The organism is Micropepsis pineolensis (genome assembly GCF_055392125.1).
Window position 1 is genome coordinate 2935088 of sequence record NZ_AP042408.1, and the last position, 115343, is coordinate 3050430.

Below are 115343 nucleotides of genomic sequence, written 5' to 3' on the forward strand. Positions count from 1 at the left end.
CATATCAGGCCCGCTCGAAATGATGAGGATCTCCGCGATGCGGGTTTCGCCACCGGCGACCATGGCCGAAACGGCACCGGCCTCGGCGCAGGCCCCAACCGGATAGGCGGCATTCTCGACATTACAGCCGCCAAACACCGCGCCCTTAACCCCGCGGATTGCCGCGCCAACGTGGAATTTTGAATAGGGCGCGTAAGCGAGTTCCCGCATATTGCGCGCCACATCCAGCAGATCTTTGGGCATTGCCGTCATATCAGGCATCCTTCTCATAGGGCACGCCATCGGCCTTGGGTGCCACGGCCTTGCCGATGAAGCCTGCCAGCAGCAACACGGTCAGAATATAGGGCATCGCCTGCACCAACTGAATTGGCACCGAAAAGCCAAGCAACGCCGCGCCCTGCAGGCGTACCGCCGCGGTGTCGAGAAACCCAAACAGCAGACAGGCCCAGAACGCCCCCCAGGCCCGCCACTTGCCGAAAATCAGCGCGGCCAGTGCGATATAGCCCTGCCCCGCGCTCATTTCCCGACTGAACCCGGCATTCTGCGCCAGCGACAGATAGGAACCGGCGATACCGGTAAACACACCGCAGATCAGCACTGCACGATAGCGCAGCCACGCCACCGAAATACCGGCCGCATCCACAGCCTTGGGTTCCTCGCCGACGGCGCGCAGCCGCAAACCAAACCGCGTGCGCTTGATCGCCCAGTGGGTGACGAACACCAGTGCCAGCGTCAGGTAAACCAGAATGCTCTGCCCGCCGATGATATCGCGATAAAACGGCCCGATCACCGGCACATTGGCGAGCAATTCGGTCCCCGGCAAAGTCACCGGTAAGAACCGCGCGTCTGGTCCCAGCCCCGGGGTCTGACCGCCCATATGGAACCAGGCGGTGGCAAACACCATGGTCAGGCCCGACGCCAGCGTGTTGATCGCCACGCCGCTGACCACCTGATCGCCGCGATAGGTGATCGCCGCCAGCCCGTGCACCAGGCTGAACAGACAGGCGATAACAATACCGGCGGCGAGCCCGGCCAGCGGGGATCCGGTCAGCGCCGCAACCGTGGCGGCGGCAAAGGCCGCGCCCAGCATCTTGCCTTCGAGCCCGATATCGACCACGCCGGCGGTTTCCGAAAATACCCCGCCCATGGCGCACAGCACCAACGGGGTGGCAACACGGATGGTTCCAGCCAGCGTCGGGATCAGGAGCGTGAGAATGTCGTCCATCACTTACCCTCCACCTTGGCCGGTTTTTCACGCGCCAGTTTCAGCGGACCTTTGAGCGACCAGGAAATCCATGGCCGCGTCATCGCCGCCAGTGCGCCCGAGAACAGAATGACCAGCCCCTGAATGGCGATGACCATCTCGCGGGTGATCTGAGGCATGGCAAAGGACAGCTCGGTGCCGCCCTGCTGCAATGCACCGAACAACAGACTGGCAAGCAGAATACCGACCGGATGGTTGCGCCCCATCAGCGCCACGGCAATGCCGCCGAAGCCATAGCCCAGCGCAAAGTCCAGCAGCAAACGATGATGCACGCCCAGAATTTCGTTGACGCCGACCAACCCGGCCAGCGCACCGGACAGGCACATTGCCATAACCACCATGCGTTTGGATTTAATGCCAGCATACCCCGCCGCATCGGCGTTATAGCCCATCAGGCGCAGCTCATAGCCCCAGGGCGTACGCCACACCAAGAGCCAGACGCCAAACGCCGCGATCAGCGCCAGAAACAGCGCGATATTGAGCGGCGACGGATGCACCGCAATACCGATCCCGGCCAGCATGTTGGAAATAAGCGGCAGCATCGCCGACGGCAGGAAATCCCGGCTTTCCGGCGACATGTTATCGGGCGCGATCAGCACATTGACCATCAGATACACCATCAGCGCCGAAGCGAGGAAGTTGAACATGATGGTGGTGATCACGATGTGGCTGCCACGATAGGCCTGCAAATAGGCCGGCACCGCCGCCCATATTGCGCCGAACAACGCCGCACCGGCCACCGCCAGCGGCAGGACGATCAGCGCATTGCCGCTATGGTCCAGTGCCATTGCCACCAGTCCGGCCCCCAGTCCGCCGAGATAGGCCTGCCCCTCGCCGCCGATATTGAACAGACCGGCGTGGAACGCCACCGCCACCGCCAGACCGGCAAAGGCATAATCGGTGGCATAGAACAGGGTATAGCCGATCATCTCGGAATCGCCGAAGGCGCCGAGCAGCATGACCTTGACCGCTTCAAACGGATTTTCGCCGATGGCCAGCACCACCAGCCCTGCGGCCACAAAGGCGAGCAGCACGTTGGCCGCCGGAACCAGCGCCAGATCAACCCAGCGGGGCAGTTTTTCGCGATGCGCGCTCATGCTTCTTTCCACACATTACCCATCATCAGACCCAGCGTGCGTTCGTCAGCATCGCTGCCCGCCACCTCGCCGGTAATGCGACCACCGCACATCACCAGAATACGGTCAGACAGCGCCATGATTTCATCCAGCTCGCACGAGACCAGCAAAATGGCACAGCCCGCATCGCGTAAGGCCACCAGCTGGCTATGAATAAACGCAATCGCCCCGATATCGACACCGCGTGTCGGCTGCCCGGCCAGAAAGACCTTGGGGGCGACGGCGGTTTCGCGGGCGATCACCAGTTTCTGCTGATTGCCGCCCGAGAAATTCCCGGCGGTCAGTTCGGGCCGTGGCGGGCGCACATCATAGCGCGCCATCAGTTCGGCGCAGTGCACCGCCATCGCCTGTGGGGCGAGCAGACCATTTTTATCTGTAAACGGATCATGGCGCTGATAGCCCATCACCGACGTTTCGGCGGCGCTGAAGCGCCCGCTCATGGCGAAGCGCAAGCGATCTTCCGGCACATAGGACAGCCCGGCGGCGCGCATCTGGCCCGGTTCGACCGGATGGGTGGCATCGATCACCCGACCATCGAGACGAACCAGCCCGGCACTGGGGCTGCGCATTCCGGCCAGCACCTCGAGCAATTCGGTCTGCCCGTTACCGGCCACCCCGGCGATGCCGACGATTTCGCCCGCCTGCAAGGTGAAATCAATATCCGACAACAGCGGCACATCACCGGCACCGTGCAGCGACAAATGCTCGACCGCCAGCGCCGCACCAATCGGCCGGGCCGGACCACGCTCGACCTTCAGTCGCAGTTTGCGCCCCACCATCAGCTCGGCCAGTTCTTCGCGGGTTGTTTCACGCGTAGCCCGCTCGGCCACCACTTCACCGGCGCGCATGACATAGATCAGATCAGTAACGGCGAGAATTTCGCGCAGCTTATGCGAAATCAGGATTACCGTCGCGCCCTTGGCTTTCAACGCATTCAGAATGCGGAACAGCTGATCGGCTTCCTGCGGGGTAAGCACCGCCGTCGGCTCGTCCAAAATCAGGATGCGGGCACCGCGATAGAGCGCTTTGAGAATTTCCACCCGCTGCTGTTCGCCGACCGGCAGATCGGTGATGCGGGCATCAACATCGACCTTCAGGTCATATTCATCCGACAGCCGCATCAGCTCGGCCCGGGCGCGCTTTAAGGAGCCGGACAGCTTCCAGCCGTCTTCGGCACCCAGAATAATGTTTTCCAGTACGGTAAATTTCTCCACCAGCATAAAATGCTGATGCACCATGCCAATGTGATGGGCGATGGCATCGGCAGGCGAGCCGTGGCGCACCACTTCCCCACCCACCAGGATTTCGCCATCGTCGGGGCGGTACAGGCCATAGACCTGATTCATCGCCGTGGTTTTGCCTGCACCATTCTCGCCGATAATACCGACAATGGAGGCAGCCGGAATGCACATATTAACGCCGCGGTTGGCCCGAATAGCCCCGAAGCTTTTGGTCAGCCCCTTCAGTTCAAGGGCAGGTACACCACCAGACACGCTCATCGCACACCCCGCACCCGGCACGTATTCATCAGTATACGCATTTTCCGTCACTTTCGTAATCGTGCACCTTGATGCGCCCGGCGATAATGTCGGCCTTGACCTGTTCGACTCTGGTTTTCATCGCGGGGGTAATCAGCGCCTTGTTATACTGATCATAGGCCCAGTCCACCCCGCCCTCTTTGAGGCCGAGGACGAAATGGCCCGACTGCCAGTGCCCGGCCTTAAGGTCCATCACCGCTTCATAGGCGGCATTATCGACCTTCTTAACCATCGAGGTCAGCATGGTGCCGGGATGCATGTAGTTCTGATTGGAATCCACACCGATGGCGAGCTTCTTGCGGTCTGCTGCGGCCTGCAGCACACCAATGCCGGTGGTGCCCGCCGCCGCATAAACCACATCCACGCCACGATCGAACTGGCCGCGCGCCACTTCCGAACCACGGGCCGGATCGGTCCAGGCTTCCGGCGTGGTGCCGACCATATTGACCAGCACGGTGGCCTTGGGGTTGGCGTATTTGATGCCCTGACCATACCCGCAGGCAAAGCGACGGATCAGCGGAATATCCATGCCACCGACAAAACCGATTTTACCCGACTTTGAGGCCATCGCCGCCAGTACGCCGACCAGAAACGAGCCTTCTTCTTCGCGGAATTCGACCGCGCGGACATTGGGCAAATTGATATTGCCGTCGATCAGCATGAAATGGGTATGCGGATATTGCTTGGCCACACGCTTGACCGCATCGGTCTGCGAGAAACCGACCCCGATCACCGGATCATGGCCCCGGCTGGCAAAGTGGCGATAGGCCTGCTCGAACTGGGTTTCGTGACTGACCTCGAAATCGGCGTACGGCGTCCCCGTGGCAGCCTTGACGCGTTCCGCCCCGCGATAGAGCGCTTCGCTGAACGAACGGTCGAACTTGCCACCCATAGAATAGACATAGGCCGGGTTCACGCCCACGGGGCGGCTCTGGCTGACGACCGGAGCAACCGGCGCATGAGAACCAAACAAGGCTGCCGCCGCGGCCAACACCACCACGGCAGCACCGGCAAGAAGTAGGTTACGCCGCATCATCCCCCTCAAACTTTACTGGCAATCGCCAGAGGCCGGACGTGCACGCCACCACGCCACGCCCCATCGGCGCTGAAACCATCCGTAATCACAGCCTTCAAATCTTCGGCTGCTGCGGCAAACACCGCAGCATCCGCCCCGTCATACCACAGGGCGTCAACACCACGATGGCGGGCGAGATGTAACGCCCCCCCGGCATCCGCCACCGCAACCGCGGCCGTGGGGCACACCGCTTTGACGGCCGTCGCCAGTGCCGCCGTCGGCAACACCAGCACCGCGCGCCCACCGGCACCAAGCACCGCCGCCAGCGCCGTCACAGCGCCCTGCAGCGGCCCGGACATGGGGGCAACGATCCCGACCAGACCGGGGCTGACATACGATACAAGCGCATCGGTGACGGCAAAGCGATCCGCCAACACCTGCACCGCCGCAACGGTTTGAGCGATATCTTTCTTTGCGGCAGCTTTGGCCACACCGCTGGCAATCAGGGCATCGGTCAGTGTATCCGCCCTGGCCGCCACGGCAGTGGCCAACGCCGTCACACTGCCACAGCCCTTGACGGCACCCACCGCCGCCACCACATCGGCCGTAGCCGCATCTGTGGCAACCCGCGTCCCCGTAGCCGCCGCACCGCGCACATAGGCGGCGGATTCATCGGTCAGCCACAGATCGGTTCCCGGCGCATTGACAGAAACACCGATACCATCGACCGTGCGGGCCAAAGCCAGTGCCGGATCAATCGCCGTGCTGTACACCGTGACAGGGGCAAAGCCCGCCTGCTTCTGCGCCAGCTCGGCAGCTTCCTTTAAGGTGCGGAATGTCGTGGCAAGCAGCACCGGCCCGAACAGATCATTCGCCACCGCGGCCATTGCCGGTTCAGCATTGCTAACCAGCGTCGGGGCGTAAACCGCCCCCGCCGCCGCACCGCCACCGATCATCAGCTGTGCCCCTTCGGCCACCGCATCTTTAAGCCAGACTTCCAGTCGGCTGGCGCTGTGGCTTAAGCCGACATCCGTAGTGCGGTCGAGCGGATCGCCACCACGCAGCCGCGCGATACGGGCGGTCAGCCGGGTGTAAAAATCCGCAGCGACGCTTTCCTGCACGAACAGGCGTGCCCCAACCATCCGCCCGCAGGTGAGCGCGACCGCCCCTTCGGCAGCGGCATCCAGATCGGCTTCCTCGCACACGAAGAACGGCGCACGGCGCATGCGCCACAGCGACAGCGGCGTTGTCCCCGCCGCCGCCTGCAACGCTGCCGCACCTTTGCGGCAGAGGGCCGCCACCACCTTATCGACATTGGCCGCAAGGGCCCCGAAAATATCGCGATCCGCCACCACGGTCTGAAACACCCCGACGGGCAGCACTTCGCGGGCAATATCGGCAAAGGCCAGCGCGGTGAGCGCGGTGTCTTTTTCCGGCTTGAACAGCACCACATTGCCCTGCGCCAGCGCCGGGGCGACCAGACGGGCCAGCCCTGCCAGCGGCGCGCTCCAATGCGCAATCGCTGCCACCACACCATAGGGCGCGCCAGCAGCTTTTACCGCCGCGGCAAAGCGCAGTGCCTTAACCAGAAAGGCAACATCATTTTCCGCCTGACGGATGGTGCGCCCGCTTTCCAGCACCGCCAGCCCGGCCAGCAGAGCGGCTTTTTGCGCCACCGCATCAGCCAGCGCCCGTAAAGCCGCGCCGCGATCCGCCGCCAGCCAGCCCGGGGCCGCCCGGCGGGCGTCAGCCGCCGCCGCCGCAATCGCCGCCGGATCGGCCAGTGCCACCACCGCAATTTGTTCGCCGCTGACCGGGTGCAGAATTTGCGCGCCATCCGTCACCGAATGACTTTTCAGCCACGCCAATGCCGCCACCGGATCAACCGGCACCGGGCCATACGTCATTTCGCTCATCAGTTCGCCGACCGTCATGATTACCCCATCGCCTGCAAATGCGCCGCCGACGGGCGGCCATAGGCGAATTCATCCAGTGCGAGTTCGATTTTTCCCAACAGACTGGACGCACCCAACCGGAACAGCTGCGGCTCAAGCCAGTCACGGCCCAGTTCTTCGGCCATGATACGCTGATAGGTCAAGGCATCGGCCGGGGTCGAAATACCACCCGCCGGTTTGAAGCCGACAATCGCTCCGGTCCGGCGACGCCAGTCAGCAATCGCCCGGGCCATCACCAGCGCATAGAGCGGCGTGGCATTGACCGGTTCTTTGCCGGTAGAGGTTTTGATGAAATCCGCCCCCGCCATCATGGCGGCATAGGACGCCTTGGCAAGCTGATCGAGGCTGGCCAGATTGCCCGCGCCTAAAATGGCCTTGAGATGGGCCTCCCCACAGGCTTCGCGGAATGCCCTCACCTCGTCATACACCGCCTTGTAATTGCCGGTCAGCACCAGCCCGCGGGTAATGACGATGTCAATTTCCTGCGCGCCAGCCGCAACCGAGGCCTCAACCTCGGCAATACGGGTGGCCAACGGCGACAGCCCTTCGGGAAAGCCGGTGGAAACCGCCGCCACAGGAATCCCGGTTCCGTCCAGCGCGGCAACCGCGGTTTCGATCATGGCGTGATAGACGCAGACCGCCCCGGTGGTGACCGGCGGGACGCCCAGCTTTTCCAGAATATCGGCCCGCACAGGCTGACGTGCTTTGGCGCACAGACGGCGCACCCGGCCCGGCGTATCGTCACCGGCCAGCGTGGTCAGATCAATGCAGGTCAGGGCCTTGATGAGCCACGCCGCACGCCATGGTCCGGCCAACGGGCGACGGGCGGCCAGCGTGGCCACAGAATGCTCCAGCGCGGCACGGCTGATCCGGACGCCAGCAATCAGCTCGGCATCATAATCAACAATGGCATTGCGCACTATGTTTCCGCCGCCAACCCGGCCCGGAAACGAAGAAACAATAGGAATCTCGGACATTTGGGGACGGTTCCACGAGGGGCCGGTTTCTGTCAAGGCGGCAAGCCCGCTTAAAGCCGTGGGTAGTCTGCCATACGCCCAAGCTCGGGGCAAAGTGCCGCGTTGATGAGCGACGCTCTTTTTTGCATCTTGCACAATCTATAAGCAAGACAATCAAATACTGTGCGTATTAAGGGGGGATGATGATAAACGGTGCAGATACCGCCTGGATTTTAACATCCAGCGCGTTGGTATTGATGATGACCCTGCCAGCGCTTGGCTTTTTCTACGCTGGGTTGGTGCAGTCCAAGAACGTGCTGTCGATCCTGTTCCAGTGTGTGGCGATTGCCGCGCTGGGCTCGCTTTTATGGTTTGCCTTTGTCTACAGCGAGGCCTTCTCGGGCAGCGGGGCCTATATCGGCGATCTGTCCGACCTGTTTCTGGCCGGGATGGCACGCGGGGCGGTGCATCCGGGCACCCACATCCCGGAAAGCGTGTTTGTCATGTTCCAGATGACCTTTGCGGTCATCACCCCGGCGCTGATCGTCGGGGCCTATGCTGAACGCATCCGCTTTTCCGCCGTGCTGCTGTTTTCCGGTCTGTGGCTGGTGGCGGTCTATGCCCCGGTCACCCACTGGATCTGGGGCGGCGGCTTTCTGGCGCAGGCCGGGGTGCTCGATTTCGCCGGCGGTATTGTCGTGCATCTGACCGCCGGGATCTCGGCCCTGGTCGCCGCCTGGGTTCTGGGACCGCGGCGCGATTTTCCCACCGGCATCAATCCGCCCCACGCCCCCTGGATGGTGATGGTCGGGGCGTCGTTCCTGTGGGTGGGCTGGTTCGGCTTTAACGCCGGCAGCGCGCTGGCCGCAGGGACCGATGCCGGAATGACCATGCTGGCCACCCATCTGGCCGCCGCATCCGCCACCGCGGTGTGGGTGGCAATCGAATGGATCAAATACGGCAAGCCGAGCCTGGTGGGCGCGGTCACCGGCACGGTGGCCGGTCTGGCCACCATCACCCCGGCATCGGGCTATGTCGGCCCTTTGGGCGCTGTGGCGCTGGGCGTGGTCGGCTGCCTGATCTGTTTTGTCGCCGTACAGATCGTCAAACGTGGCTTTCAGGTTGATGACGCCCTCGACGTGCTGGGCGTGCATGGCGTCGGCGGCACACTGGGCAGCCTGCTACTGCCCTTTGCCGCCCTGATCGGCAGCGGCCACGCCGTGATGGCCCGCCCGGCCCTCAGCCAGTTCTGGCTCCAGACCGAGGCCGTCGTGATTGTCGGGCTGTGGTCGGCCGTTGTGACCTTCGCCATCGTCAAGCTGGCGGGGGTATTTGGCCTGCGCGCCGACGAAGATGCCGAAATTCACGGGCTGGACTTTTCGTATCATGGTGAAAGCGGCTATCATGCCGAGCATTAAGCAACAAAACCACCCCATTAAGAGGAAACCGTCATGAAACTCGTCATTGCGATCATTCAGCCCCACAAGCTCGATTCCGTACGCAATGCCCTGACCGACCTCGGCGTCAGCGGCATGACGGTGACTGAGGTCCGCGGCTATGGCCGCCAGAAGGGCCAGAAGGAAATCTATCGCGGCGCCGAATACACCATCGCCTTCATACCGAAGCTGCGGCTGGAAATCGCCGTGCCCGACGACCGGCTCGACGATACCATCACTGCCATCCGTCAGGGGGCGCTGACCGGCAAGATCGGTGATGGCAAGATCTTCGTTGTCGAACTGAACGATGCCATGCGCGTGCGCACCGGCGAAACCGGCAACGACGCGCTGTAAAAGCTTAACCCAAACCTCAACCTCACGGCGGGCCGCTTAAAACGGGCGGTTCGCCGTTTTTTGTTGGGTCATACCTTTGGCCAATAACAGATGATAGCCACACACGGCTTTATGGTGTAGGCTGACAAAACACAGATAAGATGTAAGGAGTGCGATGCCGCCCATCTCCCCATCCACCGTCCCGCCCAAGCCCCCCACCAAAGCTTCGGAAACCCCACACGGGCAACTGACCGTTCGTGTTATGGCCATGCCGGCTGACACCAACGCCAATGGTGATATTTTCGGCGGCTGGGTGTTAAGCCAGATGGACATTGCGGGTGGCATCGCCTCGTCGGATCGGGCACGGGGCCGCACAACGACAGTGCGGCTGGAGGGGATGACCTTTCTGCGCCCGGTCAAGGTGGGCGACACCCTGTGCGTCTATACCGAAATTGAACATATCGGCACCACCTCGATGCGGATTCACATCGAAGCCTGGGCCAACCGCTTTCTGACCCATCACCGTGAAAAGGTTACCGATGCGACGTTTATCTATGTCGCCATCAACGAAAGTGGCAGGCCGAGACCTGTGCCCAAAGAAGAGAATTAATTTACGCAGGCGATGCTGTCTGTAAATGATACCATTTTCCGGCACAGCATATAAGCGGACCGCTAACGCTTACCGCATATGTAACAACCGTGCCGGCAAGGATCTTTTCACCACAGGGCCGGGCCTATCACAAACGTGTGCGGCAAGAGGTTGACGGAATGTCGCATCTATGAATACTCTTTTGCATGGCCTTGGCGAACATTGTGCAGACCGAGCTCACGCCGCCACAACCCCAATCCCATTGGGCGCTGTTTCTCGATATTGACGGTACACTGATCGATCTGGCGGCCACCCCGGCCGACGTGGTAATACCGCCGGAACTCGCCATGCTGCTGCGTAACGCTCAAAATGCGCTGGACGGGGCACTGGCATTGGTCAGTGGGCGGACGATTGCGATGATCGACGCAGTGCTGGCCCCGATGGCGTTGCAACTTCCCTGCGCTGGTGAGCATGGTGCGATCCTGCGCCTTAGCGACGGCGGCCTGCGCATCCCGCCCGACAGCTATAAAATTCCGCAAGAATTATATAATACTGCCTGTGCCGCCGCACAGAGCTGGACCGGGGTTATTGTTGAACAAAAAAACTTTGGCCTGACGCTGCATTACCGCCAGGCGCCGGAGCATGCCCGTAACGTTCACACGCTGGCTGAGCGCTTGTTACAAGAAGCGCCACCGGGGTTTGAAGTATTGCCCGCCAGCATGGCACTGGAGCTGCGCCACTGCGCCCTTAACAAGGGCTATGCTGTAGACAGCTTCATGACACACACCCCCTTTGCAGGCCGGATGCCGGTCTTTGTTGGCGATGATCTGACCGATGAAGATGGCATGCGCGCCGCCAGCCGTCTGGGCGGTTTTGGATTGCAGGTCGGGCGGGATTTCGGTGGGCGCACCGAACATGTCCGCCGCTGGCTCGGCACGGTTGGATCAATACAGAAAGGCTAGGCATGACGCAGCTTGATCTTGCCCCCATCGGTAATTGTGCGGTGGCCAGCCTGATTGACCGGCAAGCCCGCCATGTCTGGTTTTGCTTTCCCCGACTGGATGGCGACCCGATCTTCAACGCCCTGGTTGGCGGCGCAGAACCAGACAGCGGGTTCATGGATGTCGTGGCCGAAAAGATGCGCTTTTGTCGCCAATCATATTTGCGTAACACAGCAATACTGGAAACGACGTTTGAAACTGGCACGGATGAAGAATTCCGCGTCATCGATTTTGCACCACGCTTTCGCCAGTTTGGCCGCAGCTTCCGCCCACCGATGATTGTTCGGCGGATTGAGCCGGTACGCGGCCAACCACGCATTACACTTAAGGTTCGCCCCACGTTTGGATATGGCAGCGTCAAACCGCAGATCAGTATTGGCAGTAATCATATCCGCTACTATGCAGACCCCGATGTGGTGCGGCTGACATCCAATGTCGGGCCGTCCTATATTCTCAATGAAACGCCATTTCTGCTGACCCGGCCAATCTCGCTGTTCCTCAGCACCGATGAAAGTATTCCGGAATCCCCCAACACGCTTTCGGCGCGGTTTTTACAGGAAACCAAATCATTCTGGGAAGACTGGGTACGCAAACTGGCCATCCCGTTTGATTGGCAGGATGCGGTGATCCGGGCAGCCATAGCGCTGAAACTATGCAGCTACGAAGAAACCGGTGCCATTGTTGCCGCGCTGACCACATCAATCCCCGAAGCGCCCGACACACCACGCAACTGGGACTATCGCTATTGCTGGCTGCGCGATGCCTATTTCACGGTATCAGCGCTCAACAAACTCAACGCCACACGAACGATGGAGAATTATGTCCGTTTTCTGCTCGACAGTGTGGTGCGCGAGGAAGCCGGTGATTTACCCCCGCTATATCCGATCACCACGGGCCAGTCGCTAGAGGAGGTTGAAGCACCCGCATTGAAAGGCTATCGCGGCATGGGGCCGGTGCGGGTTGGCAATGCCGCGGCGCTGCAACGACAAAATGATGCCTATGGCTCGGTCATCTTATCATCAGCGCAACTATTCTGGGATACGCGTATTCCGGCCATTGGCGGACAGGATCTCTACCGGCGACTACGCCCGATGGGGATCGCAGCGCATAACAGCGCGCTAAAACCCGACGCAGGCTTATGGGAATTTCGCGGCCGCAGCAGTGTTTTCACGCATTCTGCCGTAATGTGCTGGGCCGCGCTGCACCGTCTGGAAATGATTGCGCGTAAAGTAGGCGCCAGTCAGGACGCCGCGCGCTGGGGGCAAAATGAACAGGCATTACGTCAGGAAATCTTAAACCGCACCGTCACATCAGAGGGGTGGATTTCCGGCGCACTGGATGAAAAGCTGGTCGATGCATCAGTGCTGCTGCTGCCGCAACTGGGATTTCTGCCTGCGACCGACGAGCGATTTATCCGTACACTGGATATTGTTTCCAAGCGACTGGTGCGGGATGGTTTTCTGCTGCGCTATGATGAAGCTGACGATTTCGGCCTGCCGCAAACCGCGTTCCTGGTTTGCACCTTCTGGTACATCAACGCGCTGGCGGCGGCAGAGCGTAAAGACGAAGCCCACGAGCTTTTTGTCAATCTTCTATCACGGCGCAATCCCGCCGGACTGTTATCCGAAGATATTGATCCGCATACCGGTGAATTATGGGGGAACTTTCCGCAGACCTATTCCTTGGTGGGTTTGACACTTTCGGCGCACCAGCTCAGTCGACCTTGGGAGTAAAATCATGGCACGTACCGTTATTGTTTCGAACCGGATTCCTGTTCCCAATGCCCGTGGCCCACAGGCTGGCGGTCTGGCCGTGGTACTGAAAGATGCCATTAAAGCAGATGATTTATGGTTTGGCTGGAGTGGCAAAACCGCCCCGGAAAGCAGCACGGAGCCAGAGATAACGTTGCGCGATGGCGTGCATTATGCCACGCTGGATTTGTCGGAAAGCGATTATCAGAAATTCTACATCGGCTTTGCCAACGGCACATTATGGCCGCTGCTGCATTTTCGTTTAGGCCTGATGGAGTTTCGGCGTGAACATCTGGAAGGCTATCGCGCGGTAAATCAGTATTTCGCCCTGGCGTTGGTCAAGCTGCTTAAACCCGGCGATCAGATCTGGGTACATGATTATCATCTGATGCCGCTGGCCGCCATGTTGCGTGACTTAGGTGTCACTGAACGGATGGGGTTTTATCTGCACATACCTTTCGTTCCGGCCAGTGTTTTCCGCGCATTACCGCAAGGGCAGCGCCTGCTGGAAGACCTTTGCACCTATGACGTTCTGGGTTTTCAGACCGAGCAGCACCACCGCGATTTTCTGGATTGTGTACGTCAGATCCTGCGCATTCCGGCACGCGAAGACGGCACCATTCAAACCACACAGCGCACGGTCAAATCCCTGGCCGACCCGGTCGGGATTGATGCCATCGCTTTTCAGAAAATGGCCGAAAAAAACGTCAAGGGACGCAATGCCCAAAGGTTGCAAAACAGTCTGAACGGTTCGCAGCTGATGATTGGTGTTGACCGACTGGATTATTCCAAGGGGCTACCCGACCGCTTTGAAGCGTTTAACCGCTTCCTGACGCGCTTTCCGGAACACAAACAAAAGGTGAGCTTTCTTCAGATTGCCGCCCCATCGCGGCAAGAGGTCAGTCAGTACGCTGCGCTGCGCCCCGTGCTGAACCGCATGGCCGGTGACATCAATGGCCGACATGGTGCATTCGACTGGGTGCCCCTGCGCTATATGAGTCAAGGGGTTCTACGTTCGACGCTATCAGGGTTCTACCGGCTGGCGCATATCGGCGTAGTGACCCCACTACGCGATGGCATGAATCTGGTTGCCCACGAATATGTAGCCGCACAAAATCCAGCAGATCCCGGCGTGCTGATCCTGTCACAATTTGCCGGTGCCGCGAGCTATTTCGAAGATGCGCTGATCGTCAATCCTCATGACCCGGATGAAATTGCCGAAGCCATGCATGAAGCCATGAATATGCCGTTGGAAAAACGCAAAAAACGCTATGACCGGCTTTTTGAAAGCTTAAAAAGCCTGACAACAAAGGCCTACAGCGATACGTTTCTGAAGGCGCTGGCCTGAAAGCATTGGACGGTACGGTCGCCAGCTAAGCCTGCCTCGTGATTTAATCCACGGCGCTTAAAACGGCTTAGCCCACATCAGATAGCTGATGCCGACCAGCAACATAACCTGACACAGTGCGGCGCTGGATGCGCGCTGTTTGCGCCCCGTGACTAATGCCCGCTTGGCAAAGCTGCCTGCGACCCCGTGGGCCACAACCGCCACAAAACCAAGATAGGGAAACAGCATTACCAGCCATGACTGCAGTAAAAACACACCGCTGATACCAGCCATCCCGGTTGTTGCCATAGCGCTGATGAAAGACACCTTCTGCCACCGCAGCAAACCGCCCGTACGTTTTGCACCCAGCATGACCAGGGCCGCCCATGCCACCGTGGTGACAAAAGACAGTATCGCCACCCAACCATGCACATTCGCCATCACCTGGTACATATATCTATCGCCATATAGAATTGGATAATCAGTGATGGCAGTTTACATCTAAGGATTACGCACTTCCTGTACGATAGTGCACACCACATGTACGATTGGACACAGTTATGCTGTGGAGCTTACACACCAGAATTTCGCAACCGTCATTGCGTCACGGTCATAACATTATCGAATTTGCGTATTGCCTGACCAAGGGGGGCGCATTGCTCAGCCCGCATGGGGAAATCCCACTTCGCCCGGGCAGAACTATTCTTATCCCACCCGATCTGCCGCACAGCTACCGGCCGGATGCTGCCAGCTTCATTGAAATGAAGATTATCTGCCTGAACGCAGAAGAAGCAGCCGTGAATTTATCGCCCCGACTGACCGAGGATTTGCGCCAGATCTGCGATACTGGTGTCACCTATGCAGATCACGGCAGTGCCCCGCTAGTGCGCGCGGCCTGCGGCGCCATTACCGATGGCATCGCAGACCAAATCGACAAACAGGAGGCGGTGCGATGGGCTGCGGCATCCTTGCTACTCTCCTGTCACGCAAGCCAGGTCGAGCTGCCGTACCTGCAGCAATCGGGGAAGTATGAGGCGAAGATAGCGTCGATCCTACGCTGGATAGACCACCATCTTGATACGACCATCAGTATCGACGAGATTGCACACCGTCATGGCATGTCGCGCAGCCTGCTCATCCGCGAATTCAGGCGTCGTACCGGCAGCAGCATTGTGATGTATTGCAACAGGCGGCGCACCGAAAAAGCCGCTCAGCTTCTGGCGGGTGCAGCATATAGCGTGACGCAAATTGCGTTCTTATGCGGCTATAGCAATCTCAGCCACTTTCATCGCCAGTTCAAAGAACGCTATGGCCTGCCCCCTGGCGCATTCCGCATTCAGGTAAAAACCGGCAAAGGGTAATATTTTTAAGAATGAAACAAGCAACAAAAAACCCCACCGGATTAATGGTGGGGTTATTTGTATGAGATTGAGAAGGCGTAAGATCTGTCTTTAGCAGGACTGGCAGCGACCGACTCTCCCACGGCTTGAGCCGTAGTACCATAGGCGCTGGAGGCTTTAACTGCCGAGTTCGAAATGGGATCGGGTGGAATTCCTCCGCTAAGACCACCAGTCCGGCAAAAGACAGATAGTTGATACGACACTTGAGACTGAATGAGGTGTTTGTTTGTGTCTGGCTTTATTTCCAGACATGAAACGAAGCTTGATGATCAAGCCAATCGAGCGATTAGTACCAGTAAGCTCAATGCATTGCTGCACTTACACATCTGGCCTATCGACGAGGTAGTCTTCCTCGGCTCTCGAGCGAAACCTGGTTTTGAGGTTAGTTTCCCGCTTAGATGCTTTCAGCGGTTATCTATTCCGTACTTAGCTACCCGGCTATGCGGCTGGCGCCACAACCGGTCCACCAGAGGTACGTTCCTTCCGGTCCTCTCGTACTAGGAAGAAATCCTCTCAAGTTTCGAACACCCACGGCAGATAGGGACCGAACTGTCTCACGACGTTCTAAACCCAGCTCACGTACCACTTTAAATGGCGAACAGCCATACCCTTGGGACCGGCTACAGCCCCAGGATGTGATGAGCCGACATCGAGGTGCCAAACCGCACCGTCGCTATGGACGCTTGGGTGCGATCAGCCTGTTATCCCCAGAGTACCTTTTATCCGTTGAGCGATGGCCCTTCCACACGGGACCACCGGATCACTATGACCGACTTTCGTCTCTGCTTGGTCCGTCGACCTTACAGTCAGGCAGGCTTATGCCATTGCACTCAACAACCGATTTCCGACCGGTTTGAGCCTACCATCGCGCGCCTCCGTTACTCTTTGGGAGGCGACCGCCCCAGTCAAACTGCCCACCATGCATGGTCCTGGAACCCGTTCAGGGTCCTCAGTTAGACATCAGGATCACAAAGGGTGGTATTTCAAGGGTGGCTCCATCCAGGCCAGAGCCCGGACTTCAAAGCCTACCACCTATCCTACGCATCACAATCCTAATGCCAGTGCAAAGTTGCAGTAAAGGTTCATGGGGTCTTTCCGTCTGACCGCGGGAACCCCGCATCTTCACGGGGAGTTCAATTTCGCTGAGTAGATGTTGGAGACAGTGGGGAAGTCGTTACGCCTTTCGTGCAGGTCGGAACTTACCCGACAAGGAATTTCGCTACCTTAGGACCGTTATAGTTACGGCCGCCGTTTACCGGGGCTTCGATTCAACGCTTTCACATCTCCTCTTAACCTTCCGGCACCGGGCAGGCGTCAGACGCTATACGTCATCTTTGGATTTCGCAGCGCCCTGTGTTTTTAGTAAACAGTCGCCACCCCCTGCTATGTGCCCCCGGCCAAGACTTGCGTCGAGACCGGGCCCTCTTCTTCCGAAGTTACGAGGGCAATTTGCCTAGTTCCTTCAACATCCTTCTCTCAAGCGCCTTAGCATACTCTGCCTGTCCACCTGTGTCGGTTTAGGGTACGGACTATATGGGAGCTATTTCCTGGGACCGCTTCACTGCAACCTCAATCCAGTAAGAGGTTACAACTTACGCGATCCGTCACATTCCCAATGGCCCAGGAATATTTACCTGGTTCCCATCGACTACGCCTTTCGGCCTTGCCTTAGGGGCCGGCTAACCCTGCGCAGATTAACTTGACGCAGGAACCCTTGGACTTTCGGCGAGAGGGTCTCTCACCCTCTTTATCGCTACTCATGTCAGCATTCTTACTTCCGATACCTCCAGGGTCAGTCACCTTTCCCCTTCGCAGGCATACGGAACACTCTGCTACCATTCCATCTTACGATGAAATCCTAAGCTTCGGCTCGTGGCTTGAGCCCCGTTACATTTTCGGCGCAAAATTCCTTAACTAGACCAGTGAGCTGTTACGCTTTCTTTAAATGATGGCTGCTTCTAAGCCAACATCCTGGTTGTTTTGGGAATCTCACATCCTTTCACACTTAGCCACGAATTAGGGGCCTTAGCTGTAGGTCAGGGTTGTTTCCCTCTTCACGACGGACGTTAGCACCCGCCGTGTGTCTCCCATGCTCAGCACTCATCGGTATTCGGAGTTTGGTTGGGTTTGGTAGGCGGTGAAGCCCCCTAGCCCATCCAGTGCTCTACCCCCGATGGTGATACATGAGGCGCTACCTAAATAGCTTTCGCAGAGAACCAGCTATCTGCAAGTTTGATTGGCCTTTCACCCCTAGCCACAACTCATCCCCGACTTTTTCAACAGGCGTGGGTTCGGTCCTCCAGTGCGTGTTACCGCACCTTCAACCTGGTCATGGCTAGATCACTTGCTTTCGGGTCTCATCCATCTAACTCAATCGCCCTATTAAGACTCGCTTTCGCTACGCCTGCACCTGACGGCTTAGGCTTGCTAGATAAACGAACTCGCTGACCCATTATACAAAAGGTACGAGGTCACCTTGCGGCTCCCTCTGTTTGTAGGCGTCCGGTTTCAGGTCTATTTCACTCCCCTTGTCGGGGTGCTTTTCACCTTTCCCTCACGGTACTAGTTCGCTATCGGTCACACACGAGTACTTAGGCTTGGAGCGTGGTCGCCCCATGTTCAGGCAGGATTACACGTGTCCCGCCCTACTCAAGGATCTTCAAAATTTCTACCCGTACAGGGCTATCACCTGCTATGGCTGTCCTTTCCAGAACATTCCGGTTCTTAATTGAAGACCACTGGCCTGATCCGCTTTCGCTCGCCACTACTAACGGAGTCTCGATTGATGTCCTTTCCTCCGGCTACTGAGATGTTTCAGTTCCCCGGGTTTGCTTCTTACCCCTATGAATTCAGGGTTCGATAATCCTTGCGGATTGGGTTTCCCCATTCGGAAATCTGCGGGTCAAAGAGTGCTCGCCTCTCGCCGCAGCTTATCGCAACGTGCTACGTCCTTCATCGCCTGTGTGTGCCAAGGCATCCCCCAGACGCCCTTGCTTTAACGCTTGATCACTCAGCATTCGTTCCATGTCCAGAAATAAGACCAGACAGTTCGCACCATCCAACCCATCCCTGAAGCATGTTTTAAAATGCGATCAGTTTTTCGAGTGTCGTATCGGATTAACCTGTAAGTATCGGCTAATCCCGCCTTCACAATGTCATATATCATCGTCATTCTGATCTTACGATCAAACGACGAAGCTTGTACCTTGTCCCGTTTATTGTACCTTGATATCTGCGATCCACGCGATTGGTGGAGCCAACCGGGATCGAACCGGTGACCTCAAGCTTGCAAAGCTAGCGCTCTCCCAACTGAGCTATGGCCCCGGTAATCGGATATCTTCCAAACGATGCTTATCTGCTCGCGCTGTAGCTGGAGCAGTGGTGGGCCCGGAACGAGTTGAACGTTCGACCTCACGCTTATCAGGCGTGCGCTCTAACCACCTGAGCTACGAGCCCGATAGGTGTCTTACCGCTTGTGGTACGTCAATACAGCCGTGCTGCTTGACTAAACGGGAGGAAGGGAAACGAAGGGGGCGGCTGCAAACTTGCCATTGTCTATACAGATACCGGGAAACGACATGAGTGCCGTTAATCGGGGTATCATCCATAGAAAGGAGGTGATCCAGCCGCAGGTTCCCCTACGGCTACCTTGTTACGACTTCGGCCCAGTCGCTGATCCTACCGTGGCTGGCTGCCTCCTTGCGGTTAGCGCACCATCTTCGGGTAAAACCAACTCCCATGCCGTGACGGGCGGTGTGTACAAGGCCCGGGAACGTATTCACCGCAACCTGCTGTTTTGCGATTACTAGCGATTCCACCTTCATGCAGCCGAGTTGCAGACTGCAATCTGAACTGGGATGGCTTTTTGAGATTAGCATCTTCTCGCGAAGTAGCTGCCCATTGTCACCACCATTGTAGCACGTGTGTAGCCCAGGGTGTAAGGGCCATGAGGACTTGACGTCATCCCCACCTTCCTCCGGCTTGTCGCCGGCGGTCCCTCTAGAGTGCCCAACTTAATGATGGCAACTAAAGGCGAGGGTTGCGCTCGTTGCGGGACTTAACCCAACATCTCACGACACGAGCTGACGACAGCCATGCAGCACCTGTCTCCAAGTCCCTTGCGGGAAAACTCTCTTTCAAGAGCGGTCTTGGGATGTCAAACCCTGGTAAGGTTCTGCGCGTTGCGTCGAATTAAACCACATGCTCCACCGCTTGTGCGGGCCCCCGTCAATTCCTTTGAGTTTCAACCTTGCGGCCGTACTCCCCAGGCGGAATGCTTAATGCGTTAGCTGCGCCACTGAACAGCGAGCTGCCCAACGGCTAGCATTCATAGTTTACGGCGTGGACTACCAGGGTATCTAATCCTGTTTGATCCCCACGCTATCGCGCCTGAGCGTCAGTAACGGGCCAGTGAGCCGCCTTCGCCACTGGTGTTCTTCCCAATATCTACGAATTTCACCTCTACACTGGGAATTCCACTCACCTCTCCCGTACTCAAGCTATCCAGTTTCGAAGGCAGTTCCAGAGTTGAGCTCTGGGCTTTCACCCTCGACTTGAATAGCCGCCTGCGCGCGCTTTACGCCCAGTAATTCCGAACAACGCTAGCCCCCTTCGTATTACCGCGGCTGCTGGCACGAAGTTAGCCGGAGCTTATTCTCCCGGTACAGTCATTATCTTCCCGGGTAAAAGAGCTTTACAACCCTAAGGCCTTCATCACTCACGCGGCATGGCTGGATCAGGCTTGCGCCCATTGTCCAAGATTCCCAACTGCTGCCTCCCGTAGGAGTCTGGGCCGTGTCTCAGTCCCAGTGTGGCTGATCTTCCTCTCAGAACAGCTAAAGATCGTCGCCTTGGTAGGCCATTACCCTACCAACTAGCTAATCTTACGCGGGCTGATCTAATGGCGATAAATCTTTCCCCTTACGGGCTTATCCGGTATTAGCTCACGTTTCCATGAGTTGTTCCAAACCACTAGGTACATTCCCACGCGATACTCACCCGTCCGCCGCTCCCATTGCTGGGCGCTCGACTTGCATGTTTGAGGCCTGCCGCCAGCGTTCGTTCTGAGCCAGGATCAAACTCTCAAGTTATGATCCTAGAGACACAAACGCTGAATGCTATAATTTTGCGTGTTCGCATTCACTGCTTTGACGAGGTTTGATCTTCCCGGCCCCGTCAGGAACCAGAAAAATCGAACATCTATAAAAGTATGTGTTTGCAAAGGAACGCGAGCATTCAACATTAGCGCTCGATTTGAAACCTGTCAGATACTTGATCCGACAGTGTGGCAAGCCGAGCCGCCGCCCACGTTCCCCTTCCTCGATCTACAATGTCAAACAACTACGCCTAAAACTTCTGTACTTACTTCGCTTTTTAGACGCCTGAACCGTTCGCCAGTGAGTGTCACCGGCGTGCGGCGTGGCGCGGTGTATAAGCACCATCCCCGCACCTGTCAAACGACAATTCAAAAAAAACGACCCGCCAGCCAAACCTTTTTCTCTAAACCCCGCTTTTGCTGGCTTTTTTAACTATTTGTTTTTTACCCCGCCCGCGTACCAGCTGTCGGTACCAAAGCTGTCAAAACCACCAGATACGGCCCTAAAGCACCATATTCTACGATTTAGGCCAAAACGCCGTCGGCAGATTGTAGGACCGATTCACCCGCCCCAAACCCTCGCCGCACCCGCTGAACGGAATCGATTCCCCGCCACGCATCCCAAAATCCCAGCCAAAATCACATATCACCCCGCAAAACCGCTCTAAATGCCGATTTCCCCCCCAAAAACGAGACGCCAGATGGTCTTTGGCTGGGCACATAAACGAAACGCGCCGGCAAAGCGGCGCGTTTCGTTTTATTCGTTGGCAGATCCGGCGTTCCGTTTGGCCCGCAGCTTGGCCCAATAGTCGAGTCGCTTCAGCACCTCGCGCTCGAAACCGATTTCCCGGGGGCGATAAAAATTCTGCCGCGCCATGCCATCGGGAAAATAGTTCTGGCCGGAAAAGCTGTCCTCGACATCGTGGTCATATTGATAGCCCGCACCATAGCCCAGTTCCGACATCAGCTTAGTCGGTGCGTTGAGGATATGCGCAGGCGGCATGACGGAACCGGTTGCCTTGGCCGCAGCCCGGGCCGTGTCGATCGCAATCTCCATCGCATTCGATTTCGGCGCCGTGGCCAGATAAACCACGCATTGCGCCAGCGCGATCTCGCCTTGGCAGCATCCGGAGTATCCTTGAGAAGAGACACAACACGGCTGTTCTGACCAACTACACTTCCCAGCACCTTCTTGGTCCATATCCGACTTAGCACGCCCCACGAGCTCGAGAACGTCTGTCACAGGCACAGCCCCCGTACTGCCAAGTGCCGCATAATCACTCAGCAGCCCCATCTGGTCATAGGCAGACAGCGAGGCAAACCCGGTTGCAATCGTCGCGAATAGATCCGGGGCATAGAGCGTACGATAATAGCCAGCCTGCCCCGCATTCACGACAGCCGCACGACCAGCATATGTTTCGATGATCGCAGGCTTTTCGAATACCAGACCACGCCACAGCACACTGCCGTCGTTTTGGGCCACCGTCACCGGAATATGCCAGGTTATCGCTTGTTTTCCGCTTTCATCGACAACGAAACGTGACTGGCTTAACGCAATACCGTTTGCTGTTTTGCGACACGAATCACAGGAACGCCGTGCTGTAGGGTGAAGTCGTGTGCCACCAAAGAAACCGATTTACCGGATGTTTTATCAAGCCCCCCCCCAGATCCCGCTGGACCGGCAGTCATCGCGGGGCGTGGGAATATCTCAACTACTCGCAGGAATGGTACCAAGAGTACTTTATTTTCGCCGCAGTGCGGCATCCGCTAATCCGCATGCATTCGGCGTTCTATTTCCTCAAATGCGGCGGTATGAACGCCCGCGACAAGCGCTGGGCAGACCATAATCTGGCTCCATTCGATAATTTTTATGACTTCATGATGGCGCTGAAAGATCTGGCCTATCGCAAACACATCATGCGCTTTCTGCACTTTTTTCCGCAAAGCTATTTTCTGTGTGATGCGACAGCAAAGCCCATCGTCAATCACTTCGTCCACACCGAAGATTTTGAAGCGGGCATGCGCACCGTGTGCGATAAGCTCAACATCCCCTATGTGCCATGCCACGACAACACGACGATCCGGCGGGACATTCGGCCCGGTGACTTTGACGATGCCCCGGCAAATATCTGCTACGAGATTTATCATCGGGATTATGAGCTGCTCGGCTATCACCGCCATGTCGGATAGCAAGGAGCACCGGCCAGGATTAAGTCCTTAGACGGATTAGATTTTTTAAGAATGAAACAAGCAACAAAAAACCCCACCGGATTAATGGTGGGGTTATTTGTATGAGATTGAGAAGGCGTAAGATCTGTCTTTAGCAGGACTGGCAGCGACCGACTCTCCCACGGCTTGAGCCGTAGTACCATAGGCGCTGGAGGCTTTAACTGCCGAGTTCGAAATGGGATCGGGTGGAATTCCTCCGCTAAGACCACCAGTCCGGCAAAAGACAGATAGTTGATACGACACTTGAGACTGAATGAGGTGTTTGTTTGTGTCTGGCTTTATTTCCAGACATGAAACGAAGCTTGATGATCAAGCCAATCGAGCGATTAGTACCAGTAAGCTCAATGCATTGCTGCACTTACACATCTGGCCTATCGACGAGGTAGTCTTCCTCGGCTCTCGAGCGAAACCTGGTTTTGAGGTTAGTTTCCCGCTTAGATGCTTTCAGCGGTTATCTATTCCGTACTTAGCTACCCGGCTATGCGGCTGGCGCCACAACCGGTCCACCAGAGGTACGTTCCTTCCGGTCCTCTCGTACTAGGAAGAAATCCTCTCAAGTTTCGAACACCCACGGCAGATAGGGACCGAACTGTCTCACGACGTTCTAAACCCAGCTCACGTACCACTTTAAATGGCGAACAGCCATACCCTTGGGACCGGCTACAGCCCCAGGATGTGATGAGCCGACATCGAGGTGCCAAACCGCACCGTCGCTATGGACGCTTGGGTGCGATCAGCCTGTTATCCCCAGAGTACCTTTTATCCGTTGAGCGATGGCCCTTCCACACGGGACCACCGGATCACTATGACCGACTTTCGTCTCTGCTTGGTCCGTCGACCTTACAGTCAGGCAGGCTTATGCCATTGCACTCAACAACCGATTTCCGACCGGTTTGAGCCTACCATCGCGCGCCTCCGTTACTCTTTGGGAGGCGACCGCCCCAGTCAAACTGCCCACCATGCATGGTCCTGGAACCCGTTCAGGGTCCTCAGTTAGACATCAGGATCACAAAGGGTGGTATTTCAAGGGTGGCTCCATCCAGGCCAGAGCCCGGACTTCAAAGCCTACCACCTATCCTACGCATCACAATCCTAATGCCAGTGCAAAGTTGCAGTAAAGGTTCATGGGGTCTTTCCGTCTGACCGCGGGAACCCCGCATCTTCACGGGGAGTTCAATTTCGCTGAGTAGATGTTGGAGACAGTGGGGAAGTCGTTACGCCTTTCGTGCAGGTCGGAACTTACCCGACAAGGAATTTCGCTACCTTAGGACCGTTATAGTTACGGCCGCCGTTTACCGGGGCTTCGATTCAACGCTTTCACATCTCCTCTTAACCTTCCGGCACCGGGCAGGCGTCAGACGCTATACGTCATCTTTGGATTTCGCAGCGCCCTGTGTTTTTAGTAAACAGTCGCCACCCCCTGCTATGTGCCCCCGGCCAAGACTTGCGTCGAGACCGGGCCCTCTTCTTCCGAAGTTACGAGGGCAATTTGCCTAGTTCCTTCAACATCCTTCTCTCAAGCGCCTTAGCATACTCTGCCTGTCCACCTGTGTCGGTTTAGGGTACGGACTATATGGGAGCTATTTCCTGGGACCGCTTCACTGCAACCTCAATCCAGTAAGAGGTTACAACTTACGCGATCCGTCACATTCCCAATGGCCCAGGAATATTTACCTGGTTCCCATCGACTACGCCTTTCGGCCTTGCCTTAGGGGCCGGCTAACCCTGCGCAGATTAACTTGACGCAGGAACCCTTGGACTTTCGGCGAGAGGGTCTCTCACCCTCTTTATCGCTACTCATGTCAGCATTCTTACTTCCGATACCTCCAGGGTCAGTCACCTTTCCCCTTCGCAGGCATACGGAACACTCTGCTACCATTCCATCTTACGATGAAATCCTAAGCTTCGGCTCGTGGCTTGAGCCCCGTTACATTTTCGGCGCAAAATTCCTTAACTAGACCAGTGAGCTGTTACGCTTTCTTTAAATGATGGCTGCTTCTAAGCCAACATCCTGGTTGTTTTGGGAATCTCACATCCTTTCACACTTAGCCACGAATTAGGGGCCTTAGCTGTAGGTCAGGGTTGTTTCCCTCTTCACGACGGACGTTAGCACCCGCCGTGTGTCTCCCATGCTCAGCACTCATCGGTATTCGGAGTTTGGTTGGGTTTGGTAGGCGGTGAAGCCCCCTAGCCCATCCAGTGCTCTACCCCCGATGGTGATACATGAGGCGCTACCTAAATAGCTTTCGCAGAGAACCAGCTATCTGCAAGTTTGATTGGCCTTTCACCCCTAGCCACAACTCATCCCCGACTTTTTCAACAGGCGTGGGTTCGGTCCTCCAGTGCGTGTTACCGCACCTTCAACCTGGTCATGGCTAGATCACTTGCTTTCGGGTCTCATCCATCTAACTCAATCGCCCTATTAAGACTCGCTTTCGCTACGCCTGCACCTGACGGCTTAGGCTTGCTAGATAAACGAACTCGCTGACCCATTATACAAAAGGTACGAGGTCACCTTGCGGCTCCCTCTGTTTGTAGGCGTCCGGTTTCAGGTCTATTTCACTCCCCTTGTCGGGGTGCTTTTCACCTTTCCCTCACGGTACTAGTTCGCTATCGGTCACACACGAGTACTTAGGCTTGGAGCGTGGTCGCCCCATGTTCAGGCAGGATTACACGTGTCCCGCCCTACTCAAGGATCTTCAAAATTTCTACCCGTACAGGGCTATCACCTGCTATGGCTGTCCTTTCCAGAACATTCCGGTTCTTAATTGAAGACCACTGGCCTGATCCGCTTTCGCTCGCCACTACTAACGGAGTCTCGATTGATGTCCTTTCCTCCGGCTACTGAGATGTTTCAGTTCCCCGGGTTTGCTTCTTACCCCTATGAATTCAGGGTTCGATAATCCTTGCGGATTGGGTTTCCCCATTCGGAAATCTGCGGGTCAAAGAGTGCTCGCCTCTCGCCGCAGCTTATCGCAACGTGCTACGTCCTTCATCGCCTGTGTGTGCCAAGGCATCCCCCAGACGCCCTTGCTTTAACGCTTGATCACTCAGCATTCGTTCCATGTCCAGAAATAAGACCAGACAGTTCGCACCATCCAACCCATCCCTGAAGCATGTTTTAAAATGCGATCAGTTTTTCGAGTGTCGTATCGGATTAACCTGTAAGTATCGGCTAATCCCGCCTTCACAATGTCATATATCATCGTCATTCTGATCTTACGATCAAACGACGAAGCTTGTACCTTGTCCCGTTTATTGTACCTTGATATCTGCGATCCACGCGATTGGTGGAGCCAACCGGGATCGAACCGGTGACCTCAAGCTTGCAAAGCTAGCGCTCTCCCAACTGAGCTATGGCCCCGGTAATCGGATATCTTCCAAACGATGCTTATCTGCTCGCGCTGTAGCTGGAGCAGTGGTGGGCCCGGAACGAGTTGAACGTTCGACCTCACGCTTATCAGGCGTGCGCTCTAACCACCTGAGCTACGAGCCCGATAGGTGTCTTACCGCTTGTGGTACGTCAATACAGCCGTGCTGCTTGACTAAACGGGAGGAAGGGAAACGAAGGGGGCGGCTGCAAACTTGCCATTGTCTATACAGATACCGGGAAACGACATGAGTGCCGTTAATCGGGGTATCATCCATAGAAAGGAGGTGATCCAGCCGCAGGTTCCCCTACGGCTACCTTGTTACGACTTCGGCCCAGTCGCTGATCCTACCGTGGCTGGCTGCCTCCTTGCGGTTAGCGCACCATCTTCGGGTAAAACCAACTCCCATGCCGTGACGGGCGGTGTGTACAAGGCCCGGGAACGTATTCACCGCAACCTGCTGTTTTGCGATTACTAGCGATTCCACCTTCATGCAGCCGAGTTGCAGACTGCAATCTGAACTGGGATGGCTTTTTGAGATTAGCATCTTCTCGCGAAGTAGCTGCCCATTGTCACCACCATTGTAGCACGTGTGTAGCCCAGGGTGTAAGGGCCATGAGGACTTGACGTCATCCCCACCTTCCTCCGGCTTGTCGCCGGCGGTCCCTCTAGAGTGCCCAACTTAATGATGGCAACTAAAGGCGAGGGTTGCGCTCGTTGCGGGACTTAACCCAACATCTCACGACACGAGCTGACGACAGCCATGCAGCACCTGTCTCCAAGTCCCTTGCGGGAAAACTCTCTTTCAAGAGCGGTCTTGGGATGTCAAACCCTGGTAAGGTTCTGCGCGTTGCGTCGAATTAAACCACATGCTCCACCGCTTGTGCGGGCCCCCGTCAATTCCTTTGAGTTTCAACCTTGCGGCCGTACTCCCCAGGCGGAATGCTTAATGCGTTAGCTGCGCCACTGAACAGCGAGCTGCCCAACGGCTAGCATTCATAGTTTACGGCGTGGACTACCAGGGTATCTAATCCTGTTTGATCCCCACGCTATCGCGCCTGAGCGTCAGTAACGGGCCAGTGAGCCGCCTTCGCCACTGGTGTTCTTCCCAATATCTACGAATTTCACCTCTACACTGGGAATTCCACTCACCTCTCCCGTACTCAAGCTATCCAGTTTCGAAGGCAGTTCCAGAGTTGAGCTCTGGGCTTTCACCCTCGACTTGAATAGCCGCCTGCGCGCGCTTTACGCCCAGTAATTCCGAACAACGCTAGCCCCCTTCGTATTACCGCGGCTGCTGGCACGAAGTTAGCCGGAGCTTATTCTCCCGGTACAGTCATTATCTTCCCGGGTAAAAGAGCTTTACAACCCTAAGGCCTTCATCACTCACGCGGCATGGCTGGATCAGGCTTGCGCCCATTGTCCAAGATTCCCAACTGCTGCCTCCCGTAGGAGTCTGGGCCGTGTCTCAGTCCCAGTGTGGCTGATCTTCCTCTCAGAACAGCTAAAGATCGTCGCCTTGGTAGGCCATTACCCTACCAACTAGCTAATCTTACGCGGGCTGATCTAATGGCGATAAATCTTTCCCCTTACGGGCTTATCCGGTATTAGCTCACGTTTCCATGAGTTGTTCCAAACCACTAGGTACATTCCCACGCGATACTCACCCGTCCGCCGCTCCCATTGCTGGGCGCTCGACTTGCATGTTTGAGGCCTGCCGCCAGCGTTCGTTCTGAGCCAGGATCAAACTCTCAAGTTATGATCCTAGAGACACAAACGCTGAATGCTATAATTTTGCGTGTTCGCATTCACTGCTTTGACGAGGTTTGATCTTCCCGGCCCCGTCAGGAACCAGAAAAATCGAACATCTATAAAAGTATGTGTTTGCAAAGGAACGCGAGCATTCAACATTAGCGCTCGATTTGAAACCTGTCAGATACTTGATCCGACAGTGTGGCAAGCCGAGCCGCCGCCCACGTTCCCCTTCCTCGATCTACAATGTCAAACAACTACGCCTAAAACTTCTGTACTTACTTCGCTTTTTAGACGCCTGAACCGTTCGCCAGTGAGTGTCACCGGCGTGCGGCGTGGCGCGGTGTATAAGCACCATCCCCGCACCTGTCAAACGACAATTCCCACTTTTATGAATTTTTTACGGGCGGGACTGTGAACAATGGCACGTAAGCGCGGAAAACGTGGATTATGGAGCGCAAAACATTAACGTACCGTTATAAGGGTGCGCTGAAATTAATCATCTTTTTAGCGATAAATGGCGTATTTGCCTCTCGGAATCGTCTTTCGGCCTCCACTTTTCTGGCTCAAAAATGGACTCACCCGTGGAATCGGGGAAAAAGCCCCGGATTGGCCGCCGCAAAGATCACCGATCTGCTCAGGAGCCAGCCACATGCGCCCGAAAATTAGGTTCAAACGTGACTAAGGACAGGCTAACGCCCCCTTTTAAGAAGCCCCCATTTGGTCACGATGGCGTCTTTTTCGGCAGCAAGCGATTTACCTTTGGGCGCCACGACCAACAAACGCCCTATAAAGTGACTGAAGTGGTGGGATTGCGTGTGAGCAAGCTTGTTGGCCAGCCCCCCAGTCTCTTAAGCTCCGGCCAACACCAAGAAAGGGGTAACATGCTTAATCGTCGTCACTTGCTGCTATCGGGCTCAGCTGCCGCGCTGGCAACCATGGTTCCGGCCGGGGCCAAACCGTCCGATGAGGTGGCCAAGATGAACGTGCTGTTCGACAGCTTCATCAATGAGCAGATGGAAGCTTCGCCGGAATTTGCCACCGGCCTGGGCCTCGACAAGGGTGCCCGTGCCTGGCTGAAAAGCCGCCTGTCTGAAGTCACCCCAGTGGCCGCCGATGCAAACAAGGCCCTGACCGCCAACCAGCTGAACCGCCTTAAAACGATTAATCGCAAAAAACTCAAAGGGTTAGATGCGACGAACTATGACGCGGTCTATTATCAGCTGGAACAAAACGACCGTGCCAATAAGAAGTTCGCCTTTATTGGTGCCCCCTATGTGCTGCATCAGCTGGGCGGATCGTACCAATCGCTGCCCGATTTCCTCGACAGCCAGCATACGATTGAAACCAAGGAAGATGCTGACGCCTATCTGGCGCGTCTCGACGCCTTTGGCACCATGATGGATCAGGAGGCGGAATCTGTCCGTCACGATGTGGCGATGGGCGTGATTCCGCCCGACTTCGTTATCGACCGCACGCTGGAACAGATGGCACACTTACGCGGGGTTGAGGCGGATAAGTCGCCGCTGGTTGATTCTGTCATCCGCCGCACCAAAGAAAAGAACATACCCGGCAATTATGGCGATGAGGCCGTGGGGATTCTGAACAATGTGGTCTATCCCGCACTCAGCCGTCAGATCGAGCTGATGAAGAGCCTGCGCCCCAAGGCCGTGCACGATGCCGGAATCTGGCGCCTGCCGCAGGGCGACGAGCTGTATGCCGCAGCACTGGAAGCGCAGACCACCTCGACCAAAACGCCGGAAGAAGTCTACCAGCTTGGTCTGGAAGTGGTGAAAGACTGCACGGCACAGATTGAAGCGATCATGAAATCGCAGGGCATGACCAACGGCACCGTCGGCCAGCGCCTGCGTGCCATGTTCGACGATCCGAAATTCCGTTACGAGAATACAGACGCGGCCAAGGAAAAGCTGATCGCCGACCTTAACGTCAAGATCGGTCAGGTGCAGGCGCTTCTGCCAGCCTATTTCGGCGCCAAACCGAAGGCCGGCGTGCAGGTCAAGCGCGTGCCCAAATATATCGAGGCCGGCGCCCCCGGCGGCTATTACAACAGCCCGTCGCTCGATGGCAGCCGCCCCGGCTTCTATTACATCAATCTGCGCGATACGGCGGAAGTGCCGAGCTGGACCCTGCCCACCCTAACCTTCCACGAGTCGATTCCGGGCCATCACCTGCAGATTTCCATCGCACAGGAAACCTCGCTGCCGATGCTGCGTAAGATTTCGCAGTACAACGCCTATGTTGAAGGTTGGGCGCTCTATGCCGAACAACTGGCGGTCGAGATGGGGCTTTATCAGAACGACCCCATGGGCCATATCGGCCAGTTGCACGATGCCATGCTGCGTGGCGTGCGTCTGGTGGTCGATACCGGCATGCATGCCAAGAAGTGGAGTCGGGAACAGGCGATTCGCTATTACGCCGACACATTGGGCGACCCGGACAGCGGGGCGACCACCGAAATCGAGCGCTATTGCGTTTGGCCCGGTCAGGCCTGCGGCTACATGATTGGCAAGATCACCATCCTGCGTTTGCGGGATATGGCCAAGGCCAAGCTTGGTTCGAAATTCGACATACACAAATTCCATGACACGGTGCTGTTGTCCGGCGCATTGCCGCTGACCGTGCTGGAATCGGTGGTGACCGAGGCTGTTACCAAAGCGGCCTGACCCGGTCCCGGCAGAGTACAGACAAAGCGCGGCATGGAAACATGCCGCGTTTTTTTATCGGCAGGGGGCCGCCCGCCCCCAACTGAGCCCATTGGCGCGCCCCGGACTACGCGCTAAAGAAGAATGGCTTTTCATGAGAGAAATATTTGATGTCGGCAGATAGCACGGCCACACCGCAACGCCCGGCCCGGTGGGAATTGACGGCGATCCTTCTGGCGGCCCTTGGGCTTCGTGCGGCGGCGATTTTTACCCTGCCCAGCATGAACTTCCCCGACGAGATTTTTCAGGTCTTCGAGCAGGCCCACCGCCTGGTCTTCGGCTATGGTCTGGTGCCGTGGGAATTTGTCGACGGCATCCGTTCTTATGTGCCGGTCTATCTTTTTGCCGGGGTGTTCAAGCTGGTCAGCCTGTTTTCCGACCGGCCGGAAGCCTATATCGGTGTAGCCCGGCTGGTTCTGGCGCTGGCCTCGCTGGCCCCGGTGGTGGCGGTTTACCGCTATGCCAGTCAATATGGTCGCAATCACGCCCGCATTAGCGCCCTGTTCATGGCAGTGTGGTTCGAGGCCGTCTATTTCGCCATCCGACCGCTGTCTGAAGCGATGGCGTTTGATCTGCTGATTCCCGCCTTCTGCCTGTTACAGATGCCCGCCGGGAAGCGACCGGATCTGCAGCAATGGGCCATCGGCTTTGCGCTGGCGGGGGCATTTTTCTTCCGCTTTCAGCTAGCCCCCTGCATTTTGTTTGGGGCTTATCTTGGCTTTCGGCGGGGACGGCCCCTTCCATTGATTATTGGGGCTGCCATTCCGGCACTAATCTTTGCCGGGGTTGATACGATAACCTGGGGCAGCCCGTTTCATTTCATTCTGGCCAATTTCTTCACCAATCTGGTGCAGAACAAGGCCTCCCACTACGGGGTGATGCCGGTCACGCAATATATCGGTTATGCCTTGCAATATTGGGGGGGCGCGGTCTGGCCATTGATCGCCCTGATGATATGGCGCGGCAAGACATATCGCGTCTGGATTATCGCGGCGCTGACCATCCTGGTCAGTCACTCATTCATCCCGCACAAAGAATACCGCTTTGTATTCAGCGCCTACATCATGCTGGGACTGGTAGCTGCACTGGCATCCGCCGACCTGATCGGGAAACTAGCCAGAATCTCGCCCGTCTCGCCACCATGGCTGGGGTATATTCTCGTAGCTAGTTTTTGGTGCGTCACCTCGGCGACACTGGCGCTTTCGCCCGGTTACGCCAAACTCTGGACTGACTACGCGCCAATCCTGCGTCAGGATGTGTGGCTTTACGACCAGAAGGATCTCTGCGGGCTAGCCTATTATGATCAACAAATATTCTTCACGGGTGGTTACACCTATATGCATCGCCCAGCCCCACTCTATGCACTGGATCGCCCATCTGGCGCAGAAGGGAAATTCTCCAACAAATACAACTATATACTATTCCGAGCTCGCTATCGTAACGAAGTAGACGACGCGTTCAAAACTTTGCGCTGTGTAAAAACCTCGGATTGGGGCGACGAGTCTGGCTGGTGCGTTGCCCGGCGGCCGGGCCCGTGCCTGGCCAACGCCGCCCCCAAGCTGCCCCCCCTCATCGGCCATTGAGAAAGTCCAGGCGGATTTCTAAAATAAGTAGAGCTGCCCTCCCCCCGCAAACGAAACTTGGGGATTGCCGCAAGGTTTTGTCAAAAACTCTGCATTTCAGACTTGAGACTGATGGCAATCTCAGGCATTAGAACCACCTCCTGCACGGTGAATCATCATCGCGGCGGGTGTTTTTAAGAGCTGTAGCCGCAGGGCTACCCCAATGCCGTCGGGCGATGGTGAAAAGCTCTTCTTCAGCCCCTAGCAGGGCTGTCGTAACGGATGGAGCTGTGGCCGAGAGGCTGAAGGCGACGGTTTGCTAAACCGTTATACGGTGTAGAGCCGTATCGAGGGTTCGAATCCCTCCGGCTCCGCCATCCCCTTGTTTTTCCTCGATTTATTTAGACCCAAGAATGGCAGTTTTCCGCCATTTATTGCACATAACCTGTTGCAGGCTGAACCAGCCTGTATCACTCTATCCCACACTGAGTGTGGGAAAAAATTGGGGCACTTATCCGCGTCTGCCATCAGGGCCGCCAAGCTCGCCGGCAGCTATAGCGACGAAAACCGGTTCATAGGCGTGGGGCGGACTGCCGCCACGCCCCCCCAATAGTCCATACGGATGTCACGGCAGGCTGGCTTCAATCATTTCGGTTGCTTGCGGGGCCTTGGTACCGCTGGATTTGGCAAATACCCCAAAGCGGAAATACGCATAAGACGCCGACGTAGCGACAATGACGATCAGTGCGGACCAGTAGTTGAGCCGGACAAAGAACGCGAGCCAGCTGATATGCCAGTGGGCAAAGTTCTTCCATAACATCAACCCGACACTGCCGACATAACCGCTGGCATCCGACAAATACATGAAGAAGGCGGCATTACCGGGGATTGCGGTGGCGGCGGTCATGCGATCGACCAGCACCGCATTATAGGGCACATAGCCGACATATATCCCACTGCCCACCAGAATCATCCACCACACCGCATCGATCCGATGGGCCTGAAAGGCATAGGTGGCAATTGCCACCAGCGCCGCCCCGGCAATGATAACGCCGTGATACATCAGCACGGCTTTACGGTTATCGCGGATCACACAGGTGGCCGCGAAAAGCACCAGAACAATCAGGGCAACCGGGATTTCGGACAGGCTGAAAACCGCAGGCGCATCAGCATAACCAAGCGACTGCCAGATTTCGGCGGCAAAATTATCGCGAAAATCGCGTAACGTTGTCAGGACGACATAGGCCAGAATCAGCAGGCACAGACCGACGCCGGTTTTAGCGACAAAGGCTTTGCGCTCCTTCCGATACATCGGGCAACGCGACATACGCTCGGCCTGATCCGCCGCATCGGGTGGCGGGGTTTGGGCCAGAAACCACACGGCCGTCGCCAGCAGCGGGAAGAACAAAGCACCGGTCAGGGCGGGCATCCAGATTTCCGGAACGCCATAGCCGACAATCAGCAGACTGCCGACAGATTTCACCGCACCAGAGGAAACGATAAAGCTGATGCACAGTCCGGCCCCAAGGATTTCGCTCATCCGCCGGCCTTCGAGATAACCAAAGACCAGCCCCCAGATCATACCAAGCGGCAGGCCGCTGAAGAAAATCGCCACCACCTTAAGCGGCGCAGGCAATACGGCGAAAGCCACCAGACTAAGCAGCGATACTGTAATAAACAGCAGGATCAGGCGCGCCCGGGTTTGAGGCCCGGCTTCGGCGACGACCTTGATACCAATCAGTTTCGAGGCGGCATAACCCAGCGCCTGAGCAATAACGATTGCGATCTTAAAATCGATCTCGCCATTCCACAGGGTTATGTGTTGATAGGTTCCAACCGCAAAGGGTTTGCGAAAGGCATACATACAGAAATAGGTGATGAACGAAGCGGTCAGGGCATAAAGGCCGACAACGATATGCCCCCTGCCTGCAAGCCATTCGGTAAGGCTGGGATGTTTGACATCGATGGGGGCTGGGGCTGGCATTTATTATACTCGCATACACGTTATCGCCAATTGGCCCACCGATTGAGCCGTCGGAGGGCGCACCCCGTTACCGTAAAGGGCGTTGATGACAGGGGTGTGATGAATGTTGTTTTGTGTTGTTTTTCGTTTATTACGTGGCAAATATGCCAACATAACAACAAAACTGTCATAAACTGACACTAGCATGTCAGCCCATATCTTTATGAGAAGGCTGGTTATGACCGGTAAATCCCGCAGGCATTTTCTGCAGTTCGCCACGGCGTCGCTTGGGGCGGGCGCCGTGCTTGGCGCCATGCCCGGGGCCATTCGTAAAGCGCTGGCCATTCCCGCCGCATCACGCCATGGCACCATCGAAGATGTTGAGCATGTGATCGTGCTGATGCAGGAAAACCGCTCCTTCGATCATTATTATGGCTCGCTGCGCGGGGTGCGCGGATTTTCCGACCCACATCCCATTTCATTGCCGGACGGCCAATCGGTCTGGCATCAGCCTGCCGGTAAAGGCAAGCAGGTCACACCCTTTCACCTCGACACCAAAACCGCCGGTGGCATGGTGGTGCCCAGCCTCGATCACAGCTGGAAAGAAAGCCATGATCTGTGGAAGCATCATGATGCCTGGATTGCCCGCAAAACCGCCATGACGATGGGCTATTTCACGCGCGAGGATCTGCCCTTCTACTATGCGCTGGCCGATGCGTTCACCATCTGTGATGCCTATCATTGTTCGATATTCGGGCCGACCAATCCAAACCGGCTTTTTCTGATGACCGGCACCAGTGGCCTGTCGGCGGGCCATCCCGGCAGCCAGGTGATCCGTAACCCGGATGGCGATATCAATGACGGGGCCGATCCGGATAAGGATACGCCAAGCTTTAAGGGCTTTCACTGGACCAGTTATGCGGAGCGTCTGGAGCAGGCCGGTATCGACTGGCGGGTTTATCAGGAATACGACAATTTCGGCGATAACGCACTGTCCTACTTTGCGCAGTTCCGCGGCCTGCCCCAAGGGGCCAGCCTGAGAAAACGCGCACGCTCGATCTCGCCGGGTTCAACACCTACCAATGCGCGGGCCTCGCGCGGTGAATATCTGATTGCCGAGATGGAAAATGATATCCGGGCCGGGCGATTGCCGCAGGTTTCCTGGATCGTCGCTTCAAGTATCTTAAGTGAACATCCGGCCTGCTCCTCGCCGCTCTATGGCGAGGTTTTCGTTTCCAAATTGCTGGAGATGCTGACCCGATATCCCGATGTCTGGGCGAAAACAGCGCTGTTCATCAACTATGATGAAAATGACGGAATTTTCGATCATATGCCGCCACCGATTCCCGCGCTGAATGACACGATGGGCAAGACCACCGTTCCGCCGGATGGGGAAAATTATCATGGGGTGCCGGTTGGGCTCGGGCCGCGCGTTCCGATGATTGTGGTGTCGCCCTGGTCCAAGGGCGGGTTTGTGACATCAGAGGTTTTTGATCACACCTCGGTCATCCGCTTTATCGAAAAACGGTTTGGTGTCCTGGAACCCAACATTTCGCCATGGCGGCGATCGGTCTGTGGAGATTTGACCTCGGCCTTTGATTTTTCGACACCCAATGCCACATGGGATGTGGCAATGCCGGATGTCGTGGCACTGGACAGGCAGGCGGATGCCGCCAAGCTGTTGCCGTTGCCACACCCGCCACATGCCCCCGCGCCGCTGCCGCGGCAGGAGGCCGGACAGCGGCGGTCACGACCGCTGAAATACGCTTTGACCTGCGAGGGCGTTTGTCTGGATGCATCGCATTTTTCGGTGCGGATGGAAAATACCGGGGCGCGGACGGCCTGTCTGATTGTTTATGCCGAAGGCAGCAAAGCGGGACCATGGTTCTATACGCTTGAGGCGGGCCAAAGCCTGCAGGATACCCTACCCGTGGTGCATGATTTATATGCCTTCACTGTGCATGGGCCGAACGGTTTCATTCGCCACTATCGCGGCAAGGCCGGGGTGCCCACAGTTCACGCCTCGGCAACGTTCGACACGGCTTCCGGTCAGTTGGTGGTTGATCTGCGAAACCATGGTGCCGAGACAGAAGACCTTACCATCCGGGATTATTATTCTGCCGATGCGCCACGCCACCGCAGCCTTAGCGCCGGGCAGCGTGTCGCTGATCAATGGGTTATCGAGACCAACGACCACTGGTACGATCTTGAGATCCGTACCGGGACGGCAACCTGGCGCTTCGCTGGCCATGGTGAGACCGGACGCGTCAGCCGCAGCGATCCGGCCCTTGGGCGCAGCACTATCGGATAGCCTGACAGGCGCACGATGCGCCGTTCGCTAATGCCGGTGAAATACCAATTCAAGACGGGATGCACCGCGGCGCCGGTAAGCCCCCCCCCGTCGCCAATGTGTATTTGCGTGTGGTTTTCCGCCCCATCATTCGTGTGTGTGGGCGGGATCCTTGAGAACAAACCCCAGATTTTATGAAAAACACCCATAACCACCGAGCGTAAGGTCACGCGAATAACAACCCAAACGTTACTTTTGTGTTGTTTGTTTTGCTTTATTGGCGTTATTTTTCGATAATACAACACAATTCAACATAACTTCACATCGCTGACATCAATCCCAACTACCCATGTGCGGCCGCATCGCGGCACGGGCGAGGCAGGTGATCTGTCCTGCTCGCAAGGGGAAATGGAGATGGAGATGAGGAAGTTTAAGAACGGCGCGGCGTGGGGCGTTCTGGTGGCCGCGCTGGCACCGCTCACGCTGCAGTATGCCTTTGCCGCAGACGAAGCCGGTGTCAGTGCAGAACCGGTTGAAACCGTTGTCGTCAGTGGCTTTCGAAAATCATTGGATGAAGCGCGACTGCTGAAAAAAGAAAGCGTGATCGCATCTGACAGTATTGTCGCCGAAGACATGGCAAAATTCCCGGACCTTAATCTGGCCGAGGCCTTGCAGCGTCTGCCCGGCGTGGCGATCAATCGCGAAGCTGGCGAAGGCCGCCGCATCACATTGCGCGGCTTGGGGCCGGATTACACCCGTGTACAACTGAATGGTATGGAAGCCATCGGCAATGTCGATTCAGCAATGGACAGCCGCGGCCAGCGCTCGCGTGACCGCGCCTTCGATTTCACCCTTTTCGCATCCGAGCTATTTTCTAAGGTTGAGGTCGAAAAGTCCTATCAGGCCTCACAAAGTGAAGGGGGCATGGCCGGCACTGTCGATCTGTTCTCCGCCCGGCCACTGGATTACGCCCCCGGGTTAAAAGGCGCGCTGTCCCTACAGGGTGGCACGAATACGTATACGGAAGATTTTCAGCCCCGTGGCGCCGGTATGATCGGCTATAACTGGAATGATAAATTCGGCATCCTGATCTCGCTGGCCTATTCCAAGCGTAAAACGCAGGAACAGGGTTATGACACCTATGGTACCGATCAGTTCAGCGCCAGCAAGCTTGGCACAATGGTCAGTACCGGTGGCATGAATATTTCAAATCTCAGTGCCGCCGATCAAAGCACGTTACTGTCTGGGGATCTGGTGTGGGCCGACGGCAACCGGCTTTCAGTCTGGGATGCTAAACAAACCCGCCTGGGTGTAACAGCAGCCCTGCAATGGCGACCAATCGAAACCATGACCCTGTCGCTGGATCTGCTCAAAGGGCGCTTTCATACCGATCGCGATGAATACCATCTGGCGTCACGAACCCATGACACCTCAACGGTTCTGGGCAGCGCCTATCTGCAGTCTGGCTACACGCATGTCGCTCCAACCATCAACGCCCTGACCTATGACGATACCGGCTTCGTCACCTATGTCGATGCCAGCGATACGGTCTTTGCCAGTGAGCATCGTCGCCAGAAGAATACCAACAATTTCGAACAGGGTGTTTTCACCTTTGACTGGGCCGCCACCAACAAGCTGACCATTGACGGCCATGTCGGCGCAGAAAACTCAACCTATAAAACGCCAATTGATGACAAGATCTATCTCGAGGCACAGGGCGGCCTGCAAGCCTATTACCCCAGTAACGGCGATTACGGCTACAACAGCTATGACTGGGATACCACCGATCCGAATAACTGGCATATCCGTGAATTCTATTTTCGGCAAAGCCATCAGGCGACATCCTTCCGCGATGGGGTCGTCAATGCCAGTTACATGCTGAGCGATATGCTGACGGTTAAAGCGGGTTACAACTACAGACGCTATAAAACCTCCGGCACAGAAGAATATAATGACGCCATGCTGCGGCCCGAATTCCGCGATGGTGAAACCGTCAACGGCCATGATGACAGTGTGACCGCGTACTATAAGGTCTTTAAAGAACAGAAGGACCATGACTGGGTGGTGGCAGACTGGAATAAGGCACTGGCCTATTACGGTCTGCAGCACACCATGATTGACAGCAGCGGGAATTATACCACCGATATTGAAAACACCTTCGGGGTTACTGAAGAAACCAACGCCCTTTATGCCCAGGCGGACTGGAATGTTCCGGTTTCTGGCATGATGTTGCGAGGAAATTTCGGTGTTCGCGGGTATCGTTCCGGTGTTGAAAACCGTGGTCTGATGACAGACGCCGATGGCAATCTCGAATGGGATCAGGTCAGCACACGGTATTCTGGCATTCTGCCTGCGCTGAATATGGTGCTGGCTGTCACGGATCATTTCCAGCTTCGCGCCTCAGCAGCGCAAAATATCAACCGCCCCAGCCTGACATCGATGCGCATGACAGGATCGGTTGAAGAAGATAGCGGCAAATATACCGTCAGCAACGGCAACCCGAACCTGAAACCCTATCACTCCAACGATTTCAATTTTTCGGCGGAGTATTATTTCAGTGATGTCGGCATGCTCTCGGCTGGCGTGTTCCACAAGGATATCAAAGACCTTGTGATCGATGAAACCCTCAAGAATGTTGCCTATTCAACCACGGGTTTGTCCACCGCACTGGCCGATGGCCTGACCAGCACGACCATCATATCGGAATATACCCGCCCGGTGAATCAAAGCACCGCCGGGCTATCTGGTCTGGAAATGGCGGCACAGTCTGATTTCTTTTTCTTGCCCGCGCCATTCAACCATTTCGGCATCGTTGCTAATGCGACATTGATTTCGTCAAACATGGTATCTGACGGTCTGAAGGGGCCGATCACCGGACTGTCAAATTCGAGTGCGAACGGAACCCTCTATTATGAAACAGATCTGTGGGGAGCACGAATTTCGGCAAACTACCGCTCGGGTTATCTGCGCACGCGCTATGACGGGGAAGATCCGACATCGGAAGATGGCATGAAATCCACCACCTATGTCGATGCCGCCGCCTTTTATAATCTGGCCAAGGATATGCGCATCACCTTCGATGTCATTAATCTGACCAATCAACGCGAAGTGCAGTACAACAGCATTTATAAGCGACTGCACAACGCCACACAAAGCGGTACGACGTTCTTTGTCGGCTTCAATCTGCAATACTGATGATACGAAAGCCCCGCAGGGATCTGCGGGGCTTTTCTGCCTGTTTAGGTGTGCGCCGACTTAAGATCGGGCGATCTGCACTTCAACATCACCAAGCGCTGAGCGTAATGCAGTATCGGGTTCGCGGTTCGAAATCAGGACATGGATATCCTTGAAATCCAGTGTGCGGATCAGCCCGTGCCGTTCGAATTTCGTCGCATCGGCCAGAACCACAACCTTGCGCGACAGCGGTGCAATTGTCCGTTTCATTTCGGCTTCTTCAAGCAGGAAATCGAGCAGCCCACGTTTGGTCTCTATGGCCCCCATCGAGAAAAAGGTTATCTCAGGGGTGAAGCGCTGCATGAAGCTTTGCGCTTCTAATCCAAAGGTGCCGCAATAATCGTCGTTGACCTCACCACCGGCGAAGAAGATCCGGGTGTTATTTCGGCCGCTCATCTCCCTGACCACCTCGAAAGAGTTGGTAATGACGGTCAGATCACGCACCTTGGTCAGTGACCGCGCCAGCCAGCAGGTGGTGGTGCCAGAATCCATCAACAAGGTCATGCCGTCTTCGACCATTTCTGCCGCTTTCCCGGCAATCAGGCGCTTTTCGGCGGCATTTTCGTTGATACGCTGGTGATAGGCGGCTTCGAAGACATTGTCCGGCAGACGGACGCCGCCATGGACCTTGCAAACCCGCCCCGTGCTTTCAAGCTGACGCACATCCCGGCGGATGGTTTCCTCGGACACCTCAAAGCGCTGCGCCAGCTCCGCAATTGAGCAGGAGGCGTTGGCGTCCAAAAGTTCCAATATTTCTTGCAGTCTGCGGCTCTGGTTCATGTGGGGCGGGCTTTTGTCGATGGTTGTGGTGTAAAATTTACCGCGGTTAGGGCACTGTAAAATATGAGTTTTCCTGTGTTTCAAATCTTTATTCGACTATTTTAACAAAAATGCGTCACTAACACCCGCCAAATCAACAATAAACAACAATTAATCTGCCTAGCGATCCCGTGCCACGACAGGCCGGACGATACGTCATAAAACTGCGCCTTCACAAGAGCACAACCAGGAGTATATTCGTTTTACGTATTACAGAGGGGAAATCATGACTACTATCGAAGCACTTCACATCAACAGCAAAGCCGAATGGGAAGAATTTTACGCCTATAATCTTGGCCTGCAGGCTTACATGTGGGGCTATGGCTGGATCTATTTTTCAGTACTGATCTGGCAATGGAGCAGCCGGGAATACAAAGAATACCTTGTGCGCACGCGAAAAATTGCGCCTTGGGCCAAGACGAACAGCTTTTTTTACCGTGATGCTGCGGCCGGCCCCGAAATGACAACCCACCGTACGCAGAATTGCGATACACTTTATGCCGCAAGCTGCCTGAACCTGTCTGCCGAGCCGCTGGTACTCAGCGTTCCGGTTTCTGGTGATGCACAAGACATTCTCTATGAGATCCAGATCTCGGCGATGAATTCAGACAATGTCGCCAATGTCAGCACCCTGACGACGGGATATGGCGGTAACGCCAATCAGCCACCGACACAGAAATTTGCCAACTATCTGATCGCCACACAGGACTGGCATGGAGCGGTTCCCGATAATGTCTTCGCTTTTCTGCCACGCATGCCCACCCCGCAAGGGCTGATTTTAGCCCGCACGGGACTTAGAAAAGGCACTGATACAGCCTATAGCGTTCTGAAGCAGATCACGCTGACGCCGTTATCGCGCTTCATGGATCCCAATTTGCCCGACGTGCCGCCCATACAACCGCCGTCACCGCCCGCGCAGCAATACGATCCATCTCAGCCTAATCTGGGGGAGGACGTCGCCGATCCGCTTAATCACTGGCGCACACTGAATCAGGCCCTGACCAACAACCCGCCGCGCACCCCGCCGGGAATAAATCAGGAAGGTCTGCTGGCCCAGTTTGCCACCATCGGCATCGGCCCGGGGCAGGATGTCGATCTGCAGTCAGCTGCCACCAAGAGTGGCCTGCGGCGCGCCGCGCTCGACGGGTACAAATTCCTGCAGGCGTCGCGCTTCTATCTCGGCAACACGGTCGGCCACTGGTCCTATCCATCGCGCCATATGGGACGCGCGGGTGTCTATGGCGAATATCTCACGCGCTCGACCATGCAGGCGATGTGGGGCATCGTTGCCAATGATCCGTTTGAAGCGGTCTATGTCATGACCGACGTCGATAAAAACGGTAAGACGCTGGATGGCCGGAAAAACTATACGATGTCGTTCAGCAAGGATGCCTACCCGCCCTATCATAAAGACATCCACGGTTTCTGGTCGCTGACGGTATATAACGGCGAGCAAAATATCATGGATAGCGAAAGCTATAACATCAACAGCTACAGCCATTTTCCGCCGGCCAGCAACGGCGGCATGACGATTACCTTAGGTCCCACCGGGGCGAACACTCCCGGCAGTGGTGTGTACTGGCTGGGAACCAGCCCAAAAGCACAGAACAAAACGGATGCGGAAACCGTTGATATGGCTATTCCCTATTATCTGGTCTTTCGCGTTTATGCGCCGAAACCAGAAGTGTGGGCGACACAAACCTGGGTTCCACCGGATATCGTCCCCATCGACTAAAACCCAACTGGCAAGGCCGATGATGCAAATCACCGGCCTTTATTTTTCCCCGCGGCAACGATCAACCTTCACATTGAACGACTTCCTGTCATGATGTGAGAAATAGACATAATTACTACGGGGAGTGGTATGAAGCTGGCAACATTTACGGCGGGACAGGCATCAGAAATCGGCATTGTGCGGGAAGATGGCGTTGTATCGCTGTCGCGCGCCGCACCACAGCTGGCAACGAACATGACCGAACTGATTGCCCATTGGGGCACATTGAAAGACGCCGTTGCCAACCTTGCCGACACTGCGGCCATTTTACCGCTGTCCGAGGTGCGTTTTCAGGCCCCGATTGCACGGCCTGGCAAGATTCTCGCCATTGGCATGAACTATCGTGACCATATCGAGGAAGGCAAACTGGAAGTTCCGGAAAAACCGATCTGGTTCAGCAAACTGCCAGGCTGTGCCAGTGGTCCGTTCGATGATATTCCGCTGCCGCCGGTTTCCGACAGTGTGGATTACGAAGCAGAAATGGTGGCGGTGATTGGCCGTGGCGGTCGCTATATCCCCCGGGAAGATGCCCCGGCGACGGTGTTTGGTTTCTGCTGCGGCAATGATGTTTCGGCGCGTGACTGGCAGAATGCGACATCGCAATGGATGCTGGGCAAAAGCTTCGACAAACACGCCCCATTTGGGCCCTGGATCACCACGGCGGACGAGGTCGGCGATCCGCACAAACTCGGCCTTAAATGCTTTGTGAATGATATCCCCCATCAGGATGCCCATACCGGCCTGATGGTGTTCGACGTTTGGGACCAGATTTCCTATCTGTCACAGGTGATGACACTGGAGGCGGGCGACATTGTTTTCACCGGCACGCCGGGGGCCGTCGGGGCTGGCCGTCGCCCACGGCCCTTTTTAAAAGAGGGTGATGTCGTGCGGATCGAGATCGACAGGCTGGGCCACATTGCCAACACCTGCCGTCCCGAAAAAATCTGATCCGGAAAAAGGTGCGTGCCCGCTCTGCCTTCGGGCACGCACCCATTCACAGCGTATCGCCAATGAGTGCCAAATTGGCGATTGCTGCGAGTCCCCACTGCGCCGCACCGTTGGTTGAAACCGTCGGATCTTCATCCACGGTATAAAGAACCTCCGGTCCACTAAGGCGACGCAGTTGCGATTTCATTTCGTCCATCGGGCCTTCACTGGCGAAAAATTCATGCCATGCCCGCTTGGTCAGCGCTTTGTCGCCTTCTTGTTTTGCCGCATAGGCCGTCAGCCGCGAATGGGCCACCCGTAAAGATATGCCCTTAGGCGCACTCCCAAGGAATTTGATCTGCTCCTCGCGCGAGGCATTGTAATAGTGGCAATAATCAAGCCACGCCTTCTTATAGGCCGGGGCATCGATAAGATCGAACAGCTCCATCTGAATTTCAAAAATGCCGAACACACAGTTCAGATGCGAGACGCCGATATAATCCCCCTCGCCCAGGAAGGTGCCGGTCTTGAGATCATAGGGCGCACCACCGGCGAACCAGCCGCGTTTCATTTTGCCGATGGAATTCATGCCGTTCAGAATGCGATCACGCCAGCGGATATCGCCGGTGCGCTCCCACTCGGTCAACCATGCCGCAATGAACGAACCCCAGCTGGTGCCAAAGCCGCAACTGGGAATCCCGGGCAGCTCGGCATTGGGTTTGCCTTCGCGATCGGGGCCGAGTTTGCGTGAAATATCGACCACTTTCAGCGTTTCATCCGAATGGATCAGATCATGCATCAGATCGCCGCAACGCTCGTCCGCCGTCAGATAATAATAGAACCGGCGATAGGCGGCATTACTGATGCGCGGCTGCTTGGAGGAATCGCTGAAATGCTGCACGCCGTGGCGGGTACCGAAGCCCTTGTGGGGACCAAGGTGATAAACATCGACCTCGCCGGTGTGGCGCGTCATCGCCTCGGCCATGCGGAACAGATCAGCCCGGCCACTGCGCAGATAACTGTACCAGAACAGCATATCACTGGAGAGTTCAGAATTATCCCAGGCATAGCCGCCGACATCATAGCGCCAGACATGGCGATCGGCGTCGTAGGTGTGCATGACGTCGCCATAATCCCAGAAACCATACCAACGCCGTTGCTCGACCTGGGCCAGATAAAAATCAATCAGATAGCTCAGATGGTCTTCAACCTCGGCTTTCAGCGCCGTCGAACGATCCGGTAGCCCCCAGGCCCCGAAAACATGCGCCACATGCAGACGATCCGGTGCCACCGTCAGACGCGGCGTTTTGCTTAAAGTCCCCGCCATGGTGGACAGATGGACATTATCCGGCGTTGCGGGCAGCGTCCACAGCATCAGCTCGCTGGTGCGGGCGATGCCATAGGCTTTGTCCCAACCGGCCTCATAATCCTCGTACGTGATATTGAGGCCATCATTTTCCTTGGCATGGGAGTCCATGCCACCGATCGGGCGATAGGAACGCAGATCCATCGCCGGGGCATCAGGCGACCATAACCATGCCGTCACCTGCGCCTTGTCGCCCGCCGCGCCGCGCACATCGAGCCGGGTTGGGGAACGCTGCCAGAAATCCGCCAGCCCCAGCGCCACGCCGCCACTGGCCCCGCCGGCATAGACAAGCCCGCTGGCCCGCTTATCGCCAGCGGCATGAACCCAGGCGTGGCCCGGAACAATCCGTTTACGGATGGTATAGCTATCAGACGAGGATTGCGACAGGGTGAAATCCCCCCAGGCCGGAACCCATTGCAGGATATCACGCACCGACGGGCTCATCGCATCCTGCGGTGGCAAGGCTTTGCCAGAGATCTGTGCCGCGCGATAGGCCGCACCGGGGTCACGGCGCAATCCGGTCATGGTCCGCACCGCCTCGGCCCAGACGCCATCCTGTCCGGTAAAACGAACATGGCGATCATAGGGCGCATCGCGCATCGGCACCTCGGCCGTTACACCAAGACCGTTGATAAAATCCTGCCCCTCATTCCCATCAAAAATGAAGCTGTGCACCATGCGCACGGCATCCGAACCGGCATAGAAATAGAGCCGGATGGTAAAGGGCAACCATGCCCGCCCCTCGCCACTATGCTTACCTTCCAGACGCAGCACCGCGCGCACTGGACCGGATTGTTCGACGCTGACCTTTTCCACCATGCTGGTAAAACGGTGCTGGCGGATTATGCCGGTTTCATCGAGCGCTGCCGCGTCCTGGCTCTGTGCAACAAGGCGCACGGCACCCATCACCGCCTGATTACCGATCAGCGCCACCGACATAATGTTTTCGCCCTGTCGCGGCACGATCCAGCGCCGCGCCCCCGTGCTGACAACAAGCTCCTGCGGCTTTTGTTCGACACGAACCGGGCTTTCGGGAGCGCGCCCATTTCCCGGCGACAAACGATACCCCGCAGCCGCAGTGCGATCCCCCGCAACGGCGTGTGCCGACCATTTGAGCGAACCATCAGGCCAATAGGCCAGCGGCCAGGATTGCACCGGGGTTTCCCCCGCAGCCGAGGTAAGCTTGAAGCCTTGCTCCGGCCGCACGGCGCCGCGCGGCCACGGCACGCCAAAGCTGGTACCGCTGAAATATTTTGGCGCCGCCCGATCAAGCCAGACGAGATCGGTTTGTGGCACTGCGGTGGTTGCCACCGGGCTGCCACCGGCGGCTTCGCTGGCAAGCGCCAGCACCGCGGCACTGCCAATCAGCTGCCGCCGAGAAATTTCCCATGACTGCATTGTAACGCCCCCTGTTTGCCCCCCGGCGCCTTACGCGTTTGGCGATGGCCGGGCTAACGCCCAACCCGCGCCTTAGTCTTACGCGCAGGCTGAGCGACTTTTTTCTTCTTTTCCAAAACGGTTTTGCCCTCGGCTTTGGGGACCGGTTTGGCAATCGGTCCCGACCAGCCCAAATCCCGGCTAATCTGTGCCGCGCAATGCAGAACCTCCTTTGCGAGGATCTTCATGCGCGTTTCGTCCATATATTGCGCAGCGCAGGAAACGCTGATTCCCGCTGCAATCTGCCCTTCAACATCGCGCACCGGCGCTGCAATGCAGCGGATGCGGTCTTCATTTTCTTCCAGATCAAACGCGCAACCGGTCTCGACATATTTGCGCATCCGCCGCATCCATTCTTCATATGGCTGACGGCGCAGACCTTCACCCTTTTCACTGGTGAAATAGTGGCGCCATTCCTTTTCGCTGCGGTCAAGGATCAGGGCCTTACCCAGACCGGTGATGGTCACCGGCTGCACTTCACCGATACGCGAGCTGATCGACACCCGGCGCTTACCGGGAACCTTGTCGAGGTACAGCACCCGGCCACGATCGAGAATACCAAGCTGCACGGTATCTTCGGTAATGGCGGCCAGTTCCTGTAAATAAGGCGCCGCCACTTTGGGCAAATCGAGCTTATCACGCACCTTGTAGCCCAGCTCGATCAGCTTGGGGCCCAGACTGTAACCGCTGCGCGGGGTAAAGGTCAGATAGCGCCGGTCAACCAAGGCAGAAGCCAGCCGATGCGTGGTGCTGCGCGTCAACCCCAGCCGGACGGCCAGATCGCTTAAAGGGATCTCCCCTTCGGCAACCACTTCGACCACATCCAGTCCACGAAACAGCGTCTGGCTGCCCAGCCGAGCGGGCTCCATCTCATCCAGAGCATCTGGTGGCGTAATTTTCTTCGCTCGTTTGATTACCATAACGTGACACCATCTTTATTTTTTCGGGATACGCGTAACATGCAGGAACGCGGCAGCTTAAATCCCTGTGATCCATAAAATAGAGCGCGATAATCTAACTACCCCAGCGCCCCGCTGTTAAGATTACCGCAAGTCACGCCAATTATCTTGCCCGGCCCCGGCAAAGTAAAGGCCAGCCGCACTTTGGCGCACCCACAGGGACGAAACCGACACCCGCACCACTTTGAATTGCAGCGGTAACGCATAACCGCCCCGACAGCTAATAGTTTAACGAATTTCAGCATGTTGCGCCTTAGCAGCGGCGAAATCGTCTTTTTCATGCGTATCCGGTTTACGCACCATCGTATTGTTGCCCCACAAGTGATCATAGGACCAACCCGTCATCGTCTCGATAACCCGCTTATCTTCAGCGGACGCCGGACTACGTTCGCCCTGCTTGAAGCGGACAATCGCTGACAACAGCACCGCATGGGTATGTTTATCGAGAATGAAGTTACGCGACACCCACATGCCCCAAACCAGCAGGATCAGCGGCCCCACCACCATTGTGGTCACAATGGTATCAACCGCCGCCGCACTTTGCGTGGTCGAGCCGGACACAAACCCACCCAGATCAAGAATGAGGCCAACCGCCACCACCGCAAGTGACATAGTGGTTTTGCGGGTGAACATCATAACACCGGCAAAGATTCCTTCACGGCGCTGGCCCGTCACCACTTCATCAACATCGGCAATGTAATTGTAGATGTTCCACGGAATGAAGTTGAGACCGCCACGGCCGAAGCCGGCAATCAGCACCGGAATATACAGCAGCAGCGTCAGATGAGCGGGCTGGAAATGATACAGCGCGAAAAGCCCGATAATCCCGGCGATATAAAACAAACAGGCCAGACGATAGGACGGCGCAGGCTGCAGCCACAGGATCAGCGGAATGAACACCGCCACGGCAATCAGCTGCGAAAAGGCCATTGCCCCCATCATGGTCGAGGCCAGCGCGACAGAACTGCCCATGGCGAAAACCACGAAATAGGTGAAGGCCGCATTGAAAACATCCTGGCAGATATATCCGCCCAGATACATGCCGAGATGCTGGCGGAACGTCCGTACCCGCATGGTCGAGCCAACATTGCGATACAGCCCGGCAAAAACATCAATCAGCTTGGTGTTACGCTTCACCGTGCGGGCATCATCCGCCCGCTCCCAGCTGAACAGATAGGTTGTCAGCACGACCAGTATAAACAGCACCGAGAAGATGATACCCATATACAGGAAGGTATCCGGCGTATCCTTGCCACCCAGCGCGGTGATGATCAGCTTTGGCAAAATACCTGCCAGAATGGCCGACACCTGTGCAAACAGCATACGCACACCGGCGAAAATGCTGAGCTTTTTATAATTGTCGGTCATTTCCGGCGCCAGCGTGCCATAGGGCACCATGACCGTGGCATAGGTCAGCTCGAAAAAGACGTAGGTGCAAACGTAATAGAGAAAACTGTGCCCGCTCACCCACATGAAGGCAAAACTCGGCAGCAGCGGCAAGGCGAGCAGCAGGAAGAACCGCCGCCGCCCGAAACGCCGCCCCAGGGCCGTACCGCTCAACGCATCGGAAACGTGACCGATCAGCGGGCTCCACACGGCATCCAGCAGACGGGCAATGGCAAAAATCGCTGATGCCTGCAGAGCAGAAAGACCGCAGAAGGTTGAATAAAAGAACAGCACCCAACCGGCCACCACGGCCATCGAACCGGCGCCAAGGATATCGCTTAAACCATAGGCAATATAGTGAATAGGACGAACTTCACGCGTAGCCATGGACGTTCCGATCAAATGTAAAGCGTTGAAAACTCAGTCAGCGCAAGCATGGCCATTGCCTGGCCATAGGGCATCGACGTCAGGGCAACATCTTTGTAGCCTTGCAGCGTGTCGAACACCGGGGTGCCGAAGGAGACATTCTTCAACTCGCCATCAGCATCGATATTGGCCAGCACGGCCTTGATCGCCTTGATCCCGGTCTCGGCAAAACGCGGATCGAGATAGCCCTTGCGCACCGCCTTCAGAATGCCATAGGCAAAGCCCGCCGCCGCCGAGGATTCCAGATACGAGGTCGGATCGTCGATCAGCGTGTGCCACAGCCCGCCTTCATCCTGATATTTGGCCAGCGCAACCACCTGCGCCTTCAGGGTTTCAATCAGGAATTCGCGGACATGATCGCCCGGTTGCAGATCAAGCATCTCGATGAATTCCGGGATCGAAATCGTCACCCAGGAATTACCGCGCGCCCAACGCGCATTGGCAAAATTATGCCGCCCATCAAACGTCCAGCCGTGGAACCACAGCCCGGTCTGGCGATCCGCGAGATATTTGGTGTGGATCAGAAACTGGCGCTGCGCTTCTTCGACATACAAAGGCCGGTCGAACAACAGACCGATCTTGGCCAATGGCAATACGCTCATCATCAGGGTGTCATCCCACATCTGCTGCGGGTTGACGCTGTTGAAAACGATATGCTGCAGGCCATTTTCTTCGGTACGCGGCATGTCGCGCATCACCCATTCGGCCCAGACATCAAGGTATGGTACTAACGAGCGATCACCAACATGCTCAACCAGATTGGCACCGGTCAGAAAGGCCGCCATGGTGTTGACATTCTTGGTCGGCGTACCGGCGGCCAGACGATCCCGGAACCATTTCTGAATAATTTCCAGGGTATGCGCATCACCGGTCAGTTCCCAGAACTTGAACAGGCCGAACAGGCCAACACCATGGGTCCATTCCCAATCATTCCACCCCTTGGTGTCGATGACCCGGCCATCCTCCAGCCGCAGCAGAAATTTGCCGTCACTGTCTTTGATGTCGACCAGATTGCTGATGAGCTTTTCGATTGTTTGGCGGACGGTGGCCGCTTCGATACCATGAACAAGATTTGGCACTGGTTACTCCCTGACTTTTATTCTTCGCGTCATTAAATGTGGCAGATTCTCACGCTTTTTGTGGTGATGGCCCCAGATAGCCGTAGCGTTCCATCCAGGCGAACAGCAGTGCCGGCCATGTCGAGGCCGGCAAATCCTTGGCCAGATTGGTTCCCATGCCATGCCCGCCTTCGCGGAACAGATGCAGCTCGGCCGGAACCTTAGCCTGGCGTAAGGCGGCAACCATTTTCAGACTATTGTCTGCCGGAACAACGCCATCATCATCGGCGTGAACCAGAAAACAGGGCGGCGTATCGCGGCTAACCTGCTTTTCGCAGGAATAGAGCGCCATTGTCTCGGCCGTGGGGGCAGCCCCCAACAACTTCTGACGTGAACCACCATGGGCAAAGGGCGCTTCCATGGTGATGACCGGGCAAGACAAACAGGCAAAATCCGGTCGGGCCGACAACGCATCATCGCCATCCACCGCATCATAAGCGGCAAAGCCAAAACGCGTGGCCAGGGATGCGGCGACATGGCCACCGGCAGAAAAACCCATCACACCAATGCGACCCGGCAAAATTCCATCTTGCCCGGCACGCGCCCGGATGCGGCGCAAAGCCCGCTGCGCATCCTGTAGCGGAGCCAGCGGTCCAACCTGCCAACCATCACCGGGCAGGCGATAGGACAGATCGAACACTGTTATACCCTTATCGGTCAGGGATTTTATCACCGCCGTACTTTGTGCGATGTGGACATAGCCGCCACCCTGCGCCAGCAGAATCGCCGTGCCATTGGGCCGCTCCGGACGAAACAACGCCAGCGTTGGCGGGTTGACCCCATCGATGACGCGATCATACGCCCCCGGCCCACGCGGCGTAATTTTCTGTGTGATGGGATGCGTCGTACCACCGGGCGGATCACCCGGCCACAGTGCAATCACCTCGTACTGCGCGGCATCTGCCGCCAGTGCAGACGGCATCACTGCGGGCAAAGCCGCCGCCACCAAACCAGCCTGCAGCACGCTGCGGCGATTGATGGCGGCGTTTCGCGGCCCCCTGCCAAAAACGGACTTCACGGCCAAACACTCCCCCCGATGCCCGCTTCCGGTTACATCGCTTTTCAGGCGCCACCCCGGCGAACGCCTTGTTTTTCAACTTATACTGAAAGCTACCATAATATGGGATTCAAAAACCAGAGCCCTGAGGCGCAAAAACGCATCACAAAAGTTGTGAAAGCCAAAACACCACCGCGGACTTGCTTCTCATAATATGGAACAGTACCAATCACGCCAAAGAGGAAGAAAATTTAAGGGGAAACACGTATGTGCGCACAGCAGAATTTTCTATTGCGTAACAAACATCTAGCAAAAATGCGCTGGCTGTTGGCGGGGCTGTCTCTATCGCTCGCAAGTGCTATGGCGGCAGATCTGCCGCGTGACTGGGTCGATCCTGCGACAGGTCACCGCATCATACGGCTGACCGACCAGCCCGGCAGTCTCAGCATGTATTTCAACTTCAATGCCATCACACCCGAAGGTGATAAGATGGTCATTACCACACCGGATGGCATCGCGGCGGTCGATTTAAAGACCCACGCGCTGAAAACCATTGTTACTGGCAAGGTCCATCTGCTGTTTGTCGGGCGCAAAAGTCGTCAGGTCTATTATGAAGTCGGCGACAGTAATTCCGCCGCGTCTAAGGATATCTTCACCGCCGATATCGACAGCGGAAAAACCCACAAACTGGTGCATATCGAGCACGGCACCATTCAAACCATCAATGCTGACGAAACCAAAATCGCCGGGGTGGAGGAGCAAAACCATACCGTCACCATTGGTCACGATGGCATGATCCAGCCACCCAACAAGAGACTGCCAGTTGATTCGCCAACCCCGGTGCTTGGCCCCGATGGCAAACCACTGACCTTTGCCCTGGGCAAAGAAGCACGCATGAATCAGCGGCTGGAAGCCAAAATACCGATGGAGATTTTTACCGTCGATCTAAAGACCGGGGCGCGTAAAACCGTCACCCAGTCGACGGACTGGCTCAACCATCTGCAATTTTCTCCAACCGATCCCGGCCAGCTGCTCTATTGCCACGAAGGCCCCTGGCACAAAGTTGACCGTATCTGGCTGATCCGCACCGACAAGGCCGATGCAAAACCGCAGAAACTACATACCCGCACTATGAACATGGAAATCGCCGGGCACGAATGGTTCAGCGCTGATGGCAAAACGGTGTGGTACGATCTGCAAACCCCACGCGGCGAAGATTTCTGGGTTGCCGGCTATGAATTGGCCAATGGCAAACGCAGCTGGTACCATTTGCAGCGCAATGAATGGTCGGTGCATTACAACACCTCGCCCGACGGCACACTGTTTTCCGGGGATGGTGGCGACAATGAAATGGTAGCCCATGCGCCGGACGGCAAATGGCTCTATCTGTTTCACCCGCACCACATTGCCGACGATATCGCCGGGGCCAAGGCCCCAAACGCTGACGACCTGATCCATACCGGCTATTTCGAGCCTGAAAAGCTGGTCAACATGAAGGATCACGATTACCGGCTGGAACCCAATGCCCGTTTCTCGCCTGATGGCAAATGGCTGTTCTTCCGCTCCAATATGCTGGGCGGGGCATCTCAGGTCTATGCCGTAGAGATTGCCAGGACCAGGCCATAATCACTCATCAAAGCGAACACCTAAAGAAATGGCGGGCTGATAAAGCCCGCCATAAGTATGTCTGGGTTACGCATTCACTGAGTACATCAGGGGACTAGAACACCCGCGGTCAATACTTACCGCGGAAACCAAAGTAATAACGCGAACCGAAGGTCTCGAGCTGGATCGGGCGGGCCGGGGCATTATATTCGATCATCTGTGCATCCAGCAGGTTGGTGCCTTCGACAAAGAACGAAACATCCTCGGTGATATTAAAGCTGACCGAGGCGTCGACCTGGCCATAGGATTTGAAGAATTCCGGCAGATTACCACGCCCCGATGCCGCACTGAGCCAGTGACTGCGCCAGTTGTAGGACAGCCGCGCGCTGACATAGTGATTTTCGTAATAGACCGACGCGTTATAGCTGGTACGCGACAGCCCCTGGAATGTCAGATCGGAGCCATCGATCTGATTGACGGCATCATAGCCATGGTCTTGCTGGAAGGTTGCATTTGCGGTAACGCCAGCACCATCCAGCGGTGCGGGCAGCCAGTCAAACGCGTATTGCAGGCCAACCTCAAGCCCATTAATGGTCACCGGATTGGAATTATTAGTCGGCCGCGTGATGCTGTAAGTGTAGGTGCCGCTGCCGGTTTCGATGACTTCCGACGTCGAGGTATTTTCAATAAAGCGAGTGATCTTTTTCTGGAACAAGGTCAGCGAGGCAAAATTCACCCCGCCAAAATAATACTCCAGCCCGGCATCAAAGTCGGTCGACAGGAACGGCTTCAGACTGGGATTACCTTCGGACCCGGTCAAACCAACGATATCCAGACTGCGCTTGATGGCGATGTTGGATGGCGCCGGACGGGCCATAACCTTGCCGAAGGCGAAACGGCCAATCAGCTCGTCAGGAATGATGTCGACCTTCAGGTTGGCAGACGGCAGCAACTGATTATAGCCGCCACTGATAGAGTCCGTCGGATAGGTGACGGTCGAACCCGAGGTGTTTTTGGTATAGCCGGTGGAGCGGGTGTTGGTATCGACAAAGCGCATACCGAGATTGCCACTGACCGGAACATAGAAATCAGGGAAATCAAACTGCGCCTGGCCATACCAGCCATTAGTGGCTTCACTGACCGTCCAGTTATCAAGATAACTGACCCAGGTCCCGTTATAGCCGGAATTGGGATTGGTGGTGGTCAAATCATAGGGATCCGTATCGGTGGCGCCGGCAGAAACCGCAGCGGCCTGAATCGCCTTACCGGTGGCCATCGTCATCTCGTTCCAGTAACGGATGTTGTTACTGAAACCGAGATCGCCGGTGGCATAGAACGGAATCTTGTTCACCTTGGCCGTGGTGTTGACAATATTTTCCAGTGTGGCGCAGTCGGTCTTATAGATCAGATAGTACCCTGAACTGGTGCCACCACGGCAACTCAGCTCGACATGCTTTAAGCTGTAGGTCTGATTGGTGCGGTATTCATGGCGCTGATAGCCAACCTTGAATTTCAGCCATGTCGCCCAGTCGGGTTTATAGTCGAAATCCATTTTTTCGGATGTTTCACGGGTATTATTGACCTCAGGCGACCATTCATAGTCCAGCGTCTTCACGTTATCGCCGCTCGTGGTATCGAGCCCCGGCAGCTGAATATTAGGCGCATGGTACTTGCCGGTATAGTCAACAATCGCCTCGCTCAAGCCATACGCCGTTGCCGTGATGGTAACGACATTATTGGCCACCTTGGCGTGACCATAGTCAAAACGCCCGGCAACCGTCAGCTGCGGATCAACATCCCATTTAAAGCCAAGCGCTTCGGTCAGCTGGGTCCGGTTCAGACCACCCAGAATCGTACGATAGGTCAGATCGAGCGGCAGACAGCCCGCCGTCGTGTTGTTGCTGCTGCAGGTCGAGGATGAAACATAGTTTGAACCATTGCTGGTCAGAACCAGATGGGAAACCGTGTTATCTGTGCCAACGGTCGTGTTCGTGTAATCGAACACCCCGTCGTTAGCACCCAACTGCAGATACTGGTTGTTATCATTTTCCTTAGCGACAGCGTAGTTGGTGTCGATATAGGTTTTAAAGGTAGGAGACGGGCGAAATTCGATGACGTTGCTGAGCGCCTTGCGCCCGACAATCCGCATATTGTTGATGTAACGCGGGATCTGCGGATACCAGTCCAGCGTACCATCATTATTGAAATCAGAACCTTGTGCATTGGCTGGCAGACCGTCTGCCGCCTTGACCTTGGATTGGCGCAGCCAGCCCGTGGTATTGGCAGTGTCATCATAGAGATGCTGCTGGGACCATTGCAGTGAAAGCTGCACCCCCACGGTATCATTGAAAAACAGTCGACTACCGATCAGCGCCACCACCGGATCGACCTGATGGGCCAGATTAGAATAGACGCCCTGCATGGAACCGGCGATATACGGCTCCATAGTGTCAAAGGGGCGCCGGGTCACCACATTGACCGTACCGCCTAAACCACCCTCGGTCATATCCGCCGTGGGGCTTTTGACCACTTCCAAGCGCGAAACAAACTCAACCGGCAGATCGCGAAAATCCACCGCCCGATCACCACCGGCCACCGTCAGCGACAGCACGCCGGTGCCGTTCATCTCGACCCGGGTCATGTTGGGGTCGCCACCACGGATGCTGACCATATTACCTTCGCCATACTGGCGGGTAATCTGCACACCGGTGACGCGCTGCAGCGCCTCGCCCAAATTCTTGTCGGGAAATTTGCCGATGCCTTCGGCGTCGATGGCATCAACGACCTGACTGGCATCCTTTTTGGCCAACATCGCCGACTGCAAACTGGCACGGATGCCGGTGACCACAACGGTTTCCATTTCCTGCGTGGTATCCTGCGCGAAAACGCTACCACCAACGGCAAAAATACAAGCTGCCAAGGCTGCAAGGGATGCCCCCCCCTTAAGCCCAGAATAACGAGCCTTAACCATGCTTAACTCCCTGTACTTTTTATTGTTATCTTATCGTTTTAGATGATTTGTGATTGTTATTGACTCTTTGTAACGAAATACTCTCATTAATAGTGGGGGAGTCAAGAAATTACATGTCCAGATTGCACCATAATCGCGCAATACTGGCAAAAATGTATCACCTGTAACAATTGGGTAAAATTTTATAAACCACGGGCGGCGTAGCTTTAAAGCCACCCCGACACGCGTTTGGACAGGGATAGAAAACTACCGACCATTCAGCTGATACACGCGCAAGTGCCGAATACGCATATGATTTGCCGTTGTCCGCAAACCGAAATAGCCATGGGTGTAGGGGTGCGGGTCGGAATAGTCGAACAGGCGCACACCATCGCGATAATACTGGATATTAGCCCCATCCGCGATCAGACGGATATGCTGCCACCGGTTAGGCTGCAACAGCACATCCGGCGATGACAGGTCATTCTGCGGCAACAAAGGACGAGCGCGGTCATCCCCGATGTAGCGACGGAAGCGTGTTGTTGTGTTCCGGTTGCCGCCCTGGCCGACATAATATGTCAGCAGTGTATTATAATCAGCGAATTTTCCGCTGCGCGACGGCTGAAAAAAACTGAAACGGCGTGGGTCTGTCGCCATCCAAAAACAGTTCAGATCACTGACAAAGTCGTTCGGACCACCGGAATGCACCATTAATGCATCATATTCAATCATAACCGATCCGTGCAGCTCCTGACCTAACCACACGGTAACCCCGGCGGCGACATCGATATCCAGCATCCCATCCTGGGTACGAACCGTACCGGCCCCCTCCTGCTCGACCCGCCACTGCCCCAGCCCGCCATCAAAGTCATCGGCGTAAAGCATCTGATTCTGATCGGTTTTACGGATTCCGGATGGAGATCCAGCGGCGCAAGACAGGCTATGGGGAGCCAGCACGGCAATGGTAAACGCTGCCACAACCAAAGATAGACTTCGGATACCCCATTTACTCATTTTCGACACCCGACCCACGCACGCATCCCCGCTCATTTTAGTCACAATGCATACCAAAGTGTTACAATATGCAACCAATCGTAATATTTCCCCTCTCAAATAATTGACATTGGTATCATATAATGAAAATATTGCGCCATAAAAATACCATTATCGATCATTTCTGACAGTTAAACAGCATTTACAAGCACGAATAAGCGAAAAAAAACGGCTAACTTTGGTAACCAAATGGGGGGAGCGGAGCTCTCAAAGCTTCGTAAGGGGGATGGTTCAAAGGCAAACAATCTGACCGCGGCCACAATGGCAAGCGGTCAGCGCTTTTAAAAGCGCTGCGGGCAAAAGCCCAAAATAACAAAAAATTCAGGCAGAGGAGCGGAGCACCCAATGGTGCCCGCCAGGAAAGGGAAAACAGTGACCAATAGGAAAATTGGCGTGCAGGAAAACAGCCAAGGTCTCACAGCACTTAAGCGTATTCTTGTCGCCACAGCAGCCTTTACGGCGTTAACCGCCGGCATGTCCGATGCGTACGCCCAGTCAACTGACACGATTGAAACCATCGTGATCACCGGCTATCGCGCCTCGCTCGAAAGTGCCTTGGCGACCAAGCGCATGTCGAACTCGATGGTCGATGCGATTAACGCCGAAGACGTTGCCAAATTCCCCGATGCCAATCTGGCGGAATCGCTGCAGCGGCTTCCCGGCGTCTCGGTTGACATGGATAACGGCGAAGGCCGCACCATTTCCATCCGCGGCCTGGGGGCAGACTTCACCCGCGTCACCATCAACGGCATGGAAGCCTTGTCGACAGCAGGTTCGTCCAACGCAGGTACCAACCCGAACCGCAGCCGTCAGTTCGACTTTAATACCTTCGCATCGGAACTGTTCAGCTCGCTGAAGGTGACAAAATCCCCGTCGGCAGAAACCGATGAAGGCTCGCTTGGTGCCACCATCGGCCTGGTGTCGGGCCACCCGTTTGAAATCGGCAACAAAATAGCCCTTTCGGCCAATAATGCCTATTATGAGCAGGGGCATGCGTTCAACCCGCGGGTTGCCGCCGTACTCTCCCACAACTGGCTCGGCGGGCGCCTCGGCACCCTGTTTTCCATGGCCTATAACATCCGCCACCAGAGCATTGACTCCTTCAGTTCCGGCGTCGGGATGAACTATGTCTACTCGGCTGTCGGTACGGCCGCGATGACATTTGCCGGCACCCCGACCCCGGCATCCGGGAAGACGATCATGACCCGTGACGGCTTTGCCGCCCCCACGGGAACATCGTGTAGCGGGACGAGTGGCGTTATTCCGGGCGCAACCATCACCAACAGCGCCTACTGCGCCGCGCTTTCCGGCTCTGATCCGGACGCCTATGCCGCGGTTGAGGGCACCAACTATGGTCACACGATCAATTCAAGTGGTACCTGGGTTGGCTCGGGCCCGATTAACGCACTGCTCTTACCACAACTGCGTAATAACGACCTTTATCAAAATCGTATTGGTCTGACATCGTCGATCCAGTGGCAGGTTGACGACAACACACTTATTACCATTGATGGACTTTTCTCATCCTACCATCAAAACGCCACCAACTATTATCTGACGGATATTGGTTTCAACCGGAACAACACGGTTTCGGGCCTCACCACGGCGACATCGTCGACCAATCTGTCCAGCTATTACGCCACCTGCGCCGACCACACAGAAACGGCAATTCAGGCCGCGAACACCTGCGTCACATCCAGTTCCATGTCGGTGTATGACTACTATAGCAACAGCTCGTCGCCGGGATATGATTCCAGCGATCCCAACGGGCTGAACCATCTGATTGCCACGATTGGTCGCCCAACAACGAAGATTCTCAGCGCAACGGTTACCAATAATGTCGTCAGCGCCATGACGCTCGACAATATGGATTACCGCTCCTTCACCGACCGAAGCATTGCAGATACCCAGTTTGAACAGGGCTCTGCCCACCTTGAGCATGCCTTTACCGACAATCTGAAAATGGACTTCCTGTTTGGTATGGCGGTTTCGCGCAACAAGCAGGTGGGAACCTATGTTTCCTTTGACACCCTGGATCGCGGCACGGCATCGGGTGACGGTACATTCTCTTACGCCACGTCGGGCTCGAAATACACGCTGAAGAGCGTGTCCTTTGGTTTTGATGTCGCCGATGTTAACAACTGGGGATTCATCAAGGGATATTCCGATATCCGCCGCTTCATGTATGAAACCGTCAACAAACACAAAAACATTGCAACGAACTGGTCCTACACCCTGTTTGATGAACTGACGCTGAGAACCGGTTTTGCCGCCAGAAATTACGACTTTGATACCAGCCGGGCGACACGCGTCGTCTCGACCACCTGGAACCCCGCGCTGGACGAAGTCGGCATCTCGGTCGCAGATGTCAGCCGGACAGTTTCGTTTGATGCCAAAAGCGTCGGCCTTGGCGGGGATACCCCGACAAAGTTTGTTGCACCGGATATCGGCAAATTCGAAAAATATCTTGGCCTCGATTGTAATTGCGTCAACGAATATGGCGACTGGCGCATTTCCACCAAGAACTCGGTCGGATCATCGGCCAACGTCACGACCAATTTCGGCGTATCCGAACATGACCGGTCTTACTATCTGCAGGCGGATTTTAACGGCATCGACCTTCTGGGCATTGATATTCGCGGCAATCTTGGCCTGCGTTACGCCACAACCGGCGTGAAATCCACCGGCTATGCCTATACCGGTTACATCACCAGTGCGACCAATGATTATGATGATATGTTGCCGTCCATCAACCTTGTGTTCGGCCTGACCGATGACATGGTGATCCGTGCAGCGGCATCAAAAGTTATGGCACGGCCACTGCTTGGCAACATGGCGCCCTCCATCACCTCCGTGACAATTTCCACGACGGAAGGGGCTTCGGGTAGCATTTCATCGGGTAATCCATATCTTAAACCGTACCGGGCAAACGATCTTGACGTCAGTTACGAATGGTATTTCGGCAAAGGCAGCCTGATTTCGGTTTCCGGCTTCGTCAAATGGATCAAGAACAACCCGCAATCCATGACCGATACCGGCAAGCTGAGTGAATTAATATCACCGGCAATGATCGCCGCGATTGCCTCAAAATACACAACAGATTCGGTTCAGTATCGTAATCTTTACGACGACAGCATCGACTATACATCGACGATGTATCGCAATGCACCGGGCGGCATTCTGGAAGGTATCGAAATCAACTATCAGCAGCAGCTAAGCTTCTTGCCGGCCCCCTTTGATGGCTTTGGTGTGACGGCAAACTACACCTATGTGCACTCCAAAATGCATTACTGCTTCCAGGACGTAAACACCACATCAAGTGGTGGTGGGGCCTGCGGTACCACCCTGTCTGATCATATCGGACCGTGGCTGGGCTCTTCACCAACCTCCATCAACACGACGGTGTATTATGATGCCAAAACCTGGTCTGCCCGTGTCTCCGGGGCCTTCCGCAGCAGTTATGTCAGTGGATACCCATTACGTAGTGGTGCGGTAGTTATCGGTATGGGGACATCGCCAGCGGTGACTGAGTTCAGTTATGGCGAGGCATCCTTCCGCGTGGATTCATCGCTCAGCTACAGGATCAGCGATATGATCAGTGCACGCATAGATGCCAGCAACCTGACCAATGAACAGTCGAGAAGTTATGTCACCTATGGTGACCAGAAACTTGATGGTGGCGTGGCAAATAGCGGACGCACAGTCACCGTGGGCTTCTCGTTGAAATATTAAGCCATTTCTCCTCGTATAGGTTAAACTTCAGCGCCGGGCGGTCTTCTGCCCGGCGTTTTTATGAGAACAATAACCGCGCATAATCCAGGAAGAGGAAACGCGATGTCTGATACCAAGGATCTGGAAACTGTTGCTTTTCGTATGGTGCTCCATCCCGGTCTCCGGGACGAATACAAGCGCCGCCATGATGAGATCTGGCCCGAGCTGAAAAGCGCACTGCTGGAAGCAGGCGTGATCGATTACCGCATATTTCTTGACGAGGATTCGAACCATCTGTTTGCGGTGATGACCCGCCACAGGACAAATACGCTCGCAGATTTACGGGACTCTCCGGTGAACCGGCGCTGGTGGGCAATGATGGCGGATATCATGCAGACCGAACCGGATCAGGCGCCCTGTGAATGGCCCCTGACACCGGTTTTCCATCTGTCTGCAAAATAGGGTCAGAACCTATAAATTACAGGAGTTCGTGACCCTAGTGGCGTGATGCAAAGATCCGCGGCTGTATTTTAAGCCGCGGCGTCGGTCTGCTGTATCAGCTGGTACCAGCGCGCGGCATATTGCGAAAGGCTGAAGGATAAGGGTTCAACCCTGGTCAAGGCCGCTTCCGGTGGCAGATCAGGGTTGACCAGCCGCATCGCACCATAAGACACGCTGTTATAGGCCGGCATGAGATAAACCTGCTGCTTGGGGCGTAAAGACGCCAGCGCCCGGCAGAAAATATCGTCTTCGGCAAAGCGCCCCTCGATCACCAGTCGCTCTTTCGAGCCGATCAGATCAAGCGACATATCGGTCATCAGCGCCAGATAGAGGTCAGCCGCAGCCCGGCGGCCGAGCTGATAATTCGGCCGCTCGATCCATGTGCCCTTCCGATCCGGCACGGGCCCGACACCGGGCTGAAAACACGGCAAGGCGAAGGTATTACTCTCGACGATATCGGCCGCCGCGGCATAGAGCGCGCGGGCCGCAGCCCGGGCATTGATCTGATCCTCGGCCGCCCCTTCAAGCATATTTAGTTCGCGCCCGCCCATGAAACGGGCCGACGGCACCGGTGCGCCAAAGGCATCGACATTGACCAGACAATCGCAGGCTTCGGGCAGGTTGCCCATATCAAGCCGCGTTCCGGCGCCAAGCGTGCGCATGGCAATGAACCAGGTACCGGTCGACAGCACAGTATGCTCGCGCGAGCCGATTTCCGCATGCCCGCGCACCGCCAGCAGGGCGGCATTGCTGTCATGCAAGCCACAATAGACGACGCAATCGGCCGGCAGGCCGCAGCGCTCACGCCACTCAGCCGTCACCGTGCCCAGCACATCGCCTGCGCGGCGCAAGGGGGCCATACGGCTGGCCCAGCCACGCGATACCGCCAGCGGGGAATGCATCCCCTCCAGCGGCAGCCAGAGGTCGGAATGGCAGCCCAGGCTTGTCACCTCGGTCGCGGCCACACCGCTTAAGCGATAGGCCCAATATTGCGGCCAGGTCACAATGGTGCCCGCGCGGGCGTGATCCGGCGCAATCTGATCAAGCCAGAACAGCTGCGCCCCCAGATTTAAGCCCGCAGGCAGGCAAGGCGAGCCGGTCAGCTGAAACGGATCACGCAAAGCCAGATAGTCGGCCCGCACATCGGCAGGCAGCTCCGCCTCGTAATCAAGTGGCGCCACGCACAGCGCCCCATCCGCGACAATGCAGGCCGCCGCACCATGAGCCACCGGAATAATCGCTGCAATTTTTTCCTGACGGGAAAAATCACGCAAGGATTCAGCAACCCATGCCTCAATCCCCGCCGCATCAAGACTGGCATAACCATCAGGCGCCGCGACCGATGCATTTGGTCGCGTCTTTCGGTCGAGCATGCGCCGATCGGAGGACCAAAGCGTTATTTTGGCAAGCGTTTTGCCAATATCCAGAACCACAATACACCCAGGCACGCGAGCCTCCCCTTACCTGCTTTTTTTTGAGGGATTTAGGATATTATGATTGAAAATGTCAAGTGATGATCGTAAATATCGGGCAGTTTCGCGCATAATGCATCACATTTTGTCACAGCACACACAATTGCGACGTGAAAGCCAAGATCGCGAATAACGGGAACATATTACGGAAGGTAGCGGTGATTTAATGCCACAAATACGCCCCCCAACGGAGGAATCCTGGTTCATATCGGCAATGGTCAAGGCCACATCAGACATGTGGCTCAAAGGGTGGGACGAGCGCAACGGCGGTAACGTCACCATGCGGCTGCTCGATACCGACGTCGAACCCTATTTGCCAGTTTGGCAAAACCGGCGCATTGAACCAATGACGCAAGCATTACCCGAACTGGCAGGGCAATATTATCTTGCCACCGGATCGGGAAAATATTTTCGCAACATTCAGATCGATCCCAAAGCCAATTTGTGCGTCTTCCGCATTCAGCCGGATGGGGCGTCGTACGAAATTCTCTGGGGGCTTGAAGACGGCGGCATACCAACGTCCGAGCTGCAGGCGCATCTGCAATCGCATCAGGTCCGACAGCGTTGTACCGGCAAGGCGCGCAGCATCATCATGCACTGTCATGCCACCAACCTGATCGCGCTCAGCTATGTGCTGGAGTTTGATACCGCCAATATGACCCGCGCCCTGTGGGAAGGCAGCACCGAATGTCTGGTGGTGTTCCCCGATGGCGTCGGCACGGTGGACTGGATGGTGCCGGGCACCGATACGATTGGTGATGCCACGGCAAAGCTGATGGCCCGTCATTCGATGGTGCTGTGGCAGTTCCATGGTGTGTTCGGCAGCGGCGAAACCCTGGACGAAGCCTTTGGCCTGATCGATACCGCCGAAAAATCGGCGGAGGTTCTGGTCAAGATTATCTCGATGGGGGGCATCCGCCAGTCGATAACGGCCGAGAACTTCGTGGCCCTGGCCAAACGCTTCGGCGTTATCCCTTACGCCCCGGCACTAGCGATTGACCGCTGGCGGATGGCACTGCCCACCCGCACCCCCAATGCACTGGAGCGCGTCGGCTGATCGCCCACGAACATATCTGTAAAATAAAATGAGTAGGGAAGGAAATCATGTCCAACTTGGGTCCGCTGGAAGCTGGCATTATTGCGGCGCATAACGCGAAACACCGCCAGAATGTCGAGGACGATTATCACGCACTTGGCCACCAACTGGCACGGCGTAATATTAATATTGATACGGTCAAGCAACGTGTCGCCAAATTTGCTGTGGCGGTGCCAAGCTGGGCAACGGCGGTTGGCGGCACCCGCTTTGGCCGCTTCCCCATCGCGGGCGAGCCGACCAATGTGCATGAACGGCTGACCGATTGCGCACTGGTGCATCAGCTCAGTCGTGCCACCCCGACCGTGGCGACGCATTTTCCCTGGGATGTCACCAGCGACTATGCCGCGCTTCGTCAGGAAGCCGCCGCGCTTGGCGTTGCCTTTGATGCGGTCAATTCCAACACCTTTCAGGATCAGCCCGGTCAGGCCGAAAGCTATAAATATGGCAGCCTGTCGGCGGTTGATGCCAAAGTGCGCGATCAGGCGATTGAACATAACCTTGATTGCATCCGCATCGGCAAGGAACTGGGTTCCAAGGCTCTGTCGATCTGGGTCGGTGATGGCACCAATTTCCCTGGCCAGCAAAGCTTCCGTGGCTCGCTCGAACGCTATATCGACAGCGCGCAGACGATCTACAAAGCGTTGCCGTCCGACTGGCGCGTGCTGATCGAACATAAGTTCTTTGAGCCGTCCTTCTATTCGACGGTGATCAGCGATTGGGGTGTGAACTTCCTCGTCGCCAAGGAACTGGGCCCGCAGGCGCAGTGCCTGGTCGATCTCGGCCACCATGCCCCCAATGCCAACATCGAGCAGATCGTTGCGATGATGCACAAATTTGGCAAGCTGGGCGGCTTCCATTTCAACGACAGCAAATATGGCGATGATGATCTGGATGCCGGTGCCATCAACCCGCATCAGCTGTTCCTGATCTTCAACGAGCTGATTGAAGCCGAACTGACCGACCCGAAGTCGTTCGATCCCGCCTATATGATCGACGAATCGCACAATCTGACCGACCCGATCGAGAGCCTGCTGGCTGCGACCGAGGCGATTGTCGGTGGCTTTGCCCGCGCCTTGCTGGTCGATCGCGATGCCTTGCAGGCCGCACGCCAGAGCAATGACGTCATGCTGGCCTTCCAGACCTTGCGTCAGGCCTACAATGTCGATGTCACGCCGCTGCTGGCCAAGGCCCGACTGGACAATGACGGTGCGGCCAATCCCATTGCCGCCTTCCGCGACAGTGGCTGGCGCGCTGCCATGGCCAAAGAACGCCGCCCCTCGACCGTCAGTGGTGGTATCATCTGATGGCACGCGCGTGGTCGCCACATTGGCACCACGCGCGGCAAGCCACCAATACGCATGGGAGTGAGAGTATGACCTTTCGTCTGTGTTTTCCCAAAATCAATATCAGCGGCGCTGGCGCCCTGGCCGAAGTGCCGGACGAACTTGTCAGCCGCGACCTGCACAAGCCGCTGATCGTCACCGATGGTGTGCTGGCCCGCATTGGCGTGGTGCAGCCGCTGATCGAGGGCTTAAAAGCTAAGGGGATTACCCCCACCGTCTATGACGGCGTGGTACCTAACCCCACCGTGGCCGAAGTCAGCGCCGCCTATCAGGCTTTTACCGATAACGACTGCGACTGCATCATCGGCGTTGGTGGCGGCAGCCCGATTGATACCGCCAAGGCCGTGCGCATTCTGTCGGCCAACCCGGCACCGATCACCCTGTATAACGGCGTCGGCCATGTCAAAAAGACCGGGGCCTTCCTGATCGCCGTCAACACCACGGCGGGGACGGCAGCCGAAGTGACCTCGAACGCCGTCATCATTGATCCGGTAGCAGGCATTAAGATGGTCATCATCGATGCCAATATCATTCCCGATATTTCGCTCAATGATCCCGAGCTGATGCTGGGCATTCCGGCCTCGACCACGGCGGCCACCGGCATGGATGCACTGACCCATGCCATCGAAGCCTATGTCGCCAAGGCGCATCATGTGCTGACCGATCATTCGGCGCTCGAAGCCATTCGTATCATCTCGGCCTGGCTGCCGCGTGCGGTGGCCAATGGCCGCGATCTTGAAGCCCGCGAAATGATGGCCTATGGCGAATTCCTCGCCGGACTGGCCTTTAACAGCGCCGGGCTTGGCTATGTCCACGCCATGGCGCATCAGCCGGGGGCTTTGCGCAACCTGCCCCACGGCGTCTGTAATGCGATCCTGCTGCCGATTGTCAGCGCCTTCAATCGCCCGCATGCGGTCAGCCGCTTTGCCCGCATTGCCGAAGCCATGGGCGTAGACACTGCCAATCTGAATGAAGAAGCCGCGTCACTGGCTGCCATCGACGCCATTCGCGCCTTGTCCAAAGAGGTTGGCATCCCGCGCGGCTTTGCCGAATTCGGCGTGAGTGAAAGTGAATTACCGCAATGGGTCGAAAAGGCACAAAAGGATCCTTGTGCACCGGGAAACCCTGTCGCACTGAGTGATAGTGACGTTCTCACCCTCTACCGCGAGTCGTTGTAATCCTTGTCAAAAGAACCGGAAGAGACACTTTTTCTTCCGGTTCTTGCGTATTTTTCACAATTACGCCTGTGAGAATCTGCGCATAGTTGTTACAAAGTACCGTATGAATCTGACCATTAGACGGAGCGGAAATGCACGCAACTGAGCGGGACGCCGTCATTTTACGCATTATAAACGAGAACGGTTTTGTATCCTTTCAGGATCTGGCTGCCCAGCTCTCAGCCTCTCCGGCAACGCTCCGCCGGGATCTCGACCGGCTGGAACTCAGTCAGAAACTGGTGCGCGTGCGCGGTGGCGCGCGGGCGGTCGGCACATCCGACAGCGCATCGATGCGCCTGCAGGGCATTCCCTTCCACGAAAACGTCAACCGCAATGGCGCGGAAAAAGAAGCCATCGGCAAGGCGGCGGCAGATTTATGCCGCCCCGGCGAAGCCGTTATCATTGATGGCGGCAGCACCACGCTGAAGATGTGCCCGCATCTGGAACCCTATGGTTTGCAGGTGCTGACCAACTCGCTGCACATTGTCGGCGCACTGCTGCAACAGAAAAACACCCGGGTCTCGATTCCCGGCGGTGTGGTCTTCCGTGAACAGAATATCGTGCTCGACCCGTTTGAAGATGTGGTAACCCGCGGCTTTCACGCCTCGCGCATCTTTATCAGCGCGGCGGCGGCGAACCGCTTCGGCCTGATGCAGACGGACATCATTCTGGTGCAGGCTGAACGCAAACTGTTGCAACAGGCCGATGAAATCGTCGCCCTGATCGACAGCAGCAAATTCAAGGTTTCCGCCGCGCATCTGTTATGCGAGCTGCCCAAGGTGCACACCCTGATCACCGACACCGGCATTGATGCCGAATCCGCCAAGATGATCGAGGATAACGGCATCAACCTGATCCGGGTCGAGCCGTAATTTGCTGTAACGCCAGCGTTTAAACGACCTGATAGAAATCCATCCGCACCATGTCGGGATCACGCGCGCCGGTGGCGATAAACAGGCTGCGCAACATCCAGGCATGATCGGCGGACTGGGTTTCAAAACTTGGTGCGGTACGAAAATAGATCAGGGCCGGATCAACCGGCTCGCCACGGGTGATCTTCGCCATGACCTCGGGCGCACCACAGCGCACACCGACATTGGTGATATAGAGCATCTCGCCATTATCCAGCCGGGCGACATAGCGCGCATCCAGCACCGAATAACCATCCTCGCGGATCACCTGATAATCCGCACCGGCATTTAAGATCTCGCCATTCAGCTTTGGCCCGGTAATGGTGCCGCCCAGAATGGGCACCACACGGCGCAGGCCCGCTGGCGTCTGCCCCACGGTGATGGGTTGGCCCACATTAACGTCGACATGAGCGATGAACTGAAGGGTGGGGACGATCATGGCAAGGAATCTCCTGCATTGCCTGACGGGCGCACCCCCGTACAGATTATTGAACGACGATTAGGATGGCCCCGGCCGAGATCAGAACAATTCCCAGCCAGGACTGGCCGGAAAGACGTTCCCCCAAAAAGAACACGCTAAAAATAGCCACCAGAACGACACTAAGCTTATCAATCGGGGCAACGCGTGATGCCTCGCCCAGTTTCAAAGCCCGAAAATAGCATAGCCAGGATGCCCCGGTGGCAAGGCCCGACAGAACAAGAAACAATCCGCCACGACCAGAAATCGCTGACAGGGGCAGCCATTCCCCCGATGCGGCGAGAATAAGCCCTGTCAGCGCCAGAATAACCAACGTCCGGATGAAGGTGGCATAATCGGGGGGCAGATCACTAACCCCAAGCTTTGCCAGAATTGCTGTTAGCGCCGCGAAAACAGCCGACAGCAGAGCCCAGCCTTGCCACGACGAAAATAGCGATTTCACCACCACAGCGTCTCCACGCATCGTGCTACAGTGTTGCCATCAGGCTGCTCCAGCCGGTCCAGAAAATCTGAATACCAATGCACAGCAGTAAAAAGGCCGACATGCGCACCACCACATTGGTGCCGCTGGGGCCAAGACGGCGGACCATACCTTCGGCATAGCGGTAGCAAAGGTAGATCGTCAGCGCCACGGCCATAATCCCGGCCACCGCCGCCGGGCCGATCACAAACAGCTCTGACAGATGGAACGTACCGGGGCGCTGGCTGCCCAGCGCAATCGCCGCCGACATCGAGCCCGGCCCGACCGTCAGCGGCATGGTATAGGGATAAAAGGCGTCCAGCTCGTCCGATGCGGGCTTTGACGAGGAGGCATCCGCCCCCTCGCTCGAACCGGAATTGAGCAGCTGCCAGCCCAGCGCCGCCACCACCAGACCGCCGCCCAGACGGACCACCGGCAGGCTGATGCCGAAGAATTCCAGCACATAGGAGCCGACCAGCATCGAGCCCAGCAGCATGAAGAAGCAGTTGATCGCCACCCGGCGGGCCAGAATATTGCGTTGCGCAACGCTGCGCGACCGGGTCAGGCTTAAGAACAGCGGGGCATTACCCACCGGGCTGATAAGCGGAAAGAGTGTGGCATAGGTCAGCAAAAAGAAGTTGGCAAAGCCGTGCATTACACTATCGGGTTGGAAGCTGCGGCCAGAACCTTAGCAGAAAATTGCCACGCGTAAGATGGCGATGACGTGAAAAGCTATGCGGCAGCTTTCAGGCTGCTAAGCGGAAAATGCAGGTATGGCACATCAGACACCGGCTTTTCCTGCCGGGATGGCTGGAACAGCTTATTTTGCAGTGTCCTGCGCCAGCCAGTTTTGCACCGCAGCCGCCAGAGCCGCATCATACCGCGGATGGGCGGGATCGAGATAATCGATCCCGTGCGGGAAAAAGAAGCCGTCGCTGACGCCGCGGCCCATCAGCCAGCGCCGCAGCGAAGCGACCTGAACTTTGGATTCGAAAAGATCGACGCTGTCATCGGCAACCCCGATATAGTCGCCATTTTGGTCATATTGCAGCTGGCGTACCCAGCTGCCGTCGATTTCGTGCTGGCACAAAGCCTGAGAGATAGCCTGACGGGCCGCAACATAGCCGGCGGGACGCGCCTCTGGCGCGATTTCCTCGACATGCATTTCCAGCCCGGCCGGATCGCAGCCCACCATCAACAAGGCAGCCTGAACCACGTTCAATTCACGGCATAAGCGCCAGACCGCCATCGTTTCCATCACGCCACACTCAGTTGTTGAAGCGGAAATGCATGACGTCGCCGTCCTGCACCACATACTCCTTACCCTCAAGGCGGAACTTGCCCGCCTCGCGCGCGCCCGCTTCGCCCTTGCCGGAAACATAGTCGGCATAGGCGATGGTCTCGGCCCGGATGAAGCCCTGCTCGAAATCGGAATGGATCACACCGGCGGCCTTGGGCGCGGTCGAACCACGGGTCACGGTCCAGGCCCGGGTTTCTTTCGGCCCAACGGTGAAATAGGTGATCAGCCCCAAAAGATCATAGCCCGCGCGGATCAGCCGGTTGAGGCCCGGCTCGGCGAGCCCAAGGCTTTCGAGATATTCGGCACGCTCTTCCAGCGGCAGCTGGGCGACTTCTTCTTCAATCCGGGCAGAAATCACCACCACGCCTGCGCCTTCGGCTGCGGCCTTTTTCTGCACCGCAGCGGTGAAGTCATTGCCCTCGGCAGCTGAGGCTTCATCGACATTGCAGGCATAGAGCACAGGCTTGGCGGTCAAAAGGCACAGCTGGCGATAGGGTTCGCGTTCTTCCGGTGACAGTTCGGCCATACGGGCGGGTTTACCCTCGCGCAACAGCGTGACCGCCTTCATCATCAGGGCGAGCTGTTCCTTGGCTTCCTTTTCGCCGGAATGGGCTTTCTTCTCGATCGGCTTGATGCGCTTTTCCAGACTTTCCAGATCGGCCAGCATCAGCTCGGTTTCAACCACATCGGCATCCGAACACGGATCAATGCGGCCTTCGACATGGGTGATATCGCCATCCTCGAACGAGCGCAGCACATGGACGATGGCATCGACCTCGCGGATATTGGCGAGGAACTGGTTGCCCAAGCCTTCGCCCTTGGAGGCGCCACGCACCAGACCAGCGATATCGACAAAGGTGATCCGCGTCGGAATGATCTGCGCCGAGGACGCAATACCCGCCAGCGTATCCAGCCGGTCATCGGGTACCGCCACATCGCCGACATTGGGTTCGATGGTGCAGAAGGGATAATTTGCCGCCTGCGCCGCCGCCGTCTGGGTGAGCGCGTTAAACAGGGTCGATTTGCCGACGTTGGGCAGACCGACAATGCCGCATTTGAAGCCCATCAGGCGAGTTCCTCTGGCAATAGGTTATGGGGGTGATGTTACGGGCAAGGCTTTAAGCGCTTAATAGCACCGCCACCTTGTTCATAAAGGAAATATTGTCGTTTTCGGCCAGATGGGGGGCTGCATCGGCCATCGCCTTCAGCAGCGGGCCCAGCCATTCAGCCTCGTCGGCCTTGGAGAAGTTGGACAGCACATGGCCGACCACCTTCTCTTTACCCGCCGGATGGCCCACACCGATACGCACGCGGCGGTAATCCGGCCCCAGCGTGGCCGTGATCGAGCGCAGACCGTTATGGCCAGCATCGCCGCCGCCGGTTTTGGCTTTCAGCTTACCGGCCGCCAGATCCATCTCGTCATGGAACACCACGACAGCCGACAAGGGCAGCTTCAGAAAGCGTGCCGCCGCGCCGACACTGTCGCCACTGGCATTCATGTAAGTCTGGGGTTTGAGAAGATAGGTCTTGCGCCTGGCGATCTTACCTTCGGCGATCAGTCCCTGGAATTTGGCACGCCAGGGACCGAAGCCGTAGGTCTCGTGTATGCAATCGACCGCCAGAAATCCGGCGTTATGGCGATTGCGCGCATAGTCCGGGCCAGGATTCCCCAGCCCGGCAATAAGCAGCGGTGTATCAGACATTTATCCCGCTTTCGGCACCCGATGGCGCCGATTACTTCTTGGCAGCAGCAGCGGCCGGAGCAGCGGCAGCCGGAGCTGCAGCGTCGGTCGTGGTGGCGGCGGCTTCAGCCGTGCCAGACGGAGCAACGATCGAGGCGATGGCCTGATCCTTGGTCTTGTCGGCCGGGCGAACGCCTTCCGGCAGAGCCAGCTTGTCCAGATGGACCGAGCTGTTGATGTCGAGGCCAGCCAGGCTGACTTCGAGCGCAACCGGGATATTGTCGGCCGGGCAGATCAGATCGACCTTATGACGGACGATGTTGAGCACGCCACCGCGCTTGAGGCCCGGCGAAGCTTCCTGGCCCTTGAAGACGATTGGAATGGCCAGACGGACCGAAGAGCCCGCGGGCATCCGCATAAAGTCGACATGGACCGGACGGTCGGTCACCGGATCGCGCTGCAAAGCGCGCGGCAGAACGCGGGTGACTTTACCGGCTTCAGTCAGATTGAACAGCGTGGTCAGAAAGCCACCCTTGCTCAGAACCCGGGTCAGCTCGGCCGCATCGACCGAAATCGGCTCAGGATCAGCGCCGCCGCCATAGATGATGGCCGGAAGGCGACCCTTGATACGGGTCTGATAGGACGGACCCTTACCGGTTCCCTTGCGGGATTCGATAGAGATTTCTTTGATCTGAGCCATGCGATAAAATCCTTAAAAACGTGACGGCGTATCAATAGCCGGCCAGCCCTCGGGACCATCCCGAAAAGCCTGCGAAGGGTGGGCTTGTAGCCGAAGGCGGCTTTAGGTGCAAGCGGGCTTTGAATCGCCCGGCACAACCACCACACGCATAAAGGGATCTGTCAGGGCTCGGTTTCCTGCGGGGCGCTGCGATCCTTTAAAACGTCCTCAACATAGGCCATTTTGACCAGCAACCACAGCACCACGGCCAGCGGGGTGGCCAGAACCGCCCCCCAGATGCCGAACAGCGGACTGAACACCAGAATGGCCAAAAGGTTAACCACAGGCGGGATCGCCACCGCCCAGCGCTGCAGCAATGGCTGACTTAAATTCCCCTCGATCGACAAGGCAACCAGATAGACCAGCCCGGTCAGCAGGGCCTGATGGGGGCTGATGCTTAATGCCAGCATCATGCCGGGCAGCACGGCAATCGCCGGACCGATATAGGGTATGAACACCGATGCTCCGGACAATACCGCCAGCGCAAAGGCATAGGGGGTGCCCACCGCCCACAGACCGAAAAACACCATCACGCCCAGAAACAGCATGTCAAAGCTCATGCCGATGAGCCATTTACGCAAGGCCTCGCCCATCGCCAGCATGATCTCGCGCGCCCGGGCGCGGCGCGAAACCGGCAACAGCCGCAAGACGCCCTCGACATAGGTTGGCGCATCGGCGGCAAAATAAATTCCGACCGCCAGCACCAGCAGGCACTCGCCCAGCGCGCCCAGGATTCCGCCTGCCAGCGGCAAAACCTCAAACACCCGCTGCAACCCGGCGGAAGGGTTGGGCAGCGCCGCCAGTAAAGTTCGGCCAAAAGGAATCCCTTTGAGCCAATCCTGCACACCAGCCCAGGCTTCCGGAATCCGGTGGAAAAGGGCGGTAAACTGTTGCGAGGCCAGCGTGCCGAACAAATCGATCAGCCCGATCATCGCGGCACAAAAAACAAGAGTGGCGATCAGCAAAGCCAGGGGCGCCGGCAGGCGGAAAAACCGCTGCAACGGGGCCGACAGATTGCGCAAGGCAACCGACAGTACGACACCGCCAAAGGTCAGGATCAGCACCAGCGAGACCTGCCACAGCGCCAGAAGCAGCACGATCACCAGGGCGACAATCAACACCTTCCGCACGAACGAGGGTTCCTGCGCTGCGTCACCGCGTGGTCGTTCCGGCAATGCCCCACTGGACATGTCGTGCCCTCAACGTGCCCGACCACTATACAAGGAAAACGGCGCCGGACCAGTGGGCCCAGACGCCGTTTTCACCAATACCCTAAAGCAGAGGAAACTAACTGAAGAGGCAGGAGACGCTTTCTTCATTGTTGATGCGACGGATGGCTTCGCCCAACAGCGGGGCAATCGAAATCCGGCGGATGCTCGGCGAGCGCTGCACTTCTTCGGTCACGCCGATCGAATCCGTGACCACCATCGACTTCAGTGCCGAGGCTTCAATGCGGGCCACCGCACCGCCCGACAGCACGCCGTGCGAGGCATAGGCGCAGACATCCTTGGCCCCGGCATTCATCAAGGCTTCCGCCGCGTTGCAGATGGTGCCAGCGGAATCGACGATATCGTCGACCAGAATGCAGCTACGGCCCTTCACATCGCCAATGATGTTCATCACTTCCGACACACCGGCCCGTTCGCGGCGCTTGTCGACGATGGCCAAGGCCCCGCCCAGCCGCTTGGCCAAGCCCCGGGCACGCACCACGCCGCCAACATCCGGCGACACCACGGTGATGTTATCGCCGCTGCCCAGAGAATCCTGAATGTCTTTGACGATCACCGGCTGGGCATAAAGATTGTCGGTGGGAATATCGAAGAAGCCCTGGATCTGACCGGCATGCAGGTCAACCGTCAGCACACGGCTGGCACCGGCTTCGGTAATCAGGTTGGCCACCAGTTTGGCCGAGATCGGCGTGCGCGGACCAACCTTGCGGTCCTGGCGGGCATAGCCGAAATACGGGATCACCGCCGTGATGCGCCGGGCGCTGGCGCGCCGCAGGGCATCGACGATAATCAGCAGTTCCATCAGATTGTCGTTGGCCGGGAAGCTGGTCGACTGAATGACGAAGATATCTTCGCCACGCACGTTTTCCTGAATCTCGACGAAGATTTCCATATCCGCAAAGCGGCGCACGATAGCCTTGGTCAGGGGCATCTTGAGATGCTGCCCAATTGCCTCGGCGAGAGCCCGGTTGGAATTGCCTGCAATCAGTTTCATGCCAGATGTGCCAGACGTTATGGTTTCGACCATGTCTCTTAGCTTACCCCTGCGGTTGTGACATTTCGGCGACGGGCTTTTAGCAAGCAGGCACCAGCCGAGCAAACGCCATATCGGCGCATCGGCTGAATTAATTCGTTTTTCCTACCCGAGGTTGAACAAAAAACTACGACACCAACATTATGACAGACAATTCACGGCCATAATCGGTCTCGCCCGCCAACGTGGCGCGCCTGAAACTGAAAAATTTGTCCGGATTGGCCAGGGTGCAGGCCCCCAGCGCGTCGATGGCACCAATTCCGGCCTGGGTCAGCCGGTCGGCGACATAAGATTCCAGGTCAAAGAAGAAATATCCCGCCCGCAGCGCAGGCTTGAAAAACGCGCTGGCCGCGGCGGGAAACTCGGCGCGGAAATCGGGACCAACCTCATAACTGGGCTGGCTGATACAGGGGCCGATAGCGGCACGGATATTGGCGCGGCTGGCCCCCAGCGCTTCCATCGCGGCAATGACCGATTCGCAGACCCCGCCGACGGTGCCTTTCCAGCCCGCATGGGCAGCACCGACGATTTTGCGCACCGGATCGGCCAACAGCACCGGGGCGCAATCGGCAGTGTTCAGCCCGATCAGCACGCCAGGCTGATTGGTCACCAGTGCATCCCCCTTGGGGCTGTCTTCGATCGACCAGGGCTCGGTTACCGTCACCGTGACGGCGCTGTGATACTGCTGCAGCGTGACCAGAGGGGCCCCACCAAACAGCGCCGATACACGGGCGCGGTTTTCGCGAATGGCCGCCGGATCATCCTTGGACGCGGGCGCACCGTTGAGCGAGGCATACAGCCCCGTCGACACCCCACCGGTACGGCCGAAGAAGCCGTGGGCAACCCCGGTCCCGGCCAGCTTAGCCGACTGCAAACGCAACACATCGCTACTCATACGCCGTCTTCCATATCAATCTCGGCCTCATCCGTATCCGGCAGCGTGTCGCCCATGGCAGGCGCATCGTCATTGGCAAAGCCCGGCGGTTCTTTCTGCCCCACCGGCGAAATCGCCAGCACCTTGAACAGGCTGCCCATTTCTTTCGGATCAATCAGCCGACGCACCCCGGCGACAATCGATTTGGCCTGATTGGGATTGGCCATGATGAGCTGACGCGCCCGGACCTCTATACCGATTTCGGCCAGGAAATCGCCCTGCTCCATCGGACCGTAGGTGTTAACGCCGCCCGCTTTGAAGGCTGCCGCCAGCGCCGAAAAATCGACATGGGCCGACAGATCGCAAGACCCCGGCGCGGCCAGCACATCGGCATATTTATGGCGCTGCACCGCCTGCAGGGTTTCCCGGAAGGTACATTCGTCGTAACCATAATCGAAAATCAGGCCGACACCGCCATGTTGCGCAATCGCCCGACCAATATCTTCTGCAATCGCGGTGGTGGCGGGGCAGGTTTCGATCACATCACCCACATTGGCTACGGCGGCTTCGGGGGGCAAGATCGTCTCCGGAATAGCCTTGAGGGCCAATGACAGCGTCTCGTCCCGCACCACGACCATCTTCTCGCCCCAGCCTTGTTCGGTCTTGATGTACTGATGGATGGGCAGGCAGTCGAAAAACTCGTTGGCATAGAGAAACAGTGGACGGTCAAGTTCGATCTCGGTAAAGTTTTTGACCCAGCGGACCTTGATCGGCGCATCTTTGAGCACCGCCTTCTGGCGCTCCTGCAGCACCGGGCTGTTTTCCACCAGCACCAGCTCGGCATCGGCAAAGCCCTTGCGCGCCGCCGAATGCACCGTGCGGATGAGATCGCGGCTTAAGGTGCCCTGCCCCGGCCCCAGCTCGACCAGCAGCGGTTTGGCCGGGCGGCCCTGATTATGCCAGCTTTGCACCAGCCACAGCCCGCACATCTCGCCAAAGGTCTGGCTGACTTCCGGCGAGGTGACATAGTCGCCCCCCGCCCCGATCGGATTGCGCGAGGCATAGGCGCCATCCTTAGGGTCGTACAGGCTTGCCGCCATAAATTCGGCAATCGAAATCGGCCCCTGGGCCTTGATAAGATCAACCAAGCGTTGCGCTAAGGCATTCATTGTTTTCCCCGCCTTACCAATGCGTACCATAAGAAGTACGCGCTGATCGCCCACATCAACAGGCTGAGCGCCATGCCCATACTAAACCAGCCCGAGATCATCGATTCCGAATCCCGGAAAAATTCTGAGAAAATCCGCGCCAGACCATAGCCAAACAGGAAGATGGCCGTAATCAGGCCGGGGCGTTCATGCAGACGGAACACCCGGATGCAGATTTGCAGCAGGATAAACAGCAGCAACCCTTCGGTGGTGGCTTCGATCAGCTGACTGGGATAGCGCGGCAGCTCGCCAGCCGGGCAGATGCCGCCATAGGTGTTACGGATGGTGTCATTGCAGAACACCATAGCAATCGGGGAATCCGTCACCTTGCCCCACAGCTCGCCATTGATGAAATTGGCGATGCGACCAAAGAACAGCGCCAGCGGCGTGACCGTGGCGACCAGATCGCCCACCTTATAGAGATTGAGTTTGCGCTTGCGGCAGAACAACACCAGCGCCGTGATGACGCCGATCAAACCGCCATGGAAGGACATGCCGCGCAGCTGGGGCACGCCATCATGCCATTCGGCCACCAGTCGCAAGGGATTTTCGAGATAGCCCCACGGCAGGTTGCCGCAATCGCGCCCGGAATTCAAACCGCAGAAGATAATGCCATAGAACAGGTCAAAACCGAGCCGCCCGCCGATAATGACACCCAACGTGACCCAGACGAACAGATCACCGATATCATCGGCGGTTGCCGGGGCGGCGCCACCGAACGGGCCACCGCGCCACAAGCTGGCCTGACGCAACATCCGAAGGATGATCCACCAGCCCAGTAACAGACCGCAGATATAAGACAGTGCATACCAACGAATGGCGAGTGGGCCCAGCTGGACCAGCACCGGATCGATATTGGGATAAGTGAGAAATGTAGCCAGCATCGGATGAAAGCACGCCCTGTTTGGCGGTGGATGTCAAGGTCATTGGCAAGGCACGATTCGCCCCTCGCCAATTACCATCTGCTGGTTATAGTGGCGGCGAAAGGAATCCGCTATGCCGAAAGATATGCCGTTTCTCGATCAGTTCGCCAGGTTGCTCGACGATGCCGCCGGGGCCGCCGATGGCTTGCGCCAGGACTTTGAGCTGGTCGCCAAATCGCGCCTAGAGAAGATCGCCAGCGAGCTGGATATCGTCACGCGCGACGAATTCGAGGCGGTCAAGGCTCTGGCGGTACGGGCCCGCGGCGATGCCACACTGGCAGAATCGAGAATCGCCAGGCTGGAATTGCGCGTAAAACGACTGCAAAGGACCCTCGCCCGCAAGCCTCGTAAGACTTATCCCAAGGCTCGCCCTGTGCGTAACCGCCCTTAAAGGTAACAGTCGGGGGAAAACTGTGGGTGAGGCCCAGCCTACCCACAGCAGTACGGTCTGAAACTCTTGACCACGCAAAATCTTGTGTCACGTTCAAAGCCAAGAGCATCTTTTAGCGTCACCCCCAAAATGGCGGTACGCACTTGGAGTTGAGGATGACCGTACTGCATCAAAGTGCCACGACAAGCCGTCAGCACCCCCTCGACATGCTGGAGCATGCCGTAGAGGAACATGGCTGGGCTTTCGAACGTATGGGCAATGATGAAATGAGCCTGTCGGTCGCCGGACACTGGTCGGACCATCATTTCAACATCACCTGGTGCGACGAGCTGCAGTCCTTGCACATCTCCAGCGCCTTCGACATGCGGGTGAAGGGCGATGCGCATCAGTTCGATATTGCCTCGCTCCTGATGTACGTCAACGCACGGCTATGGATCGGCCATTTCGACCTGTGGCCCGAGGATGGCAGCATTGTCTTCCGTCATTCGATGATTTTCCCCGAGGCTCATGTCAGCGTGGCGCAGTGTGAGACATTGCTGAACCTCGCGCTTGAGGCGTGTGAACATTATTATCCTGCTTTTCAGTATGTGCTCTGGGGCGGCAAAACCGCCGAGGAAGCCGTGGCGGCCGCGATTCTGGAGTGTGCCGGCGAAGCTTAAACATCCTTGAGCACGGCAATCGGGGGGCACTTGCCCCCCATTTAGGACGTGAAAGATGAAAGCTCCGATAGTGTTGATTGGCGCCGGCCGGATGGGCGGGGCGCTCGCCAAGGGCTGGCTTGACGGCGGGCAAGGCCCGGTGATTGCGGTTGAGCCCCACCCGACACCGGCACTGAAAAAGCTCACCAAACTCGGCCTGACGATTGTGCCCGGCATTGATGCCCTGCCCAAACGCAAATTCCGCGCCTGTGTCGTGGCGCTCAAACCCCAGGTGCTGAAGCCCGAAGTAGCGGCACTGGCCCCGCTTGCGGCTAACGGTCAGCTGATGCTGTCGATTGCGGCGGGCATCAACACCGGCTTTTTGCAAAAAGCCTGGGGCCGGGACGCCCACATTGTCCGCGCTATGCCCAACACCCCTGGCGCCATTGGCCAGGGTATTACCGGGCTGTTCGCCGCCAAAACCGCCGAAAAGAAAGACTGCGGGCTGGCGGAAAAGCTGCTTTCAGCCTTGGGCCAGACCGTCTGGGTCGAAAAGGAACGGCTGATCGATGCCGTGACGGCAATTTCCGGCTCGGGCCCGGCCTATGTTTTCGCACTGGTCGAAGCGCTCACCGCCGCCGCCATCAAACTGGGTCTGTCCGAAAAGCAGGCGGAGCAGCTGGCCCGTGCCACGGTGACCGGTTCGGGGGCGCTGCTGGCCGCCGATACCAAACCTGCCGCGCAATTGCGCCACGATGTCACCAGCCCGCACGGCACCACCGAGGCGGCAATTCATGTACTGCTGGCCCGTGGCGGACTGATGCCGCTGATCGCGGCCACCACCAAGGCGGCGCAGAGACGCTCCAAAGAGCTGGGCGCACAATAAGGTAAAAAAAACAAAAGGCCGCAGCGATGCGGCCTTTTTCTTTACATCCGCATGGGGCGTTTTACGCCACCACGGCAGTATCGCTACCCTCGGTTGGATCGCGCAGCACATAACCACGCCCCCACACCGTTTCAATATAGTTTTCGCCGTTGGTCGCCGCCGCAAGCTTCTTGCGCAGTTTGCAAATAAAGACATCAATAATCTTCAATTCGGGCTCGTCCATGCCGCCATAGAGATGGTTTAGGAACATCTCCTTGGTTAGCGTCGTGCCCTTGCGCAGGGAGAGCAGCTCCAGCATCTGGTATTCCTTGCCGGTCAGATGCACGCGCTGGCCATCAACCTCGACCGTCTTAGCGTCAAGATTGACGGTAAGCTTACCGGTGATGATAACGCTTTGCGAATGCCCCTTGGAACGGCGCACAATAGCCTGAATGCGGGCGACCAGTTCGTCTTTATGGAACGGCTTGGTCATATAGTCGTCGGCACCAAAGCCGAGCGCCTTAACCTTTGCCTCGACGATCGCATTACCCGACAGAATCAGTACCGGCGTCTGCACTTTGGCTACGCGCAGGGATTTGAGCACTTCAAAACCGCTCATATCCGGCAACTGTAAATCGAGCACAATGATATCGTAATCGTACAGCTTACCCAGATCGACCCCTTCTTCCCCAAGGTCGGTGGTGTAAACGTTGAAACCTTCCGAACGCAGCATCAATTCGATGCTACGGGCCATGGCGTCATCGTCTTCGATTAGGAGCACGCGCATTTTCCGTATCCTCTGCCCGTGATGGCAAGCCGGCACTTGCCTTGTTTTTTTCAAACTCCACGCGTTTGCAACTAACTGATACAAAGGTAAACTTAAATAGTTAACGCCAACCAGTGCAAGAATTAAGTGATTAAAACATATCTTAACAGCACAACCAAGACGAAAAACTATTCCTAGTACAATTATTTCGACCCCTACAGTTTACCCATGGGAAAGGCTTTTTGTTCATGATGTGCCTTCCACTGGGGGCCAGGATCGCGCCGTAACGGCTGGATCAGGGTAACGCCCGGGGGGATATCAGGGTTATCGATGCTGGACTTATACGAAGAAATTAATGCCATACCGGTCTTACGTCGTTTCGGTCATGTCGACCGAATCGAGGGCTTGTTGCTGGAGATCACCGGGGCGTCCGGGGCCACCAGCATGGGTGGCCAGGTCTGCATAACCCCTGGAAAAGGCAAGAAAATTCCCTGCGAAGTGGTTGGCTTCCGGGATGGCCGGGCGCTGGCCATGCCGCTGGGGGCGCTCGACGGGCTGCCCCTGGGCGCGCGGGCCGATTTTGAGGAAAGCGTCGCCGCGATTTACCCCACGCAAGACTGGATGGGCCGGGTGCTGGACGGATTCGGCAATCCGTCGGACGGGCTTGGCGCCCTGCCCCGCGGCCATAAGGCCTATCCGGTCAAGGCCCCGCCGCCGGCGGCGAGCAACCGCAACCGGGTCGGCGGTAAGCTGGATCTGGGCATACGCGCGCTCAACACCTTTGTAACCTGCTGCGAAGGCCAGCGTATGGGCATCTTCGCCGGTTCAGGTATCGGCAAATCGACCCTGATGTCGATGATGGCGCGCAACACCACCGCCGACGCCATTGTCATTGCGCTGGTCGGTGAACGCGGCCGCGAGCTGAAAGAATTTATCGAGGATGATCTTGGCCCCGAAGGCTTAAAGCGTTCGGTGGTGGTGGCCGCCACGTCGGACGAGCCGCCGCTGGTGCGCCGTCAGGCCGCCTATGTCGGCATGAGTGTGGCCGAAGCTTTACGCGATCAGGGCCTGCATGTGCTGCTGCTGATGGATTCGGTCACCCGCTTTGCCATGGCGCAGCGCGAGATCGGCCTGTCGGCGGGCGAGCCGCCAGCCTCAAAAGGCTACACACCAACGGTTTTCGCCGAATTGCCCCGCCTGCTGGAGCGGGCTGGCCCCGCCCAGACCGGCTGCAAAGGTTCGATCACCGGGCTGTTCACCGTGCTGGTTGAAGGCGACGATCACAATGAACCGGTTTCTGATGCGGTGCGCGGTATTCTGGACGGGCATATCGTGCTGGACCGCACCATCGGCGAGCGGGGCCGCTATCCCGCCATCAATATTCTGCGTTCTGTCAGCCGTACCATGCCGGGCTGCAATACCAAGGAAGAACGCGACATGATCCGCCGCGCGCGCGCTGTGATGTCTGTCTATGAAGACATGGCCGAGATGGTGCGATTAGGGGCGTACAAAAGTGGCACCAACCCGGAAGTTGATGAGGCCGTGCGCCTGCATCCCGAGCTGGAAAACTTCCTTGGCCAGGCCAAGGATGACCACATTACACTCGCCGATGGGTATCAAGCGTTGGGTAGGATACTCGGTACCAATCCAGTCGGGAAAGGTAAGCCGAAATGAAACGCCAAGACACACTGATCCGTTTGCGGAAATTCCGCGTCGACGAATTGCAGCGTCGCATGGCGGCCATCAATGCCATGCAAACCGATGTCGAAAAAAAGCTCTCGGATCTAGAAGAAAGCGTAACGCGTGAAAAACAACGCGCGAGCGACAGTGATATCGGACGGCTGGCCTTCCCATCCTTCCTGCGCGCCATTGATGTGCGCCGGGATAATCTGAACAACACGTTGCAGGAAGTCTCGCGCGAGCGCACGGCCTGTCAGGACGAACTGACCGACGCCTATCAGGATCTGAAAAGCCTGCAATTTGCCTATGAGCAGCAGGAAAAACGTATGGCCGAAGCCGAAAATCGCCGGGCGCAAAGCCGGCTCGACGAAATGGCCCTGGTGCGCCACTTACGCAAACATCCCACCCGCGGCAGCCGCGACGGCGTATAGTTCTCAAAGGCCGGTACCGCGGCTAAAGCGTATAGTTTAGAGCCCACGCCCACCCAAGGCGATGGCCCCCCGCGCATCTGGCATAAGCGAATGAGACCGCCCGCCACGGCAAAGCCGTGGCGGATGCGAGCGATTTAACGCAATGACGGCGCGGTCTCGCTGGACTTTTTAGTTGGGGAACGCATCAGCAATTCTGCCAGCGCATCCACCGCCATCGCCGCCGGGCTTTGCGGGGCGATTTCAATCAGCGACTTCTGACGCCGCACGGCCTCGACCACCTTGGGATCGTCCGGCACGAAGCCGAGATAATCCGGCGTGGTGCGCAGGAAGGTGCGGGACGCGGTTTTTAAGGCTTCAGCGGTGCGTTCGGCTTCGTTCGCATTAGACGCACGGTTGACAATCAATGACGGCATCCGCCCACCGGTGCGCCGCGCCATCAGTTTGACAAAGGCATACGCATCGGTGATCGCCGCCGGATCGGGATTGGTCACGGCCAGCGTATCATCAACGCCTGCCGCAATCGCCATGGTGCCGGGGCCAACCCCCGCCCCCAGATCGATCACCACGCGGTCATAGCCGTGCGAACTGAGCAGTGTACTGACCAAACGCTCGGCAACCTTTTCGCCCGCATCGGCAAGCTGGCCTGAACCGGCTGGCGCCGCCAACAGATCAAAACTCGAAACATTGCCGGGGACATGAACAATGGCATCGGCAAAGCTGAGCCGACCCGACAACAGCGCAGGCAGATTGCCGCCGCTGGCCAGCCCAAGCTGCACCGAGGTATTGGACAGGCCAAGATCGGCATCGCACACCAGTACCTTTTCACCGCGACGGGCAAAACATTTGGCAAGAGAGAGCGAAATAAAGGTTTTACCCGTTCCGCCTTTGCCGGAACCGATCGCCGTCAGGCGGGGAGCCTTAAAACTCATTGTACGCTCTCCTCTTCATTTTCGACCAACAGCCGCGCCAGAATTAACGGGGTCAAGGCATCAAGCCCGGCTGCAACAAAGGGCGAACGCGTCGTCTGGGCCAAACGCAGGCCCTCACACATTGCTACCCCGGCCAGCGCGCCAAAACGGCGGGCCAGATCCAGTTGCGTCACTACCAGACGCGATACGCCAATCCGCCCCAAGGCAGCTGCGATCTCACAGATTTCCTCACCATCGGTCATGGCCGAAACCACGCCAATCGCCTCGACATCGGCGATTTGGGCCAAGGTTCTCATTGCCTCAGCCGCTTTTGTTTGGCGGGGATCAAACCCCGCAGTATCGACAATGGTCAGATGACCACGGCCCAGCGCTTCGTGGATGCGCCGATCCAATTGCGCCGGCGTTGCTGCCGACATAATTTCAACCTTAAGATGCTCTGCAAAAGCGCCCAGACGCGCCACGGCGCCCGCACCTTCCGTATCAGCCCCGATCAGGGTCACGGCCCGCCCGGCCAGCTGCGCATGGGCGGCAAGCTTGGCAACCGTCGCGGTCTTACCGACGCCGCCAAGGCCGAGCAGGAGTAAGGCCTGGGCCGCGGTAAAGTCAATCGGTGCCGCCTTCATGCGCGCATCAATGGCCGCAGCCAAAGCCAGCGTCATATCATTAATGCCGGTACTGGCGCTTTTTTCTGCCAGCGCATGGGCCAGCCCATCGGGCAAACGGTGGTGCGCGAAAATCGACAGCAACTCGCCCCGGTCGAAACGGCGGCGGCCCCGCTTTGGCGGCTTCTGGCGGATCACACGCACTTCGGCCTCAGGCTGCGGCGGCGGAACCGTCAGCGCGGCTTCACCCGGCGGTGCGTTTTCCCAAATATCACCCAAAGCTTCATCAGAAAAAGCCATCTCGTCGAGCACATCGGATTCGTCAAGCGCAGCGCGCACGATCACGCTGCCATCGGCGGCAGTTTCACTGGAGATAATGACAGCATCAGGACCCATTTTTTCGCGCACATCGGTGAGCGCGTCTTTCATGCCCCGAGCCTGAAACGTTTGCAATTGCACCATTACCCCCAATCCCGGCTGCGGGTGCCAAACACGGGCAAACACGCATGACTAAGCGCTGGAAGAGTGCGCGCGTACGACCAAACCAATCTCATCAAATCTGCCCCATGGTACGCAACCGGATAGACGCGTGAATTTCGCTTTGGCTCATCACCACCGTCTGTGGCCGGAAGCGTTCGATGATGGAACGTACAAAGGGGCGAATCTGCGGACTGGTCAAGAGTACCGGAATATCGTTTTTCTTGCTCGCCTCCTCAAAGCGATCACGCACGGCCTGAATGAACTGCTGTAACTGGCTTGGAGCCATGGCGAGCTGACGTTCTTCGCCCTGACCAACGATGGATTCTGCGAAAGCCTGCTCCCATCCCGGCGACAGTGCCAAAATCGGCAGATACCCGGCAGGCGATATATTGGCGTGGCACAACTGACGGGCCAGCCGCGTGCGCACATGTTCGGTGATATACAGCGCGTTCTTGGTATGACCGATGGCTTCGGCAATGCCTTCCAGAATGGCAGGCAGATCGCGGATCGACACCCGTTCGCCGAGCAAGGTTTGCAGCACCCGCTGAATACCGGAAATCGAGATCTGCGACGGCACCAGTTCTTCGACCAGTTTTTTCTGATCGGCAGGCATATCGTCGAGCAGCTTCTTGGTTTCGGCAAACGACAACAGTTCCGCCATGTTCGCCTTGATGACTTCGGTCAGATGCGTCGTCAGCACCGTGCCGGGATCAACCACGGTGTAGCCACGGAACGTCGATTCCTCGCGCAGCGCTTCGCCGACCCAGGTGGCTGGCAGACCAAAAGCCGGTTCGGTGGTGCGCGTGCCGGGCAAATCGACCGGAGCCCCGCGCGGATCCATCACCAGAAGCTGTCCGGGATACAGTTCGCCCTTGCCGGTTTCGACTTCCTTGATGCAGATGCGATAGATATTTTGCGGCAGCTGCATATTGTCGAGAATACGCACCGCCGGCATGACAAAGCCCATATCCTGCGCAATCTGGCGGCGCAGCGCCTTGACCTGATCGGTCAGGCGATGGCCCTTGATCTCGTTGATCAGCGGCAACAAACCGTAGCCCAGTTCGATGCGCAACAGATCGAGGGCCAGTGCCGAGGAAATCGGCTCCTCCTTGGGGGCGGCATCGGCCTTGGCCTTTTCGGCATCGACCGTAGCCTTTTGCTCTTCCCCGGCCTTCTGCTTGTAGGACGACCACGCCAGCGAACCGATGGCCGCCGACAAACCGGCAAACACCAGGGTCGGCATACCGGGAAGCAGTGCGAGGATGCCCATCACCGCCGAGGCCATACCGAGCGATTGCGGATAGAACGACAATTGCCGCATCAGGGCCTTGTCGGTCGAGCCTTCAACGCCCGCCTTCGACACCATCAGACCGGCGGCCGTCGACACAATCAGCGACGGCATCTGACTAACCAGACCATCCCCCACCGACAACAAGGTGAAGGTGTGCGTGGCATCGGCGAAGCTCATACCATGCTGCACCACCGCCACGATGATGCCGCCGACGATGTTGATGCCGACAATCAGCAGGCCCGCAATGGCATCGCCACGGACGAATTTGGAGGCACCATCCATGGCACCGAAGAAATTCGATTCCGCTTCGAGATCTTTACGCCGCTGTTTAGCGACCTTTTCGTCAATCAGACCGGCGGACAGATCGGCGTCGATGGCCATCTGCTTGCCCGGCATGGCGTCCAAATTGAAGCGGGCGGCCACTTCGGCAATACGACCGGAACCTTTGGTGATAACGACAAAATTCACCACCACCAGGATCGCAAACACGATCAGGCCGATGACGAAGTTGCCCTGCATGATGAGCTTGCCGAAAGCCTCGATGACATAGCCTGCCGCTTCGGTGCCGGTGTTGCCGTTGGCCAGGATCAGCCGGGTGGACGCCAGATTAAGCGACAACCGCATCATGGTGGTGATCAGCAACACCGCCGGGAACGAACTGAATTCGAGCGGGCGCTTGACGAACACCGCCGTCATCATGATGACGATGGAAAAAGACAGCGAAAAGGCCAGCGCAATATCCAGCAGCCAGGTCGGCAGCGGCAGGATCAGCACCACCAGAATGGCCATCATGCCGATGGCCAGCCCCAGATCATTGCGCTTGAGATAATCGACGAAGCTGCCCGCACCCGACAGCAGACTGACCACAGCCCCCGGGCCAGCCGGCACCGACGCCGCAGCTACCCCAGCAGCGCCCTGAACGGGGGCTGCTGCTTCAGTCGGATTGGGGGTAGCCTCGGCCATGGCTTACTTATCCCGCTAATCTTTGGTCGTTCGGCTGAGGAACAGCCAGCCCGGCCCCGGCATATTCCCTGAGCTTGTTACGCAGCGTGCGGATCGAAATTCCCAGAATATTGGCAGCATGGGTGCGATTACCCAGACAATGATCCAGCGTCGACAAGATCAGATCACGTTCGACCTCGGCCACGGTACGGCCAACCAGCGAATTGGTCACCGAGGCAGCCGTCTCCACCGCAGCCCGCACCGGCTGGGGCAAATCAGTGCCCGCCGCCATGACGGTGCCGACCCGCGTGCCATCCGGCAGACGGATGGCTTCGGGACCGATGGTATCGCCCGAGGCCAGCAGCACCGCACGATGCATGGTGTTTTCCAGCTCGCGGACATTGCCCTTCCACGGGTGACTGGCCAGCAGCCTTTCGGTCTCGGCCGCAATGGGACGGAACGGCACGCCATTGGCCTCGGCATATTTGCGGGCGAAATGGCGGGCAAGGGCCTGAATATCCCGCGGCCGGTCGCGAAGCGGCGGCACACAGAGATTGACCACATTCAGCCGATAAAGCAGGTCTTCGCGGAAGGTGCCCTTGCGCACTTCGTCAGCCAGATCGCGGTTTGATGTCGCGATGATGCGGATATCGACCCGGACCGGTTTGGTGCCGCCAACCCGGTCGATCTCGCGTTCCTGAATCGCGCGCAGCAGTTTGGCCTGCAGGCGGGCGTCCATTTCGCTGATTTCGTCGAGCAGCAGGGTGCCGCCATTGGCTTCTTCAAATTTGCCGATGCGCCGGGCGATGGCACCGGTGAAGGCACCCTTTTCGTGGCCGAACAATTCGGATTCGAGCAGATTTTCCGGAATGGCCGCACAGTTGACCGAGATAAACGGCTTATCGGCGCGGCTCGATTTACGATGCACATAACGCGAAAGCACTTCCTTACCAGTGCCGCTTTCGCCGGTCAGCAGGATCGAGGCATCCGACGGCGCCACCTGATCGGCCAGCGCAATAACGCGGGCCATCGCATCATCTTCATAGATCAGGGGGTGGTTTTCATCGGCCACCGCCGCCAGAACCGCGGCGATCAGCTCAGGATCGGGCGGCAGCGGCAAATATTCTTTGGCGCCAGCCCGGATGGCTTCGACGGCCCGGCGGGCATCGGTGCCGATACCGCAGGCAACCACAGGGGTGCAAATGCGTTCAGCCGCCAGTTCCTGAACCAGCTGGCCGATATTCTCGCCAATATCGCACAGAACCAGATCCGCCCCTTGGCCATTACGCAGCGTAGCCAGCCCCTGCTCGATATCGTTGGCATGGGTTACCTTGGCGCCACGATCCATAGCGATCTTCGAGGCGGCACCAATCTGGCCCTGCAGGCTGCCAATGATGAGTAAGCGCATTTTATTCTCCCGTGCCGACCGCACTCAAACCACGATATGGCTCGAAGGCGGATCGTAAGACCGGCAGTACCCTATAGTGTACCACGGATAAAGCCCTGACTTCGTTATGACAAATTTCGTTACCAACGATGCCGGAACTGTCCAGATCCGACGGTTAGGATTGGCCGGACTTGATGATTTCCGTCATTGTGACACCAAGACGCTCCTCCACCAACACAACTTCACCACGCGCCACCAGGCGGTCATTGACGTAAATATCGATGGCTTCGCCGACCTTGCGGTCAAGCTCGACCACCGTGCCCTTGCCCAGCTTCAGCAAGTGGCTGACTTCCATCGCCGTCTTGCCCAATACGGCAGAAACCGTAACCGGCACGTCAAACACCGCTTCCAGATCCTGCGCGCTACGCTTGACATCATCGTCTTTGATCGATGAACCGGTCAAAAGCGGCTGACCGCTGGCACCCTCTGCATCCTGAGAGAGGTCCGGCAAATCTACATCGTCATTTCCCGCCATGACTTATCCTTTCACTCACCGGTCTGTTTGCGCGCAAACCGGCGCTCAATAATATCCGCAATCGCAGTCTCAACCGCTTCGAGGTTATGCTCGAGCCCGCCCCCCGGCCATTCAATCCGGCAGTCCGGCCCGGACAAGGCCGGATCAACCGAAGCGACGAGCTGGCCACTATACCCTGCCGATTGGGCAATCTCATCCAGCCGTTCGGCCAAAATCTCCACCACGGGGGCCGAGGCCCGCAAAACCAGCTTAGGTTCGCCCACCGCCTCGGAAATCGCCGCCCGCAAAGCCTCTTCCACTTCTGCCTCGGGGCAGCTGTCCAGCGCGCCACGGGCCAGTTTCCGGGCCACGACCAGGGCACAATGCACCGCCTCCTGACGGACGTGCTCGATCTCACTGTGATATTTTCCTAAGAGATCACGCACATTACGCCCCAGCACCTCGACCGCCGCCGCCGTCTTTTCAGCAGCCCGGACCTCGCCCGATGTCACCCCCTCCTGACGCGCGGCCGCACACATCTGATTGATTTCGTCCTGCGTCAGACTTTTACGCTGCCGAGCGCGGGCCGTATCCTCGAAGACATCCTGCGTGCCACGGAACTCCGTGTCGAAGGTGAACTTTTTCATGGTTTTGACGACATCAACCATCCTAATACACCAACTCGTCTTCTTCCTGCTTGGACGAGGCGATCATGATTTCGCCCTTGCCAGCCAGCTCCTTGGCGGTATTGACCATGCGCATCTGCGCCTCGTCGACGTCCTTGAGGCGAACCGGCCCCAGAGCCTCCATATCCTCGCGCAGGATTTTGCCGGCGCGCTCGCTCATATTCGAGAAGAACAGATCGCGCAGCTTGTCGTTGGCCCCCTTGAGCGCCAGCGCCAGCTTTTCCTTTTCGACATGGCGCAGCAGAGTCTGGATCGAGCCGGGGTCGAGCTTGCCCAGATCTTCAAAGGTGAACATCAAGGCCTTAATACGCTCGGCCGAGTCACGGTTGCGATCTTCCAGCGATGTCATGAAGCGGGTTTCGGTCTGGCGGTCGAAATTGTTGAAGATTTCCGCCATATGTTCGTGGGAATCGCGCCGCTGGGTGCGCGCCAGGTTCGACATGAACTCGACCCGGAGGGTTTTCTCCACCTTGTCGAGAATATCCTTCTGCACACTTTCCATCCGCAGCATGCGCTGCACCACTTCCAACGCGAATTCATCCGGTAACGCGGCCAGCACGCGGGCGGAATGGTCGGGCTTGATCTTGGACAGCACCACCGAAACCGTCTGCGGATATTCGTTCTTGAGATAGTTGGCCAGCACCACTTCGTTGACGTTGGCCAGCTTGTCCCACATGGTGCGCCCGGCCGGACCACGGATTTCGTCCATGATCTGTGCGACTTTTTCCGGCGGCAGGATGTGCGAGAGCATGCGCTCGGTCGCTTCGAACGATCCCATCAGCGAACCGGTCACCGACATCTGCGAGACGAATTCGACCAGCAGTTTTTCGACCATATCCGCATTGATGGTGCCGAGATTCGACATCGCCTGAGACAGATCCTTGATCTCTTCGTCGTCGAGCGCCTGCCAGATCGGCGCCGAATATTCTTCGCCCAAAGACAGCATAACGATAGCCGCCTTCTCCATACCGGAGAGCTGACCACTCGCTTCGCTTTTGGGGACGGCTTTTGAGGATGAGGCCATGATCTTTTACGACGGTTGGTGGATCCAGTTGCGAATAATGGCCAAAGCTTCTTCCGGATGCGCGTTGACCACTTCGCCAACCTTACGGATGGACGATTCGCGCACCTGGCCTTCGATACGGGAAATATCGATCATGCTTTCGGGTTTTTTGGGCCCCTCCTCGGCCACTTCACCTTCCGCGGCTTCTTCGGCGGCCGCTTCAATCTTGCGGGCTTGCGTGGTGCTGAACATACGGATGATCAACGGGCGCAATACGAACAACCCAATCAGCAATGCCGTCAGAGACAGAATCGCCACTTCGATAATCTTGAACCAGGCCGGACCGTCAAGGCCGAGGAACGGCTCGGCCGCCGCGGTACCAAGCCCGGTATCAACCCGGGCGAACGGCATATTGATGACCTGGACCTGATCGCCGCGCGCCTGATCATAGCCAATGGCCGATTTCACCAAGGCATCGATCTGCTGCATGTCCTTGGCGCTGCGAGGTTTATAGGTGCCATTTTCCGACACGATGCCATCGACCGCCACGGCAATCGACAGCCGTTTGACCGACACCGGATCGTTGGTGTTGGTGCGGGTGACCTTGGAAATCTCGTAATTGGTGGTTTCTTCGGTGTTGCCGGTGGCCGACTGGGTCCCGGCACCGCCCTGAGCCTGTGCGCCTGGCATGGCATTGCCAACCGAGGTGGCATTGGAACGGTCGGTTTCGTTGGAATTGGCCTCAACCGTCGAGGCCGAGCGAACCACCTTAGAGTCCGGATCAAAGGTCTCGCTGGTTTCGCTGACGTGATTATAGTCGATATTGGCAGTGACCTGAACGCGGGCGTGGCCCTGACCAACGACACTTTCGACAATGGATTCAACCCGTTGGCGCAGACGATCTTCAAACGAGGTGGTGTTCTGCTCCTGATCGGCAGCAATGGCATCCGCCCCGGTCTTTTCTTCGCCGCCCGCCAGCAGATTACCCTTATCATCGATAATGGCCACGCGGCCGGGCTTGAGGCCCACCACCGCTGCCGCCACCAGATGCTGGATCGCCCCGACCTGCTCGCGCCCAAGGACGCCGCGGGTTTTGACCATCACCGAGGCCGAAGGCGACTGTGCTTCACGCGAAAAGATTTCGCGTTCCGGCACCACCAGATGCACGCGCACGGAATCGATACCGTCAATGGTATGGATGGTGCGCGCCAGCTCACCCTCCATCGCGCGTAACTTATTGATATTCTGAACAAAAGCCGTGGCGCCAAAGGTGTCTGACTTGTCGAAGATCTCGTAGCCGACACCGGCCGCCGGTAAATTTTCCTGCGCCATCTGCATACGCAGCTTGGTCACCTGGTCGGCGGGCACCAGAATCGTGCTGCCGTCGCCCTTGGTTTCATATTTGATATTGAGCGCGTCGAGCTTGGCCACCACGGCAGAAGCATCGCGCTGCTCGAGCCCGGAATAGAGAATAGATTTCGGTGGTTCTGAGATGGCACCGGCAACATATAAAAAGAAAACCGTCAAAGCCGCGGCAACACCCGCCATGACGCCAAATCGCGCAGCCCCAACCGCTTTGACCCAGTCTTGCACCGCTGTCATCCCCTCACAACCAAAAGGCGAATTACCGAGGGGATGTTACCAACCCTGCGGACCGCTTCGCCTCCACTAGGCAAACATTGCCGCCCATCGGGTAAAAGTCAGCTTAACGAACTAAGAAAAAATATCGTTATGTGCCGGACTGCGACAATCCATCAGTTGCGATACTGCTGAACGCGCGTTGCACGCAAGCCCGGCAGACCAAAACGATCGATCGATCGCTGCCAGGCGAGGAATTCTTCCACCGTCAGGGTATAGCGACGGCAAGCTTCGTCTAAACTCAGTAAGCCACCACGCACGGCTGCGACCACCTCCGCCTTACGTCGGATGACCCAGCGCCGTGTATTGGGCGGCGGCAAATCAGCCAGCGTCAACGGGCTGCCATCTGGCCCGATCACATAACTGACACGGCCTCTGCGTTCTTCGCCCATATTCGTCATGCTCCAATATTGGCACCACTGGCTTAGAATAAACGCCTTGCCTTAATAATATTGCCAACAGGTCTGGTTAACATCGCTCTAATCAAAACGACGAAACTTATTGTATCCAGCCTGTTTAAGCGGAAAAAATAGTTAACGATGTGCAGCTATTGCTTCATTTCTGTACGCAATACCCATAGAAAAGCACAGATTATCTTGGCATACCAAGTCTAACCGCCTTGTACAGATGTATGCAGCCCAATGCAGATCAGGCCCGACCGCATCCCGCGATCAGGCCAGCTGAAAAATATCCTGCCAAGCGCGCCGGGCGCGCCGGCTGCCACCACGATCAGCCCATATTGACCAGAATATCCAGCATGGTGGTGCTGGTGGTGATGATCTTGGCGCAGGCCTGATAGGCACGCTGGGTGGTGATAAGGTTGGTCAGCTCGGTGGCCAGATCAACGGCGGATTCTTCGAGATATTCCGACTGAACCGTACCAGAACCGCTGGTACCGGCGGTGACGATGGTTGCCGCACCAGAAGCATCCGAAGCCACATAGGCGGTGCCGGACACCGCGGTCAGACCATCAGCGTTCGCGAAGGTTGCGACCGGAATGGAATAGAGATCACGGGTCAAACCGTTGGAATAGGTCGCCGTTACCGTGCCGTCGGTGCCAATCGAATAGCTTGAAATTGTGCCGTAGGCTGCACCATCGGTCGTATAGGTTTGTGTCGACGTGGTAGCGTACTGGGTGAAGCCATCCGTACCACCAATCGTGCCGAAGTCGAAACTGACGTCTTGCGAACTTAACCCCGTGGTCGTGGTATCCCAGCCAATAGTGAGCGCGATAGATCCATCGGTAGATGCCCCGGCCGTATCCGAGGTTACACTCGCCAGAGAACCGTCTGAATTGAACGTCAGGGTGCCGGTATCAAGGGTGGTATCGCCCGAGGTCAGATTGCTGGAATCACCCGAATAGACAATAGAATAGGTCCAGGTATTGGCCGCCGTCTTGGTATAGGAGACGGTGAACGACTGGCTGCCACCCTGACTGTCATAAACCGTCACGGAGTTCGAATAATCCGCGGTACCGGAGGTGTTGACATCGGTGGACGATTCCAGATTGCCGGTCAGCGTTACGTTGGACGTCGCTTCGGCAATACCGGCTGTACTGTCCAGATTGATCGTTGACAGGGTGCTGGATGTCGTCTCGGTTCCGCTGGCATCCGTCGTAATGGCATAGCCCATCAGATAGAGACCGGAGGAGTTGACCAGATCACCAGAACTGTCGGTCGAGAAATCGCCCGCCCTGGTATATTCGATATTGGTGCCATCGGACGTCGTCGAGGTAACGAAGAAACCACTGCCCGAAATGGCCAGATCGGTGGTCGAGCTGGTGGCGGTCAGATCACCCTGGGTCGAGACGCTCTGCTCGGTCACCGAATTAACGCCGGAACTGGTACCGCTACTGCTCGTCGAATCGGCAAGCAAGGTCGAAAACGCGGTCGACGATTCCTTATAGGCCGTCGTATTCGAATTCGAAATATTCGACGAGGCAACAGTCAACGCCGTGCTGTTCGCACTAAGACCGGAAACGCCTGTCAGCAATGCACCATATATACTCATTACCGTATCCTACGGGCGGAGAAGCCGCCGAAGCATAAATCAGCCCATATTAACCAGCACATCCAACATGGTGGTGCTGGTGGTGACAATTTTTGCGCAGGCCTGATAGGCCCGCTGCGTCGTAATAAGATTGGTCAGTTCGGTAGCCAGATCGACCGCCGATTCTTCGAGATATTCCGACTGGACCGTACCAGCCCCGCTGCTGCCCGCGGTAACAACGGTGGCCGCCCCGGAAGCATCCGAAGCCACATAGGCCGTACCGGAAACCGAGGTCAGACCATTGGGATCAGCAAACACCGCTACAGGGATGGCGTAAATCTGGCGGGTCAGACTGTTGGAATAGGTCGCCGTCAGCGTGCCATCGGTACCGATCGAATAGCTTGAAACCGTGCCGTAAGACGCGCCATCGGCTTTAAAGGTTTGCGTCGACGTGGTCGCATACTGGGTAAAGCCATCCGTGCCGCCAAGCGAGCCGAAGTCGAAACTCACCCCTTGTGAGCCTAAGCCGGATATCGTGGTATCCCAGCTTAGGGTTAGCGCTACACTTCCGTCTGTAGACGCCCCTGCGGTGGCAGACGTGACGGTATCCAGCGAACCATCTGAATTAAAGGTCAGCGTCCCAGAATCGATTGTGGGGCTGCCTGTATTAGTCAGATTCGTGGAATCCCCCGAATAGACAATGGAATAGGTCCAGGTATTGGCCGCCGTCTTGGTATACGAAATCGCGAACGACTGGCTGCCGCCCTGACCATCATTCACCGTCACAGAGTTTGAATAATCCGCTGTGCCGGAAGTGTTGACACTGGTGGTCGATTCCAGATTACCGGTCAGCGTCACATGCGAGGACGCCTCGGCGATGCCCGCTGTTTTGTCCAGATTGATGGTCGACAGCGTCGACGACGTGGTCGACACGCCGGTTGTCGCATTGGTCGAAACCGCATAGCCCATCAGATAGAGACCGGAAGAATTGACCAGATCCCCCGCCTTATTGGTCGAGAAATCGCCGGCCCGGGTATATTCGATATTCGTACCATCTGCCACGGTCGAGGTGATGAAGAAACCATCCCCCGAAATAGCCAGATCGGTGGTTGAGCTGGTCGCGGTCAGATCACCTTGCGTCGAAACGCTTTGTTCGGTGACCGAATTGACGCCGGAACTTTTGCCCTTGGTGCTCGAAGTCTCGGCAATCAGCGTCGAAAACGCGGTCGAAGACTCCTTATAGGCCGTCGTATTCGAATTCGAAATGTTCGACGAGGCAACGGTCAGCGCAGTGCTGTTTGCACTGAGACCTGAAACACCGGTACGTAATGCGCCATTTACGCTCATTGCCATTTCCTTTCCCGACGTCCGGGCAAGAATTTCCTGCCTATCGGATCTTTTTGCCGATCCTTACGCTACCAACGCAAAACTACTCCGCTACTTTACTGACATCCGACAAGGCGAATTCCGCAGAACCGACAACCAATTCCGTGGTCGAACCGGAAGTGTCGACCGCCGTCACTGTGCCGCTGTAACTCACTGCGGACGTCACTGCGGTACCACTGGAATCCGTGGCGGTAACGGTCAGGGTATAGGCCCCATCGCTTTCTGTGCTGCCACTGGTATCCGTGCCATCCCAGGTAAAGCTGTGCGAACCCGAACTGGTATCGCCCGTGGTGGAATACACCGTGTCACCATCAGAATTGGTCACCGTCAGCGTGGTCGTGGCAGACGCCGAATCCAGTGTGTAATCCCAGGTGCAACTGCTATCCGACAAGGAACCGGCACCGCTGGTGACCGTAATGGTCTTGCCGATATAGTTGACCGCGCTGCTGCCAGCGGCGGATTCTGTATCGGAAATCAGCGTATCCAGCTTGTCGTTGGTTTCCATCTGGGCTTCGACCATACACATCTGCGAAATCTGCGAGACATATTCCGTCGTATCGGTCGGATCGGTCGGGTCCTGATTGGTGAGCTCGGTCGTCAGAATACTGAGGAACGTGTCGAAGTTCGACGTGAGCGATGCCAGCGTCGACGACGATGTCGACGACGACGATGTCGATGTGGACGAGGTGGTGGAACTGACGGTCGTCATAACTTTTTCCTTTCGCGCCTCAAACTCGGATATCCAGCCGAACGTCTTCTGACGAAAGGCCGAGATAAGACTGGGACGATACATCGCCCACGGTATCGACGGATGCTATCGCTTGTAACGCCTGCCCGTCGGAACCACGGCCCTTACCGCTGCCGTCATCCTGCTGTTGCCCGTCACGTAGCGAAAAATTCAAACCGCCACCGGACAAATCTACACCAGCTTCTTGCAAGGTGCGGGCCAGGTTTGCGGAGTCCTGCTGCAACAGTGAAAGCGTCTGCGGCCGGTCCGCCATCAATGTTGCCGAGGTTTGACCCGACGCACTGACCGACAGCTTGACTTCGACCCGACCCAGTTCGGGCGGATCCAGCCGGATAGAAAAATGCTTGAAGCCTTCCGTGGTCTTGGCCGCAATGGTCAGGCCAAGCATATCCAGGTCAGAAACATCAGAACTGGCCGCAGCGGACTGCGTCGTTACCGAGATATTGGCGGCCACCAGACCGCCGGTGGCGCTGGTGGGTAACAGATTACTGGTCAGCGGCATCGCCGCTGCCGCCGTAAAACTGGACTGGGTTGTGGCAAAGGTGGATGCCGGACTGGCCGACGACGTCGTATCCTGCGTCGTCGTACTTGCTGCGTGACTCTGCCCCGCAGTATCCGAAGCCGCTTGTGCACTTGTCGAACGTAGCAGGCCAGAGAACCGCCCCATATCAACCAGATCGCCATCCAGCGTACCAGTAGTACCGGAAGCGCTGGCCGTGGCATCCGAAGCCGTGCTGCCCGCATCACCGCTTTGACCGGCAAAATTGCCCGGCAAAGCCGCTGGCACATCAGGGCCGCGTGACGACGAACCGATGGCCGCAGCCAGATCACTGCTGCCGAGTGCGGCCGTGGCCGATGCATTGGCGGCGGGTTGAGCGGCCTGCTGCCCCATCATCGCGGCAAGCAGCGCCGTAGCCTGTGCATCCGCCGCAGCGGTGCTGGCGCTGTCTGAACTGTCTGCAGTATTGTCCGTGGACGTTACATCATCCGTTGCCGCGACCGTATCGACCGCTGTGCTGTCATCTGTGCTGCTGCTCGTCGCGTCAGGCACCGCTTGCCCCGCGGCCAGCCCGGCCACCTGCGCCAACATGGCTTGCAATACAGGATCTGTCACCGCCGGATCCGTTACCGTTATATCCGCCCCCTGGGCCGGATCGGTATTTTGCGCCGCCTGAACTGATGGATCAGCAACGGTTTCTGTTGCTACATCCGTTGCTGGCGCAGGCACATCAGCCGCGCCCGGCGCCGCATTGGCGGCTTGCCCGGCAGCGTTCAGTGCGGTGGTACCATCAGACGCGACATCCGCCTGAGCAGCATCAGCATCTGCTGTCTGCCCAGATTTATCCTGCTGTGCATCGGCAGTATCGGCTTTGTCGGCAGGGTTTTCCGAGGGGGCCGATGCCGCACGACTGGTCTGCGTCTCTGCATCGCTGCCGGACGCTGACGCCGTATCACTGCTCGATGATGATGTGGAATGGTCTTTGACTGCTGCCACGCGGCGATCGCCCTGCACCGAGGAGGAAACCGATGTCTCGGCCGAGGCCGTACTGTCAGTGCTGGCGGCGCGCTGCGCGGCCCAGGCATTACTGTTGGAGGAGCGCGTTGTGCCCGACCGCACCATCTGACGGGAGTCAGTATCTGCGGTATCGGTCGTCGCGCTCTGCTGCTGCAGCTGGGACGTGAAGGCACCATCCAATGCACCGGTAACGCCGCCGTCCGATCCTGAGAAGGACGACTGGCTGCCAATCATGGCCCGGATGGTTGCGACACTAGCCAAGGAAATGCATTCCCTAAAAAAACACCCCAACACCATAGCAAGGGCTGGACCACAACTACGGGCAGCACACAAAATAGGCCAAAAGCGCGGCGAAGGTGGGTTATTCGGGCGGGCGGCACCACAAAGGACACAGCAAGCTTTGCCCATAGCGGCAAAGATTGCCGCCTCAACTTAAGGCTTGCACGGCAGCTTTTATCCGATTCGTGTTCCACACCCGGTTTACGCCCCCCTTCAGGACCGGCACAGGGCTTGCATTGTCATGGCCAGGCAGAACGCAACTTAAGGGGAAAACCGTGTCCCTCAGCGGAATTTTAGCAGGCGCGACATCCGGCCTTAAGGCCAACAGTTCGGCGTTAAGCGTTGTTTCGAGCAACGTCAGCAATGTCGATACCACCGGCTATGTAAAGCGCACGACCAATATGACGACGCTGGAGAGCGCCGCCAATGGGGTCATTGGTGTTGACGCCTCCGATATTTCACGCACGGTATCCAAGTATCTCGATCAGGAGACCTACTCCTCGCTGGGGACCTCCTCGCAGTATGATACCGAGAACTCTCTTTATGACCAGGTCAACGCGATGCTCGGCGAAGTGGGGGATGGCACCTCACTGGCCTCGGAGCTGTCCGATATCACCTCGTCGTTATCAACCGCCTCGCAATCCTCCTCACTGGACTCGAGCACGTCGACAGTTGTCTCGGCCCTGAACACGTTCGCCAGCAAGGTCTCCTCGCTCTACACGCAGCTTTCGACGTTGCGAAATTCCGCCAGCGACCAGGTCTCGACATCCGTGACGTCGATCAACACGCTGGTCAAACAGATCTCTGATCTGAACACGCAAATTCAGAACCAGACCGCGATGGGCAACGACGCCACCGGCCTGGCCGATCAACGCGACAGCGCCATCCAAAGCCTGGCCAAACTGGTCGATATTAATACGGTGACACAGTCGGACGGTTCGGTGAAGATCACCACCACCGACGGCACCTTGCTGGTCGGCAGCTCCTATGCGGTACTGTCCTATTCCGGCGGCGACAGCAGTAGCGGTTACGACAACATTGATCTGACCTATGCCAACGTCAACACCGGCAAGACCACCGGCGTTGTCGATACATTTGATCAGCATGTTACGTCCGGATCGCTGGAAGGCCTGCTGACCATGCGCGATACCACCATTGGTCAGCTGCAGACCGAACTCGGCTCGCTCGCCCAGGGTGCCGCCAACGCCTATAATACGGTGAGCAACCAATACAGCTCAAACCCACCGCCACAAACCCTGACCGGTCGCCAGACCGGCCTGACAGAATCGGAAAACCTGAATACCAGCGGTTCGACCACGATCGGTGTGACCGATTCCAGCGGCAACCTGGTATCCAGCACCAGCTTTGATTTTTCCGGCATGTCGATCGACGACATTGTCTCGACAATCAACAGCGGTCTCGGCAGCGATGCCACGGCAAGCTATCAGAATGGCAAGCTGGTCATTTCGGCCACAGACTCGACCGACGGGATTGTTATCGACAGCTCGGCCAACACCGGTACCACCGACTTTTCGACCTTCTTCGGGCTGAACGATGTTTTCCAAACCTCGATCCCCAGCCTGTCGACCACGGGCCTGTCGGGCAGCAGTTCCGCCAATCTGGTCGCCGACGGTGCCATCACCCTGACGTTAAAAGATTCCTCCGGCGCCGTCGTCAAAACCGGCACGGTTACGGTTACCTCGGGCGATACTATCAGCACGGTGCTGAGCAACCTCAACACCGCAATGTCGAACACATCGACAGGGGCCAATACGGTCAGCTTCAGCATTGATAGCAGCGGGGTGGTGACCACCAGTTATGCCGCGGGCTATAGCGGCGACACGCTGACCGTCACGGCCGACAGCACTGAACGCGGCGATTCAACCACCAGCCGAACCGGTATCAGCCTGACCGAACTTCTCGGCATCGGCGATAACACCACCTCGGCCTATGCTGCGCAGTTTGCCACCGCCAGCGGACTGGCCAGCAATACGCTGCCGGTTGAAACGGTATCCATTGGCACCGTCGGCAAGCAAGCGGTCACCAGCGGGGATTCCACCGGCGCCGTAGCGTTGGAAAATGTCGAAACCACCACGCTGAGCTTTAAAAAAGCCGGCAGTCTGGCCGCCACCAATACGACGCTGAGCAACTATGCCAACGCGATCTATCAGGATATTTCGACCCGCAGTACGCAGGCCTCGGATAATTACACCACCCAGAGTGACCGGCTGACCGAAGCGCAGAAGCTGCAGTCAGATTCCGAAGGGGTGAACCTCGACGAAGAACTCGCCAACATGGTGATCTATCAGCAGGCCTATAATGCTTCGGCCAAATTGCTCACCACCTATTCCGACCTTTTCGACACGCTGCTGAATGCAGCTTAAGTATGTATAGTCAGGAGAAGCCATGAGCGTCGATCGCGTCGCCAATCTTACGCAGGCCAACTATCTTTCCGCCCAGATGATGAAGCGGGAGACCGAGGTCTCGACCCTGTCGGATCAGGTTGCCAGTGGCAATGTCTCGACCACCTATGCCGGCTATGGTGATCAGACCCAGGCGATGGAATCGGCACGTGCCGTGGTCAACCGCACCACCGGCTATCAAACCGGTACCACACTGGCACTGACACAGGTCGAATTGCAGGACAGTCAGCTCGATCAGCTGTCTTCGCTGGCCGACGAACTAAAAAGCGCCATTTCAGATGCGGTTTCGACCAACGACGGCTCGTCGCTGTCGACCACCTGCAGTAATATTTTCGATCAGGCCAAGGCGATCCTCAATTATCAGGACTCCAACGGCAGCTACATCTATAGTGGCGGCAACGATAACGCCGCCCCCTTCACCGTTTCTACCTTTGCCGATCTGGCCACGCTAAGCTCCTCGGCGGCGATTACCGATCCCACTGATGCCAGCTATGTTTTCACCAACGGCTCGGCCGCAAAGTCGGTCACGGTGGCCGACAACCAGACGGTATCCTATGGCATCACCGCGTCGGATGTCGGTACCGAGCTGATGTCGACGCTGTATGATGTCTCCAACTATATCACCAATACCAACGCAGCAGATTTCACTTCGTCGATGGATAATAACGACGTTGACTTTCTGACCAGCGAAATCACGACCGCCAGCAATGCCTATGAGGGCATCAACCAGATTTCGGCGGTTAACGGCAACACCTATCAAACGCTGCAAACCGCATCAGACACCCAGACGACGATGATCGATCTCTACAAGGGGTTTGTTTCGGGTATTCAGGATGTCGACATGTCGACGGCCTCGACCGATCTGACCAATGCCCAAACCGCATTGCAGGCCACGGTGCTGGTGACCTCGACGCTGAACCAGATCTCGCTGCTGAACTATCTGTCTTAACCAAAAATGCCCAGAAACAGCTTGGGCATAATGAACCACAGGCAGTGTCCCTGTTCATTTTGTGGCATAGCAGCGGCTTGCCAGCCGCCGCCCCCGGGCCTATAGGGGCGGCCCATGAACGCATCCGAAAAACGGCGTATCGTTGTGGCCATGTCCGGGGGGGTCGACTCCTCGGTCACCGCCGCCTTGTTGCAGCGTGCCGGTCACGAGGTGATCGGCGTCACCCTGCAGCTCTACGATCAGGGCAAAGTTACCGCCGGGGCGCGCACCTGCTGCGCCGGGCGCGATATTTATGATGCCCGCACGGTGGCCGACAAACTCGGCATTGCCCATTATGTGCTCGATTACGAAGAACGCTTCCGCAAAGCAGTGATCGAGGATTTCGCCGATTCCTATCTGGCCGGGCAAACACCGATCCCCTGTGTGCATTGCAACGGGCGGATCAAATTCGGCGACATGCTGCAAAGCGCGCGCGAGCTTGGTGCAGACGCGCTGGCCACCGGCCATTATGTCCGCCTACTCGAGGGGGAGGGTGGCGCGGAACTGCACCGGGCGATCGATCCGGCGCGCGACCAGAGTTATTTTCTGTTCTCGACCCCACGGGAAGAATTATCCGCCCTGCTCTTTCCGCTCGGCGGCATGCACAAACCCGATGTGCGCAAGCTGGCCGCCGAATGGGGCCTGATCAACGCCAAGAAGCCCGACAGTCAGGACATCTGCTTTGTGCCCGGCGGCAATTATGCCGAAGTGGTCGGGACCTTACGCCCCGAAGCGCGCCGCCCCGGCACCATCGTCGATATGTCCGGCAATGTGCTGGCCCGGCATGAAGGCATCATCCATTTCACCGTCGGCCAGCGCAAAGGCCTTGGCATTGCCGGGCAGGAAGAACCAATCTTCGTGATCCGCATCGACGCGGCCACCAATACCGTCGTGGTTGGCCCGCGCGAAGCCCTTGCCGCCCGCTATATCCAACTTCGTTCTGTTAATTGGCTGGCGGCCCCGGCCGAGGCGACCCGCTGCACAGTCAAGATTCGCTCGATGCGCCCCCCTGTCCCGGCCACCGTCACCCCCGCAGATGACGGCACGGTTCAGGTTGCGCTGGACACCCCCGAAGAAGCGATTGCACCCGGTCAGGCCTGCGTTTTTTACAAGGACAGCAAGGTTTTGGGCGGCGGCTGGATCGTTGCCGGTCAACAATCACCTTTCTTGTCTTGACAGGGGGGGCGCCCCCCTCTACATGAGCGGCCCGAGGCACGGCAGCGTAGCTCAGTGGTAGAGCAGGGGAATCATAATCCCTTGGTCGGGGGTTCAAATCCCTCCGCTGCTACCAGCCTCGTTATCCATAAAAAGACTTTATATAGCTCACGCCAGCGCGCTTACGCGCGCGGCTGCCGCATGGGCGGCTGGTGCCGGAGCCATTATTGGCCCCGGCCATCGCTCTATTTGACCGCCTTGTAGACCGCCGACATATCGGCATCGGCCTCGCCCAGTGCGCGGGCGCGGATGAAAGCCGCATTGGCTGAGGCCGCCTGCGGCAAAGGCTGGCTGACGGAATCACCCAGCGCAACAGCCAGACGTAAATCCTTCTGCATGTGCTTGAGCGGGAAATTGGTCGGAAACTGCCCTTTAAGCATCATCGGACCTTTACCGGCGAACATCGGACACGCCATCGCCCCTTCGGCCAGCACGCTCAGGACATCTTCGCCCTTCAGCCCACTTTTCAGACCCAGGCTTAAGCCTTCGGCCAGTGCGACAGCCATCTCGCCCATCACCATATTGACCACCAGCTTCATGCAAGCCGCCTGCCCCACCGCACCCAGATAGTGGCTGACCTTGCCCATTTTGGCGAAGGCGGGTTCTGCATCGTGGAACAACCCTTCGTCACCCGCCGCCAGAATCACCAGCGTGCCATCCTCGGCGGGTTTCTTGGTGCCGGAGACCGGGGCTTCGAGGAACCGCGCCCCCTTGGCCGTCACCGCCGCTGCAACGCGCTGGGCGGTATCGGCATCCACGGTCGACATGTCGATATAGTCGTGACCCGGCCCAACGCCCGCCAGCACACCATCGGGCCCGAAACACACCGCCTCAGCCGCCGCCGGATCGGACAGCATGGCAATGGTGAAATCGCACGCCGCCACCACGGCCTTCGGACTGGTTCCCACCTTTGCCCCCAGCGCCGTCAGGGCGGCGCATTTATCGGGCGAGCGGTTCCACACCGTCACGTCGAACCCGGCCTTGGCCAGATTGCGGGCCATGGCGCCCCCCATAATGCCCAATCCCAGAAAACCGATCTTAACCACCGCATATCTCCTTCGCCTGTGACGGATACCTGCCGCCACAGGCACATTCTCAATCTGGCCCCAAGCATGGGTCAACCGCTTAAGACCATGCGATTGCACAAAACCCGATCACAACAATAACGGGTGTATTTGCATAAAACCACCTGCACTGCACCGGCAGCGCACATAAGATGCGGTATGGGACGCGGCACAGGGGAAACCCAAAATGCACAAGCTATGCATTTTTCGAAAAACCCCTTTAAGCAGGAATATTCCGTCCACATACGAAACGCCACGTCCGCAGCCCGCGCATAGCGGCTATGGCGCAGATGGGTCATTGTATTTACCCTGCGGCGCTTTCATAATTCGCGGCGGCGGTACATTTAAGGACCGCCTTGTTTTTTGATGGATGAGGAGTTTTCGGCTTTGTCGAACCTTCCGGTTACGCTCGCGGATGTGCAGTCGGCCGCCGCCGCTGTCAGCGATGCGTTGGAACATACCCCTACGCGTAAATCCCGTACGCTTTCGAATATCGCCGGTTGCGACATCTGGTTGAAATTCGAAAACATGCAGTTCACGGCTTCGTTCAAGGAACGCGGCGCGCTTAACAAACTCCTCTCTCTTACGGCGGCAGAACGCATGCGTGGCGTCATTGCCATGAGCGCTGGCAACCATGCCCAGGGCGTGGCCTATCATGCCGGGCGGCTGGGCATTCCCGCCACCATTGTCATGCCGGAAACCACGCCGTTCGGTAAAATCAAGCACACCCAGGATTTTGGTGCCCATGTTGTGCTGGAAGGGTCCGGCCTTGCCGAAGCCACCGCCAAAGCACTGACGCTGGCCAAAGAGCAAAATTTGGTCTTTGTTCACCCCTTCGACGATGCCCATGTCATTGCCGGTCAGGGCACCTTGGCGCTGGAAATGCTGGCAGATGCGCCGGATCTGGATGCGCTGGTCATTCCGGTGGGTGGCGGCGGCATGATTTCCGGCGTTGCCGTGGCCGCCAAGGCGATCAAACCCGGCATCGAAATCTATGGCGTGCAGACCGAGGCGTTTCCCTCGATGTATGGCGCGATGACCGGCAAGCCGCAGAGCTATGCCAATCAAACCGTAGCCGAAGGTATTGCCGTGCGCGAACCGGGCAAGCTGACCCAGACCATCGTGCGCGATCTGGTCAAGAAGATCCTGCTGGTTGGTGAAGACGATATCGAACAGGCCATCGCCTCAATGCTGGAAATCGAAAAGACCGTGGTTGAAGGCGCAGGCGCGGCGGGCTTTGCCGCCGTCATGAGCCATCGCGATCTGTTCGCGGGCAAAAAGGTCGGTCTGGTGCTGTCCGGCGGCAATATCGACATGCGCATGCTGTCCAACGTCATCCTGCGCGGGCTGTCGCGCGAGGGGCGCATTCAGTCGCTAGTGGTAGAGATCGATGATCGTCCCGGTACGCTGGCGAAGATCTCAACCCTGATCGGCAAGATGGGTGGCAATATTCTGGAAGTATCGCACAACCGTATGGCGACTGATACATCGGCCAAGCTGGCCGACCTTGGTATCACAGTCGAGGCGCGCGATGCCGCCCACGCCGCCACCATCCGCAAGGCGCTGGAAGATGATGGTTTCAAGCTGAAGGTGTAAGACACCACACCGCACATACGAAAGCCGGGGCGCGATCCCCGGCTTTTTTCGTCTTCAAAGCCCGCCATACGCCGGGCGGCTCAGTCGCCTTCGTAGATGGCCCAGCAATGGGCGGTCTCGTACAGGGTCACGGCGGACAGCTGCGGCACATGCGCCTTGATCTTGTGCCAGATCCACATCGCGATGATCTCGGCGGTGGGATTTTCGAGCCCGGGCACCTCGTTGAGCAGGTGATGGTCGAGCTCGTTCAACACAGGGGCAAACGCCGCCTCAATATCGAAGAAATCGACAACAAAACCCGTGACCGGATCAACCGGACCAACCAGTTCCAGCGCCACGCGATACGAATGGCCGTGCAGCCGCTTACAACGGTGGCTGTCGGGCACATGCGGCAAACGGTGTGCCGCCTCAAAAGTAAAGGTTTGTACGACTTTCATGACCTTAACCGGCGATACAGGCCGGCCCATTTTCAGTTGGGGGCGGCTAATCAGGCCGGCCCAGGAATTCAGAGCGCTTCACATGAAAAGCGGAAAACCGATTTTCGGTGATATAGGCTCCGGACGGCGGGTAAGTGGCGCACATTACCCGTCCCGTCAAGCCTGTCCCCCAATTGCCCCGTTTACCTTACCGTCTTGAACAGGGCGACCAGTTCCGCCAGTTCCCCGGCGCTGTCGGCCATAGCGCGGCTGGTTGCAGTGCTTTGCGAGGCCATGGCGGCGTTTTGCTGGGTCGTCTTGTCCATGGCACTGACCGCCGCATTCACCTCGCCCAGAGCGCGGGCCTGCTCGTTCTGGGCCAAAGCAATCTCGCTCATCAGCTGGTTGATGCGGCCAATATCCGTGACGATCTGGTTAAGCGCCTTGCCACTGTCGCTGACCAGCTTGACGCCGCTGTCGACCTTGGCACTGCTGGTATTGATCAGCCCACGGATCTGTTTCGACGCCTCGCTGGAACGCCCGGCCAGGGCCCTGACCTCCTGCGCCACCACGGCAAAGCCACGTCCGGCTTCACCGGCCCGCGCCGCTTCAACACCGGCATTAAGGGCCAGAAGATTAGTCTGGAAAGCAATCTCGTCAATCACGCCGATGATCTGGGTGATCTCGTTCGACGAGGCCGCGATATCCTGCATCGCTTCGATGGTGCTGCTGGCGATGACGTTACCCTGTTCGGCACTTTGCTGGGCACTGGTTGCCGCAGCGGCGGCCTGACGGGCATTTTCAGCCGATTTGGTCACCGTGGCGGTGATCTCTTCCATCGCGGCGGAAGTCTGTTCCAGCGAGGCCGCCTGCTGTTCGGTGCGCAGGGACATTTCCTGTGCCCCGTCACGCACATCGCTGGCGCTGCGGGCGATCTGGCTGGCATGGCTGTCGATGTCGCGCAGGGTTTCGGCCAACTGGTCGAGCGCCGCGTTGAAATCACTTTGCAGCCCGCGATAGCCATCGGGCAGCTCGGCATCGACACGGATGGTCAGATCCCGCTCCGACATCGCCTTGAGACCCGAACCGAAAGACGACACCACCATATCCATCGACCGGCTTTGCGCGGCTTCTTCAGCTTTGCGCTGTTCAACGTGCGCGGCATGGCGTTCGGCCTGATGCCGTTGAATTTCTTCTTCACGGTCATTGCGGGCCTTTTCAAAGGCGGCAATAGCGGCGTTAAAATTCTCCTGTAAGCCACGATAGGCCGGCGGCAATTCGCCCTGCAACCGATAGGACAGATCATTCTCAGCCAGCGCCTGCAAACCGGCACCGAAACTATCGACCACCAGTGCTTCGTTTCTGCGTTTGGCTTCTTCCTCGGCGATTTTCTGAGCCTCGGCGGCACGCTGCATATCTTCGGCCGCCGTCTTGCGCATAACCTCCTGCTGCTTCATGGCGCGGTTAAAATCGAGGATCACACGGGCCAGACCGCCGAACTCGTCCTCGCGCTCGGCATAGGGGATATCTTCGCTGTAACGGCCCTTCTTGGCATCCTCCATCCTTTCGCCCAGCGGCTTGAAGGGATAGAGTAAGCGCCGCAGCGCCAGACTGGCGAGAATGGCGCAGATCACCGCCTGAATAACCCCGGCAATACCGCTGGCGGTCACCGCATCGATAAAGGTGCGGTTAAAATCCTTTTCCTCGATTCCGACAAACAGAATGCCAACAATCTTGCCTGCCTCATCCTTAAGCGGCTTATAGGCGGTGACATAGGGTTTGTTTAAGATCGTCGCGGTGCCGACATAGGTTTCCCCCCGGCCCAGCACAGCATCATAAACCGGCCCTTTGGCCAGCTTGGTGCCCACGGCGCGCGTACCATCGGCTTTCAGCACATTGGTGGCGACACGGGTATCGCCCTGAAAAATCGTCGCCACCCCGCCAAAGGCCGAAACCACGGCATCGACCGAGGTCTCATCACCATTCAGGGTCAGGCTGCCCAGTTTGAGCTTACCCTCCTCGATACCAAAACTGGCACCGCGCGGATTGACGATCAGTTCTGCTGCCCGCAGATTCTGCCGCATGCGGTCGCCACCCAGAACGCCGCGGAAATGGTTGAGGATGAAGGCTGTGCAGATCGCGATATTGGCAATAATAAAAATAACGATCAACGCGTTGGCCTTGGCCGAAACCGTACGCAACCCAAATGAAAAACGCATGATTTCCCCTCGATACGCTACGGCGTCTTGGCGACGTCTTATGGTAAACATCGTATCCGGGTATAAACCATATGTGGTAAACAATCCTATAAAATGATCACGCCTTGTGCCAGTGCAGCGCAAGTTTGGTCCAGAAAAGCGAGAAAAAACGCTACGGCGAAAAATGCCGTAGCGTGACCATTTCCTGCAATCTGTCGCGGTTCACGCGGACGGCAAAAATGCCTTCAAAGGCTGGGCCGGATCGGCCAGCGCGTCTGCCGAGACACGCGCCCCGGCGGCAATCAGCTTGCGCGCCATCAGATGATCGGCAGGCAGATTGACGGTCACCGCGGACACCAGCGCGCCATCGCGTACATAATACCAGCCGAATTTGCCGCCTGCCGGATCGCCGCGCAGGATTTCCTGATCCTCATCGCGCGCCAGCCCGACAATCTGCAATTTCAGATCATACTGGTCCGACCAGAACCAGGGCAGCTCACGATAGGGCTGAGGCTTGCCCAGCATGGCGCGTGCCGCGCATTTGGCCTGATCGATGGCGTTCTGCACGCTTTCCAGCCGCCGCCAGACGCCGTCATAGCCCTGATGCCAGGTGCAGTCGCCTGCCGCCCAGATCGCCGGGTCTGATGTGGTAGCATAGGCATCGACGACAATACCACTTTCGCATGCCAGCCCTGCCGCCTGGGCCAGTTCGATATTGGCCAGCGCGCCGACACCGACCAGAACGAAGTCCGCCGGATAGAGCACACCACCAGCGCGCACGGCGTGCAGACGGCCTTCGCCTTCGAAGGCTTCTACCGCCGCCCCGCACACCAGTTTGACACCATGGGCGCGGTGCGCCGCCTCGAAAAAGGCCGAGACATTGGAGGATACCGAGCGGGCCAGCACCCGGTCCTGAAACTCGATCAGCGTAACATCAAGGCCATGACTGGCCGCCACCGCCGCCACTTCCAGCCCGATATAACCGCCGCCTACGATGACGCATTTGCGACCTGCCACGATCTGGGGCCGCAGGGCATCGACATCGGCGATCGAGCGTAAGAGATGCACGCCATCCAGATCGGCACCGGGAACATCCAGCGGCCGGGCCCGCGTACCGGTGGCCAGCAGCAGCGCGTCATAGCCCAGCACCGAACCATCAGCCAGCGTCAGCCGCCGGGCGGCGCGATCAATGGCATAGGCCGCCACGCCGGACTTCAGGGTGCAGGCCTGTTCAAAATAGCTATCGGGTTTGAGGAACAGCCGGGGCCGCTCCATCTTGCCCAGAAGATAGGCCTTGGACAAAGGCGGGCGCTGATAGGGCGCGAACGGTTCGTCACCAACCAGGGTGATCTCGCCAGCGAACCCTTCGGCGCGCAGGGTTATGACAGCTTGCAGACCGGCCTGACCGGCCCCGACGATAACAATATGCTCTGGCATGGATGTCCGGGAAAAAGTTTGAAAAACGTAGCGGAGGGGTAAACCATCAGTACAAAGGGAATCAATCGTTTTATGGAAATAATTCCAATTCTCACCGCTATCCCGTTGAAAGACCTTGAAGCTACTGTGGCTTTAGGGCGGCAACTGGCCCCCCATCTGCGCCCCGGCGACTGTGTGGCGCTCTATGGCGATCTGGGTGCGGGCAAGACCGCACTGGCCCGCATCATCCTGCAAGCGCTGGGTGTGCGCGAGGCGGTGCCAAGCCCAACCTTCACGCTGGTGCAGACCTACGAGACCGGGACATTACTTCTGTCCCATTATGACCTGTACCGGCTGGAAAGCCCGGAAGAAGTGCGCGAGCTTGGCCTGGACGAAGCCTTAAGCGACGGCGTAGCCCTGATCGAGTGGCCCGAACGGGCCGGCCCCTATCTGCCAGAAGACGCCCTGAGCATCACCCTGACCAATGTGGCCGGATCTGAACAGGGCCGCCTTGTCACCATCACTGGCCCGGAGCGCTGGGCAGTATTAACCAAAGAAATCCATGTCTGAACATTCTTCCACGGACCGCCACACAGCGATTGCTGCCTTTGTACGCGAAGCGGGCTGGGGCGCGGCGACGCTTAGCCCCCTGCCCGGCGATGCCTCAACCCGCCGCTATATGCGTTTAAGGATGGGCGAAAAGTCCGCCCTGCTGATGGACCAGCCGCAAGGGGCCGAAAGCCCTGTCGCCCCAGCGGGGGCAAGCGCGCAAGAACGCCGGCGGCTGGGCTATAACGCGGTGGCGCGTCTGGCCGGGGCCGATTGCGCCCGGTTTGTTGCCGCCGATGACTATTTACGGTCGCTGGGTTTGAGCGCACCGGAGATTTATGCCGCCGATCCCGCCCAGGGGCTGGTGCTGATGGAAGATCTGGGCACGGATATGTATGCCGATGTGCTGACGGCGGGTGGCGATGAAGCCTTGCTCTATGCCCGCGCCGCCGAAGCACTGGCCTGTATCCATCGCCAGCCAGCACCAGAAAAAATCGGCCGGTTGCCGCTGTTCGCCTATGACGGGACGGCACTCACCGCCGAGGTTGATCTTTTAACCGAATGGTATTTCCCGGTGGCGCTGAACCGGACCGCCACGGACGAGGAAATCGCCGAACACCGCGCTTTATGGCACGCAGCGCTGGCGGAAACACCAACAGGTCCGGCGGTTTTTGTGCACCGTGACTATCACGCCCAGAATCTGTTGTGGCTGCCACAGCGCAGCGGTGCCGCGGCGGTGGGACTGATCGATTTTCAGGACGCGGTGGCCGGTTCTGCGGCCTATGATCTGATTTCACTCACCGAAGATGCCCGCCGCGATGTTGCCCCGGCCCTTGCCGAACACACCACGCGTCACTATCTCGATACTATGCAGGCACAGGGCACCCCGGTTGACCGGGACGCTTTCGCCGCTGCCATGGCGCTGTTTGCAGCCCAGCGCAATGCCAAGATCGTTGGCATTTTCGCCCGACTGTATAAACGCGATGGTAAACCGAAATATTTGCGTTATCTTCCACGGGTATGGTCCTACTTAAGCGCAGACCTCGCCCACCCGGCGCTGTCGCAGCTCGCTTCGTGGTATGACCGGAAGATATCAAACACGGTGCGGACATCGGTCCCCGCCGTGAAGGAGATTAAAGAATGAGTGCACCCACGCGCGCAATGATTATGGCGGCGGGGCTTGGCACGCGGATGCGTCCTTTGACGCTGACCCGGCCCAAACCCTTGGTCGAGGTTGCCGGTAAGGCAATGATCGACCACGCCATCGACCGGCTGAAGACCGCCGGTGTGACCCAGTTTGTCGTCAATCTGCATTACCTTGCCGACATGCTGCGCGATCACTTAAGCAAGCGTAAGGATGTCGAAATCCTCTATTCGGATGAAACCGAAGGCTTGCTCGGCACCGGGGGCGGCATTGTCAAAGCGCTGCACTATTTCGGTGACGAACCCTTTTTCGTGCACAATTCCGACACGCTGTGGATCGAAGGCTATGGCGTTGCGCTTGAGCGCATGAAGGAAATCTGGGACTCAAGCCGGATGGACGGTTTGCTGTTGATGGCACCGCTGATCGGTTCGCTGGGCTATGAAGGCCGGGGCGATTTTCTGATGGACTCCGTCGGGCATCTGGCCCGCGTGCCGATGGGCCGCGTGTCGCCCTTTGCCTATCCCGGGGTCCAGATTGTGCATCCCCGCCTGTTCGACAATGCACCAGAAGGCACCTTCTCGGTCAACATTCTATGGGATCGCGCCATTGAGCAGGGCCGCCTCTACGGCCAGCGTCTGGAAGGGATGTGGATGCATGTCGGCACCCCGCAGGCAGTGAAGGACGCCGAAGAAAAAATGGCCGGCTTTGCCCCCGGCGCTTAAAAGCCGGGTCTATACCATTGCCGCCGGGGCGCATTTTGCACGCGCGCTGGCGCGTGGGTTTGCGGATCGCTTTGGTCTTGAGCCGCACACCCTGGCGGCGGCAACGATCTATCTGCCGACCAGCCGCGCCGCCCGCCTGTTCGCCGACAGCTTTGCCCGCGAACTGGACGGGGCGTTGCTGCTGCCGCGTTTTACCACGTTAAGCGAAGCCGACAGCGACGACAGCGATTTTGATCCCGATGCGGACGATTTCGTGCTTACCCCCCGCATCCCGCTGATCCGCCGCCGCCTGCTGCTGGCCACCCTGATCCAGCGCTGGAGCCAGAACCGCCACGGCCACGACAGCGATATGAGCTTTGATCAGGCAACCTCGCTGGCGGCATCGCTGGCGGCGGTGATGGACGAAGCCGAAACCGCCGGGGCCGATCTTGCCAAGCTGACCGAACTGGCCCCCGAGACACTCGCCGCCCACTGGGCCGAGGTCAAAGAGTTCCTGGGTATCATCAACGAGACCTGGCCGCCGCTGCTGGCCGCCGAAGGGGCCGTCAACCCGGCCGCCCACCGCAATGCTGCGCTGGCGGCGCTGGCCAAACGCTTAAGCGCCCATCCGCCCGACGGGCCGGTGATTGCCGCCGGCTCCACCGGCAGCGTTCCGGCCACCGCCGATCTGATGGCGGCGATTGCCGCACTGCCCAATGGTGCGGTGGTGCTGCCGGGGCTGGATAAAACCCTCGACGCGGCCGCGTGGGAAACACTCGATGCCGGGCATCCGCAATATGGCCTGAAACGCCTGATCGACCGGCTGGGCGTGGCCCGTGATGCAGTTGAAGACTGGGGCACCATGCCCGGCAATGCTGCGCGCGAAAGGCTGCTGTCGGAAGTCCTGCGCCCGGCACCAGCCACCGATGCCTGGCGTGCACTGGCCGAACAGGGCGGCGAGACGCTCAAGCCCGGCCTTAGCGGCCTGACGCTGGAAGAAGCCGCCGACCCGGCCGAGGAAGCCGAGATCGCCGCGCTCTATTTGCGTGAGGCGCTTGAAACGCCGGGCAAGACGGCGGCACTGGTCACCCGCGACCGGGATCTGGCGCGCCGCGTTGCCGTATTGTGCCGGCGCTGGAACATCCTGCTCGACGATTCCGCCGGGCAGCGACTGCCGCTGACCCGCGCTGGCAGCTATTTATGCCTGATCGCCGAAGCGGCTGACAGCGACTTTGCCCCGGTGCCGCTGCTGGCACTGTTCAAGCATCCGTTAAGCGCACGTGGCGGGAGAGCCGAATTCCTCGCGATGGCGCGTAAACTGGATCTGGTGTTGCGGGGCCCGCGCCCCGATGCCGGGCTGGATGGTATCCGCGCCGCGATTGCCGCCGCCTGTGACAGCCCGCGTGCGCGCGACACAGAAACCTTGCAGGCCCTGATGGCGTGGTTCGATGACCTTGCCACGATCTTCACGCCGCTGGCCGTGGCGCTGGCCACAGCCGAAAATACATTCAGCATACTGATTGATGCCCATATCGCCACCGCCGAAGCGCTGGCCGAAAGTCCCGATGCCACCGACAACCCGCTGTGGGCCGGGGCTGATGGCGATGCCGCCAGCCGGTTCTTCACCCAACTGGGTCAGGCCGTCACCGGGTTGCCGCCGATCGAAACCCGCAGCTATGCCCATCTGTTCCGCCAGTTGCTCGACGCGGGTGAGCCGGTGCGCCCATCCTATGGCCGCCATCCCAGGCTGGCGATTTTAAGCCCGCGTGAAGCCCGCCTGCAAAGCTTTGACCGGCTGATCTTAAGTGGCCTCAATGAAGGGGCATGGCCCGCCGCCGCGCCGGCCGATCCATGGTTCTCGCGCCCGATGCGCCGCACCCTGGGGCTGGAGCAGCCGGAGCGGGCCATTGGTCTGTCGGCGCACGATTTTGCCATGCTGGCAGCGGGGCCGGAAGTCATCCTGACCCGCGCGCTGAAAAGCGATGGCGCACCGGCGGTCGCCTCGCGCTGGCTGCAACGACTGACCCAGCTCACCAAGGGACTGCGGCTTGATCAGCACCTGAAGCCCGAAGCGCCCTTTGCCGAACTGGCCCGCGCCTTAAACCGCGTCGGCCCGGCAAAGCCGGTCAAGCCACCCGCACCGACCCCGCCCGTAGCCACCCGCCCGCGACGACTTTCGGTCACCGAGATCGAAACCTGGCTGCGTGATCCCTATGCGATCTATGCCAAACATGTGTTGCGCCTGCGCGCCCTTGATCCGCTGGAGGCCGAGATTGGCCCGATGGAGCGCGGCAGTATTCTGCACAAAAGTCTGGAGCTGTTCGTGCGCAAATATCCGCACGATCTGCCCGCCAATCCGGCAGCGGAACTTGCCGCCATCGCCGAGGAGGTTTTTGCACAAGCTCATCTGCCCAAAGCGGTGCTGGCGCTGTGGCGGCCACGTTTTTTGCGCGCCACATTGTGGTTCGCCGAGGTGGAAGCCAGCCGCCGCGCCGCCCTTGCCGAAAGCTTTGTCGAAATTTCCGGGCAAAAAGAATTCGATGGCCCGGCAGGACCGTTCCGTCTGGTGGGCAAGGCCGACCGCATCGACCGCTTAAAAAGCGGCGGGGCCGACATTCTTGATTACAAGACCGGCATCCCACCGAGCGAGAAACAGGTGGTGGCGCAATTATCGCCGCAGTTACCGCTTGAGGCCGCGATACTGGCGGCAGGTGGCTTCAAGGAAATCGGCCCCGACAAGGCCGCCACGCTGATCTATATCCGCCTGACCGGCGGCACGCCGGCCGGCGAATACCGCCCCTTAAAAGCCGATGCCATGACACTGGCAACCGATGCCGAAGCGCGCCTGATCAAGCGCATTGCCTTGTTTGACGAAGAGGCCACCGCCTATGATTCCCGCGTGGCACCGATGTTTGCCAAAGGTGAAGGCGACTTTGATCACCTGGCCCGCGTGCGTGAATGGTCGATGAGCGGCTGGGGCGAAGAACCATGAGCGCCGCAGTGAAAGATCCGGCCTTGCTGGCGGCTGATCCCAGTCATTCGGTCTGGGTGGCGGCCAATGCCGGTTCGGGCAAAACCTATACGCTGGCCGCCCGGGTGACACGGCTGCTGCTGGCCGGGGCACCACCGGAAAAGATTCTGTGCCTGACCTATACCAAGGCCGCCGCCGCCGAAATGGCCGGGCGGCTGTTCGATCAGCTTGGCGCCTGGGCCATGCTGCCCCCTGCAGAGTTACGCGCCAAGATCATCGCCATTGGCGGCGTAGCTAAAACCGACGAGGATTTGCGCCGCGCCCGCCGCCTGTTTGCGCAGGCGCTCGAAACCCCGGGCGGTTTGAAGATTCAGACCATCCATGCCTTCTGCCAGCATGTACTGATGCGCTTTCCGCTCGAGGCGGGGTTGCCCGCATCGTTCACCGTGCTGGATGATCGCACTGGTCAGGATCTGATGGCCGAAGCACGCAGCCGCGTGTTTGAACGCGCCGCCATATCGGATCCCGAATGCAGCGCAGCGATTGCCATACTGGTCACCCAGACCAGTGAAGACACCATGGCACGGCTGCTCGACAGCGCACTGGGCACCGACCGGGCCCGGATCGAAAAGTTTTGCGCCCAGTATGGCGTTGCTGCCCGTGCCACAAAGCTGGAGGAGGCCCATGGCGCCCACCCCGGTGACAGTGAAAACAGTATCATTGCCGAATGTGCCGGGCGCATCGAAGTGCTGCGCGAAGACTGGCAAGCCGCTGCCGCCTGGCTGAACGGCGGCACCAAGACCGATGTCGAGCGTGGTGGACTGATCAGCGCCGCACTGCACAGCCAGAACGCACTGGCGCGCTATGACAGCCTGTATCAGGCACTGCTGACCCAGGACGGCAGTGTACGTAAAAAGCTGGCCACCAAAGCGTTAAGCGAAGCCGCGCCAGAGAAGGTCGACTTTTTAAATCGCGAAGGCGAAACCCTGCGCGCCTATGAAGACCGCAAGAAAGCTGCCCGCGCCGCCCATCTGGCCGAGGCCCTGATTACCGTGGCCGAAGCGGTGCGCCGGATTTATCAGGCTGAGAAACGGGCGCGCGGCGCCCTCGACTATGATGACCTGATCCAGCGCACACTGGGCCTGTTGCAGGGCGATGGTGCGGCCTGGGTGCTCTATAAACTCGACGAAGGCATCGACCATATCCTGATTGACGAGGCGCAGGACACCAGCGCCCCGCAATGGGATATTGTGCAATGCCTGACGACAGAGTTTTTCGCCGGTGAGGGAGCGCGCGACAAGGGGCGTACCCTGTTTGCCGTTGGTGACGAAAAACAGTCAATCTTCAGTTTTCAGGGGGCAGATCCCAAACAGTTCGCCGCCCGCCGCGCATTTTTCGCCGTACAGGCAAAAGACGCCGACTGTGCCTTTGCCACCGTCGCACTGCCGGTCTCGCGCCGGTCAGCACCGGAAGTGCTGCGTTTTGTTGATGCGACCTTTGCCGATCCGGCGGCACGTGATGGCCTGACCGCCGATGGCACGGCTGTGGCACACACCGCCTTTCGCGCCGATGCCAAAGGCCGCATCG

General features: G+C 57.7%; 83 protein-coding genes, 6 tRNA genes, 6 rRNA genes and 2 pseudogenes (2 of these 97 running past the window's edge). 37 read left to right on the top strand and 60 right to left on the bottom strand.

Annotated features, from left to right (window positions below; genetic code table 11):
* The 7 genes in view from ACZ5RI_RS13125 to deoC are tightly spaced (at most 28 nt apart) and all read right to left on the bottom strand, a layout consistent with a single transcriptional unit that may run on beyond the window.
* Positions 1 to 252: the 5' portion of a cytidine deaminase gene (locus ACZ5RI_RS13125; protein ID WP_464513665.1), read on the bottom strand. 150 nt of this gene lie to the left of the window's left edge; the window shows 252 of its 402 coding nt (coding positions 1–252); the start codon lies at positions 250 to 252; its stop codon lies beyond the left edge, outside the window.
* Between the two features lies 1 nt (position 253).
* Positions 254 to 1225 carry an ABC transporter permease gene (locus ACZ5RI_RS13130; RefSeq protein WP_464513666.1) on the bottom strand — a complete coding sequence of 324 codons (972 nt, stop codon included), beginning with the start codon at positions 1223 to 1225 and terminating at the stop codon, positions 254 to 256.
* Positions 1225 to 2361 (bottom strand): ABC transporter permease, encoded by a 1137-nt coding sequence (locus ACZ5RI_RS13135; protein ID WP_464513667.1) that lies wholly within the window; start codon positions 2359 to 2361, stop codon positions 1225 to 1227. The genes ACZ5RI_RS13130 and ACZ5RI_RS13135 overlap by 1 nt, the downstream gene beginning before the upstream one ends.
* Positions 2358 to 3899 (bottom strand): ABC transporter ATP-binding protein, encoded by a 1542-nt coding sequence (locus tag ACZ5RI_RS13140; protein WP_464513668.1) that lies wholly within the window; start codon positions 3897 to 3899, stop codon positions 2358 to 2360. Before ACZ5RI_RS13140 ends, ACZ5RI_RS13135 begins: the two co-directional genes overlap by 4 nt.
* A 28-nt stretch (positions 3900 to 3927) precedes the next feature.
* Entirely contained in the window at positions 3928 to 4971 is a 1044-nt protein-coding gene (locus ACZ5RI_RS13145; RefSeq protein WP_464515603.1) for a BMP family lipoprotein, read from the bottom strand.
* An 8-nt stretch (positions 4972 to 4979) separates the two neighbouring features.
* Positions 4980 to 6887, bottom strand: a complete 1908-nt coding sequence (locus ACZ5RI_RS13150; RefSeq protein WP_464513669.1) for an aldehyde dehydrogenase family protein — start codon at positions 6885 to 6887, stop codon at positions 4980 to 4982.
* Between the two features lie 2 nt (positions 6888 to 6889).
* The gene (gene deoC / locus ACZ5RI_RS13155) at positions 6890 to 7885 is read right to left on the bottom strand and encodes a deoxyribose-phosphate aldolase (RefSeq protein ID WP_464513670.1); all 996 of its coding nucleotides are present in this window, start codon (positions 7883 to 7885) and stop codon (positions 6890 to 6892) included.
* A 179-nt stretch (positions 7886 to 8064) separates the two neighbouring features.
* Here deoC and ACZ5RI_RS13160 point away from each other — a divergent pair, with 179 nt between their 5' ends.
* The 6 genes from ACZ5RI_RS13160 to ACZ5RI_RS13185 all read left to right on the top strand — a co-directional run bounded on the left by ACZ5RI_RS13160 (position 8065) and on the right by ACZ5RI_RS13185 (position 14322).
* Positions 8065 to 9282: an ammonium transporter gene (locus tag ACZ5RI_RS13160; protein WP_464513671.1), complete on the top strand. Its 1218-nt coding sequence runs from the start codon at positions 8065 to 8067 to the stop codon at positions 9280 to 9282.
* A gap of 33 nt (positions 9283 to 9315) precedes the next feature.
* Positions 9316 to 9654, top strand: a complete 339-nt coding sequence (locus ACZ5RI_RS13165; RefSeq protein ID WP_464513672.1) for a P-II family nitrogen regulator — start codon at positions 9316 to 9318, stop codon at positions 9652 to 9654.
* Positions 9655 to 9808: 154 nt separating this feature from the next.
* Positions 9809 to 10243 (top strand): acyl-CoA thioesterase, encoded by a 435-nt coding sequence (locus ACZ5RI_RS13170; RefSeq protein WP_464513673.1) that lies wholly within the window; start codon positions 9809 to 9811, stop codon positions 10241 to 10243.
* A 185-nt stretch (positions 10244 to 10428) separates the two neighbouring features.
* Entirely contained in the window at positions 10429 to 11184 is a 756-nt protein-coding gene (gene otsB, locus ACZ5RI_RS13175) for a trehalose-phosphatase (RefSeq protein ID WP_464513674.1), read from the top strand.
* A 2-nt stretch (positions 11185 to 11186) separates the two neighbouring features.
* Positions 11187 to 12956 carry a glycoside hydrolase family 15 protein gene (locus tag ACZ5RI_RS13180; RefSeq protein WP_464513675.1) on the top strand — a complete coding sequence of 590 codons (1770 nt, stop codon included), beginning with the start codon at positions 11187 to 11189 and terminating at the stop codon, positions 12954 to 12956.
* 4 nt (positions 12957 to 12960) lie between these two features.
* A complete protein-coding gene (locus ACZ5RI_RS13185; protein WP_464513676.1) occupies positions 12961 to 14322 on the top strand; it encodes an alpha,alpha-trehalose-phosphate synthase (UDP-forming) in 1362 nt (453 codons plus the stop codon).
* A gap of 57 nt (positions 14323 to 14379) precedes the next feature.
* Here ACZ5RI_RS13185 and ACZ5RI_RS13190 read toward each other — a convergent pair whose 3' ends face one another.
* Positions 14380 to 14742, bottom strand: coding sequence for a hypothetical protein (locus ACZ5RI_RS13190; RefSeq protein ID WP_464513677.1), 363 nt, complete (start codon positions 14740 to 14742; stop codon positions 14380 to 14382).
* A 119-nt stretch (positions 14743 to 14861) separates the two neighbouring features.
* Here ACZ5RI_RS13190 and ACZ5RI_RS13195 point away from each other — a divergent pair, with 119 nt between their 5' ends.
* A complete protein-coding gene (locus ACZ5RI_RS13195; protein WP_464513678.1) occupies positions 14862 to 15662 on the top strand; it encodes a helix-turn-helix domain-containing protein in 801 nt (266 codons plus the stop codon).
* A gap of 97 nt (positions 15663 to 15759) precedes the next feature.
* On the opposite strand, the gene rrf (ACZ5RI_RS13200) is transcribed toward ACZ5RI_RS13195, so the two are convergent.
* The 7 genes and pseudogenes from rrf (ACZ5RI_RS13200) to ACZ5RI_RS13230 form a co-directional block, all read right to left on the bottom strand.
* Positions 15760 to 15874 (bottom strand): 5S ribosomal RNA (gene rrf / locus ACZ5RI_RS13200).
* Positions 15875 to 15966: 92 nt separating this feature from the next.
* Positions 15967 to 18709: ribosomal RNA gene (locus tag ACZ5RI_RS13205) — 23S ribosomal RNA — on the bottom strand.
* A gap of 240 nt (positions 18710 to 18949) precedes the next feature.
* Positions 18950 to 19025 (bottom strand) — tRNA-Ala (locus ACZ5RI_RS13210).
* Positions 19026 to 19080: 55 nt separating this feature from the next.
* A tRNA-Ile gene (locus ACZ5RI_RS13215) sits at positions 19081 to 19157 on the bottom strand.
* A 154-nt stretch (positions 19158 to 19311) separates the two neighbouring features.
* A 16S ribosomal RNA gene (locus ACZ5RI_RS13220) occupies positions 19312 to 20791 on the bottom strand.
* The 16S, 23S and 5S rRNA genes sit together here with 2 tRNA genes alongside, the layout of an rRNA operon.
* 762 nt (positions 20792 to 21553) lie before the next feature.
* A pseudogene (locus tag ACZ5RI_RS13225) lies at positions 21554 to 21925 on the bottom strand (AAA family ATPase); the annotation flags it as partial.
* 147 nt (positions 21926 to 22072) lie between these two features.
* Positions 22073 to 22285, bottom strand: a pseudogene (locus ACZ5RI_RS13230) (hypothetical protein); the annotation flags it as partial.
* Between the two features lie 287 nt (positions 22286 to 22572).
* On the opposite strand from ACZ5RI_RS13230, the gene ACZ5RI_RS13235 reads away from it, so the two are divergent.
* Positions 22573 to 22986, top strand: coding sequence for a hypothetical protein (locus tag ACZ5RI_RS13235; RefSeq protein WP_464513679.1), 414 nt, complete (start codon positions 22573 to 22575; stop codon positions 22984 to 22986).
* Between the two features lie 137 nt (positions 22987 to 23123).
* On the opposite strand, the gene rrf (ACZ5RI_RS13240) is transcribed toward ACZ5RI_RS13235, so the two are convergent.
* The 5 genes from rrf (ACZ5RI_RS13240) to ACZ5RI_RS13260 form a co-directional block, all read right to left on the bottom strand.
* Positions 23124 to 23238, bottom strand: a 5S ribosomal RNA gene (gene rrf, locus ACZ5RI_RS13240).
* Positions 23239 to 23330: 92 nt separating this feature from the next.
* Positions 23331 to 26073: ribosomal RNA gene (locus ACZ5RI_RS13245) — 23S ribosomal RNA — on the bottom strand.
* 240 nt (positions 26074 to 26313) lie between these two features.
* A tRNA-Ala gene (locus ACZ5RI_RS13250) sits at positions 26314 to 26389 on the bottom strand.
* A 55-nt stretch (positions 26390 to 26444) separates the two neighbouring features.
* Positions 26445 to 26521, bottom strand: a tRNA-Ile gene (locus ACZ5RI_RS13255).
* A gap of 154 nt (positions 26522 to 26675) precedes the next feature.
* Positions 26676 to 28155 (bottom strand): 16S ribosomal RNA (locus ACZ5RI_RS13260).
* Positions 28156 to 29032: 877 nt separating this feature from the next.
* Here ACZ5RI_RS13260 and ACZ5RI_RS13265 point away from each other — a divergent pair.
* The 3 genes from ACZ5RI_RS13265 (at position 29033) to ACZ5RI_RS13275 (ending at position 32810) form a co-directional block, all read left to right on the top strand.
* Positions 29033 to 30832, top strand: coding sequence for a DUF885 domain-containing protein (locus ACZ5RI_RS13265; protein WP_464513680.1), 1800 nt, complete (start codon positions 29033 to 29035; stop codon positions 30830 to 30832).
* Positions 30833 to 30981: 149 nt separating this feature from the next.
* Positions 30982 to 32454 carry a glycosyltransferase family protein gene (locus ACZ5RI_RS13270; protein ID WP_464513681.1) on the top strand — a complete coding sequence of 491 codons (1473 nt, stop codon included), beginning with the start codon at positions 30982 to 30984 and terminating at the stop codon, positions 32452 to 32454.
* A gap of 263 nt (positions 32455 to 32717) precedes the next feature.
* Positions 32718 to 32810 (top strand) — tRNA-Ser (locus tag ACZ5RI_RS13275).
* Between the two features lie 248 nt (positions 32811 to 33058).
* On the opposite strand, the gene ACZ5RI_RS13280 is transcribed toward ACZ5RI_RS13275, so the two are convergent.
* On the bottom strand, positions 33059 to 34417 hold the full coding sequence (locus ACZ5RI_RS13280; RefSeq protein ID WP_464513682.1) for a DUF5690 family protein: 1359 nt from the start codon (positions 34415 to 34417) through the stop codon (positions 33059 to 33061).
* A 217-nt stretch (positions 34418 to 34634) separates the two neighbouring features.
* Between ACZ5RI_RS13280 and ACZ5RI_RS13285 the strand changes: the two genes are divergently transcribed.
* Entirely contained in the window at positions 34635 to 36707 is a 2073-nt protein-coding gene (locus ACZ5RI_RS13285; protein WP_464513683.1) for a phosphocholine-specific phospholipase C, read from the top strand.
* 399 nt (positions 36708 to 37106) lie between these two features.
* Positions 37107 to 39881 carry a TonB-dependent receptor gene (locus ACZ5RI_RS13290; protein ID WP_464513684.1) on the top strand — a complete coding sequence of 925 codons (2775 nt, stop codon included), beginning with the start codon at positions 37107 to 37109 and terminating at the stop codon, positions 39879 to 39881.
* Between the two features lie 60 nt (positions 39882 to 39941).
* On the opposite strand, the gene ACZ5RI_RS13295 is transcribed toward ACZ5RI_RS13290, so the two are convergent.
* A complete protein-coding gene (locus tag ACZ5RI_RS13295; protein ID WP_464513685.1) occupies positions 39942 to 40670 on the bottom strand; it encodes a DeoR/GlpR family DNA-binding transcription regulator in 729 nt (242 codons plus the stop codon).
* A 295-nt stretch (positions 40671 to 40965) separates the two neighbouring features.
* Here ACZ5RI_RS13295 and ACZ5RI_RS13300 point away from each other — a divergent pair, with 295 nt between their 5' ends.
* Complete coding sequence (locus ACZ5RI_RS13300) at positions 40966 to 42474, top strand: DUF1254 domain-containing protein (protein ID WP_464513686.1); 1509 nt, start codon at positions 40966 to 40968, stop codon at positions 42472 to 42474.
* A 129-nt stretch (positions 42475 to 42603) separates the two neighbouring features.
* A complete protein-coding gene (locus tag ACZ5RI_RS13305; RefSeq protein ID WP_464513687.1) occupies positions 42604 to 43461 on the top strand; it encodes a fumarylacetoacetate hydrolase family protein in 858 nt (285 codons plus the stop codon).
* A 46-nt stretch (positions 43462 to 43507) separates the two neighbouring features.
* Here ACZ5RI_RS13305 and ACZ5RI_RS13310 read toward each other — a convergent pair whose 3' ends face one another.
* The 5 genes from ACZ5RI_RS13310 to ACZ5RI_RS13330 form a co-directional block, all read right to left on the bottom strand.
* Positions 43508 to 46204 (bottom strand): exo-rhamnogalacturonan lyase family protein, encoded by a 2697-nt coding sequence (locus tag ACZ5RI_RS13310; RefSeq protein WP_464513688.1) that lies wholly within the window; start codon positions 46202 to 46204, stop codon positions 43508 to 43510.
* Between the two features lie 53 nt (positions 46205 to 46257).
* The gene (locus ACZ5RI_RS13315; RefSeq protein WP_464513689.1) at positions 46258 to 47163 is read right to left on the bottom strand and encodes an IclR family transcriptional regulator; all 906 of its coding nucleotides are present in this window, start codon (positions 47161 to 47163) and stop codon (positions 46258 to 46260) included.
* Between the two features lie 267 nt (positions 47164 to 47430).
* Complete coding sequence (locus ACZ5RI_RS13320; protein ID WP_464513690.1) at positions 47431 to 48975, bottom strand: MFS transporter; 1545 nt, start codon at positions 48973 to 48975, stop codon at positions 47431 to 47433.
* Between the two features lie 11 nt (positions 48976 to 48986).
* Positions 48987 to 50093: a beta-galactosidase BglB gene (gene bglB, locus ACZ5RI_RS13325; RefSeq protein ID WP_464513691.1), complete on the bottom strand. Its 1107-nt coding sequence runs from the start codon at positions 50091 to 50093 to the stop codon at positions 48987 to 48989.
* 49 nt (positions 50094 to 50142) lie between these two features.
* Positions 50143 to 51150, bottom strand: coding sequence for an alpha/beta hydrolase (locus ACZ5RI_RS13330; protein WP_464513692.1), 1008 nt, complete (start codon positions 51148 to 51150; stop codon positions 50143 to 50145).
* Between the two features lie 246 nt (positions 51151 to 51396).
* Here ACZ5RI_RS13330 and ACZ5RI_RS13335 point away from each other — a divergent pair, with 246 nt between their 5' ends.
* Complete coding sequence (locus ACZ5RI_RS13335; RefSeq protein ID WP_464513693.1) at positions 51397 to 52755, top strand: oligogalacturonate lyase family protein; 1359 nt, start codon at positions 51397 to 51399, stop codon at positions 52753 to 52755.
* A 109-nt stretch (positions 52756 to 52864) separates the two neighbouring features.
* On the opposite strand, the gene ACZ5RI_RS13340 is transcribed toward ACZ5RI_RS13335, so the two are convergent.
* Positions 52865 to 55705: a TonB-dependent receptor gene (locus ACZ5RI_RS13340; protein ID WP_464513694.1), complete on the bottom strand. Its 2841-nt coding sequence runs from the start codon at positions 55703 to 55705 to the stop codon at positions 52865 to 52867.
* A 246-nt stretch (positions 55706 to 55951) separates the two neighbouring features.
* Complete coding sequence (locus ACZ5RI_RS13345) at positions 55952 to 56698, bottom strand: DUF6250 domain-containing protein (RefSeq protein WP_464513695.1); 747 nt, start codon at positions 56696 to 56698, stop codon at positions 55952 to 55954.
* A 411-nt stretch (positions 56699 to 57109) separates the two neighbouring features.
* Here ACZ5RI_RS13345 and ACZ5RI_RS13350 point away from each other — a divergent pair, with 411 nt between their 5' ends.
* Entirely contained in the window at positions 57110 to 60469 is a 3360-nt protein-coding gene (locus tag ACZ5RI_RS13350; protein WP_464513696.1) for a TonB-dependent receptor, read from the top strand.
* A gap of 120 nt (positions 60470 to 60589) precedes the next feature.
* The gene (locus tag ACZ5RI_RS13355) at positions 60590 to 60910 is read left to right on the top strand and encodes an L-rhamnose mutarotase (protein WP_464515604.1); all 321 of its coding nucleotides are present in this window, start codon (positions 60590 to 60592) and stop codon (positions 60908 to 60910) included.
* A gap of 68 nt (positions 60911 to 60978) precedes the next feature.
* Here ACZ5RI_RS13355 and ACZ5RI_RS13360 read toward each other — a convergent pair whose 3' ends face one another.
* Positions 60979 to 62397: an FGGY-family carbohydrate kinase gene (locus ACZ5RI_RS13360; RefSeq protein ID WP_464513697.1), complete on the bottom strand. Its 1419-nt coding sequence runs from the start codon at positions 62395 to 62397 to the stop codon at positions 60979 to 60981.
* Positions 62398 to 62587: 190 nt separating this feature from the next.
* Between ACZ5RI_RS13360 and rhaD the strand changes: the two genes are divergently transcribed.
* The 4 genes from rhaD to ACZ5RI_RS13380 all read left to right on the top strand — a co-directional run bounded on the left by rhaD (position 62588) and on the right by ACZ5RI_RS13380 (position 66949).
* A complete protein-coding gene (rhaD, locus tag ACZ5RI_RS13365) occupies positions 62588 to 63478 on the top strand; it encodes a rhamnulose-1-phosphate aldolase (protein WP_464513698.1) in 891 nt (296 codons plus the stop codon).
* A 47-nt stretch (positions 63479 to 63525) separates the two neighbouring features.
* Positions 63526 to 64821, top strand: a complete 1296-nt coding sequence (locus ACZ5RI_RS13370) for a sugar isomerase (protein WP_464513699.1) — start codon at positions 63526 to 63528, stop codon at positions 64819 to 64821.
* 68 nt (positions 64822 to 64889) lie between these two features.
* Positions 64890 to 66038 (top strand): iron-containing alcohol dehydrogenase, encoded by a 1149-nt coding sequence (locus ACZ5RI_RS13375; protein ID WP_464513700.1) that lies wholly within the window; start codon positions 64890 to 64892, stop codon positions 66036 to 66038.
* Between the two features lie 131 nt (positions 66039 to 66169).
* Positions 66170 to 66949 carry a DeoR/GlpR family DNA-binding transcription regulator gene (locus ACZ5RI_RS13380; RefSeq protein ID WP_464513701.1) on the top strand — a complete coding sequence of 260 codons (780 nt, stop codon included), beginning with the start codon at positions 66170 to 66172 and terminating at the stop codon, positions 66947 to 66949.
* A 19-nt stretch (positions 66950 to 66968) separates the two neighbouring features.
* On the opposite strand, the gene ACZ5RI_RS13385 is transcribed toward ACZ5RI_RS13380, so the two are convergent.
* The 12 genes from ACZ5RI_RS13385 to lgt form a co-directional block, all read right to left on the bottom strand.
* A complete protein-coding gene (locus tag ACZ5RI_RS13385) occupies positions 66969 to 67427 on the bottom strand; it encodes a DUF3237 domain-containing protein (RefSeq protein ID WP_464513702.1) in 459 nt (152 codons plus the stop codon).
* Between the two features lie 46 nt (positions 67428 to 67473).
* On the bottom strand, positions 67474 to 67908 hold the full coding sequence (locus tag ACZ5RI_RS13390) for an EamA family transporter (protein WP_464515605.1): 435 nt from the start codon (positions 67906 to 67908) through the stop codon (positions 67474 to 67476).
* Positions 67909 to 67933: 25 nt separating this feature from the next.
* Positions 67934 to 68581 carry a MarC family protein gene (locus tag ACZ5RI_RS13395; protein ID WP_464513703.1) on the bottom strand — a complete coding sequence of 216 codons (648 nt, stop codon included), beginning with the start codon at positions 68579 to 68581 and terminating at the stop codon, positions 67934 to 67936.
* 165 nt (positions 68582 to 68746) lie between these two features.
* Positions 68747 to 69187 (bottom strand): hypothetical protein, encoded by a 441-nt coding sequence (locus tag ACZ5RI_RS13400; RefSeq protein WP_464513704.1) that lies wholly within the window; start codon positions 69185 to 69187, stop codon positions 68747 to 68749.
* Between the two features lie 7 nt (positions 69188 to 69194).
* Positions 69195 to 70292 (bottom strand): redox-regulated ATPase YchF, encoded by a 1098-nt coding sequence (gene ychF / locus ACZ5RI_RS13405; protein WP_464513705.1) that lies wholly within the window; start codon positions 70290 to 70292, stop codon positions 69195 to 69197.
* Between the two features lie 52 nt (positions 70293 to 70344).
* Entirely contained in the window at positions 70345 to 70929 is a 585-nt protein-coding gene (gene pth, locus ACZ5RI_RS13410; protein WP_464513706.1) for an aminoacyl-tRNA hydrolase, read from the bottom strand.
* 31 nt (positions 70930 to 70960) lie between these two features.
* On the bottom strand, positions 70961 to 71608 hold the full coding sequence (locus tag ACZ5RI_RS13415; RefSeq protein ID WP_464513707.1) for a 50S ribosomal protein L25/general stress protein Ctc: 648 nt from the start codon (positions 71606 to 71608) through the stop codon (positions 70961 to 70963).
* Between the two features lie 161 nt (positions 71609 to 71769).
* Positions 71770 to 72837 carry an AI-2E family transporter gene (locus ACZ5RI_RS13420; RefSeq protein ID WP_464513708.1) on the bottom strand — a complete coding sequence of 356 codons (1068 nt, stop codon included), beginning with the start codon at positions 72835 to 72837 and terminating at the stop codon, positions 71770 to 71772.
* Between the two features lie 97 nt (positions 72838 to 72934).
* Positions 72935 to 73870: a ribose-phosphate pyrophosphokinase gene (locus tag ACZ5RI_RS13425; protein WP_464515606.1), complete on the bottom strand. Its 936-nt coding sequence runs from the start codon at positions 73868 to 73870 to the stop codon at positions 72935 to 72937.
* A 166-nt stretch (positions 73871 to 74036) separates the two neighbouring features.
* A complete protein-coding gene (pgeF, locus tag ACZ5RI_RS13430) occupies positions 74037 to 74804 on the bottom strand; it encodes a peptidoglycan editing factor PgeF (RefSeq protein WP_464513709.1) in 768 nt (255 codons plus the stop codon).
* Positions 74801 to 75952 (bottom strand): class I SAM-dependent methyltransferase, encoded by a 1152-nt coding sequence (locus tag ACZ5RI_RS13435; protein ID WP_464513710.1) that lies wholly within the window; start codon positions 75950 to 75952, stop codon positions 74801 to 74803. Before ACZ5RI_RS13435 ends, pgeF begins: the two co-directional genes overlap by 4 nt.
* Positions 75949 to 76875: a prolipoprotein diacylglyceryl transferase gene (lgt, locus tag ACZ5RI_RS13440; RefSeq protein WP_464513711.1), complete on the bottom strand. Its 927-nt coding sequence runs from the start codon at positions 76873 to 76875 to the stop codon at positions 75949 to 75951. Before lgt ends, ACZ5RI_RS13435 begins: the two co-directional genes overlap by 4 nt.
* A gap of 112 nt (positions 76876 to 76987) precedes the next feature.
* Between lgt and ACZ5RI_RS13445 the strand changes: the two genes are divergently transcribed.
* From ACZ5RI_RS13445 to proC, 3 genes are all read left to right on the top strand, one after another.
* Complete coding sequence (locus ACZ5RI_RS13445) at positions 76988 to 77305, top strand: accessory factor UbiK family protein (protein ID WP_464513712.1); 318 nt, start codon at positions 76988 to 76990, stop codon at positions 77303 to 77305.
* A gap of 155 nt (positions 77306 to 77460) precedes the next feature.
* Positions 77461 to 77964 carry a type III secretion system chaperone family protein gene (locus ACZ5RI_RS13450; RefSeq protein ID WP_464513713.1) on the top strand — a complete coding sequence of 168 codons (504 nt, stop codon included), beginning with the start codon at positions 77461 to 77463 and terminating at the stop codon, positions 77962 to 77964.
* A gap of 55 nt (positions 77965 to 78019) precedes the next feature.
* The gene (proC, locus tag ACZ5RI_RS13455; RefSeq protein WP_464513714.1) at positions 78020 to 78829 is read left to right on the top strand and encodes a pyrroline-5-carboxylate reductase; all 810 of its coding nucleotides are present in this window, start codon (positions 78020 to 78022) and stop codon (positions 78827 to 78829) included.
* Positions 78830 to 78890: 61 nt separating this feature from the next.
* On the opposite strand, the gene ctrA is transcribed toward proC, so the two are convergent.
* Positions 78891 to 79595 (bottom strand): response regulator transcription factor CtrA, encoded by a 705-nt coding sequence (gene ctrA, locus ACZ5RI_RS13460; protein ID WP_464513715.1) that lies wholly within the window; start codon positions 79593 to 79595, stop codon positions 78891 to 78893.
* A gap of 309 nt (positions 79596 to 79904) precedes the next feature.
* Between ctrA and fliI the strand changes: the two genes are divergently transcribed.
* Both fliI and ACZ5RI_RS13470 read left to right on the top strand, forming a co-directional pair.
* Complete coding sequence (gene fliI, locus ACZ5RI_RS13465; RefSeq protein ID WP_464513716.1) at positions 79905 to 81248, top strand: flagellar protein export ATPase FliI; 1344 nt, start codon at positions 79905 to 79907, stop codon at positions 81246 to 81248.
* Entirely contained in the window at positions 81245 to 81685 is a 441-nt protein-coding gene (locus ACZ5RI_RS13470) for a flagellar FliJ family protein (protein ID WP_464513717.1), read from the top strand. The genes fliI and ACZ5RI_RS13470 overlap by 4 nt, the downstream gene beginning before the upstream one ends.
* A 134-nt stretch (positions 81686 to 81819) precedes the next feature.
* Here the strand turns inward: ACZ5RI_RS13470 and ACZ5RI_RS13475 are convergent, their stop codons facing one another.
* From ACZ5RI_RS13475 to ACZ5RI_RS13535, 13 genes are all read right to left on the bottom strand, one after another.
* The gene (locus tag ACZ5RI_RS13475) at positions 81820 to 82614 is read right to left on the bottom strand and encodes a nucleotide-binding protein (RefSeq protein WP_464513718.1); all 795 of its coding nucleotides are present in this window, start codon (positions 82612 to 82614) and stop codon (positions 81820 to 81822) included.
* Positions 82611 to 83645 (bottom strand): flagellar biosynthesis protein FlhF, encoded by a 1035-nt coding sequence (locus ACZ5RI_RS13480; protein ID WP_464513719.1) that lies wholly within the window; start codon positions 83643 to 83645, stop codon positions 82611 to 82613. Before ACZ5RI_RS13480 ends, ACZ5RI_RS13475 begins: the two co-directional genes overlap by 4 nt.
* A 124-nt stretch (positions 83646 to 83769) precedes the next feature.
* Positions 83770 to 85950, bottom strand: a complete 2181-nt coding sequence (gene flhA / locus ACZ5RI_RS13485; protein WP_464513720.1) for a flagellar biosynthesis protein FlhA — start codon at positions 85948 to 85950, stop codon at positions 83770 to 83772.
* Positions 85951 to 85957: 7 nt separating this feature from the next.
* Positions 85958 to 87337 (bottom strand): sigma-54-dependent transcriptional regulator FlbD, encoded by a 1380-nt coding sequence (gene flbD, locus ACZ5RI_RS13490; protein ID WP_464513721.1) that lies wholly within the window; start codon positions 87335 to 87337, stop codon positions 85958 to 85960.
* 154 nt (positions 87338 to 87491) lie between these two features.
* Positions 87492 to 87851, bottom strand: a complete 360-nt coding sequence (fliN, locus tag ACZ5RI_RS13495) for a flagellar motor switch protein FliN (RefSeq protein WP_464513722.1) — start codon at positions 87849 to 87851, stop codon at positions 87492 to 87494.
* Between the two features lie 11 nt (positions 87852 to 87862).
* Positions 87863 to 88498, bottom strand: a complete 636-nt coding sequence (locus ACZ5RI_RS13500; protein WP_464513723.1) for a FliH/SctL family protein — start codon at positions 88496 to 88498, stop codon at positions 87863 to 87865.
* A 1-nt stretch (position 88499) separates the two neighbouring features.
* Positions 88500 to 89540 carry a flagellar motor switch protein FliG gene (gene fliG, locus ACZ5RI_RS13505; protein WP_464513724.1) on the bottom strand — a complete coding sequence of 347 codons (1041 nt, stop codon included), beginning with the start codon at positions 89538 to 89540 and terminating at the stop codon, positions 88500 to 88502.
* A 6-nt stretch (positions 89541 to 89546) separates the two neighbouring features.
* The gene (gene fliF / locus ACZ5RI_RS13510; RefSeq protein WP_464513725.1) at positions 89547 to 91121 is read right to left on the bottom strand and encodes a flagellar basal-body MS-ring/collar protein FliF; all 1575 of its coding nucleotides are present in this window, start codon (positions 91119 to 91121) and stop codon (positions 89547 to 89549) included.
* A gap of 152 nt (positions 91122 to 91273) precedes the next feature.
* Positions 91274 to 91549 (bottom strand): CtrA inhibitor SciP, encoded by a 276-nt coding sequence (gene sciP / locus ACZ5RI_RS13515; RefSeq protein WP_464515607.1) that lies wholly within the window; start codon positions 91547 to 91549, stop codon positions 91274 to 91276.
* A gap of 337 nt (positions 91550 to 91886) precedes the next feature.
* Complete coding sequence (locus tag ACZ5RI_RS13520) at positions 91887 to 93167, bottom strand: flagellar hook protein FlgE (RefSeq protein WP_464513726.1); 1281 nt, start codon at positions 93165 to 93167, stop codon at positions 91887 to 91889.
* A gap of 39 nt (positions 93168 to 93206) precedes the next feature.
* A complete protein-coding gene (locus tag ACZ5RI_RS13525; RefSeq protein ID WP_464513727.1) occupies positions 93207 to 94493 on the bottom strand; it encodes a flagellar hook protein FlgE in 1287 nt (428 codons plus the stop codon).
* An 82-nt stretch (positions 94494 to 94575) separates the two neighbouring features.
* Positions 94576 to 95241, bottom strand: a complete 666-nt coding sequence (locus ACZ5RI_RS13530) for a flagellar hook assembly protein FlgD (RefSeq protein ID WP_464513728.1) — start codon at positions 95239 to 95241, stop codon at positions 94576 to 94578.
* 19 nt (positions 95242 to 95260) lie between these two features.
* Complete coding sequence (locus tag ACZ5RI_RS13535) at positions 95261 to 97057, bottom strand: flagellar hook-length control protein FliK (protein WP_464513729.1); 1797 nt, start codon at positions 97055 to 97057, stop codon at positions 95261 to 95263.
* A 293-nt stretch (positions 97058 to 97350) separates the two neighbouring features.
* Between ACZ5RI_RS13535 and flgK the strand changes: the two genes are divergently transcribed.
* The 4 genes from flgK (at position 97351) to ACZ5RI_RS13555 (ending at position 101777) form a co-directional block, all read left to right on the top strand.
* Entirely contained in the window at positions 97351 to 99459 is a 2109-nt protein-coding gene (gene flgK / locus ACZ5RI_RS13540; RefSeq protein WP_464513730.1) for a flagellar hook-associated protein FlgK, read from the top strand.
* 22 nt (positions 99460 to 99481) lie between these two features.
* Entirely contained in the window at positions 99482 to 100447 is a 966-nt protein-coding gene (locus tag ACZ5RI_RS13545) for a flagellin (protein WP_464513731.1), read from the top strand.
* A gap of 114 nt (positions 100448 to 100561) precedes the next feature.
* Complete coding sequence (gene mnmA, locus ACZ5RI_RS13550) at positions 100562 to 101662, top strand: tRNA 2-thiouridine(34) synthase MnmA (RefSeq protein ID WP_464513732.1); 1101 nt, start codon at positions 100562 to 100564, stop codon at positions 101660 to 101662.
* A 40-nt stretch (positions 101663 to 101702) separates the two neighbouring features.
* Positions 101703 to 101777: transfer RNA gene (locus tag ACZ5RI_RS13555), tRNA-Met, on the top strand.
* A gap of 109 nt (positions 101778 to 101886) precedes the next feature.
* On the opposite strand, the gene ACZ5RI_RS13560 is transcribed toward ACZ5RI_RS13555, so the two are convergent.
* A complete protein-coding gene (locus ACZ5RI_RS13560) occupies positions 101887 to 102747 on the bottom strand; it encodes an NAD(P)-dependent oxidoreductase (RefSeq protein ID WP_464513733.1) in 861 nt (286 codons plus the stop codon).
* Between the two features lie 384 nt (positions 102748 to 103131).
* Here ACZ5RI_RS13560 and ACZ5RI_RS13565 point away from each other — a divergent pair, with 384 nt between their 5' ends.
* Positions 103132 to 104361: a threonine ammonia-lyase gene (locus tag ACZ5RI_RS13565; RefSeq protein WP_464513734.1), complete on the top strand. Its 1230-nt coding sequence runs from the start codon at positions 103132 to 103134 to the stop codon at positions 104359 to 104361.
* An 80-nt stretch (positions 104362 to 104441) separates the two neighbouring features.
* Here the strand turns inward: ACZ5RI_RS13565 and queD are convergent, their stop codons facing one another.
* The 3 genes from queD to ACZ5RI_RS13580 all read right to left on the bottom strand — a co-directional run bounded on the left by queD (position 104442) and on the right by ACZ5RI_RS13580 (position 108412).
* A complete protein-coding gene (queD, locus tag ACZ5RI_RS13570; RefSeq protein WP_464513735.1) occupies positions 104442 to 104798 on the bottom strand; it encodes a 6-carboxytetrahydropterin synthase QueD in 357 nt (118 codons plus the stop codon).
* A gap of 182 nt (positions 104799 to 104980) precedes the next feature.
* Positions 104981 to 106996 carry a methyl-accepting chemotaxis protein gene (locus tag ACZ5RI_RS13575; protein WP_464513736.1) on the bottom strand — a complete coding sequence of 672 codons (2016 nt, stop codon included), beginning with the start codon at positions 106994 to 106996 and terminating at the stop codon, positions 104981 to 104983.
* Positions 106997 to 107197: 201 nt separating this feature from the next.
* The gene (locus ACZ5RI_RS13580) at positions 107198 to 108412 is read right to left on the bottom strand and encodes an NAD(P)/FAD-dependent oxidoreductase (protein WP_464513737.1); all 1215 of its coding nucleotides are present in this window, start codon (positions 108410 to 108412) and stop codon (positions 107198 to 107200) included.
* Between the two features lie 72 nt (positions 108413 to 108484).
* On the opposite strand from ACZ5RI_RS13580, the gene tsaE reads away from it, so the two are divergent.
* The 5 genes in view from tsaE to addA are tightly spaced (each overlapping or abutting the next) and all read left to right on the top strand, a layout consistent with a single transcriptional unit that may run on beyond the window.
* Positions 108485 to 108961 (top strand): tRNA (adenosine(37)-N6)-threonylcarbamoyltransferase complex ATPase subunit type 1 TsaE, encoded by a 477-nt coding sequence (gene tsaE, locus ACZ5RI_RS13585; RefSeq protein WP_464513738.1) that lies wholly within the window; start codon positions 108485 to 108487, stop codon positions 108959 to 108961.
* Positions 108954 to 110084, top strand: a complete 1131-nt coding sequence (locus ACZ5RI_RS13590) for an aminoglycoside phosphotransferase family protein (protein ID WP_464513739.1) — start codon at positions 108954 to 108956, stop codon at positions 110082 to 110084. The genes tsaE and ACZ5RI_RS13590 overlap by 8 nt, the downstream gene beginning before the upstream one ends.
* Positions 110081 to 110806, top strand: coding sequence for a nucleotidyltransferase family protein (locus ACZ5RI_RS13595; RefSeq protein WP_464513740.1), 726 nt, complete (start codon positions 110081 to 110083; stop codon positions 110804 to 110806). The genes ACZ5RI_RS13590 and ACZ5RI_RS13595 overlap by 4 nt, the downstream gene beginning before the upstream one ends.
* Positions 110790 to 113777, top strand: coding sequence for a double-strand break repair protein AddB (addB, locus tag ACZ5RI_RS13600; protein ID WP_464513741.1), 2988 nt, complete (start codon positions 110790 to 110792; stop codon positions 113775 to 113777). The genes ACZ5RI_RS13595 and addB overlap by 17 nt, the downstream gene beginning before the upstream one ends.
* On the top strand, positions 113774 to 115343 hold the beginning of the coding sequence (gene addA / locus ACZ5RI_RS13605; RefSeq protein WP_464513742.1) for a double-strand break repair helicase AddA. 1838 nt of this gene lie beyond the right edge of the window; the window shows 1570 of its 3408 coding nt (coding positions 1–1570); its start codon is at positions 113774 to 113776; the stop codon falls past the right edge of the window. Before addB ends, addA begins: the two co-directional genes overlap by 4 nt.

What these genes read in the sequence shown, in the direction of transcription:
- ACZ5RI_RS13160 (WP_464513671.1), top strand. Translation starts at nt 8,065, where the DNA reads ATGATGATAAACGGTGCAGATACCGCCTGGATTTTAACATCCAGCGCG.
- ACZ5RI_RS13195 (WP_464513678.1), top strand. Translation starts at nt 14,862, where the DNA reads ATGCTGTGGAGCTTACACACCAGAATTTCGCAACCGTCATTGCGTCAC.
- rhaD (WP_464513698.1), top strand. Translation starts at nt 62,588, where the DNA reads ATGCCACAAATACGCCCCCCAACGGAGGAATCCTGGTTCATATCGGCA.
- ACZ5RI_RS13170 (WP_464513673.1), top strand. Translation starts at nt 9,809, where the DNA reads ATGCCGCCCATCTCCCCATCCACCGTCCCGCCCAAGCCCCCCACCAAA.
- sciP (WP_464515607.1), bottom strand. Translation starts at nt 91,549, where the DNA reads ATGGGCGAAGAACGCAGAGGCCGTGTCAGTTATGTGATCGGGCCAGAT.
- ACZ5RI_RS13395 (WP_464513703.1), bottom strand. Translation starts at nt 68,581, where the DNA reads ATGCACGGCTTTGCCAACTTCTTTTTGCTGACCTATGCCACACTCTTT.
- ACZ5RI_RS13575 (WP_464513736.1), bottom strand. Translation starts at nt 106,996, where the DNA reads ATGCGTTTTTCATTTGGGTTGCGTACGGTTTCGGCCAAGGCCAACGCG.
- ACZ5RI_RS13310 (WP_464513688.1), bottom strand. Translation starts at nt 46,204, where the DNA reads ATGCAGTCATGGGAAATTTCTCGGCGGCAGCTGATTGGCAGTGCCGCG.
- ACZ5RI_RS13385 (WP_464513702.1), bottom strand. Translation starts at nt 67,427, where the DNA reads ATGATCGTCCCCACCCTTCAGTTCATCGCTCATGTCGACGTTAATGTG.
- ACZ5RI_RS13520 (WP_464513726.1), bottom strand. Translation starts at nt 93,167, where the DNA reads ATGAGTATATATGGTGCATTGCTGACAGGCGTTTCCGGTCTTAGTGCG.
- ACZ5RI_RS13300 (WP_464513686.1), top strand. Translation starts at nt 40,966, where the DNA reads ATGACTACTATCGAAGCACTTCACATCAACAGCAAAGCCGAATGGGAA.
- ACZ5RI_RS13335 (WP_464513693.1), top strand. Translation starts at nt 51,397, where the DNA reads ATGTGCGCACAGCAGAATTTTCTATTGCGTAACAAACATCTAGCAAAA.
- ACZ5RI_RS13190 (WP_464513677.1), bottom strand. Translation starts at nt 14,742, where the DNA reads ATGGCGAATGTGCATGGTTGGGTGGCGATACTGTCTTTTGTCACCACG.
- ctrA (WP_464513715.1), bottom strand. Translation starts at nt 79,595, where the DNA reads ATGCGCGTGCTCCTAATCGAAGACGATGACGCCATGGCCCGTAGCATC.
- ACZ5RI_RS13590 (WP_464513739.1), top strand. Translation starts at nt 108,954, where the DNA reads ATGTCTGAACATTCTTCCACGGACCGCCACACAGCGATTGCTGCCTTT.
- ACZ5RI_RS13340 (WP_464513694.1), bottom strand. Translation starts at nt 55,705, where the DNA reads ATGGTTAAGGCTCGTTATTCTGGGCTTAAGGGGGGGGCATCCCTTGCA.
- ACZ5RI_RS13435 (WP_464513710.1), bottom strand. Translation starts at nt 75,952, where the DNA reads ATGAATGCCTTAGCGCAACGCTTGGTTGATCTTATCAAGGCCCAGGGG.
- ACZ5RI_RS13265 (WP_464513680.1), top strand. Translation starts at nt 29,033, where the DNA reads ATGCTTAATCGTCGTCACTTGCTGCTATCGGGCTCAGCTGCCGCGCTG.
- pgeF (WP_464513709.1), bottom strand. Translation starts at nt 74,804, where the DNA reads ATGAGTAGCGATGTGTTGCGTTTGCAGTCGGCTAAGCTGGCCGGGACC.
- ACZ5RI_RS13165 (WP_464513672.1), top strand. Translation starts at nt 9,316, where the DNA reads ATGAAACTCGTCATTGCGATCATTCAGCCCCACAAGCTCGATTCCGTA.
- ACZ5RI_RS13145 (WP_464515603.1), bottom strand. Translation starts at nt 4,971, where the DNA reads ATGCGGCGTAACCTACTTCTTGCCGGTGCTGCCGTGGTGGTGTTGGCC.
- ACZ5RI_RS13580 (WP_464513737.1), bottom strand. Translation starts at nt 108,412, where the DNA reads ATGCCAGAGCATATTGTTATCGTCGGGGCCGGTCAGGCCGGTCTGCAA.
- ACZ5RI_RS13320 (WP_464513690.1), bottom strand. Translation starts at nt 48,975, where the DNA reads ATGGCTACGCGTGAAGTTCGTCCTATTCACTATATTGCCTATGGTTTA.
- ACZ5RI_RS13235 (WP_464513679.1), top strand. Translation starts at nt 22,573, where the DNA reads ATGCATTCGGCGTTCTATTTCCTCAAATGCGGCGGTATGAACGCCCGC.
- proC (WP_464513714.1), top strand. Translation starts at nt 78,020, where the DNA reads ATGAAAGCTCCGATAGTGTTGATTGGCGCCGGCCGGATGGGCGGGGCG.
- ACZ5RI_RS13140 (WP_464513668.1), bottom strand. Translation starts at nt 3,899, where the DNA reads ATGAGCGTGTCTGGTGGTGTACCTGCCCTTGAACTGAAGGGGCTGACC.
- ACZ5RI_RS13280 (WP_464513682.1), bottom strand. Translation starts at nt 34,417, where the DNA reads ATGCCAGCCCCAGCCCCCATCGATGTCAAACATCCCAGCCTTACCGAA.
- ACZ5RI_RS13420 (WP_464513708.1), bottom strand. Translation starts at nt 72,837, where the DNA reads ATGTCCAGTGGGGCATTGCCGGAACGACCACGCGGTGACGCAGCGCAG.
- ACZ5RI_RS13185 (WP_464513676.1), top strand. Translation starts at nt 12,961, where the DNA reads ATGGCACGTACCGTTATTGTTTCGAACCGGATTCCTGTTCCCAATGCC.
- fliN (WP_464513722.1), bottom strand. Translation starts at nt 87,851, where the DNA reads ATGGCGGGAAATGACGATGTAGATTTGCCGGACCTCTCTCAGGATGCA.
- tsaE (WP_464513738.1), top strand. Translation starts at nt 108,485, where the DNA reads ATGGAAATAATTCCAATTCTCACCGCTATCCCGTTGAAAGACCTTGAA.
- ACZ5RI_RS13525 (WP_464513727.1), bottom strand. Translation starts at nt 94,493, where the DNA reads ATGAGCGTAAATGGCGCATTACGTACCGGTGTTTCAGGTCTCAGTGCA.
- mnmA (WP_464513732.1), top strand. Translation starts at nt 100,562, where the DNA reads ATGAACGCATCCGAAAAACGGCGTATCGTTGTGGCCATGTCCGGGGGG.
- flbD (WP_464513721.1), bottom strand. Translation starts at nt 87,337, where the DNA reads ATGCGCTTACTCATCATTGGCAGCCTGCAGGGCCAGATTGGTGCCGCC.
- ACZ5RI_RS13345 (WP_464513695.1), bottom strand. Translation starts at nt 56,698, where the DNA reads ATGAGTAAATGGGGTATCCGAAGTCTATCTTTGGTTGTGGCAGCGTTT.
- ACZ5RI_RS13595 (WP_464513740.1), top strand. Translation starts at nt 110,081, where the DNA reads ATGAGTGCACCCACGCGCGCAATGATTATGGCGGCGGGGCTTGGCACG.
- ACZ5RI_RS13500 (WP_464513723.1), bottom strand. Translation starts at nt 88,498, where the DNA reads ATGGTTGATGTCGTCAAAACCATGAAAAAGTTCACCTTCGACACGGAG.
- ACZ5RI_RS13130 (WP_464513666.1), bottom strand. Translation starts at nt 1,225, where the DNA reads ATGGACGACATTCTCACGCTCCTGATCCCGACGCTGGCTGGAACCATC.
- ACZ5RI_RS13445 (WP_464513712.1), top strand. Translation starts at nt 76,988, where the DNA reads ATGCCGAAAGATATGCCGTTTCTCGATCAGTTCGCCAGGTTGCTCGAC.
- ACZ5RI_RS13470 (WP_464513717.1), top strand. Translation starts at nt 81,245, where the DNA reads ATGAAACGCCAAGACACACTGATCCGTTTGCGGAAATTCCGCGTCGAC.
- ACZ5RI_RS13180 (WP_464513675.1), top strand. Translation starts at nt 11,187, where the DNA reads ATGACGCAGCTTGATCTTGCCCCCATCGGTAATTGTGCGGTGGCCAGC.
- ACZ5RI_RS13450 (WP_464513713.1), top strand. Translation starts at nt 77,461, where the DNA reads ATGACCGTACTGCATCAAAGTGCCACGACAAGCCGTCAGCACCCCCTC.
- ACZ5RI_RS13415 (WP_464513707.1), bottom strand. Translation starts at nt 71,608, where the DNA reads ATGGCTCAGATCAAAGAAATCTCTATCGAATCCCGCAAGGGAACCGGT.
- ACZ5RI_RS13565 (WP_464513734.1), top strand. Translation starts at nt 103,132, where the DNA reads ATGGATGAGGAGTTTTCGGCTTTGTCGAACCTTCCGGTTACGCTCGCG.
- ACZ5RI_RS13150 (WP_464513669.1), bottom strand. Translation starts at nt 6,887, where the DNA reads ATGACGGTCGGCGAACTGATGAGCGAAATGACGTATGGCCCGGTGCCG.
- ACZ5RI_RS13270 (WP_464513681.1), top strand. Translation starts at nt 30,982, where the DNA reads ATGTCGGCAGATAGCACGGCCACACCGCAACGCCCGGCCCGGTGGGAA.
- fliI (WP_464513716.1), top strand. Translation starts at nt 79,905, where the DNA reads ATGCTGGACTTATACGAAGAAATTAATGCCATACCGGTCTTACGTCGT.
- fliF (WP_464513725.1), bottom strand. Translation starts at nt 91,121, where the DNA reads ATGACAGCGGTGCAAGACTGGGTCAAAGCGGTTGGGGCTGCGCGATTT.
- ACZ5RI_RS13375 (WP_464513700.1), top strand. Translation starts at nt 64,890, where the DNA reads ATGACCTTTCGTCTGTGTTTTCCCAAAATCAATATCAGCGGCGCTGGC.
- ACZ5RI_RS13475 (WP_464513718.1), bottom strand. Translation starts at nt 82,614, where the DNA reads ATGAGTTTTAAGGCTCCCCGCCTGACGGCGATCGGTTCCGGCAAAGGC.
- ACZ5RI_RS13315 (WP_464513689.1), bottom strand. Translation starts at nt 47,163, where the DNA reads ATGGTAATCAAACGAGCGAAGAAAATTACGCCACCAGATGCTCTGGAT.
- fliG (WP_464513724.1), bottom strand. Translation starts at nt 89,540, where the DNA reads ATGGCCTCATCCTCAAAAGCCGTCCCCAAAAGCGAAGCGAGTGGTCAG.
- ACZ5RI_RS13425 (WP_464515606.1), bottom strand. Translation starts at nt 73,870, where the DNA reads ATGAAACTGATTGCAGGCAATTCCAACCGGGCTCTCGCCGAGGCAATT.
- lgt (WP_464513711.1), bottom strand. Translation starts at nt 76,875, where the DNA reads ATGCTGGCTACATTTCTCACTTATCCCAATATCGATCCGGTGCTGGTC.
- deoC (WP_464513670.1), bottom strand. Translation starts at nt 7,885, where the DNA reads ATGTCCGAGATTCCTATTGTTTCTTCGTTTCCGGGCCGGGTTGGCGGC.
- ACZ5RI_RS13285 (WP_464513683.1), top strand. Translation starts at nt 34,635, where the DNA reads ATGACCGGTAAATCCCGCAGGCATTTTCTGCAGTTCGCCACGGCGTCG.
- ACZ5RI_RS13530 (WP_464513728.1), bottom strand. Translation starts at nt 95,241, where the DNA reads ATGACGACCGTCAGTTCCACCACCTCGTCCACATCGACATCGTCGTCG.
- ACZ5RI_RS13380 (WP_464513701.1), top strand. Translation starts at nt 66,170, where the DNA reads ATGCACGCAACTGAGCGGGACGCCGTCATTTTACGCATTATAAACGAG.
- queD (WP_464513735.1), bottom strand. Translation starts at nt 104,798, where the DNA reads ATGAAAGTCGTACAAACCTTTACTTTTGAGGCGGCACACCGTTTGCCG.
- pth (WP_464513706.1), bottom strand. Translation starts at nt 70,929, where the DNA reads ATGTCTGATACACCGCTGCTTATTGCCGGGCTGGGGAATCCTGGCCCG.
- ACZ5RI_RS13135 (WP_464513667.1), bottom strand. Translation starts at nt 2,361, where the DNA reads ATGAGCGCGCATCGCGAAAAACTGCCCCGCTGGGTTGATCTGGCGCTG.
- otsB (WP_464513674.1), top strand. Translation starts at nt 10,429, where the DNA reads ATGGCCTTGGCGAACATTGTGCAGACCGAGCTCACGCCGCCACAACCC.
- ACZ5RI_RS13480 (WP_464513719.1), bottom strand. Translation starts at nt 83,645, where the DNA reads ATGAAAGACGCGCTCACCGATGTGCGCGAAAAAATGGGTCCTGATGCT.
- ychF (WP_464513705.1), bottom strand. Translation starts at nt 70,292, where the DNA reads ATGGGCTTCAAATGCGGCATTGTCGGTCTGCCCAACGTCGGCAAATCG.
- ACZ5RI_RS13305 (WP_464513687.1), top strand. Translation starts at nt 42,604, where the DNA reads ATGAAGCTGGCAACATTTACGGCGGGACAGGCATCAGAAATCGGCATT.
- ACZ5RI_RS13370 (WP_464513699.1), top strand. Translation starts at nt 63,526, where the DNA reads ATGTCCAACTTGGGTCCGCTGGAAGCTGGCATTATTGCGGCGCATAAC.
- flhA (WP_464513720.1), bottom strand. Translation starts at nt 85,950, where the DNA reads ATGGCCGAGGCTACCCCCAATCCGACTGAAGCAGCAGCCCCCGTTCAG.
- ACZ5RI_RS13545 (WP_464513731.1), top strand. Translation starts at nt 99,482, where the DNA reads ATGAGCGTCGATCGCGTCGCCAATCTTACGCAGGCCAACTATCTTTCC.
- ACZ5RI_RS13290 (WP_464513684.1), top strand. Translation starts at nt 37,107, where the DNA reads ATGAGGAAGTTTAAGAACGGCGCGGCGTGGGGCGTTCTGGTGGCCGCG.